This window comes from Solimonas sp. SE-A11, from assembly GCF_030345715.1.
Classification (GTDB): domain Bacteria; phylum Pseudomonadota; class Gammaproteobacteria; order Nevskiales; family Nevskiaceae; genus Solimonas_A.
This window is the reverse complement of sequence record NZ_JAUASX010000004.1, coordinates 1-115,343: the sequence shown is the minus strand read 5'-3', so window position 1 is coordinate 115,343 and position 115,343 is coordinate 1. Positions and strand designations below refer to the sequence as shown.

99 protein-coding genes, 2 tRNA genes and 3 pseudogenes (1 of these 104 running past the window's edge) are annotated in these 115,343 nt (G+C 66.5%); 51 read left to right on the top strand and 53 right to left on the bottom strand.

All coding sequences use genetic code 11. The features are described from left to right. A protein-coding gene (locus QT386_RS06890; RefSeq protein WP_289273011.1) for an efflux RND transporter permease subunit crosses the window boundary here: on the top strand, positions 1 to 837 show its final stretch. It extends 2,235 nt beyond the left edge of the window; 837 of the gene's 3,072 nt are visible here — the last part of the coding sequence; its start codon lies beyond the left edge, outside the window; its stop codon occupies positions 835 to 837. A gap of 46 nt (positions 838 to 883) precedes the next feature. Here QT386_RS06890 and QT386_RS06885 read toward each other — a convergent pair whose 3' ends face one another. After that, positions 884 to 1,006, bottom strand: coding sequence for a hypothetical protein (locus QT386_RS06885; RefSeq protein WP_289273010.1), 123 nt, complete (start codon positions 1,004 to 1,006; stop codon positions 884 to 886). Positions 1,007 to 1,064: 58 nt separating this feature from the next. Here QT386_RS06885 and QT386_RS06880 point away from each other — a divergent pair. The 3 genes and pseudogenes from QT386_RS06880 to QT386_RS06870 form a co-directional block, all read left to right on the top strand. After that, positions 1,065 to 1,343: pseudogene (locus tag QT386_RS06880) on the top strand (FAD-binding protein); the annotation flags it as partial. Between the two features lie 61 nt (positions 1,344 to 1,404). Next, positions 1,405 to 2,076, top strand: a complete 672-nt coding sequence (locus QT386_RS06875; RefSeq protein ID WP_289273008.1) for a hypothetical protein — start codon at positions 1,405 to 1,407, stop codon at positions 2,074 to 2,076. Between the two features lie 119 nt (positions 2,077 to 2,195). After that, positions 2,196 to 2,393: a hypothetical protein gene (locus QT386_RS06870; RefSeq protein WP_289273007.1), complete on the top strand. Its 198-nt coding sequence runs from the start codon at positions 2,196 to 2,198 to the stop codon at positions 2,391 to 2,393. 435 nt (positions 2,394 to 2,828) lie between these two features. On the opposite strand, the gene QT386_RS06865 is transcribed toward QT386_RS06870, so the two are convergent. Genes QT386_RS06865 through QT386_RS06835 form a run of 7 tightly spaced genes read right to left on the bottom strand, consistent with a single transcriptional unit; the run spans position 2,829 to position 12,255 of the window. After that, positions 2,829 to 4,061 carry a threonine ammonia-lyase gene (locus QT386_RS06865; RefSeq protein WP_289273006.1) on the bottom strand — a complete coding sequence of 411 codons (1,233 nt, stop codon included), beginning with the start codon at positions 4,059 to 4,061 and terminating at the stop codon, positions 2,829 to 2,831. Further along, complete coding sequence (locus QT386_RS06860) at positions 4,058 to 5,794, bottom strand: DUF885 family protein (protein WP_289273005.1); 1,737 nt, start codon at positions 5,792 to 5,794, stop codon at positions 4,058 to 4,060. Before QT386_RS06860 ends, QT386_RS06865 begins: the two co-directional genes overlap by 4 nt. Before the next feature lie 28 nt (positions 5,795 to 5,822). Further along, on the bottom strand, positions 5,823 to 6,716 hold the full coding sequence (locus tag QT386_RS06855) for an alpha/beta fold hydrolase (RefSeq protein WP_289273004.1): 894 nt from the start codon (positions 6,714 to 6,716) through the stop codon (positions 5,823 to 5,825). Between the two features lie 41 nt (positions 6,717 to 6,757). Next, complete coding sequence (locus QT386_RS06850) at positions 6,758 to 9,178, bottom strand: prolyl oligopeptidase family serine peptidase (RefSeq protein WP_289273003.1); 2,421 nt, start codon at positions 9,176 to 9,178, stop codon at positions 6,758 to 6,760. Between the two features lie 24 nt (positions 9,179 to 9,202). Beyond that, positions 9,203 to 9,406, bottom strand: coding sequence for a hypothetical protein (locus tag QT386_RS06845; protein ID WP_289273002.1), 204 nt, complete (start codon positions 9,404 to 9,406; stop codon positions 9,203 to 9,205). A 12-nt stretch (positions 9,407 to 9,418) separates the two neighbouring features. Next, positions 9,419 to 11,656: a TonB-dependent receptor gene (locus QT386_RS06840; RefSeq protein WP_289273001.1), complete on the bottom strand. Its 2,238-nt coding sequence runs from the start codon at positions 11,654 to 11,656 to the stop codon at positions 9,419 to 9,421. Beyond that, the gene (locus tag QT386_RS06835; RefSeq protein ID WP_289273000.1) at positions 11,653 to 12,255 is read right to left on the bottom strand and encodes a TetR/AcrR family transcriptional regulator; all 603 of its coding nucleotides are present in this window, start codon (positions 12,253 to 12,255) and stop codon (positions 11,653 to 11,655) included. Before QT386_RS06835 ends, QT386_RS06840 begins: the two co-directional genes overlap by 4 nt. 243 nt (positions 12,256 to 12,498) lie before the next feature. Here QT386_RS06835 and QT386_RS06830 point away from each other — a divergent pair, with 243 nt between their 5' ends. The 11 genes from QT386_RS06830 (at position 12,499) to QT386_RS06780 (ending at position 21,447) form a co-directional block, all read left to right on the top strand. Beyond that, a complete protein-coding gene (locus tag QT386_RS06830; RefSeq protein ID WP_289272999.1) occupies positions 12,499 to 13,737 on the top strand; it encodes an amidohydrolase family protein in 1,239 nt (412 codons plus the stop codon). An 11-nt stretch (positions 13,738 to 13,748) separates the two neighbouring features. Continuing rightward, positions 13,749 to 14,990, top strand: coding sequence for a sarcosine oxidase subunit beta family protein (locus QT386_RS06825; RefSeq protein WP_289272998.1), 1,242 nt, complete (start codon positions 13,749 to 13,751; stop codon positions 14,988 to 14,990). Positions 14,991 to 15,024: 34 nt separating this feature from the next. Beyond that, entirely contained in the window at positions 15,025 to 15,936 is a 912-nt protein-coding gene (locus QT386_RS06820; RefSeq protein ID WP_289272997.1) for a DMT family transporter, read from the top strand. Positions 15,937 to 16,158: 222 nt separating this feature from the next. After that, positions 16,159 to 17,469, top strand: coding sequence for an MFS transporter (locus tag QT386_RS06815; protein ID WP_289272996.1), 1,311 nt, complete (start codon positions 16,159 to 16,161; stop codon positions 17,467 to 17,469). 133 nt (positions 17,470 to 17,602) lie between these two features. Then, the gene (locus QT386_RS06810; RefSeq protein ID WP_289272995.1) at positions 17,603 to 17,926 is read left to right on the top strand and encodes a hypothetical protein; all 324 of its coding nucleotides are present in this window, start codon (positions 17,603 to 17,605) and stop codon (positions 17,924 to 17,926) included. A gap of 27 nt (positions 17,927 to 17,953) precedes the next feature. Continuing rightward, entirely contained in the window at positions 17,954 to 19,465 is a 1,512-nt protein-coding gene (locus QT386_RS06805; RefSeq protein ID WP_289272994.1) for a serine hydrolase, read from the top strand. 251 nt (positions 19,466 to 19,716) lie between these two features. Further along, positions 19,717 to 20,004: a hypothetical protein gene (locus QT386_RS06800; protein ID WP_289272993.1), complete on the top strand. Its 288-nt coding sequence runs from the start codon at positions 19,717 to 19,719 to the stop codon at positions 20,002 to 20,004. After that, entirely contained in the window at positions 19,952 to 20,191 is a 240-nt protein-coding gene (locus tag QT386_RS06795; RefSeq protein WP_289272992.1) for a sulfotransferase, read from the top strand. The genes QT386_RS06800 and QT386_RS06795 overlap by 53 nt, the downstream gene beginning before the upstream one ends. A gap of 51 nt (positions 20,192 to 20,242) precedes the next feature. After that, on the top strand, positions 20,243 to 20,473 hold the full coding sequence (locus QT386_RS06790) for a hypothetical protein (protein WP_289272991.1): 231 nt from the start codon (positions 20,243 to 20,245) through the stop codon (positions 20,471 to 20,473). A gap of 124 nt (positions 20,474 to 20,597) precedes the next feature. After that, positions 20,598 to 21,230 carry a MarR family winged helix-turn-helix transcriptional regulator gene (locus QT386_RS06785; protein ID WP_289272990.1) on the top strand — a complete coding sequence of 211 codons (633 nt, stop codon included), beginning with the start codon at positions 20,598 to 20,600 and terminating at the stop codon, positions 21,228 to 21,230. A gap of 82 nt (positions 21,231 to 21,312) precedes the next feature. Then, a complete protein-coding gene (locus QT386_RS06780; protein WP_289272989.1) occupies positions 21,313 to 21,447 on the top strand; it encodes a hypothetical protein in 135 nt (44 codons plus the stop codon). Here the strand turns inward: QT386_RS06780 and QT386_RS06775 are convergent. The 3 genes from QT386_RS06775 to QT386_RS06765 all read right to left on the bottom strand — a co-directional run bounded on the left by QT386_RS06775 (position 21,444) and on the right by QT386_RS06765 (position 23,608). Next, positions 21,444 to 21,779, bottom strand: a complete 336-nt coding sequence (locus QT386_RS06775) for a DUF2834 domain-containing protein (protein ID WP_289272988.1) — start codon at positions 21,777 to 21,779, stop codon at positions 21,444 to 21,446. The genes QT386_RS06780 and QT386_RS06775 overlap by 4 nt on opposite strands. Before the next feature lie 82 nt (positions 21,780 to 21,861). After that, complete coding sequence (locus QT386_RS06770; RefSeq protein ID WP_289272987.1) at positions 21,862 to 22,494, bottom strand: glutathione S-transferase family protein; 633 nt, start codon at positions 22,492 to 22,494, stop codon at positions 21,862 to 21,864. Positions 22,495 to 22,585: 91 nt separating this feature from the next. Next, the gene (locus QT386_RS06765; protein WP_289272986.1) at positions 22,586 to 23,608 is read right to left on the bottom strand and encodes an AraC family transcriptional regulator; all 1,023 of its coding nucleotides are present in this window, start codon (positions 23,606 to 23,608) and stop codon (positions 22,586 to 22,588) included. A 104-nt stretch (positions 23,609 to 23,712) separates the two neighbouring features. Between QT386_RS06765 and QT386_RS06760 the strand changes: the two genes are divergently transcribed. Further along, the gene (locus QT386_RS06760) at positions 23,713 to 25,212 is read left to right on the top strand and encodes an NAD(P)/FAD-dependent oxidoreductase (RefSeq protein ID WP_289272985.1); all 1,500 of its coding nucleotides are present in this window, start codon (positions 23,713 to 23,715) and stop codon (positions 25,210 to 25,212) included. After that, positions 25,202 to 25,999, top strand: coding sequence for an alpha/beta hydrolase (locus QT386_RS06755; protein ID WP_289272984.1), 798 nt, complete (start codon positions 25,202 to 25,204; stop codon positions 25,997 to 25,999). The genes QT386_RS06760 and QT386_RS06755 overlap by 11 nt, the downstream gene beginning before the upstream one ends. A 39-nt stretch (positions 26,000 to 26,038) precedes the next feature. Here the strand turns inward: QT386_RS06755 and QT386_RS06750 are convergent, their stop codons facing one another. The 8 genes from QT386_RS06750 to QT386_RS06715 form a co-directional block, all read right to left on the bottom strand. After that, on the bottom strand, positions 26,039 to 26,587 hold the full coding sequence (locus tag QT386_RS06750) for a LuxR C-terminal-related transcriptional regulator (RefSeq protein WP_289272983.1): 549 nt from the start codon (positions 26,585 to 26,587) through the stop codon (positions 26,039 to 26,041). A gap of 15 nt (positions 26,588 to 26,602) precedes the next feature. Next, positions 26,603 to 28,231, bottom strand: a complete 1,629-nt coding sequence (locus QT386_RS06745) for a long-chain fatty acid--CoA ligase (protein ID WP_289272982.1) — start codon at positions 28,229 to 28,231, stop codon at positions 26,603 to 26,605. A gap of 94 nt (positions 28,232 to 28,325) precedes the next feature. Next, positions 28,326 to 29,285, bottom strand: coding sequence for an alpha/beta hydrolase (locus tag QT386_RS06740; RefSeq protein ID WP_289272981.1), 960 nt, complete (start codon positions 29,283 to 29,285; stop codon positions 28,326 to 28,328). After that, entirely contained in the window at positions 29,282 to 29,701 is a 420-nt protein-coding gene (locus tag QT386_RS06735; RefSeq protein ID WP_289272980.1) for a response regulator transcription factor, read from the bottom strand. Before QT386_RS06735 ends, QT386_RS06740 begins: the two co-directional genes overlap by 4 nt. Positions 29,702 to 29,711: 10 nt before the next feature. After that, a complete protein-coding gene (locus QT386_RS06730) occupies positions 29,712 to 32,219 on the bottom strand; it encodes a TonB-dependent receptor (protein ID WP_289272979.1) in 2,508 nt (835 codons plus the stop codon). Positions 32,220 to 32,281: 62 nt separating this feature from the next. Further along, positions 32,282 to 34,051 carry a trehalase family glycosidase gene (locus QT386_RS06725; RefSeq protein ID WP_289272978.1) on the bottom strand — a complete coding sequence of 590 codons (1,770 nt, stop codon included), beginning with the start codon at positions 34,049 to 34,051 and terminating at the stop codon, positions 32,282 to 32,284. Further along, positions 34,048 to 34,965: an alpha/beta hydrolase gene (locus QT386_RS06720; RefSeq protein ID WP_289272977.1), complete on the bottom strand. Its 918-nt coding sequence runs from the start codon at positions 34,963 to 34,965 to the stop codon at positions 34,048 to 34,050. Before QT386_RS06720 ends, QT386_RS06725 begins: the two co-directional genes overlap by 4 nt. A 31-nt stretch (positions 34,966 to 34,996) precedes the next feature. After that, positions 34,997 to 35,989 carry an alpha/beta hydrolase gene (locus tag QT386_RS06715; protein ID WP_289272976.1) on the bottom strand — a complete coding sequence of 331 codons (993 nt, stop codon included), beginning with the start codon at positions 35,987 to 35,989 and terminating at the stop codon, positions 34,997 to 34,999. A 98-nt stretch (positions 35,990 to 36,087) separates the two neighbouring features. Between QT386_RS06715 and QT386_RS06710 the strand changes: the two genes are divergently transcribed. Beyond that, positions 36,088 to 37,086, top strand: coding sequence for a LacI family DNA-binding transcriptional regulator (locus tag QT386_RS06710; RefSeq protein WP_289272975.1), 999 nt, complete (start codon positions 36,088 to 36,090; stop codon positions 37,084 to 37,086). 41 nt (positions 37,087 to 37,127) lie between these two features. Next, entirely contained in the window at positions 37,128 to 38,600 is a 1,473-nt protein-coding gene (locus tag QT386_RS06705) for an MFS transporter (protein WP_289272974.1), read from the top strand. Between the two features lie 6 nt (positions 38,601 to 38,606). Here QT386_RS06705 and QT386_RS06700 read toward each other — a convergent pair whose 3' ends face one another. Genes QT386_RS06700 through zwf form a run of 3 tightly spaced genes read right to left on the bottom strand, consistent with a single transcriptional unit; the run spans position 38,607 to position 41,772 of the window. Then, positions 38,607 to 39,605 carry a glucokinase gene (locus QT386_RS06700; RefSeq protein ID WP_289272973.1) on the bottom strand — a complete coding sequence of 333 codons (999 nt, stop codon included), beginning with the start codon at positions 39,603 to 39,605 and terminating at the stop codon, positions 38,607 to 38,609. Next, positions 39,602 to 40,324, bottom strand: coding sequence for a 6-phosphogluconolactonase (gene pgl, locus QT386_RS06695; RefSeq protein WP_289272972.1), 723 nt, complete (start codon positions 40,322 to 40,324; stop codon positions 39,602 to 39,604). The genes QT386_RS06700 and pgl overlap by 4 nt, the downstream gene beginning before the upstream one ends. Then, positions 40,324 to 41,772 carry a glucose-6-phosphate dehydrogenase gene (zwf, locus tag QT386_RS06690; protein ID WP_289272971.1) on the bottom strand — a complete coding sequence of 483 codons (1,449 nt, stop codon included), beginning with the start codon at positions 41,770 to 41,772 and terminating at the stop codon, positions 40,324 to 40,326. Before zwf ends, pgl begins: the two co-directional genes overlap by 1 nt. Before the next feature lie 144 nt (positions 41,773 to 41,916). Here zwf and edd point away from each other — a divergent pair, with 144 nt between their 5' ends. Next, positions 41,917 to 43,782, top strand: a complete 1,866-nt coding sequence (edd, locus tag QT386_RS06685) for a phosphogluconate dehydratase (protein ID WP_289272970.1) — start codon at positions 41,917 to 41,919, stop codon at positions 43,780 to 43,782. Then, positions 43,779 to 44,399, top strand: a complete 621-nt coding sequence (gene eda / locus QT386_RS06680; protein ID WP_289272969.1) for a bifunctional 4-hydroxy-2-oxoglutarate aldolase/2-dehydro-3-deoxy-phosphogluconate aldolase — start codon at positions 43,779 to 43,781, stop codon at positions 44,397 to 44,399. The genes edd and eda overlap by 4 nt, the downstream gene beginning before the upstream one ends. Before the next feature lie 12 nt (positions 44,400 to 44,411). On the opposite strand, the gene fdhD is transcribed toward eda, so the two are convergent. Genes fdhD through QT386_RS06665 form a run of 3 tightly spaced genes read right to left on the bottom strand, consistent with a single transcriptional unit; the run spans position 44,412 to position 47,733 of the window. Beyond that, positions 44,412 to 45,257, bottom strand: a complete 846-nt coding sequence (gene fdhD, locus QT386_RS06675) for a formate dehydrogenase accessory sulfurtransferase FdhD (protein ID WP_289272968.1) — start codon at positions 45,255 to 45,257, stop codon at positions 44,412 to 44,414. Continuing rightward, positions 45,254 to 45,484, bottom strand: coding sequence for a hypothetical protein (locus tag QT386_RS06670; RefSeq protein WP_289272967.1), 231 nt, complete (start codon positions 45,482 to 45,484; stop codon positions 45,254 to 45,256). Before QT386_RS06670 ends, fdhD begins: the two co-directional genes overlap by 4 nt. After that, the gene (locus tag QT386_RS06665; protein WP_289272966.1) at positions 45,484 to 47,733 is read right to left on the bottom strand and encodes an FdhF/YdeP family oxidoreductase; all 2,250 of its coding nucleotides are present in this window, start codon (positions 47,731 to 47,733) and stop codon (positions 45,484 to 45,486) included. The genes QT386_RS06670 and QT386_RS06665 overlap by 1 nt, the downstream gene beginning before the upstream one ends. 158 nt (positions 47,734 to 47,891) lie before the next feature. On the opposite strand from QT386_RS06665, the gene QT386_RS06660 reads away from it, so the two are divergent. The 8 genes from QT386_RS06660 (at position 47,892) to QT386_RS06625 (ending at position 57,250) form a co-directional block, all read left to right on the top strand. Continuing rightward, positions 47,892 to 49,133, top strand: a complete 1,242-nt coding sequence (locus QT386_RS06660; protein WP_289272965.1) for a sarcosine oxidase subunit beta family protein — start codon at positions 47,892 to 47,894, stop codon at positions 49,131 to 49,133. Positions 49,134 to 49,403: 270 nt separating this feature from the next. After that, positions 49,404 to 49,700: a sarcosine oxidase subunit delta gene (locus QT386_RS06655; protein ID WP_367401401.1), complete on the top strand. Its 297-nt coding sequence runs from the start codon at positions 49,404 to 49,406 to the stop codon at positions 49,698 to 49,700. Next, positions 49,697 to 52,657, top strand: coding sequence for a sarcosine oxidase subunit alpha family protein (locus QT386_RS06650; RefSeq protein ID WP_289272963.1), 2,961 nt, complete (start codon positions 49,697 to 49,699; stop codon positions 52,655 to 52,657). The genes QT386_RS06655 and QT386_RS06650 overlap by 4 nt, the downstream gene beginning before the upstream one ends. Before the next feature lie 5 nt (positions 52,658 to 52,662). Continuing rightward, on the top strand, positions 52,663 to 53,238 hold the full coding sequence (locus QT386_RS06645) for a hypothetical protein (RefSeq protein WP_289272962.1): 576 nt from the start codon (positions 52,663 to 52,665) through the stop codon (positions 53,236 to 53,238). Positions 53,239 to 53,336: 98 nt separating this feature from the next. Next, on the top strand, positions 53,337 to 54,197 hold the full coding sequence (gene purU, locus QT386_RS06640; protein WP_289272961.1) for a formyltetrahydrofolate deformylase: 861 nt from the start codon (positions 53,337 to 53,339) through the stop codon (positions 54,195 to 54,197). 7 nt (positions 54,198 to 54,204) lie between these two features. Next, positions 54,205 to 55,074, top strand: a complete 870-nt coding sequence (gene folD, locus QT386_RS06635) for a bifunctional methylenetetrahydrofolate dehydrogenase/methenyltetrahydrofolate cyclohydrolase FolD (RefSeq protein ID WP_289272960.1) — start codon at positions 54,205 to 54,207, stop codon at positions 55,072 to 55,074. 43 nt (positions 55,075 to 55,117) lie between these two features. Beyond that, positions 55,118 to 56,539 carry a hypothetical protein gene (locus QT386_RS06630; protein WP_289272959.1) on the top strand — a complete coding sequence of 474 codons (1,422 nt, stop codon included), beginning with the start codon at positions 55,118 to 55,120 and terminating at the stop codon, positions 56,537 to 56,539. Between the two features lie 45 nt (positions 56,540 to 56,584). Further along, entirely contained in the window at positions 56,585 to 57,250 is a 666-nt protein-coding gene (locus tag QT386_RS06625; protein ID WP_289272958.1) for a TetR/AcrR family transcriptional regulator, read from the top strand. Positions 57,251 to 57,260: 10 nt separating this feature from the next. On the opposite strand, the gene QT386_RS06620 is transcribed toward QT386_RS06625, so the two are convergent. The 4 genes from QT386_RS06620 to QT386_RS06605 all read right to left on the bottom strand — a co-directional run bounded on the left by QT386_RS06620 (position 57,261) and on the right by QT386_RS06605 (position 63,096). Continuing rightward, a complete protein-coding gene (locus QT386_RS06620) occupies positions 57,261 to 57,929 on the bottom strand; it encodes a helix-turn-helix transcriptional regulator (RefSeq protein ID WP_289272957.1) in 669 nt (222 codons plus the stop codon). A 91-nt stretch (positions 57,930 to 58,020) separates the two neighbouring features. Next, positions 58,021 to 59,259 carry an amidohydrolase family protein gene (locus QT386_RS06615; protein ID WP_289272956.1) on the bottom strand — a complete coding sequence of 413 codons (1,239 nt, stop codon included), beginning with the start codon at positions 59,257 to 59,259 and terminating at the stop codon, positions 58,021 to 58,023. Positions 59,260 to 59,323: 64 nt separating this feature from the next. After that, on the bottom strand, positions 59,324 to 61,696 hold the full coding sequence (locus QT386_RS06610) for a prolyl oligopeptidase family serine peptidase (RefSeq protein ID WP_289272955.1): 2,373 nt from the start codon (positions 61,694 to 61,696) through the stop codon (positions 59,324 to 59,326). An 8-nt stretch (positions 61,697 to 61,704) separates the two neighbouring features. Next, positions 61,705 to 63,096: an MFS transporter gene (locus QT386_RS06605; RefSeq protein WP_289272954.1), complete on the bottom strand. Its 1,392-nt coding sequence runs from the start codon at positions 63,094 to 63,096 to the stop codon at positions 61,705 to 61,707. Positions 63,097 to 63,255: 159 nt separating this feature from the next. Between QT386_RS06605 and QT386_RS06600 the strand changes: the two genes are divergently transcribed. The 8 genes from QT386_RS06600 (at position 63,256) to QT386_RS06565 (ending at position 70,976) form a co-directional block, all read left to right on the top strand. After that, positions 63,256 to 63,906 carry a TetR/AcrR family transcriptional regulator gene (locus tag QT386_RS06600; RefSeq protein ID WP_289272953.1) on the top strand — a complete coding sequence of 217 codons (651 nt, stop codon included), beginning with the start codon at positions 63,256 to 63,258 and terminating at the stop codon, positions 63,904 to 63,906. Beyond that, positions 63,906 to 64,370, top strand: a complete 465-nt coding sequence (locus tag QT386_RS06595) for a hypothetical protein (protein WP_289272952.1) — start codon at positions 63,906 to 63,908, stop codon at positions 64,368 to 64,370. The genes QT386_RS06600 and QT386_RS06595 overlap by 1 nt, the downstream gene beginning before the upstream one ends. A gap of 31 nt (positions 64,371 to 64,401) precedes the next feature. Beyond that, on the top strand, positions 64,402 to 64,557 hold the full coding sequence (locus tag QT386_RS06590; RefSeq protein ID WP_289272951.1) for a hypothetical protein: 156 nt from the start codon (positions 64,402 to 64,404) through the stop codon (positions 64,555 to 64,557). Between the two features lie 157 nt (positions 64,558 to 64,714). Next, positions 64,715 to 66,739 carry a prolyl oligopeptidase family serine peptidase gene (locus QT386_RS06585; RefSeq protein ID WP_289272950.1) on the top strand — a complete coding sequence of 675 codons (2,025 nt, stop codon included), beginning with the start codon at positions 64,715 to 64,717 and terminating at the stop codon, positions 66,737 to 66,739. Positions 66,740 to 66,768: 29 nt separating this feature from the next. Continuing rightward, positions 66,769 to 68,793 (top strand): prolyl oligopeptidase family serine peptidase, encoded by a 2,025-nt coding sequence (locus QT386_RS06580; protein WP_289272949.1) that lies wholly within the window; start codon positions 66,769 to 66,771, stop codon positions 68,791 to 68,793. 225 nt (positions 68,794 to 69,018) lie between these two features. Continuing rightward, positions 69,019 to 70,071 (top strand): Glu/Leu/Phe/Val dehydrogenase, encoded by a 1,053-nt coding sequence (locus tag QT386_RS06575; protein WP_289272948.1) that lies wholly within the window; start codon positions 69,019 to 69,021, stop codon positions 70,069 to 70,071. A gap of 20 nt (positions 70,072 to 70,091) precedes the next feature. Then, positions 70,092 to 70,712, top strand: coding sequence for a trimeric intracellular cation channel family protein (locus QT386_RS06570; RefSeq protein ID WP_289272947.1), 621 nt, complete (start codon positions 70,092 to 70,094; stop codon positions 70,710 to 70,712). 187 nt (positions 70,713 to 70,899) lie between these two features. Beyond that, a tRNA-Met gene (locus tag QT386_RS06565) sits at positions 70,900 to 70,976 on the top strand. Positions 70,977 to 71,099: 123 nt separating this feature from the next. Here the strand turns inward: QT386_RS06565 and QT386_RS06560 are convergent. Continuing rightward, the gene (locus QT386_RS06560; RefSeq protein ID WP_289272946.1) at positions 71,100 to 72,734 is read right to left on the bottom strand and encodes a 3-(methylthio)propionyl-CoA ligase; all 1,635 of its coding nucleotides are present in this window, start codon (positions 72,732 to 72,734) and stop codon (positions 71,100 to 71,102) included. Positions 72,735 to 72,953: 219 nt separating this feature from the next. On the opposite strand from QT386_RS06560, the gene QT386_RS06555 reads away from it, so the two are divergent. Beyond that, a complete protein-coding gene (locus QT386_RS06555; RefSeq protein WP_289272945.1) occupies positions 72,954 to 73,967 on the top strand; it encodes a hypothetical protein in 1,014 nt (337 codons plus the stop codon). Positions 73,968 to 74,003: 36 nt separating this feature from the next. Continuing rightward, entirely contained in the window at positions 74,004 to 76,109 is a 2,106-nt protein-coding gene (locus QT386_RS06550; protein ID WP_289272944.1) for a hypothetical protein, read from the top strand. A 261-nt stretch (positions 76,110 to 76,370) separates the two neighbouring features. Here QT386_RS06550 and QT386_RS06545 read toward each other — a convergent pair whose 3' ends face one another. From QT386_RS06545 to QT386_RS06485, 13 genes and pseudogenes are all read right to left on the bottom strand, one after another. Next, positions 76,371 to 77,486 carry a tetratricopeptide repeat protein gene (locus QT386_RS06545; protein WP_289272943.1) on the bottom strand — a complete coding sequence of 372 codons (1,116 nt, stop codon included), beginning with the start codon at positions 77,484 to 77,486 and terminating at the stop codon, positions 76,371 to 76,373. Between the two features lie 4 nt (positions 77,487 to 77,490). After that, positions 77,491 to 77,877, bottom strand: a complete 387-nt coding sequence (locus tag QT386_RS06540) for a hypothetical protein (RefSeq protein WP_289272942.1) — start codon at positions 77,875 to 77,877, stop codon at positions 77,491 to 77,493. A gap of 5 nt (positions 77,878 to 77,882) precedes the next feature. Continuing rightward, positions 77,883 to 78,389 (bottom strand): hypothetical protein, encoded by a 507-nt coding sequence (locus QT386_RS06535; protein ID WP_289272941.1) that lies wholly within the window; start codon positions 78,387 to 78,389, stop codon positions 77,883 to 77,885. A gap of 303 nt (positions 78,390 to 78,692) precedes the next feature. Next, positions 78,693 to 79,121: a hypothetical protein gene (locus QT386_RS06530; protein WP_289272940.1), complete on the bottom strand. Its 429-nt coding sequence runs from the start codon at positions 79,119 to 79,121 to the stop codon at positions 78,693 to 78,695. After that, the gene (locus QT386_RS06525; RefSeq protein WP_289272939.1) at positions 79,105 to 81,150 is read right to left on the bottom strand and encodes a hypothetical protein; all 2,046 of its coding nucleotides are present in this window, start codon (positions 81,148 to 81,150) and stop codon (positions 79,105 to 79,107) included. The genes QT386_RS06530 and QT386_RS06525 overlap by 17 nt, the downstream gene beginning before the upstream one ends. Then, complete coding sequence (locus tag QT386_RS06520; RefSeq protein ID WP_289272938.1) at positions 81,147 to 82,886, bottom strand: hypothetical protein; 1,740 nt, start codon at positions 82,884 to 82,886, stop codon at positions 81,147 to 81,149. The genes QT386_RS06525 and QT386_RS06520 overlap by 4 nt, the downstream gene beginning before the upstream one ends. Next, complete coding sequence (locus tag QT386_RS06515; RefSeq protein ID WP_289272937.1) at positions 82,879 to 84,141, bottom strand: tyrosine-type recombinase/integrase; 1,263 nt, start codon at positions 84,139 to 84,141, stop codon at positions 82,879 to 82,881. Before QT386_RS06515 ends, QT386_RS06520 begins: the two co-directional genes overlap by 8 nt. Positions 84,142 to 84,277: 136 nt before the next feature. After that, a pseudogene (locus tag QT386_RS06510) lies at positions 84,278 to 84,727 on the bottom strand (SDR family NAD(P)-dependent oxidoreductase); the annotation flags it as partial. A gap of 26 nt (positions 84,728 to 84,753) precedes the next feature. Further along, entirely contained in the window at positions 84,754 to 85,185 is a 432-nt protein-coding gene (locus tag QT386_RS06505) for a PaaI family thioesterase (protein ID WP_289272935.1), read from the bottom strand. Beyond that, entirely contained in the window at positions 85,182 to 85,640 is a 459-nt protein-coding gene (locus tag QT386_RS06500) for a PaaI family thioesterase (RefSeq protein WP_289272934.1), read from the bottom strand. Before QT386_RS06500 ends, QT386_RS06505 begins: the two co-directional genes overlap by 4 nt. A gap of 81 nt (positions 85,641 to 85,721) precedes the next feature. Beyond that, positions 85,722 to 86,930 carry an IS256 family transposase gene (locus QT386_RS06495; RefSeq protein ID WP_289273145.1) on the bottom strand — a complete coding sequence of 403 codons (1,209 nt, stop codon included), beginning with the start codon at positions 86,928 to 86,930 and terminating at the stop codon, positions 85,722 to 85,724. 72 nt (positions 86,931 to 87,002) lie between these two features. Continuing rightward, a pseudogene (locus tag QT386_RS06490) lies at positions 87,003 to 87,695 on the bottom strand (reverse transcriptase N-terminal domain-containing protein); the annotation flags it as partial. A gap of 153 nt (positions 87,696 to 87,848) precedes the next feature. Then, a complete protein-coding gene (locus tag QT386_RS06485; protein WP_289272933.1) occupies positions 87,849 to 88,946 on the bottom strand; it encodes a site-specific integrase in 1,098 nt (365 codons plus the stop codon). Between the two features lie 172 nt (positions 88,947 to 89,118). On the opposite strand from QT386_RS06485, the gene QT386_RS06480 reads away from it, so the two are divergent. The 4 genes from QT386_RS06480 (at position 89,119) to QT386_RS06465 (ending at position 92,699) form a co-directional block, all read left to right on the top strand. Then, on the top strand, positions 89,119 to 90,147 hold the full coding sequence (locus QT386_RS06480) for a DNA-binding protein (RefSeq protein WP_104231611.1): 1,029 nt from the start codon (positions 89,119 to 89,121) through the stop codon (positions 90,145 to 90,147). A gap of 66 nt (positions 90,148 to 90,213) precedes the next feature. After that, positions 90,214 to 90,603, top strand: coding sequence for a YkvA family protein (locus QT386_RS23365; protein WP_104231612.1), 390 nt, complete (start codon positions 90,214 to 90,216; stop codon positions 90,601 to 90,603). A 667-nt stretch (positions 90,604 to 91,270) separates the two neighbouring features. Continuing rightward, complete coding sequence (locus QT386_RS06470) at positions 91,271 to 92,080, top strand: DNA methyltransferase (RefSeq protein WP_133164341.1); 810 nt, start codon at positions 91,271 to 91,273, stop codon at positions 92,078 to 92,080. A gap of 534 nt (positions 92,081 to 92,614) precedes the next feature. Beyond that, positions 92,615 to 92,699: transfer RNA gene (locus QT386_RS06465), tRNA-Leu, on the top strand. Between the two features lie 169 nt (positions 92,700 to 92,868). Here the strand turns inward: QT386_RS06465 and dksA are convergent. Together dksA and QT386_RS06455 are read right to left on the bottom strand one after the other, a co-directional pair. Then, complete coding sequence (gene dksA / locus QT386_RS06460; RefSeq protein ID WP_289272932.1) at positions 92,869 to 93,630, bottom strand: RNA polymerase-binding protein DksA; 762 nt, start codon at positions 93,628 to 93,630, stop codon at positions 92,869 to 92,871. Positions 93,631 to 93,883: 253 nt separating this feature from the next. Next, positions 93,884 to 94,525, bottom strand: a complete 642-nt coding sequence (locus QT386_RS06455; RefSeq protein WP_289272931.1) for a hypothetical protein — start codon at positions 94,523 to 94,525, stop codon at positions 93,884 to 93,886. Between the two features lie 167 nt (positions 94,526 to 94,692). On the opposite strand from QT386_RS06455, the gene QT386_RS06450 reads away from it, so the two are divergent. After that, positions 94,693 to 94,824 (top strand): hypothetical protein, encoded by a 132-nt coding sequence (locus tag QT386_RS06450; protein ID WP_289272930.1) that lies wholly within the window; start codon positions 94,693 to 94,695, stop codon positions 94,822 to 94,824. Positions 94,825 to 94,849: 25 nt separating this feature from the next. Here the strand turns inward: QT386_RS06450 and QT386_RS06445 are convergent, their stop codons facing one another. After that, positions 94,850 to 95,488 carry a TetR/AcrR family transcriptional regulator gene (locus tag QT386_RS06445; protein WP_289272929.1) on the bottom strand — a complete coding sequence of 213 codons (639 nt, stop codon included), beginning with the start codon at positions 95,486 to 95,488 and terminating at the stop codon, positions 94,850 to 94,852. Positions 95,489 to 95,612: 124 nt separating this feature from the next. Between QT386_RS06445 and QT386_RS06440 the strand changes: the two genes are divergently transcribed. From QT386_RS06440 to QT386_RS06430, 3 genes are read left to right on the top strand one after another with little or no spacing between them, the layout of a single operon-like run. Then, positions 95,613 to 98,039 (top strand): TonB-dependent receptor, encoded by a 2,427-nt coding sequence (locus QT386_RS06440; RefSeq protein WP_289272928.1) that lies wholly within the window; start codon positions 95,613 to 95,615, stop codon positions 98,037 to 98,039. Positions 98,040 to 98,049: 10 nt separating this feature from the next. Next, positions 98,050 to 99,705, top strand: coding sequence for an alpha/beta hydrolase (locus QT386_RS06435; protein WP_289272927.1), 1,656 nt, complete (start codon positions 98,050 to 98,052; stop codon positions 99,703 to 99,705). Continuing rightward, on the top strand, positions 99,698 to 100,591 hold the full coding sequence (locus QT386_RS06430) for an alpha/beta hydrolase (RefSeq protein ID WP_289272926.1): 894 nt from the start codon (positions 99,698 to 99,700) through the stop codon (positions 100,589 to 100,591). Before QT386_RS06435 ends, QT386_RS06430 begins: the two co-directional genes overlap by 8 nt. 37 nt (positions 100,592 to 100,628) lie before the next feature. On the opposite strand, the gene QT386_RS06425 is transcribed toward QT386_RS06430, so the two are convergent. Further along, positions 100,629 to 104,132 (bottom strand): indolepyruvate ferredoxin oxidoreductase family protein, encoded by a 3,504-nt coding sequence (locus tag QT386_RS06425; protein ID WP_289272925.1) that lies wholly within the window; start codon positions 104,130 to 104,132, stop codon positions 100,629 to 100,631. A 143-nt stretch (positions 104,133 to 104,275) separates the two neighbouring features. On the opposite strand from QT386_RS06425, the gene QT386_RS06420 reads away from it, so the two are divergent. Then, positions 104,276 to 104,737 (top strand): Lrp/AsnC family transcriptional regulator, encoded by a 462-nt coding sequence (locus tag QT386_RS06420; protein ID WP_289272924.1) that lies wholly within the window; start codon positions 104,276 to 104,278, stop codon positions 104,735 to 104,737. 11 nt (positions 104,738 to 104,748) lie between these two features. Here the strand turns inward: QT386_RS06420 and QT386_RS06415 are convergent, their stop codons facing one another. From QT386_RS06415 to QT386_RS06400, 4 genes are all read right to left on the bottom strand, one after another. Then, entirely contained in the window at positions 104,749 to 105,456 is a 708-nt protein-coding gene (locus QT386_RS06415; RefSeq protein WP_289272923.1) for a hypothetical protein, read from the bottom strand. Between the two features lie 122 nt (positions 105,457 to 105,578). Further along, positions 105,579 to 106,487, bottom strand: coding sequence for a carbohydrate kinase (locus QT386_RS06410; protein WP_289272922.1), 909 nt, complete (start codon positions 106,485 to 106,487; stop codon positions 105,579 to 105,581). Continuing rightward, positions 106,484 to 107,977, bottom strand: coding sequence for a mannitol dehydrogenase family protein (locus tag QT386_RS06405; protein WP_289272921.1), 1,494 nt, complete (start codon positions 107,975 to 107,977; stop codon positions 106,484 to 106,486). The genes QT386_RS06410 and QT386_RS06405 overlap by 4 nt, the downstream gene beginning before the upstream one ends. Further along, the gene (locus tag QT386_RS06400) at positions 107,974 to 108,615 is read right to left on the bottom strand and encodes a TetR/AcrR family transcriptional regulator (protein ID WP_289272920.1); all 642 of its coding nucleotides are present in this window, start codon (positions 108,613 to 108,615) and stop codon (positions 107,974 to 107,976) included. Before QT386_RS06400 ends, QT386_RS06405 begins: the two co-directional genes overlap by 4 nt. A gap of 108 nt (positions 108,616 to 108,723) precedes the next feature. Here QT386_RS06400 and QT386_RS06395 point away from each other — a divergent pair, with 108 nt between their 5' ends. Genes QT386_RS06395 through QT386_RS06385 form a run of 3 tightly spaced genes read left to right on the top strand, consistent with a single transcriptional unit; the run spans position 108,724 to position 114,311 of the window. Then, a complete protein-coding gene (locus tag QT386_RS06395; protein WP_289272919.1) occupies positions 108,724 to 111,210 on the top strand; it encodes a TonB-dependent receptor in 2,487 nt (828 codons plus the stop codon). After that, positions 111,200 to 112,915 carry a hypothetical protein gene (locus QT386_RS06390; RefSeq protein ID WP_289272918.1) on the top strand — a complete coding sequence of 572 codons (1,716 nt, stop codon included), beginning with the start codon at positions 111,200 to 111,202 and terminating at the stop codon, positions 112,913 to 112,915. Before QT386_RS06395 ends, QT386_RS06390 begins: the two co-directional genes overlap by 11 nt. A 13-nt stretch (positions 112,916 to 112,928) precedes the next feature. Next, the gene (locus QT386_RS06385) at positions 112,929 to 114,311 is read left to right on the top strand and encodes an FAD-binding oxidoreductase (RefSeq protein WP_289272917.1); all 1,383 of its coding nucleotides are present in this window, start codon (positions 112,929 to 112,931) and stop codon (positions 114,309 to 114,311) included. A gap of 134 nt (positions 114,312 to 114,445) precedes the next feature. Here the strand turns inward: QT386_RS06385 and QT386_RS06380 are convergent, their stop codons facing one another. Further along, the gene (locus QT386_RS06380; protein WP_289272916.1) at positions 114,446 to 115,063 is read right to left on the bottom strand and encodes a LysE family transporter; all 618 of its coding nucleotides are present in this window, start codon (positions 115,061 to 115,063) and stop codon (positions 114,446 to 114,448) included. A gap of 34 nt (positions 115,064 to 115,097) precedes the next feature. After that, positions 115,098 to 115,343 (bottom strand): aminotransferase class IV (locus QT386_RS06375; protein ID WP_289272915.1); only part of this gene is annotated, 246 nt, incomplete at its 5' end.

Sequence of the window (115,343 nt, the reverse complement as noted above, 5' to 3'; positions counted from 1 at the left end):
CGCGTGGCGCTGGACCCGGAGTCGCGTCGCGATCCGGACCTGGTGGCCCAGCTGCGCGTGCGCGGCCATAGCGGTGCCGCGGTACCTCTGGGCAATATCGCCGACATCAGCGTCACCGGCGGCCCCGCGCAGATCGACCGCTACGACCGCCAGCGCGTCGTGCAACTGGCAGTAGATCTCAACGGCCAGCCGGTGGGCGACGTGCTCAAGCGCGCCAAGAACCTGCCCACGCTCAAGCAACTGCCGGCGGGCGTGGAGCTGGTGCTGTCGGGCGACATCGAATACATGTCCGAGATGTTCGGCGGCTTCGCGCTGGCGATGCTCGCCGGCATCTTCTGCGTGTACGCCGTCATGGTCCTGCTGTTCCACGACTTCGGCCAGCCGCTGACGGTGCTGGCGGCACTGCCGCTGGCCTCCACCGGCGCGCTGGGCCTGATGTGGTTCTTCGGCTACGACCTGTCGATGTCCTCGCTGATCGGCCTGCTGATGCTGGTCGGCATCGTCACCAAGAACTCCATCCTGCTGGTGGATTACGCCATCATGGCGCGCCGCGACCTGGGCATGGGCCGCATCGATGCGCTGGTCGACGCCTGCCACAAGCGCGCTCGCCCCATCGTCATGACCACCGTGGCCATGACCGCCGGCATGATCCCCATCGCGGTGGACCTCGGCGGCGGCAGTAGCTTCCGCCAGCCGATGGCGGTAGTGGTCATCGGCGGCCTGATCACCTCCACGGTGCTGAGCCTGCTCGTGGTGCCGGTGGTGTTCGAGATCATCGACGAGATCAAGCTGCGTCTGATCCCGAGCCGCCGCAAGAACGCCACGACAGAGGTCTAGGGCGAACCGTCATGCCGGTTTTTTGCCGGCATGGCGGGGGCTGAACTCAATTCTTCAGAAGTCTCGGCGCGCCTGTCCCCATGTACCGCGCCAGGTTCAGGTGCAGGTTCGTGATCGCCCGTTCCCGGTAGCGGTTGGGCTTGGTCCCGCGGAAGGCCAGCGACTTCATGCCCTGCTGAACCGCCGCCGCCATGCGCGACCGCTGGCTGGGCGACGAGCTGCAGCCGCCTTCACCGGCGCTGGGCCGCATTGACCGGCCGCCGTACCACGCCGTGCCGGTGTAGCCAGGCGACGTGGGGACCTACGGCGGTGTCGTGACCGACGAACACGCGCGGGTACTGCGCGAAGATGGCAGCGTGATCCCGGGCCTGTATGCCAACGGCGTTTCCACGGCCTCGGTGATGGGCCGCTTCTACCCGGGGGCGGGCGGCAGCGTGGGCCCGTCCTTCGTCTGGGGCCATGTCGCGGCGCGGCATGCGGCCGAGCAGGCGATCTCCGGAAACTGAAGAGCGGAGCGCTTGTCGGAGCCAGGGGCGATATCCTTGCCCTCCCTGCAGGAGCGAACGAGTGAAGATCCGGAACTGGGTGGGTGCGGCAATCCTGATGGCGGCGGGCCTGGCCTCGGCGCAGGAGCCGGCGCCGCAGCCGCTGCCCCCGCCGCCGGTCGCCGTGGCCGGCTGGACTATTTCCTTCTCGTGGTCGCCGGAGTTCTGCAAGCGCAACCTGGGCATCAAGGAACTGCAGTGCCTGCAGGAGCACTATTTCGTGCTGTCCGGCCTGGCGCCGGGCTTTGCGGGCGAGGGCCCGGCCTGCGACCGCGAATCACTGCCGCGCGAGCTGTTCCCGCGGGCGCTGGACGTGGTGCATAACGAGGCCCGGCTGAAGAAGATCTGGCGGCAGGAGGGCGGCTGCAGCGGCCTGCCGGCGGGGGAGTATGTCCTGCAACTGGAGCGGGCGGGGCGCCGCATCTCGGTGCCCGACCGCTTCCGCAGCACGCCGCGCGAGGGCCTGCAGCTCTCGCATTCCGAGTTCAAGGACGCTTTCCTGCGGGATAACCCGGGCCTGCTGGCCGATGCCATCACGCTGCGGTGCCGCGGTGCCTGGCTGGAGAGCGTGAGCTTCTGCGTGGATGCCGCCTTCGGCTTCCAGGACTGCCCGACGGCCCTGTCGGAGGGCTGTGCCGAGCCCCTGCGCCTTCGGGCGATCCGTCCTGCCCTGCGTTCCGACCGGGGGGAATAGGCCGTCCGGCTGAACGGGAGCGTTTAGATTTTTTTGTTGCATTGCTAAGAATTAGTCAATTGTTGCAACGCAGCATCCGGTCTATCTTGGTGCACCCCTGAATCAAAGTGGTGCAGCAAATGTTCGGAACAATCGTGGCAGTAAGCGTGGTCCTGATCCTCCTGGTGATGGTCGCCCTGGAGTTCGTCGACACCAGCTTCGACGAGCGCCGCCTGGCCTCCGGCCCGGTCCGCAAGGTCGCCAAGACCGTGCACCAGATTGTGGCATCGAAGCCGGCCTACCAGGCCGAGCCGCTGCCGCTGAAGAAGGCCGCCTGAACAGCGCCTGGCAGTAGCGGGTGGGAGCCTCAGGCTTCCCGCTCCAGCAAGGTTTTGGGCCCGAGGGCCGCGATTTTCGCGGCCCTTTTGCTTTTTGGGGAGCGGGCGCGCTGCGGCGAGGGGGGAGGTCCGCTTTGCGTAGATTCCCCTCACATAAAACCTCGTTGTTCATTATTAATCCGCAGGCCCGCCCGGGCGGCATCACAACATTGGCAACGGGGCGCACTACGACAACCGTTATGCCTTCAGCCGGGACTTCCGCTCGCGCTTCGCCAGCTTCGGAGGCCATACCGCGAGACCGGGTGCGGCGGCGAGCAAGTCCTTGCTGGATGAGCTAAAGGAGCGGCTGGAGGCGGCGAGGGCGGGAGTCTGAGGTTTCCGATCCGAAGGCCCACGCCCAGGCGCTGACGCGGTGCTCGGGCTCCCCCGATGCGATCAGGGGAGCTCGCTTTGCTGCTGGAGGGAAGCCTGGAATCCGCTTCTGCGAAGCTCGTCCAGGATGACCCGGCCGTGCGCCTCGTCCTGCACTTCGACCAGCAGCTTGAGACGTGCGCTCTTGGCATGCATGCGGGTCGCCAGGCGTTCGTGGTCGACCTGGATGATGTTGCCGTTGTGGAGCCCGATGCAGTCGGCGATCCGCCCCAGCGAGCCGGGACGGTCTTCGATGTCGATGGCCAGTGAGATCAGCCGGGATTCGCTCACCAGGTTGCGCATGAGCACCGAGGCGAGCAGGCGGGGGTCAATGTTGCCGCCGCTGACGACCAGGCCGACCTGGCGGCCCTGGTAGCGCTCGGGGTTGGCCAGCAGCGCGGCGAGGCCGGCGGCGCCGGCCCCCTCGGCCACGACCTTCTCGATGGTGGCCAGCAGGGCGATGGCGCGCTCGATGTGGTGCTCCTCCACCAGCACGACCTCATCTGCCAGCTCCACGATCACCGGCAGGGTGAGGCGACCCACCTGGCTGACCGCGATGCCTTCCGCCAGGGTCTGCCCGCCGCGGACGGCGCCAGGCCCGCCCGGCAGTGCGGCACCTACGCCGGCATAGACGCTGGACTGCACGCCGATGAGCCGGATGTCCGGACGCAGGCCGCGGGCGGCGATGGCCGCGCCGGCCATGAGGCCGCCGCCGCCGATGGGCAGGACCAGCGTGTCGAGTCCAGGCACTTCGGCCAGCATCTCCAGAGCGACGGTGCCCTGGCCTGCGATGACGGCGGGATCGTCGTAGGGATGGACCAGGGTCATGCCGCGCCGCCGGATGAATTCCTCCTGCAGGTGGTCCCAGGCCTCGGCAAGGGTTTCGCCGTGCAGGACGACTTCGCCGCCGAGCGCCCGCGTATTGCTCACCTTGGTGAAGGGGGTGTTGCGGGGCATGACGATGGTGCTGGGGATGCCCAGCCGCGTCGCATGGTGGGCGACGCCCTGCGCGTGGTTGCCGGCGGACATGGCGGCGACGCCGGCATGACGTTCTGCCGGGCTCAAGTGGCTGAGCTTGTTGAGCGCGCCGCGCTCCTTGAAGGACGAGGTGAACTGGAAGTTCTCGAACTTCAGCCAGACCTCGGCCCCGGTGATCTGCGACAGCACCCGGGAGTGGCGGCAGGGTGTCTCGACGATCTGCCCCTTGAGACGGGCGGCGGCTTGCTGGATCGCCGCCAAGCCCGGGGCGGATGTCACGCCGCGGTCTCCGGGAAGACCTGGTCCAGGTGCCACTCCAGGGTCGGCAGCGGCAGCGCGCCGCAGCCCAGCACGGCGCTGTGGAAGTCACGGAAGCTGAAACGCTCGCCGAGGCGGTCCTGCAGCTTGCGGCGCATGCGCAGGATTTCCTCGTCGCCGAGCTTGTAGGCCAGGGACTGCGCCGGGATGCCGCAGGAGTAGCGCAGCGTGTCGGAGTCGATTTCACCTTCGGCGCAGAGGGTGTGCTCGCGCATGTACTGCCTGGCCTGATCCCAGCTCCAGCCCAGTGTGTTCATGCCGGTGTCCACCACCAGCCGGCAGGTGAGGAAGGCATCCTGCGACAGGCGGCCATAACGGTCGTAGGGATCGTCATACAGGCCCATCTCGCCGGCCAGCATCGCCGCATATTCCGCCCAACCCTCGTTGAAGGCATTGATCACGCAGGTGCGACGGAAGTCGGAGAGATCCGGGTTGCTCATCTGCAAGGTCAGATGCAGATGGTGACCCGGTACGAGCTCATGGAAGGTGAGTGCCGCCGCGGCGATCACCGCCTGGCTGTCGAGCTTGGACCCGTTGTAGTAATACAGGCCCCGCTTTTCGTTGCCGACCGGCCGGGAGTAGTACCCCCAGGTCATGCCCGACTCGAGCGCCTCGGGCAGGCGCTCCAGGTCATAGTCCCACGGCGAGCGCTGGGCGAAGAACTCCTCGAAGCGCTGCTCGACGCGATCCTTGTGCCGCCGCATCTTCCGGCCGATATCTTCGGCGGACGCCGCCACCGCACCGGGCTGCCGGCGCAGGTGAAGCGCGAATTCGGCCTCGGTCCCCGCGAACCCCAGTTTCTGGCGAACCTCGGCCATTTCGGCCTGGATGCGCGCCATGCGCGCATGTCCCGCAGCGTGCACCTGTTCGGGGCTGAGGCTCATCGTCGTGTGCATCCGCACCAGGTCGGCATAGACCTCGCGGCCACCCGGGAGCTTGTCCATGCCGACGCCTTCGGGCGCCAGCGATTCGTACGTCTCGTCGAGCTGTTCGATCAGGGCGTCGAAGGCCGGCAGCACGGATTGCTCCAGACGACGCTGGATTTCCGTGGCGATCGCCCCGGCGCCGGACAGGGCCGCCAGCCGCTCTCCTTGGACCGGATAGCTCGCGGCCGCGGCGGCGCGCAGGCCGGCCAGCAGCCGGCGGGAACCCGGCAACTGCAGCTTGTGGATGCGGATGCCACGCTCGGCCTGGCCCGCCGTGCGCGCATGGATCTGCCGCAGCAGTTGCGTGACCTCCGCCAGCAGGACCAGATAACGGTCGCCATCGCTGTCGCGCTGGAACACGAACTCGCCCAGGGCCTTCCTGATCTCGTTGAAGAGGAAGCCGCCGGTGTAGGGGGTCTGCACGAACGGCCCGTAGAAGGTGTTCTCCATCACGTCGACCGCCAGCCAGTAGCGGTCCGCATCCTTGCTCCAGGCCTGCGCGAAGAAACGCGTCAGCCTGGCCGTCAGCACGAATTCGTGCGGTAGCTGGCCCTCGTCGACCCCTTCCAGAATCTGCAGGATCTCCCGGCCCTTCGCCGCACGCCGTCCTGCGCCGTCCTCGCTGATGTCCGGCAGGCTGCCCTCGATGGGCTTGCCCTGCGCGACTCTCCAGAAGATGCAGTTGGAGATGACGGAATTGGCCAGCTCCGAAGCCTTGTTGACGGCCAGCAGGGAGCGCTCCTGTGAACTGGGTTGGTACAGCGGCATGTGAGTCTCCTGCGATTGTGCGGGCAGATCAGGCTTCGAAGTAACGCGAGAGGGTGTCGAACATCCGGCGCCTGGCGTCCGGGTGGGAGAACGCCAGGTGCCCGTACGAGAAGTGATGGAATCGCGCATCCGGGTTCTGGTCTGCGAGTACCAGCGCGAAAGGCCCCTGGGCGTCATGCACGCCGCAGTAGAAGTCCAGGGGCACGGGGATCGAATAGAAGTCGAAACCCCAATCGGCGCAGGCCCACTTCAGCTCGGCCGACAGAGCCTTCTTGCCGGAAGACGCCAGCATCACCCGCCATTGCAAGGCACCAACGTCTGACTCGATCCCGGGAGGCGGGCCTACCAGGTGCATCCGATTGAAGCGGCCGGCGTCACGGCTGGCCTGGGAGCTCAGCCTGTGATTCCGGGCCACGGCTTTGCGGGCCAGCGGTGATAGTGCCCAGGGGATGTACTTCATCGCGCGATAACCCCAGCCTGCAGCGCAGGGCGATACGCTCCGGGCCACGGGGTCGAACCAGGGGACGGTCGGGTTGATCGGCACGGCACCGACCACCCGGTCCGCCAGGGTGGCGGCTACCGCCAGGGTCACCATGCCGCCGTTGGATTCGCCGAGGCAGGCGAATCTTACGATTCCCAGGTGGTCGAGCAGCTCGCGCAGGTCATGGGAGTAGTCCGCGACAGAGCGGCCCGGGCACAGGCTGGTGTCGCCAGCGCCGGGACGGTTCGTCGCGATCAGCCGGATGTTCCGCTGCACCGCCTCGCGGTGGAAGAGGCCCGCTTCCAGGCTGAAGCTGCCGCCGCCGTGAAAGTACAGGACGGGCCTGCCATCCGGCACGCCGAATTCCTGCCAGCTCAGCGTCCTGCCGTCCGCCAGGGTCATGGACTGGCAGGGAGGGTCGATCAGCGGAATGTCGTTCATCGGGGTGCGCTGCGTAGGTTCCTGTATCGGTTCATGCCGGATCAGAACGAGCCTGGCCTGGGCACGCACTGGAAGGGCTTGGAGTCGGGCACGGGAGCGCGCATCAGGTGCTCCACGTAGTAGTCCCAGGTGCGGGCGGCGGTGTAGGGGTTGAGGTACTGGCTGGCGGTGCCATGCGTCTTGTTGGGAAGGATCAGCGCGTCATAAGGCTTGTTGGCCTGGATCAGCGCATCGATCAGCCGATAGGCCTGTGAGGGAGGAACGTTCTCGTCGGCGTCGCCCCAGACGATCAGGATCTTGCCGTTCATTCCCGCGGCCATCCCGGTGATGTCGATCGGCGCCCAGGAGAGGGGCTTCTCGGAAGGGCTGCCACGATGATTGCTGCCATCGGCGTAAATCGGCATGCCGATGGAGGACTCGAAGCCGGAATACAGGGCGCCATAGTCGTAGACGCCTGCGCCCGTGATGCAGACGCGGTAGAAGTCGCTCCGTGTCAGGATAGCCTGTGCGCTGAAGGTGCCGCCCCAGGACCAGCCATGGATGCCGACCCGGTCAAGGTCCAGCTCCGGCTTCTGTTCGGCAAGCTGCCTGATCGCCGCGATGTGATCGCGGATGCCGACCTCGGTGAACTTCGGGACACCGCTGTCACGGAAGGCATTGCCGCGGGCCGGGGTGCCGCGGCCGTCCACCACCACCACGCCGAACCCGAGCCGGGCCAGCGACATGCGATTGCACGGATTGGAGGCCGAAGCGGCCTCGACGTAGCTGCGCGGCGCCACGCAGACCTGCGGGCCACCGTAGCAGGCATCAATGACCGGGTGGGCGCGATGGCCGGCAATGGTGGTCGGGGGGAAGTAGACCAGGGGAATATCGGTCTGGCCGTCGTCCGCCTTGAGCAGGTGGCGCGTCGGCGGCACATAGCCGGCCTCCAGCAGGCTGGACACATCGGCACGCTCGATCTCGGCGATCAGCGCCCCGTCGGCCAACGAGCGCAGCACCGTCACCGGCTCGGTGGACACCGTCGAGCAGGTGTCGATGAACACGCCGGCCTGGGGCCTGATCTTTTCCGGCGCATCGGGCACGCGGAACAGCATCTTGAACAATGGCGCGACGCTCGGGGCGAACGCATGGTCGGAGTGCAGCTCGCCCCCCGTGAGCAGCGTCAGGTCCGAGCCATCCAGGCCGACGCGATACAGGTGACGGTAGTACGGATCCACGCCGGCCTCGCGGCCGCCGGCCGTGAAGTAGAGCCTGCGCGCGCCTTCATCGACGTGATGGATGTCGAACAGCATCCAGTCTCCGCCGGTGATCGGGTTGAGCAGCTCACCGGATTGCGCATCGTAGCGGTACAGGTGGCCCCAGCCGGAGCGGTCGGAATACCAGATGGCTTCCGCGCCGTCGCCGATCACCTGCACGTTCGGCAGGTTGTACATCATGGTATTGGGCTCGAAGCGGCAGGTAGTGCCCTTCTCTTCGATCACCGTGGTCACCTTGCCCGTGGCCAGGTCCACCCGCAGCAGCATCCCGGTGACCCAGCCCTCGGTGATGGCCAGCATGAAGACTTGCCCGTGCCGCAAGGACCAGCCCACGATGCCGTTTCCGAGCAGGAAAGCGGGCGACACACCCAGCGGTATCTGGATGCGGCGGCGCTCGCCGGTACCGATGTCGAACACGAACCAGTCGATGACGATCTGTTCCTGGTCACCCGTGAAGGCACGGCGCACCTCGTGCACGACGGGCCGCAGGCTGCCGTCTGTCGGCACCTGCTCGATGAAGGGATCGACCCCCAGGCGGCGCTCATCCATGCGCGGGCAGATGAAATAGCGGCCATCGGGAGAGAAGGCCCCGGCGTAAGGCGGCAGCGTCACGCCCGCCTTCTTGAGGACGATGGTCTGCAGCGCGCCATCCGGCAGCTTGCCGTAGCTGAAGTAAGGCTCGCCATCCTGCGTCAGCCGGTGCTCGCGCCCCGACGTGAGATCGACCAGCAGCAGGTTGTCGCCATCACGCTTGATGCCATGCCTGCCGGTCGGCGAGACGACCAGGCGGGCATCCTGCGGCTTGGTGTCGGCCAGGGCGGTCACCGCATGGTCCTCCAGGCTCACGCTCACCCGCTTGCCCGACGCCGAACCGACCAGGCCGCGGCCATCCGGGGTCAGTTGCGGATTCTGCAGGCCCAGGTTCTCCTCGGAGGCTGGCGCATGCGGCTTCAGCGTAGCGTTCAGCGCGGCCGCGACGGCGGCATGGTCGAAGGCCGGCCCGCTGGCGCCGGTGCGCGAGTCGACCAGCACGAACCGCGAGCCGGCAGCGGTCTTCTTCTGGTACCAGAAGCGGCCGGTATCGCCGAGCCAGACCGGGCTGACGTCCGCGTTGCGGATCAGCGGGAGCATATTGGCCTCGTGCAGGCGGGCGGCAGCGGCATAGTCGTCCGCGCTGACGTTAATCGGGTTTTGAGGAGCTGTCATGGTAGGTCGATGGCGCAGGGAGTTCTAGAAGCTGCCGCTCAGGCGCAGCACGACGGCGCGCGGAGCGATGTAGGTGATGGTGTCGCTGGCGGGAAACGGGTTGGTCGTGATGCTGCTGTAGCCGCGCTCGTCCGACAGGTTGTTCAGCGACAGGCTCAGCTGCGGCCAGAAGCTGTCGCCGACCGCAGAGGCAAAAAGGTTCAGGTCGAATGTGCGGTAGCCGAACACCTGCGCGCTGCATTAGATGGTGTTGCAGGCCTGACCGAGGTAGGTGTGGCGCAACGATGCCCCGACCTGCCAATCCCGGATCGGCCGCACGTAAGACAGCGTCGTCGCGGTCTGCCAGCGGGGTGACAGCGGCCAGGGCGAGCCCGCGGCGATGGTCTTGCCCTCCACGGAATCGAAGGGTTCGGTCGTCACCGTGCGGTTCCAGGCCGCCGCGGCGTCGATCGACAGGCCAGGCAGGAACGGCGGCAGATAGCGCACCGATAGCTCCACACCGTTGCCCTCAGCCCCGCCGACGTTGTCGATGAAGTTCAGTGTCGCCACCCGGTCCAGCTGGAACACCTGAGGGTCTTTCCAGTCGAGGTGGTAGGCCGACAGATCGATCCGCAGCGAACGGTCGAACCAGTCCGTGCGTAGACCCAATTCATAGTTCCACAGGGAATCGGACTTGTAGACCTCCGGCACGTCCGAGGTCGGCGTCGAGGCGGCGAGCTGCGGGCCGCCGAAGCGGAAACCTCGTGAGACCGTGAGGTAGGCACGCAAATCGTCGGTCGGCGAAAACACGATAGACGCCTTCGGGCTGATGCCATTCTCTCCAACGCCGCGCTCGCGCGTGACCTTCATGAAATTGTTCTGCGACGAATAGACCGCGCCGGCGGAGGTGATGGCGCCATCGGATTGGATCCAGTAAGCACGCGCGCCGAGCGTGGCCTCCCAGCTTTCGCCCAGTTCGCGCGTGACCTCGCCGAACAGGGCTTTCTCTTCCAGATCCACTTCGCCAGTCAGGCTCGCGATGTTCAGCGTTCCGCTGAGTCTTCCGGCATTTTCGGGGCAGGGATTCGGCAGAAGGCCTTCGAGAAGTCCGGGAATCCTGATCGGCAGCGTCGGCAGACCGGAGGCCGCGCCGATGTCGCTGCAATCGTAGAGACTCGTCTTGTAGTAGAAGGCGCCCGCGAGCCATCTCCAGGGCGAGTCCCCGGGTGCGGACACGGCTCGCAGTTCCTGTGTCATGCCGTCGCTGCGATTGGCGTTCGAGCCTGCCAGCAGCGGCAGAAAGCCACCGACCGCGCGCGAGGCCTCGAGGAAGATGTCGAACTGTTTTTCGAAGTAGGAGGTTTGCGACAACAGCTCACCCCAGTCGAAGCTGCGCTCGATGGTCAGGCTGCCGAGCGTGTAGCTGGACTCGCCGGGGCTGGGGCGGGGACTGTCGCCGTGGGAGAGCTGTCCGTCGTAGTTGTCGGTATACGGAATGTCGTCCTCGGTCGTGTGCTGGGTAGCCGCCGTCAACGAAACCTTCCACTGGTCGGAGGGCAGCCAGGTCATCATCGCACGGTAGCCGTACTGCTCCAGCTTGTTGACGTCTTTCCTGTCGTTGTAGCGATCGTCCGTGTAGCCCGGCGACTGCCGCTGAAAGCCCATGATGCGCACGGCGGCGGTGTTGTCCGCGAACGGCATATTCACCGCGGCGCCGTAGCTCCAGCCATCGCCACCGTTTCCGGGATACGCGTTGAACTGGCTGAAGTACTTCAGCTGGAATGCATTGACGTTCGCCGCCTCCGGCACATAGCGGATCAGGCCATTCAGTCCGGTGCCGCCGAACAGTGTGCCCTGCGGTCCCTTGAGCACTTCAACCGTCGCCATGTCGAAGGGATTCGGATCGAGCTGCACCTTCGGAGCGAAGGGATCCGAGAACGGGATGTCCCCGAACAAGGTGCCCGCGGTGGGGTTGACGCCGAGTCCGGTCGAGACGCCGCGGATCGTGATTCGCTTGGCCTGGCCGCCGGAACCTTCGTCGGTCAGGTTCACGCCCGGAACCTGCATCACGATCTGGTCGACGCTCTGTATGCCCTCGCGCTCCAGCTGCTCGCCGCTGAGCACGTTGATCGTGGCGGGGATATCGCGCACCGGTGCCGCGCGCTTGGTGGCGGTGACCACGATCTCCTCCAGTTGCGTCGGCGGCCGCTTTTCGGTCAGGTTCTGCCGCGGCTCCGCCTCCTTCACATCGACCGGAATCACGTCCAGCTCCGCCGGCGTCGTGGCGGCCGTTGCGGGGCTGGCCGGCTCCATGGAGTCGGCAGGCGTTGCGGGTGCCGCTTCCGGCGCCGGCTCCTCCGCGATCAGGGAGTCGAGGAAGTCGATACTGTCCGTCGGCTCCTCAGGCGCGGCATCCTGGGCCCATGCGAGAGGCGCCGACATCGCCAGGCCCACGGCGAGGACCTGAGCGGAGATTGAAAAGCCATGCTTCCTGATCACTTCCTGCTCCTGCGGCGGTCTGCCTCGCCACGCTTGTTGCCGGCGGCCAGGCCCGGCAGCACCAGATCGATGAGGTCGTTGAGATAGGGCTCCACGGCCTTGGCCGTGACGGCGCCGTCGGATCGCTTCTTGTCCGAGCGCCTGGAACCCTTCTCGCCCGTGCCGGCTTCCAGCAGGCGCTCACCCTCGACGATCAGCAGGACGGTGCCCATCAGGGCGGTCAGCGCCAGCTTGACGGTCTTCAGGTCGGGTGCGTGGGGCGTCAATGCGCTAAACCACTGTTCGCTGATGTCCCGGAAGATTTCCGAGGAGGCTGATCCGACCCTGGACAGCAGAACCCCGGGGTGCAACAGGATCAGCACCCGCGCGGCATGCAGGAAGGCCAGTAATTCCTCACGCAATTTTGCAGGCGAAGCAGACTGCGGGCGCGGGAGCTGGTCTGTCAGCCGGCGCTTGGCCTTGTCCTCGATCTCATCGATGGCGGTGACGTAGGTGTACAGCGCGGAATGGCTGACGCCGAGTTCCTCGGCGAGCGAGCGGATGGTGAGCGAGGTGTAGCCGTCACGGCCCATCACCCGCAAGGCGGCGTTCACCAGCATTTCGTCCGAATACTTGCGAGGCCGTCCCCGCGAGCCCGGTTGTGTCGGCAGCGTCGCTATCTTCCGCTGAGTTCCCACGGCCTTGCTCCTTGCGCCACTGCGCTGGTGCCTTTCCCACCTGAATTACTTTCCGAGTGGTCTGTAATTGCTGTAATGTACATACAGATATGTATTATATCAATACGGATAATTCTGGCGGCCTCTTGCAGGAGCCATGTCCGTATGACTAAGCGGAGATCGAACTTGAGCCTCAGGATTCTGAAGAACTGCGTGATTTTCGATGGCAGAAGCGAGGCTCTGATCGAGGGCGGCAGCATCGTCATCGAGAACGACCGGATTCGTGAGGTTTCAACGGGGGAAGCCTGCGTCGCCGGTGCCGAGGTGATCGACATGGGTGGCCGTTTCGTCATGCCGGGCCTGCTGGACCTGCACTTCCATGCCTACAGCATCTCCCTGAACATGGCCTTGGTCGACAACATGACGCTTCCGCTCAAGGTCGCCCATGCTGCGCGCCTGCTCAAGGGCGCCCTGCATCGCGGGTACACGACCGTGCGCGATCCGGGCGGCGGCGAGATCGGCCTGCACCTGGCGATCAGCCAGGGCCTGATGGAGGGTCCGCGTCTCCACTACGGCGGCAAGGCCTTGTCGCAGACCGGTGGCCATGGTGACGTGCGTCCCGAGCACCAGGTCGAGAGCCCCTGTGGTTGCTCGCTCAACAACACCTTCAACGAAGTGGTGGACGGCGTCGAGAACGTGCGAAAGTTCTGCCGCAACGAGCTGCGCAAGGGCGCCGACCACATCAAGATCTTCATCTCCGGTGGCGTGTCTTCGCCCACCGATCCGATCTGGATGCCGCACTACACGGACGAGGAGATCGAAGCCGCGGTCCACGAAACCCGCACGCGCCGCAAGTACGTAGTGGCGCATTGCCACACCGACGATGGCGCGCGCCGCTGCCTGAAGCTGGGCATCCGCTCCATCGACCACTGCACGATCATCACCCAGGAGACCGCGAACCTGATCGCGGCCGCCGACGGCAGCACCTACGCCGTACCGACCATCGCGGTGATGGAGCAGGTCATGCGCCATGGGCCGGAGCTGGGCCTGCGCGCCGAGAGCCTGGAAAAGATCAAGGTCGTCCACGCCTCGGCCTACCAGTCGCTGGAATACCTCAAGCGCGCCGGCGCCCGCATCGGCATGGGCACCGACCTTTTCGAAGAGCGTTTTCATCCGATGCAGAGCCAGGAGTTCAGTTTCCGCTCGGAGATCTTCTCGCCGATTGACCTTCTGCGGTCAGCCACCAGCATCAACGCAGAGATCATGCAGAAGACGGGCCTGCTCGGCAGCATCGAGGCGGGCGCCTACGCCGACATGATTGCCATCGACAAGAATCCAATGCGTGATATCCATGTCATGTCCAGGCCCGACGAGAATTTCTCCGTGATCATGAAAGGCGGCGAATTCGTACGCCGTCGGATATAGGGAGACGATCGGTGCGCTACTCAGCTTTTTCGCTCGCCATCAATGCCCTGAGCGGGCATCGCCGCTGGAAGCCGGCGTGGCGCAATGCTGCTCCCCGGTCATCCTACGACGTGATCATCATCGGCGGCGGTGGTCATGGACTGGCCACGGCCTACTACCTGGCGAAGAACCACGGGGTCACCAACGTCGCGGTCCTCGAGAAGGGCTGGATCGGCGGTGGCAACACCGGGCGCAACACGACCGTTGTGCGTTCCAATTACTTTTTCCCCGAGTCGGTGGCGTTCTACGAGAAGTCGCTGCAGCTGTGGGAGGGCCTGAGCGAGGAGCTCAACTACAACGTCATGCTGTCCCAGCGCGGGCAGGTGGTGCTGGCGCATGACCGTCACCAGGTGGAGATGTCGAACCGGCTCAGGAACGGCATGGCGCTCAACGGGATCGCGGCGGATTGGCTGTCGCCCGAGGACCTGCGCCGGCGCGAGCCGCTGCTGCGGCAGGACGGGCGTTTCCCGGTGCTGGGCGGGTTGGTGCAGGAGCGTGCCGGATCGGCGCGTCACGACGCCGTAGCCTGGGGCTATGCGCGCGGTGCGGATGAGCGTGGCGTGCATATCATCCAGGGCTGCGAGGTGACCGGCCTCATCAAGGAGGGGAACCGCGTCAGCGGCGTGCGTACCAACCGGGGCGATATCGGTGCCGCCAAGGTCTGCCTTTCCGTTGCGGGGCACACCAGCCACCTGGCGGCGATGGCCGGGTTGCCCCTGCCGATCACCAGCTATGCCCTGCAGGCCTTCGTCTCGGAGCCGATCAAGCCGGCCTTGAACATGATGGTCCTGTCGCCGTCTGCGGGCATCTACATCAGCCAGACCGACAAGGGGGAGGTGCTGATCGGCGGTGGCCTGGACCTGTATCCGTCGTACGCCCAGCGGGGCAATTTCCTGACGGTCGAGGCCGTCACGGCCGGCATGCTGGACCTGTTCCCATCGTTCTCGCGGCTGCGCCTGATGCGACAGTGGGCAGGTATCTGCGACGTGGTGAAGGATTCCTCCCCGATCCTGGGACCGTCGCCGGTGGATGGCCTCTACCTCAACTGCGGCTTCGGCACCGGCGGGTTCAAGGCCACGCCGGCCGGTGGTTTCTCGATGGCCTATACCCTAGCCACCGGCAAGCGCCATCCCCTGATCGTGCCGTTCGGGCTCGAACGCTTCACGTCCGGAGCGCTCATCGATGAGGCGGGGGCCTCGGGCATTGCGCACTGATGCACGGGCCGGACCGGGACAGGCGCCAGCTGCGATGAGCACCTCCTCCAAGGAGACCCTGGGCGGCGTCGCCCTTTTCATGGTCGGCATCCTGCTGCTCGCCAGCATGGACACCACGACGAAGTACCTGGTGGCGCTCTATCCCGCCGTGGTGGTCGTGGCCCTTCGCTACATCGTCCAGTGCCTGCTGATGGTGTTACTGCTGGCGCCCTCCCGGGGGTACGGCCTGATCCGGACCCGGCGCACGGGGTTGGTGCTGCTGCGCGCCTGCTGCCTGGGCCTGGCGTCCCTGTGCATGACGCTGGCGCTGCAACGGATGCCGGTAGCCGAGACCTCGGCCATCGTGTTCCTGTATCCGATACTCGTTGTCCTGATGGCGGGACCGGTGCTGCAAGAGCGAGTGGGCAGTCTCGGATGGCTGGCCGTTGCGGCCGGCTTCGTCGGTGTGCTGCTGATCGCGCGACCCGGCGGCGGCCTGGATGCGGCTGGCGTCGTGCTGGCCTTGTGCGCGGCCATCCTGAATGCGATCTACCAGTTGCTGTCACGCGTGCTGGCGAGTACCGAGCGGGCGATCACGCTGCAGTTCCATGCGGCGCTGGTCGGCGCGGTGTGCTACGGGATGGCGTTGCCCTGGTTCTGGACCGGGCCCGTACCTCCGGCCGCTCATCTGCTGCTGTTCGGCTGCGCCGGGGTGCTGGGAGGCATGGGGCATTTCCTCGTCACCGCTGCGTATCGCCATAGCCCGGCGTCGGTTCTGGCGCCGATGCAGTACGTGCAACTGATCTGGGCCGCCCTGCTGGGCTGGCTGGTCTTCAGCCAGGTTCCCGATGGGCTGGGCCTGTTCGGGATGATCGTGGTCGCAGCGGCCGGTGCTACCGTTGCGTTGAATTCGAGGCGGGGATGCCGCACATCGAACTGGCGTCCGACCGCCGGGAAAGCCGGGTAGCGTACGGATGAGGCGGTACGGCTCGCGGGACATTGCTGCTCCAGACGCAGTGTGCCCCAGGTGTCCGGTTCCGGCCCTCTCCATTTCGGGGGGCGAGTGGGGTAGGTGCCGGCACAGCGGGTAGAATCCCGCCACCTTGTCGGCAGGTCTACGGCATCCCTCATTGATGCACCTGCGTGCTCTGCGAGCCCGGCCCGCCCCTCATCCGAACGAGCATCCCCGATGCACATTCCCAGCGGTCCCACCCCCGCCAATCCGGCCCTCGAAGCCCAGGCGCTGGCGCAACCGGCGCAGGATCCCGGACCGGGCTGGCGGTTGCGCTTCTGGGCGATCTTCATCGGCCAGGCGCTTTCGCTGGTGGGCTCCGCGCTGACGCAGTTCGTGCTGCTCTGGTGGATCACCGACACCACGGGTAGCGTATCGGCGCTGGCCACCGCCGGCCTGGTGGCGCTGCTGCCGCAGGCGCTGCTGAGCCCGCTGGGCGGCACCTTTGCCGACCGCTACAGCCGGCGCCTGCTGATGATCGGGGCCGATGTGGTCAGCGCGCTGTGCATGACGGTGCTGATCCTGCTGTTCCTGACCGACAGCATCGCGCTCTGGCATGTGTACGCGATGATGTTCGTGCGCAGCGCCATGCAGGCCTTCCAGGCTCCGGCGGCGGCGGCCAGCATGGCGATGCTGGTGCCGCTGAGCTTCCTGCCGCGCGCGGCAGGGCTGAACCAGACGCTGCAGGCCTTGACGGTGGTGGCCGCGGCGCCGTTGGGGGCGCTGGCCATCAGCGTGATGCCGATGGGCTGGGCGCTGAGCCTGGACGTCATCACGGCCTTGCTGGGTGTGGTACCCCTGCTGTTGTTCACCATCCCCCAGTCACGTGCGCCCAAGGCGGGGGCCGGTGGCATCTGGCGGGATTTCCGGGAAGGCATCCACCTGGTCTGGAGTGAGCCTGGGCTCCGCCGGCTCTATGTGCTGCTGGGTGCCGTGGTGCTGGTGATCATGCCGACGTTCACGCTGGTGCCGCTGCTGGTGAAGGAGCATTTCGGCGGTGGGGCGCCGCAGGTCGCGCTCATCGAAGGCTTCGGCGGTGTCGGCATGGTGATCGGTGGGCTGGTGGTGGCGGCATTCGCGCCGCAGCGGCAGGTGCCCTGGGTGTTGGGCGGCTTCGCACTGTCCTGCCTGGCGATGTCGCTGACGGCCTTGGCGCCGGCCGGACTCTTCGCGGTGGCGGTGGCCTGCTGGGCGATCAGCGGGACCAGCTTCATCCTGGGCAATGCGCCGCTGACGGCGCTGCTGCAGACGACGATTCCCAATCACCTGCAGGGCCGCGTATTGGCGCTGCTCAGCATGGTGATGGGCCTGGCGGCGCCCGTAGGCCTGATGCTGGCCACGCCGCTGGGGGAGTGGCTGGGGATCCGCTGGCTGTTCGTGCTGATGGGCGCTCTCGGGGCACTGATGAGCCTGGCCGGTTTCCTGTCCCCGGCATTGTTGCGCCTGGGTGGGGCGGGCCCGATTCTCGGGAAGCCGGGGGGCTCTTGAAAGCTGCGCGGTCATCGCGCGGGGCATACGATCGTGAAGACCGCGAAAGACGGTTGCCCCTGATCCGCTGGCGGCAAGCCACGGGATCCGGTGACCGCGCGCACGCAAATCGACCGATCGGCAAGCGTTTCCCATGACATCCATCGTGCCTGCCCCGATGCGTTTGTCATCTGCGGAACGCGTCATGCACGGATCCCGTGAACTCGCTGATTCCCATCCCGGAGTCGCCGCCGGCCTCGGCGGCCGGGTGCGTGCCCGGACCCTGCATATTAACGGCCTTTCCTCCTCGGTCTACGAGGCGGAGGCATCGGCAGGCCTGGAGGCCGCGCCAACACGCCGTCGCGCGCTTGCCGAAAGGATTGGCATGAGGGAATGGCTGTGGTTTTCCGCACCGGCCGCTGGGTGTATTTTGCTATTGGATGATCCCGGAAGCAGCGGGATCATCGAAACCGGATAAAAAACATAAACATCGGGGGGGAGCATCATGGATACATCCGCTTGGCGGCGCCTGTTGGGTGCCGCGGTGGTAACGCTGGCATTGGCGGCGTGTGGAACGTCCGCGGAGACGGAGCAGGCGCGGACCCAGCCGGAGCCCCAGGAGCCGGGGGGCACCACGCCCGAGCCGCCGAACGAAGGGGTGATCCTGGCCGCGGAACTGCTGCACATGGTGGAGCGCAGCGGCCTATACTCGTTGCCGTCCGATCCGGCGCAGGCCCTGCTGGCGCTCTCGACGATGCCGGAGCAACTGGGCCAGATCATCGCGATGCACCTAGGCCGGCTGTACCCGACGCCGAACGAATTCATTCCCGGCTTCGGCCCGCTGCTGGCCATGCTGCAGGCGCGCGCGGAATTGTTGCTGAGCGGAGGGCAGGCAACGCGCTTGCTGCAGGATGCAACGGATTTCGAGTTCTCGATCCTGCTGCTGCCGGTGGAGGCGACGACGGCCATCGTGATCCTGCCGACCCAGGTGGTGCGGGCCAATCCGGCGGCCGCGGCGCTGCCGGAGGCCAAGCAGGACCTCGGCCAGATCACCTACGAGGTGAACGGCCGCACGCGTACGGTCGATCAGTTCATGCAGAGCGGGTCCACCAATGCGATCGCGTTCATGCACAAGGGCCGGTTCATCTACGACGACTACCAGAACGGCTTCAACTCCAAGACCCGCCACCATATGTGGTCGGTCACCAAGTCGGTCACCACGTCGCTGGTGGGCATTGCGGTGGCGGAGGGGCTTGTCGACTCGATCCACGACCCGATCACCAAGTACATCGCGGAGGCCAGCGGCACCGTCTGGGAGGGGGTAAGTGTCGAGGACCTGCTGCAGATGGAGTCGGGCACCTATTGGGTCGATGTGCCGGTGCACCAGCCCGAGCAGCTGGTCCTGATGGGCGCGGACTACCATTCGAACGGCTTGGTCGGCATGACGCGTGACGAATACCTGCTGCGGCTGACGCGGGTGTCGCCGCCGGGCGAGTTCTACCGCTACAACAGCGGCGACGCGCAGATGCTGGCCTGGCTGCTGGAGCGGGTCTACCAGAGGCCCTATGCGCAGATCCTGTCGGAGAAGATCTGGCAGCCGGCGGGCATGCAGGACGATGCATTGGTCATGGTGGATCGCCTGGGGAATACCTTTGCCTCGATGGGCTTGCATGCCACGCCACGGGACATGGTCCGCTTCGGCGAGCTGCATCGCCGCGGCGGACGCAGCATCGACGGACGGCAGATCATTCCGGCGGCCTGGGTGGCGGCTTCGCACAACTACGACAAGGCGAGCGGCGGCGGCCCGCGCGGCTACATGTGGCCCCACCTGGGCGAGGCGGAGTCCGGCAACTACACGGCGGAGGGTTACGGGCACCAGCTCGTCAGCGTGATGCCGGCGCTGAACGTGGTGGGCGTGCGCTTCGGCAACGATCCGGTGGATACCATCGCCCAGAAGGAATGGGAGGCGGTGCTGGCGGCGGTGGGCAAGCATCTGGAGGCTGGGGCGGCGGACTGAGGTTTTTGCGACGGTTGGGCGATGTGGCCGGCCATCACAGGCTGATCGGACTTGATCCTCGTCGGTTCGGTCATCCATGACCTCGTTCCCAACCCCCGCCGCGAGGGTAGAGGGGACTGCCTGGGTGGATGCCGGCTTTGTGCCGTTCTCTATTGGGCCCCATCGCGGCCTGGCCTGACCGCTTCTCGACACTTGTGCGTGCCCGATGAGGCAGGGGCCTGAAACATCCGTAGCGAAAAGCGGAGAGGGTCATGGCGAAGGGTTTGTTCGATTCGCCGCTGGGCCATGAGGCGAAAGACGAGATCGTAGCGGTGGGCGAGCCGCTGGCGGTGGCGCTGCATGGCGTTAACCGTGCGCAGTTGAAGCTGGGAGGCAAGGTGGTGGTGTTCGGCTGCGGGCCGGTCGGCCTGGGCATGATCCTGTGGTTGAAGGACCGGGGTATAGACGACGTGGTGGCGCTGGACCAGGCGCCGGAGCGGCTGCAGCGTGCGCGGGTGCTGGACGCTGAAGAACCCCTGGCACCCGCTGTTCCTGAATGACCTGACGGCGGTGTATCCGGATGCGCAACCGGTCATGACGCACCGCGATCCGGCGGAGGTGGTGGGATCGGCCTGCAGTCTGTTGCGCCACGTGCGGCCGATGTACAGCGACAGCATGGACCTGGGCGAGATCCGGCAGACCCTGCTGGAGGCCTCCGACCTGATGATCGCGCGGCAGCAGGCCTAGCGCGAGAAGCATGGCGGCGACTCGATCCACGATATCCATGACGAGGAGCAATTGCGCGACCCGGTGGGCACCATGCGCCGGCTCTATGCGCATTTCGGCGAGCCGCTGGGCGTGGAGGCGGAGGCCCGCATGACGCGGTTGGCGCAGGAGAACCCGCAGCACAAGCACGGCCGGCATGTGTACTCGCTGGAGGAGTTCGGCCTGACGGCGGAAGGCGTGCGCCGGCACTTTCGCGGGTACCGCGAGCGCTTTGCGATTCCGATGAAGACAATGATCGGCTGAAGGCGACGCTGAAAAGCGCTCTGGCCCGTGGTCTTGGCTGACCCATGACCGGTTGCGGGCGGAGCATCAATGGGGGCGGTGACGGGACTTGCGATACTTAACTAGGACTCCTATCTTACATCGCATGAGTACCAGCAACGATCAGCGCAGACAGGCGGCAGCCGGCTTGGACCAGCTGGCGTCGCTGGTGCGTGCGCAGTCCTGGAGCAAGGACCTGCCGCCGACCCAGGCCGCGGTGCTGCGGGCACTGGAGGGCGTGCCGGCCGGGCAGCGGGCGCGGCAGCTGGCGGAGCGGCTGGGTATCTCGGCGGCAAGCCTGAGCGATTCGCTGAAGGTGCTGGAGACCAAGGGCTGGATCGAGCGCTTGCCCGACCCGGCCGACGGACGCGCGGCGATCGTGCGTCTGAGCGTGGACGGCGGGAAGATGGCGCAGGAGCTGCTGGGCGGGGAGGGCGGCATGGCCGGCCTGCTCAAGCGCCTGGAGGCCGATGACCTGGGTGCGCTGCTGCGCATCACGCAGCTGATGGTCTACGAGGCGCAGCAGCAGGGGCTGGCGACCGGCCCGCGCACCTGCCTGGGCTGCCGCTTCTTCCAGCCGTACGCGACACAGGACCGGGAGCAGCCACATTTCTGCGGCTTCGTCCGGAAACCGTTCGGGCATGCGGATCTGCGCGTGGATTGCACGGAGCAGGACCCGGGCAGGAAACAGCAGGTTGCCGCCAATGCCAGGCGCTTCCGGCAAGCGGTTCCGCAGTAGTGCGGAGAACCAAAGGGGGCGCCCGATTGCAGTCGGACGCCGCCCGATACCGCAAGACCCTGCCGTAGGCGGCGAGTGGCCAGTGATCCGCTTCGTAGCCCAGGCGCATTTACAGCAGCCGCATGGCCTGGAACAGGCGATGGTCGGCGTGGGTTGCCTCGAAGGCGGCGAGACGCTGTGGATCGAGGTGCCGATCGGGGTCCTGATGCGGCGCTAGGCGGCGGGGCCAAGCGATTTCAGGCGGCGCTCGCGCAAGATCAGGAAGAGTGCCAGGCCGAGGGCCAGGCTGACGAAGACCGTGATGGGCACGCAGAGCCAGGCGCGTCGCATGGCGAGGCGCCTGGCCTCGAACACGATCCAGGTGCCGACGATGAGGTAGGTGAACGTCAGGTCCATCAGCGCCGACGTGGCCGCTGGATTCACCATGCATTGCCGGATCCAGTCGATCCAGCCGGAGTCCGGCTGCTGCAGGTACTGCAGGTTGTAGTGCCAGCCGATCACCGCGCCGGCGATGCCCAGCAGCGCGTAAAGCCCTTCACGCATCGACATCGGAATCTCCCGCGGCCTGGAGGGGATGCTGGCATTCCTCCCGACGACGGGCATGGTGCAAACGCATGAGCCCCAGGCAGGGCTAGGCGGGGCGCCTGGCCTGCGGGCCGGCGATGGACATGGCCTTCTGCCAGGCGGGGCGCGCGGTGAGCTGTTGCACGTAGCGTTGCAGGTTGGGCAGCCCGTCCAGCTTCTGGCCGCTGACCGCGGGCAGGGTGGTGAGAGCGAAGCCGGACATGAGATCGGCCAGGCTGAACTCGTCGCCGGCGAGCCAGGCATGGGAGGCGAGGTGCTGGTCCATCTGCCGGAACAGGCCGTCGGAACGGCGCTGGGCCATCTTGCCGATGATGCCGCCGTCATGGCCGCCCGCGGCCTTCAGCGCGGACTTCACGAAGAAGCCTGACATGATGTTGTTGTTGAACTGCAGCCAGTACAGGTAGTCGGCGTAGTGCGGGGTATTGGGCGCCACGGTCAGGCGTCCGCCGCCGTACTTGTGCGCGAGGTATTGCACGATGGCGGTGGACTCGGCCAGCACCACGTCGCCGTCCTGGATCACCGGCGCCATCGCGGCAGGATGCAGGGCGAGATATTCCGGTGGGGCCAGGCGGTCCGGGCCGCGGTCATGCCACTCCAGTGTGTAGGGCAGGCCCAGCTCCTCCATGAGCCAGACGATGCGGTCGGACTGCGAGACGCCGAGGTGATGGATGGTGATCATGCGCGGATTGTTCCTGGCCGATTGGATGGGTTCAGCTACGGGAGACTAGCTGGCCCGGATGCGGGCGGCCATCGTTCGCTGCCTGCCAGGGCTAGTCGGACTTGGCAGGCAGTCCACGCGCGCGGATCGCCGCAGGGGAGCGCCCGAACCAGCGCGCGCAGTTACGGCAGAGCACGGCCTGGTCGGCGAGCCCGACGATCTCGGCGACATGCGCCAGCGGTACGTCGGATTCGGTGAGCCACCGGCGGGTCTGGTCGCGGCGCACGGTGTCGACGATGTCGGAGAACGACAGGCCTTCGGCCTCCAGGCGCCGCTGCAGGGTGCGCGGATGCAGGTGCAGCAGTCGCGCCACCACCTCACGGCGTCCGCGTGTGCTGGACAGGGCGCGGCGCAGGATTTCCTCCACCTGCTCGCCCACGGTCTTGCCGCCGCCTTCGAAGGCCATCGCGAGGTATTCAAGGCTCAGGCGGTGCAGCGCGGCGACGGCGCCGCTGAGGCTGCGGTCGAGAAAGCCGCTGGGCAGGATCAGCTCGGCGTGCGGATGGCCGAATTCCACGGCGTGGCCGAAGAACTCGGCATAGCGCTCCGCCGAGGCCAGCGGTGCGTGCGGCAACGTGACGCCGAGCAGGGGCAGCGGGGATTGGGCCAGGAAGGCGGTGAAGTGGTGGAGGTCGGCGAGACAGAGATCCATCAGCTGGCGGCGCGACTGCCAGCTCGGTGTGATCAGGGTGAGCCGCAGGCTGATCTGGTCGGGGAGTGGATATTCGGGATGCAGGCTGAGGCGGATGCCGCTGGAATGCGTGTGCAGGAAGCCGCTCATGACCTTCATCGCCTCGCCCATGGTGGAGGCGTTCTGCGCGGCGATGGCCAGCGGGCCGAGGATGCCGATGTCCTGGTGTTCGGCGATCTGCAGGCCGAGGTCGGGGCAGCCGGTGGCTTCGCTGGCCAGTTCCAGCAGCTGGGAGTAGGCCGGCAGCGAGATGCGCAGCTCCTCGTCGCCCAGCGCGGCGCGCGGAATCTGCAGCCGCTCCATCAGCGGCTCGATGGCCAGGCCAAGCTCTCGCAGGACCTCGGAGGCGCCGCGCATGCCGGCGGCTCGGATCAATGTCGACATGTCTCCAATTGCAAATCCTCTGTCTCGGAAAGTCAAGAAGCGTGGAGGCGATCGCTGGAATATGCGCTCACTCGAAAGCTCGAACACGCAGTGAGGAGATGGAAATGAGCAAGATCTTGGATGTGGTGATCATCGGCGCCGGCGTCTCCGGCATCGGCATGGCCTGCCGCCTGAAGACCGAGCAGCCCAACAAGTCCTTCCTGGTGCTGGAACGTCGCCAGCGGATCGGAGGCACCTGGGACCTGTTCCGGTACCCGGGCGTGCGCTCGGACTCGGACATGTTCACCTACGGCTTCCAGTTCAAGCCCTGGCGCGACTACCGCACGCTGGCCGACGGCAGCAGCATCCGCAACTACCTGGGCGACGCCGCGCGTGATTTCGGCGTAGCCGACCGCATCGAATACGGCATCCACTGCACCGCGGCAGACTGGGACAGCCAGGCGCAGCTCTGGACCATCAGCGCCACCCACGAACCCAGCGGCGAGAAGCGCAGCTTCCAGGCCCGCTTCGTGGTCAGCGCGCAGGGCTACTACAACTACGACCAGGGCTACCGTCCCACCTTCCGGGGCGAGGACCAGTTCATGGGCCAGATCATCCACCCGCAGCAGTGGCCGGAGAACCTCGACTACACCGGCAAGAAGGTGGTGGTGATCGGCAGCGGCGCGACCGCGGTGACGCTGGTGCCGTCGATGGCCGAGAAGGCCGCCAAGGTGACCATGCTGCAGCGCTCCCCCACCTACATCTTCTCGCTGCCGGGCTGGGACCGCATGACCCAGGTGCTCGACAAGGTGCTGCCGGACGGCTGGAGCTTCGCCATCGCGCGCAAGCGCAACCTGGAGATCTGGCAGACCACCTACCAGCTGTGCAAACGCTTCCCCAAGGCCATGCGGCGCTTCTTCGTCGGCCAGGCCAAGCGCCACCTCGGCGAGCGCTACACCGACAAGGACTTCAACCCGCAGTACGAGCCCTGGGACCAGCGTCTCTGCGCGGTGCCCAACGCCAACCTGTTCACCGCCATTCGCGGTGGCCGGGCCGACGTGGTGACCGACGGTATCGAGCGCTTCACCGAGAACGGTATCCGCCTGGTGTCGGGCCGCACGCTGCAGGCCGACATCATCGTTACCGCGACCGGGCTGCAGGTGCAGATGTTCGGCGGCATGGCGCTGAGCGTGGATGGCGCGCCGTACAAGACGGCCGAGAAGATGTCGTACAAGAGCGTGCTGCTGCAGGACCTGCCGAACTTCGCCTGGATCTTCGGCTATATCAACCTGTCGTGGACCATGAAGGCCGACATGTCGAGCCTGTACCTGTGCCGCCTGTTCAAGCACATGGACCAGAACGGCCAGGCCGTGGTGATACCGCGCGACCGCCAGAACGCCCAGCTCGACAGCAGCGTGCTCGACCAGCTCAGCGCCGGCTACGTACAGCGCGCCAAGCACCTGCTGCCGCGCCAGGGTAAGGTGATGCCCTGGATCGTCCGTCACAACTACCAGGAGGATCGCGAGATGATGCTGCGTACGGATATTGCCGATCCGGCCCACCTGGAGACCCAGCCGCCGCGTCCCGCGAGCACCCAGCCGGAGCCCCTGCGCCGTGCGGCCTGAGGCGGTGGCAGAAGCACCGTCGATCCTGCTGGTGCATGGCGCCTGGCACGGCGCCTGGTGCTGGGAGCGCCAGTTCGCGCCGCGGCTGCGCGAGCTCGGCCACCACGTGGAGACGATGGACCTGCCCAGGCACGGCGGCAAGCCGGGCCCGCAGAGCATCGGCTTTCCGTCGATCCGCGAGTACGCGGATGCCGTGGAGGCTGCCGTCGAGCGCAGCCCGCGCCCGGTGGTGGTCGCGGGCCATTCGATGGGCGGCTTCACGGTGCAGAAGCTGATGGAGCGCCGGCCGAAGAACCTGGCCGGCGCGGTGCTGGTGGCGGCGGCGCCGCCGCAGGGCGTCATCAACGTAGTGCTGCACCTGCTGCGCACGCGGCCGCTGGCGCTGCTGCGCTCGGTGGCGGGCCTGGACCTGTACTACCTGGTGCGTGAGCCGGCCTTTGCGCATGCGCTGTTCTACAGCGCAGGGCTCGATGCGAGGGTGGTGGAGCAGTACTGGAAGCCGTTGACCAACGAGTCCTTCCGGGCCTTCCTCGACATGATCTTCCTGGACCTGCCCAAGCCCAGGCTGGCCGACCCGGCGCTGCCCAAGTGGGTGATCGGCGGCGAGCTGGACGTGATCTTCCCGCCCAACATCGTGCATGGCACGGCCAAGGCCTATGGTGTGGAAGCGCGGATGTATTCCGGCATGGCCCACAACCTGATGCTCGACAACGGCTGGGAGCAGGTGGCTGCGGAGTTCTCGGACTTCGTGCTGCAGGTGGGACGCGGCCTGGCGGCCAAACGCTGATCGACCCGTGGGCGGCCGGCGGGCCGGCTGCCCTCAGGCTCAGGCCAGCAGCCGCGAGAGCTGGACGCGGTTGCGTACGCCGAGCTTGCGGAAGGTGCTGTTCAGCTGGAATTCGACGGTGCGCGGCGAGCGGCACAGGCGCTCGGCCACCTGGTCGTTGCGCAGCCCCTTGACCACCAAGCGGGCTACGCGCTGTTCCGAGCGGGAGAGTTTCTGCAGCGCCGCCAGGGCATGGGCGGAGAGCTCGTCCGCGCCTTCCGGGATGGGCGTATCCAGCAGCCGCAGCACGAAGCCTCCCGGTGTGGGCTCGAGGATGGCGGACAGGCCCGGCAGTTCGGGATGCTGCAACTGCAGGGGCGTGTCGCCGCCCTGGAAGGCGGTGTGCAGGGCGGCCGGCAGGCTCGCGGCTTCCTGCCCCTGGCGCAGGGCTCGGTTCCAGCGCTTGAACTGGCTTTCGCCATGGGCGTTCTGGCACAGCAGTGCGCCGCGGTGTTCGAAGAACACCAGGGCCTCGGGCGATCTCTGCAGGTAGCCCTGCAGGATCGTGTTGAGGCTGCGCTCGAAGGCTTCGGGGCCGGTCCAGATCATGATGGCAGCAGGACCTCAGCCGGCGCTGTCGAGACGCAGTCCCTTGTAGCGCTCGCGCAGGGCCTTCTTGTCGACCTTGCCGGTGGCGGTGAGGGGAACCGTGGAGAAGACCACTTCTTCCGGGAGCCACCACTTGGCGATGTGCGGCGTCATGAATTCCAGCACGGATTCGCGTGTCAGCCTTGCATCGGGGTGGGCTTCGATGATCAGCACCGGGCGCTCATCCCACTTGGGATGGGGCACGCCGATGACGCCGGCGACCTTGACGCCCGGGCAGCCGGCGGCGGCGTTCTCGAGGTCGATGGAGCTGATCCATTCGCCGCCGGACTTGATCACGTCCTTCTTGCGGTCGGTGATGCGCAGGAAGCCTTCCTCGTCGAGGGTGGCGACGTCTCCGGTGTCGAACCACCCCTGGCTGTCGGCGGCATCCTGGTCGCGCCGGTAGTAGCGCTGCACCACCCAGGGGCCGCGCACCTGCAGGGTGCCGGAGCTGCTGCCGTCGCGCGGCACTTCGTTTCCTGCTTCGTCGACACAGCGCAGCTCCAAGCCGAACTGCAGTCGGCCCTGGCGCGTCCAGATGGTGTCCCACATCGCTTCCTCGCCGCGCGCGGCCAGCGACGGCGTCGGCGTGGCAACTACGCCCAGGGGGCAGGTTTCGGTCATGCCCCAGATCTGCAGAACCTGCACGCCGTAGCGTGACTGGAAGGTCTCGGCCATCACGCGCGGCACGGCCGAGCCGCCGATGGTGAGGCGCCTGAGGTTTCCGGGCGTGGCGCCGTTGCGGTCCAGCCAGTCGAGGTAGCCGGTCCAGATGGTGGGCACACCGCCGGTGAAGGTGACGCCTTCGGTCACGATCAGCTCATGCAGGCTCGCGGCGTCCATCCTGTCGCCCGGTAGCACGAATTTGGCGCCGCAGATCAGCGTGGCATATGGCAGCCCCCAGGCGGTGGCATGGTACAGCGATGAGCAGGGCATCACCACGTCGAAAGCATTGAAGCCGAACGCGGAGGCCAGGCTCTCGGCCATGGCGTGCAGCACCACGGCGCGATGGCTGTAGAGCACGCCCTTGGGATCGCCGGTAGTGCCGGAGGTGTAGCACAGCACGGCGCCGGTGTTCTCGTCGAAGCGGGGCCAGGCCAGGTCGCCGGTCTCGCCGGCGAGCAGGGTTTCGTAGCACAGGGCGCCCACGCTGCCGGCGGCGTGGCGCTCGACGTTGCTGAGCATCACGTAGGTCCGCATCTGGTTCAGCCGGGGGGCGATGCGCTCCACCAGTGGCAGCAGGTTGCGGTCGAACAGCAGCACCGTGCTGTCGGCGTGGTTCAGCGTGTAGACGATCTGGTCGTCGTGCAGGCGCGGGTTTGCGGTGTGCAGCACCGCACCGATGCCGGGCACGGCGTAGAGCAGTTCGAGGTGGCGGTGGGTGTTCCAGGCCAGCGAGCTGACGGCGCCGCCGGCGTCTACGCCGAGGCGGCCCAGGGCCTGGGCGAGCTGGCGTGCGCGCCGCGAGAGGCCGGCGTAGTCATAGCGCCACAGCGGTTCGTCGACCAGCCGCGAGACGATCTCGCGGCCTCCGTGGGCCCGCTCGGCGAAGTCCAGGATGGACGATATCGACAGCGGGGTGGACTGCATCAGGCCTGCTTTCATTTGCGATCTCCTCGATCTCTGCGGTGGGCTGGAGCCCGCTCGAATGCTTGCGACGGTACCCGGCTCTCCGGGCGGTTTCACCCTCTGGCGTAGCTCAGGGCCTTGCCAGCGCGGCGAGCGCCTTGACGATCTCGGCGCGCCCCTCGGCGGCCGCCGAGCAGATGCGGGGAATGAAGAAGAAGCCGTGCGGCATGCCGGCATAGTTGACGTACCGGGTGGGCACGCCGGCATCGGCCAGCTTGCGGGCGTAGCGCGCGCCATCGTCGCGCAGCGGGTCGATGTCGGCGGTGAGGATCAACGCGGGCGGCTGGTCCGGCAAGTTTTCGGCGAACATCGGCGACAGCAGCGGGTCGGTGAGCTCGGCTTGGCCGCGGTAGGCATCCAGCACGCGCAGCATGTTGTGCCGCTCCAGGCCCGGCTGGTCGATGCTGCTCATGGATGGGGAGGCCAGGGTGGCATCCAGCGCGGGATAGATCAGTGTCTGGTGCTTGATCGGCGAGTTGCCGCGGCGGGCGCGCAGCACGCACAGCGCTGCGGCGAGGTTGCCGCCCGCGCTTTCACCGACCACGGCGATGCCGGCCGCAGGCAAGGGCCCCAGCGAGGGATCGGTGGCGATCCAATCCAGGGCGTCGTCGCAGTCTTCCAGTGCTCCCGGGAACGGCGTCTCGGGTGCCAGGCGATATTCCACCGACACCACCATGCATCCGGCATCGCGGCTCAGGTTGGCGCAGAGATGGTCCAGGGTCTCGAGGCCGCCATGAATCCAGCCGCCGCCGTGGATGAAGTACACGCGGGGCTGATCGGGATTCAGCCGGGAGGGCAGGTACTTCTTCAGGGTGATGGGTTCCGAGCGTCCCGTGATCGTGATCCGCTCTTGGCTCACGTCGGCCGGCAGGGGATAGGTCAGCAAGCCCGGCGGGCGCATGGCCTTGCGCAGGGCCACCGGCATGGCCAGCGCTTTCTCGGCGTTGTTGCCCAGCCCCAGGCGGCGCGCCAGCATGTGCAGGGCGTAGAACGCGCGCAGCGGGAATCCCTTGAACTTCTCTTGCTTCACTTCCGTTCTCCCTGCGGCGAGGTGGCGAGGCCGTTGTGATGGTCCGGAGCATTCATGTCCGGGGCATTGACGGGGCCCGGCCCCCACAGCGCGTGCACGCGTCCGCATTCGCAGACCGAGGTGGCGACCGGGCGGATCTGCGCCTGTAGCCGGGCCTGGCGCAGGGCCTGCTCGCGGCAGCCTACACCGTACTTCTGGTAGCAGTTCTTGAGGTGCCAGGTGACGGTGCCGGAGGAAATCCCGAGCGCCTGGGCGATGCCCTTGATCGAGAGGCCCTGTCCCGCGAGGGCCAGCACTTCTCCTTCGCGGACGGTCAGCTCCTGGCGGACGCCTTCCGGTATCGGCTGCGGGCTCACGGCGCTACGCGAGCGGCGGGTCCGCGTGCTGGAGGTCGGATGGCGAGGTTCAGCGAGCATGATCGTTTCCCTAGCCGCCGAAGCGGCCCATGAAGCGCAGCGTGATCGAGCGCGGCGTGATGTAGTAGTACTCCTCGGCCGCCAGCTGCGGGGTCGGGATGCCCGAGGTGAAGGCGTTGGTCAGGCCGCGCTCGTCGGTGAGGTTGTTGAGGATCAGCGCCATCTGCGGCAGCCACTTGATCTGCCCGTTGGAGGCGCTGAACTGCAGGTCCACCTGCTGGTAGCCGAAGATCTCGTGCGAGCCGAAGGTCGCGGTGGTGGCGCCGATGGTGGAGTAGGTAGCGAAGCCGCCCAGCACCCAGTCTCCTAGGGGCGCCATGAACGACAGGTTGGTCGCGGTCTGCCACTTCGGCGCCAGCGGCCAGTTGGTGCCGGCCGGGTAGACGTCGCCTGTCGCCGTGGTGAATTCGGTGGTCGTCACGGTGTCGGCATAGGTGACGGCAGTGGTCAGCATCAGGCCGGCCCAGGGGATCAGGTACTGCACCGACAGGTCGGCGCCGCGGCTGCGCACGCCGCCGACATTGGCGATGTGCACGGACAGGCCGGAGGCATCGGGTTGCAGGCTCTGCGGGTCCTTCCAGTCGACCCAGAATGCCGTCATGTCCACGCGCAGGCTGTTGTCCAGGAATTGCGTGCGCACGCCGGCCTCGTAGTTCCACAGCGTGTCGGACTTGAACACGTCGGGCGCGTTGGAAGTGGGCCCGGTCAGGCCGGTCTGCACGCCGCCCACGCGGAAGCCCTTGGAGATGGCGGCGTAGCCCAGGACATCATCGTTGACGTGCCAGAGCAGCGAGGCCTTGGGATTGAAGCCGGTTTCCTCGATATCGCCGTGCAACACATACGGCGATCGCAGCTGATTGGCGAGGACGTAGGGGCCGGACTGGACGTTGTCGCCGCCGGAGGTGGTGCGGTACAGGCGTCCGCCGAGCGAGAGTTCCACGTCATCGCCCAGGCGGCGCGTGACTTCGCCGAAGGCGGCGAGCTCCCGCACCCGGACGTCGGCCGCGGTCTCCAGCACCTTGGGATTGTTGCCGGCGAACAGCGAACTGAGCGCTTCGAGATCCAGCAGGTCGATGATCGTGGCCAGCGGCGTCACATCCACCGCCAACGGCACGGTCAGGATGTTCTTCAGCTCCTGCTGCCAGGCGAAGACGCCGGCCACCCACTTCCAGGGGCTTTCGTAATCGTCGGCCGACACCAGGCGGAATTCCTGGCCGATGGTGGTGGAGTCGCCGCGGTAGGTCTGCGCCAGCAGGGGCAGCGCACCGGAGCCCAGCGTGCGTGAACTGGCATCGAAGAAGTTGCGGCCGCTTTTTTCGATCCAGGAGGTGTCCGACACGAACTGCGCCCAGTCGCCGTCGTAGGTCAGGCTGAGGTCGGCCAGGGAGTATTCCGTGCGGTTGGGGCTGGGGCGGGCGCGGTCGTTGGACTCCAGGCGGCCCTCGTCGTTGTCGGCGATGCCGACATCCCGGAAGTGGGTTTCCTGCCAGGCCGTGGTGAGCAGGACGTCCCAGGTTTCGTTCGGCCGCCAGCCGAGCAGGGCACGTGCGCCCTGCTGGTCGACGCGGTTGACGTCCTTGGCGCCCGAGCGGGTGTTGTCGATGACGCCGGGGCTGGTGCGGTCGAAGGCCATCACGCGCAAGGCCACTTGGTCCGAGTACAGCGGCAGGTTGACTGCCGCGCCATAGGTGGGGGCAGCGTCGCCCTCGTGCACCGAGGTGTACTGGCCGAACCACTTCACTTCGTACTCGCCGAAGCGCGGCGTGGTCGGCACGTAGCGCAGGGCGCCGTTCAGCGCAGAGGCGCCGTAGAGCGTGCCCTGCGGACCCTTCAGGACCTCGACCGAGGCCATGTCGAAGGGGTTGGGGTCGAGCGCGACGACCGGGGCGTAGGTGTCGGTGAACGAGACGTTGCCGAACAGGATGCCGGTGGTGGAGCTGGTGCCGATGTCGGCCGAGATGCCGCGGATCGTCACGCGTTGCGGGCTGTCGCCGGTGGAGGTGACATTGACGCCCGGCACCAGCTTGGCGATGTCGGTGGCATCCTGCGCGCCGCGCTGCTCCAACTCGTCGCCGGATACGGCCGAGATGCTGGCCGGGATCTCGCGGACGTTTTCGGCGCGCTTGGTGGCGGTGACGACCACTTCCTCGATCTGCGGGCTCGACGGCGGCTGCTTCAGCGACGGGGCCGGCGCGGCCTTCTGCCCGACGGCGATGGTGGGCAGGACTTCGTCGGACGTGTCCGCGGCGACGGTGGCTTCCTCGGGCGCCGAGTCCGGGTTCGCAGGCGGAGCAGGATTCGCGGTGGGTACCTCGGGCTCGGGCGAGTTCAGCAATTCATCGAGCAGCAGGTCCTCGGAGGCCGGGGTCGGCTGCTCCCGGGCACCGGCAGGCGAAGGGGCGGCCGCCAGCAGGCAGCCGCCGATGGTCAGGGCCATCAGCGGCGCCATCATGGCGGCGCGCAGGCTTGATTCGCTCCGGATGACGGGGGGCAGGGACCCACGGGACTTCTTCGACACGATGCTCTCCTCGAGGACAATTAGCGGCCAGTGGTCTGGCCGGTTTCCGGGGTACTTGGCCCCTAGATGGGTTTCAGCGGATGGCCCAGGACTTCTGTGGCCATCCACACAAAGCTGGAATTGGTCCAGAGAAAGCCCTCCTGGACGGGATACTGGTGGCCCTTGCGCACCGGCAGGTCGAGCGTCTCGACATTGATGCGCTCGAAGAATCCGCCGTGCTTGCCGAACACCGTGGCGAGGGCCTCGACCCAGCGCCGGGCGATGTCGCGCGCGGCGTCGTCGAAGCCATGGAGGCGCAGGCCGCGCACGGCCATCACCTGCGCCGGTGCCCAGCCGTTGTCGCCGTCCCACTGGTGCAACGAATCGAAGCGGCTGGAGCCGGCCACGCCGCCGCGGCGCAGCAGCGGCTGGGCCGCCAGCAGCACACGCTCTGCCTGGCGCTGCGACGCGATGCCGGCGAACAGCGGAGCGAACACGGTGAAACCGATGCCGCTGCTGCGCCGGCGGGTTTCCAGGTGCAGGCTGCGGTAGCAGCCGCCGTCCTCGTCCCAGAGATGACGGTCGATGGCGGCGCGGCGTTCGGCGGCGAGGCGGGAGAAGCGGTCCTGCAGGTCCTGCATGCCGGCGAAGCCGGCCAGCGAGGCGACGTCGACGGCGAACCGCGCCAGCAGCGCGTTGAGCAGCACCGGCGCGAAGCCGGACATCTCGTTCTTGCCGGAGGGGCCGGCGTAGAGGATGGTGAAATCCAGGCCCGATTCGGCCATGGCACGCACGTCGCGCAGGGTCTTGCCGAGGTTTGCTTCCTCATCCTCGGAATAGCGCTCGGGGCGCTTCACGTCGAGTGCGTCCCAATGGTGGTGCAGGCCGGTGGCGGCGTCGAAGCGCGTCTGGGGGTTGGACCAGAAGTCCAGGAATTCGCTGGCGAGCAGCGGCACCGCGCGTTCGCGCACCCAGGCCAGCAGGGTGGCGGCGCGATCCGCATCGCCGCTGTCACGAAGCTCGGTGTTTGTGGCCTCCACCACGGCGCGGACCAGGCGGCTGGACATCGGTGGCTGCGAGCGGCTCAGGTAATAGTCCCGGTTGCCGTTGGGCACGAAGCCGAAGCGACGGATCAACTCCAGGAAGTTGTCGGCCTGCATCCGCGCCAGTTCCAGCCGGCCGGTGGCGATCAGCCCGTCGATACCGAAGGCGGTATCCCAGTAGTAGGCCTCGCGGAAGCGTCCGGCCGGAATCAGGAAGGGGTAGGGCGTGCGCAGCAGCGAGCTGCCGCGCGCACCGGCGCTGGTCTTCACCAGCTTGCTCCAGTGGGTCTCGATGTGATCGAAGGCGGTTCGGACCCGGGCGTCGGGATGTTCGAGTCGCCACTGCGGGCGGACCAAATCGGAGTCGAGGCCTTCGAAGTTGTCTTCTGCCTCGTAAGCGGAGTCAAGGTAGCGCAGCAGCAGTTTGCGCCGTGCTTCGATGCGGTGCTCCGGACGGGTGTCGGCGAGGGCGGCGAACTGCGATTGCCAATGTGCCGTCCAGGCATCGTCCTGGTCGCGGCGATGCAGGTCGGACAGGGTCTTGTAGTCGGGATGCAGGCGCAGGATGCGCGCCTCTTCTATCAGCGGGCTTGCCAGGCCGGGCGATGGCTCGGAACGCCCATGGCCCACGACTGGCTTGGCCAGCGGCAGGTGCAGGTCCGTCACCGACGGCACTTCCGGATGGCGCACGCGGTTGAGCAGGCCGCGCGCCCAGTCCGAGCGCGCCTGGATCTCGGCGCGGTCGGTCACGCCGAGCACGTCGCCATCGGCGACGCTCCACTCGAAGGCGTGGGCGACGTCGCTGCTCACGCTTGCAGTTCCTCGACGATCATGTCGACACAGACCGGCGCGGCCGAGCTGAGGCTGGCCAGCGACAGGAAGGCATGGGGCATGCCCAGGTAGTTCTCGAAGCGCACCGGTACCCCGGCCTCGCGCAGGCGCTCGGCATAGCGGATGCCGTCGTCGCGCAACGGGTCGCAGTCGGCGGTCACGATCACGGCCGGCGGTAGGCCGCTGAGATCCGGCGCGTGCAGCGGCGAGACGAAGGGATCATCGACGGACGCCGTGCCCCGGTACGCGGCGACGATCAGCTCCGCGTCGCGTCGCGACATGCCCTGCCGCGGCGGATCGATGGAGGGCGAGGACATCGTGAGGTCCAGGAAGGGGTAGATGATGACCTGCTTGCGAATGCCACTGCGCCCGCGCATCCGCAGGCCCAGCGCCGCGGTGAGGTTGCCGCCGGCGCTGTCGCCGACGACGTCCGCCTGGGGAGACGCCGCCAGCAGCGTGGCCAGAGCGTCCTCGCAGTCGTCCAGCGCGGCCGGATAGGGATGCTCCGGCGCCAAGCGATAGCCCACGGAGGTCACCACGGTGCCCAGCCGGTCACACAGGTGGGTGCAGAGGTAGTCCAGCGAGTCGACGCCGCCGGCGACCCAGCCGCCGCCGTGCAGGAACAGGATCGGTGTCGCGGAGGGCTTCGGCGTACGCGGCAGGAAGCGCTTGACCGGAATCGGCCCGCCGCGGCCCGGAAGGCTTGCGCGCTCGACGCCGGTCGGCGGCATCGGCAGCAGCATCCACGGCGCCGGAACCACGGCGGCACGACGTGCGACTGGCTGCTTCATGACCTGCGAGGTGGGGCCGCCGATACCCAGGCGCGCCATCAGCTCGGTGACGGCGAAGAGCGATCGGAGCTTCCAGCCCTGGAGTGGTGCAATCGTTTTCATTTATGGGCGCAATCGAGTGGTAGGTTGGTTTTCAGGCGACGCCAAGCCGCTGCAGCAGGAACTCGCCGGTGCGCTTCCGGGCCTGGATGGCTTCCGGCGAATCGATCGGCTTGAACTGGAATACGTGCCATAGCCCGTCATAGATATCGAGCTCTGCTTCCACGCCGCTGTCCTGTATCCGGCGGTGCAGGCGTATCGCGTCACTGAGGAGCAGCTCGCGGGTGCCGCACTGGATCAGCGTGGGCAGGTAGCCCGGCGCGTAGTCGGCGAACAGGATCGACACCAGCGGATCGTCCGCCGTGCTCTCGCCGGCATAGCAGCGGGCGCCGATGGCAAGGAAGGCCTCTTTGTAGAAGGGCTCGGCGTCGGTCAGCGTGCGGTAGCTGTCACCACTGCAGGTCAGGTCGGCCCAGGGCGACCACAGCACCAGTGCGGCCGGCAGGGGCAGGCCGCGCAGGCGTGCCCGCAGCATGGCGGAGGCGGCGATGGTGGCGCCGGCCGAGTCGCCGTAGATGCCGACGTCTCCAGGGGAAAAGCCCTGCGCGTACAGAGAGGCAAGCACGGCCAGCACCTGCTCGCCGATCAGCGCATGATCCGCTTCCGGAGCGGGTGTGTAGTCCACCGACAGGATGCGCAGGCCGGTTTCCTCGGCCAGCGGCAGCGTGCTGTCCAGAGCATCGCAGGCCGCGCCGCCGACGAAGCCGCCACCGTGCACATAGAGCAGCGCCTTGCCGGGAATGGCCCCGCGAGCGGGGCGGATGTCGGCAACGGGCACGCCGCCCATGTGGATCCGCTGCAGTTCGGCGCCGTAGCGCTCAAGCAGGCCGGCATTCATGGATTCCCGCTTGCCCATTTCCTCGCGGTTGCGCCGTTGCCAGCCGGCGATGTCCTCCACCGCGGGGAACTGCATGGCATCCCGCTCCTGCCGGGAGAACATCTCGCGGAAATACCGGAGGGCCTCCTTGGACAGATGGCTGGCGGGCTCCGGGAACCCGGTGGCGGCAATGGGGGCAGGATTCAACATGGCCGCGACTCTAGCTTTTTTTGAAATCGATTGCAAAGACTGTTAGATTGCCGTGCATCGGCTCAGGGCCGCCAGAAAGAAACACGGATCCGAATCGCGTGAAGAAGAACACCGGTCCCAAGAAGATGGACGACATCGCGCGCCTGGCCGGCGTGTCGAAGCCCACCGTCTCGCGGGCGCTGCAGGACAGCCCGTTGGTATCCGACGAGACCAAGCAACGCATCCTCGAGATTGCCCGGCGCCACGGTTATGTGGTCAACCGCAGCGCGCAGAACCTGCGCCGCCAGCGTACGGACACCATCGCCGTGGTCATCGATTTTCCGCACCTGCCTGAGAACCGGCTGTCGGATCCTTTCCACTTCGAGTTGCTGGCCAACATCGCCAATGCCCTGGCCGTGCGGCAGCAGGACGTGCTGCTGTGCTCCGAGCAGTCGGCCCACCAGGGCGGCTTCGAACACATGCTGGCCAACAAGGGTGTCGACGGCATCATCCTGCTGGGACAGGCCGGGCGCCACGAGGAGTTCCGGGCACTGGCCAAGGCCGGCGTGCCCTTCGTGGTCTGGGGCGCACATCGGGCCGATGCCAGCTATTGCATCCTGGGCAGTGACAACCCGCTGGGGGGGCGGCTGGTCGCGCAGCGTTTCCGCAGCCTGAAGCGCAAGCGCGCCATGTTCCTGGGGCCTCGCGGTCACCTGGAGATCGAGCAGCGCCACCGCGGCTTCGCCGAGGCCTGGGGCACCGCCGTCGAGGAACTCGAGGTTCCCGACCTCTCCTTTGTCGCCAGCCGTACCGCCATGCTCAACCGGCTGGATTCCGGCAAGGCCGCGCCGGATGCCGTGTTCGCCGGGAGCGACACCATGGCCATGGGCGCGCTGTCCGCGCTGCGGGAGCGAGGCATCGCGGTGCCTGAAGACTGCAGCGTCTGCGGCTACGACGACAGTCCCGCCGCAGTCCACCATGCGCCGGCCCTGACCACCGTCCGGCAGGACACCCGCCTGGCCGGGGCGATCCTGGTGGAGCGGCTCATGCAGATCATCCAGGGCACCCCCGCGGCGCCCGTCCTGCTGCCGACCGACCTGGTCGTCCGAGGCACCTGACAGAAAGCGGATCCACCGCTTCGTACGAGAGGAGAGTCACCTTGTCTTTCACCCTGAAGGCGTCGGGCCATCCCGATGCATCGCTGCGCCGCCAGCCACTGCCTGCGCGCCTGCGCCTGGCCTACAGCCTGGGCGCGGCGCCGGACACGATGGTCAATACGGCGCTGAACGTCTTCCTGCTGTACTACCTGACCAGCATCTGCGGGTTGTCGCCGGCGCTGGCGGGTTTCGCGGTCGCGGTGGGGCTGGTGGTCGATGCGGTGCTGGACCCCTGGATAGGCATGCGCTCCGATCACTGCCGTTCGCGCCTGGGTCGGCGCCTGCCGTTCATGCTCGGGGCCACGCCCGTTCTGCTGGGGGCCCTGGTGCTGCTGTTCGCGCTGCCGCGCATCGAGCAGCAATGGCTGCTGTTCGGCATCGTGACGCTGCTCTGCCTCTGCATCCGCGTGGGCCTGTCCTGCTTCGCGCTGCCTTACCTTGCGGTGGGTGCGGAGGTCAGCGATGACGAGACCGAGCGAGCACGCATCATCACCTGGCGCTGGACCGTGGCCGTGACACTCTCGCTGGCCACCGTGTTGCTGGGCTTCGGGCTGTTCTTCAAGGGCGAGCAAGGCATCGCGCGAGCGGAGAGCTATCCGGCCTTCGCCCTGACACTGGCCGCACTGATCTTCGTGATGGCCGCGGCGGCGATGTTCGCGGTGTATCGCACCCTGGGGCGACAGCATCCGCCGCCGTCCCATGAGCGGGCCAGCCTGGGCGAACTGCTGCGCGAGATCGGGCAGCTGTTCCACAGTTCCACCTTTCGCGTCATCTTCTTCACCTGCCTGCTCGCTACCGGCGCGCAGAGCGTGACGCAATCCCTCAGCCTGCACGCCTATACCTTCTTCTGGAAGCTGGGCGGCGATCAGGTGCAGGTGGCGATCGTCTCGCTCACGGTGGGCCTGATCGTAGGCGCCCCCTTCGGCGGGGCGCTGATCAAGCGTCTGGAGCACCGCAGCACCATCCTGGGCGCGGTCTTCGTCATGATGATGGCGCAGGCCCTGCCGCCGACGCTGCGGCTCTGCGGCCTGCTGCCGCTGGAAGGCAATCCCCTGGGGCTGTTCCTGGCAGGCTCGCAACTGACGGCGGGCATGGGAATGACTGTCGCCATGATGGCGCTGATGGCGATGACGACCGACGCCCTGGACGAGCATGAGCATCGTCATGGCGTGCGGGTGGAGGGCTTCTACTTCGCCGGCTGGACGCTCGCGTCCAAGGCCGCCAACGGCCTGGGCGCGCTGCTGTCGGGCGTGGCGCTGCAGTTGATCGACTTTCCGTCCAAGGCGATCAGCGCCGGAGCCGTCTCGGAGATTCCCGAGCACACCACCCGGCTCCTGGGCATGGCCTACGGGCCGGGCGCAGCCATGCTGACGCTGGCGACCCTGCTGGTACTGATGCGCTATCCCCTGAGCCGGCAGAGGCATCGCGAGATCATGGCGGAGCTGCAGCAGCGCAAGGGCCTGGCACCGGCCTAGCGCCCGTCAACGCCGCCGCGCCTCCACGCCCAGGCACAGCGGGTGCCGCAGGGCTGCTGCGGCGCCGCGCAGGGCTGGTTCGCTCGCATGGATGACGTAGACCGGCAGCGGCGCCAGGTACTCGCGGAAGCGTCCCTTGTCCTCGAAGCGGCGGCGGAAGGCGGAAGCGGCGAGATGCTCGCCGAGCCGCGGCACGATGCCGCCGCCGATGTAGACGCCGCCGCGCGCGCCTAGCGTCAGCGCGAGATTGCCGGCGAAGCCGCCCAGCAGGCTGCAGAACACCGAAAGCGCTTCGGTGCAGTGCGCATCCGCGGCGGCGAGGCCGCGCGCGACGATGTCCGGCGGAGACAGGGCTTCCGGCTGTTCACCGGACAAGGCCGCGATGGCCTGGTGCAGGCAGGGCAGGCCGATTCCCGACAGCAGGCGCTCGGCGGAGACATGGCCGTGGCGCTCGCGGCAGGCGTCGAGGATGCGGGATTCGCGGGCGTCGGCCGGGGCCAGGGTGGCGTGCCCGCCTTCGCCGCTGAGCGGTAGCCATTGCCCCGCGCCCGCCGGGATCAATCCAGAGACGCCGAGACCGGTGCCGGGCCCGAGCAGGGCGATTGCCCCGGGCGCGGCAGCGCCGCCGCCGACCTGGCGGAGTTCGTGCGTTTCCAGCAGCGGCAGCGCCAGGGCCAGGGCGGTGAAGTCGTTGAGCAGCAGCAGGCGATCCAGGCCCAGCTGCTGCCGCGTCTGCTCGAGCGAGAACGACCAGTGGTGATTGGTCATGCGGACCTGGTCGCCGCAGACCGGGTTGGCGATGGCGATGGCCGCCTCGCGCGGGCATCCCATCGCCTGGTGCTGCAGGTAGGCGGCGACGGCATCGGGTAGCGTGGCGTGATCGCGCACCGCCAGGGTGACGACCCGTGTCGGGTGGCCGCCGGGGTCCATCAGGGCGAAACGTGCATTGCTGCCGCCGATGTCGGCGACCAGGCTCAGTGCCGGGGTCTGGTACATGGCGGTCATTGCGCGGAGTGGTACAGCGCCAGGGGTACCGGCCGCTGGCCCAGTAGCAGGCTCACCGGCAATCGGGGATCGCCGGGCTGCGCCGCGGCCTGTTCCAGCACCCGGGCCTTGCCGGCGCCGCCGGTCAGCAGGGCGATGCCGCGGCTGTCGAGCAGGAAGGGCAGCGTCAGGCTGATGCGCGGAACAGGGGAGGACGGCGGACGCATCGCGGCCACCACTGGGCCTTTCGGCCGCAGGGCGGCGGCGAGTTCGGGGGCGTCGGGGAACAGGGAGGCGAAGTGGCCATCCAGGCCCACGCCCAGTACCACCACGTCGAGCGGGCGCGGCAGTGCCGCCAGCCGGGATGCGCACTCGCCGATAGCGGCTTCCGGTGTCGTGGCAGCGGTCTTCAGCGGGATCAGGCGGGCCGTGGCGGCGGCGTTGCGCAGCAGGGTCGTGCGCAGCAACTGCTCGTTGCTGTCTGGGTGAGTGGCGTCCACCCAGCGCTCGTCCGACGGGCAGACGAGGACGCGGCTCCAGTCCAGCGGCTGGTGCGACAGGGCCTCGAGGAAGGGCGGCGGCGTGCGTCCGCCGGGCACGACCAGCGAGGCATGGCCGCGCCGGGCGATGGCCTCCGACAGCCCTGCGGCCACGTCCGCGGCCAATGCCAGGGCTGCATCCACGGCGGCTTCGTGAAGGTGCTGCCGTACGCTCCGAGGCAGGCGCAACTCGGCGGGCATCAGCTGTCCTCGTGCCAGGTGTTGCCGTCGCGCACCACCAGGGTGCTGGACTGCGTCGGCCCCCAGGTGCCGGCATGGTAAGGCCGCAGTGGGGGGCGCTGCCGCTGCCATTGCCCCAGGATCGGCTCCACCCAGCGCCAGGCGGCGTCGAGCTCGTCGCGGCGCATGAACAAGGTCAGCCGGCCCTGCACCACGTCCATGATGAGCCGCTCGTAGGCGTCCCAGCGGCGGCCGGATTCGCTGGAGTAGCTCATATCCAGCGAGATCGGCTGGATCTGCATGCCTTCGCCCGGTACCTTGGCCATCAGGTCCAGGCGCAGGCTTTCCTTGGGCTGCAGGGTGATCACCAGGCGGTTCACCGGGGGCAGGCTGCCGGACAGCATGGCGTGGGGTGCCGCGCGGAAGTTCACCACGATCTCGGCCAGGCGCTCCTGCATGCGCTTGCCGGTGCGCAGGTAGAAGGGCACGCCGGCCCAGCGCCAGTTGTCGATCTCGGCCTTGAGGGCAACGAAGGTTTCGGTGCCGCTGCTGGGGGGGACGCCCGGCTCCTCGGCATAGCCCAGCGCCGGCTGTCCACCGATGGCGCCGGCACGGTACTGGCCGCGCACCGTCTTGGCGGCGACATCGTCGGCGGACAGCGGGCGCAGGGATTGCAGCACCTTGAGCTTCTCGTCGCGCACGCGGTCGGCCTGGATGCTGGCGGGAGGCTCCATGGCGACGATGCACAGCAACTGCAGCATGTGGTTCTGCACCATGTCGCGCAGGGCGCCGGTGCCATCGTAGAAGTCGCCGCGCCCCTCGACGCCGACGGTTTCGGCGATGGTGATCTGCACGTCGCGGATCCAGCTGCGGTTCCAGATCGGCTCGAACAGGGCGTTGCCGAAGCGCAGTGCCAGCAGGTTCTGCACGCTCTCCTTGCCCAGGTAGTGATCGATGCGGAAAATCTGCTGCTCGGAGAAAACCTTGGCCACGTTTTCGTTGATGCGGGTGGCGGAGGCCAGGTCGCGGCCCAGTGGTTTCTCCAGCACCACGCGGCTGCGCGGGGTGGCGAGGCCAGCGTCGCCCAAGTGCCGGCAGATGCCGGCGAACAGCTGCGGCGCGGTGGCGAGGTAGTACACGCGATTTCGGTCCCCGGCAGGCAGCAGGGCGGCCAGGGCGGCGTAGGCCTGCGAGTCCGCGGCGTCCATCTGCAGGTATTCGAGCTGGGCGGCGAAGGCCTGCCAGCCGTTGTCCAGTTCGCAGCTCGCCAGGTGCCGGCAGCAGCGTTCGTAGGCGTGGTGGCGATACTCCTGGCTGGACATCGGCTGGCGGCCGATGGCGACGATGCGCCAGGACGCGGCATCCGTGGCTTCGCGGTGGCGCCGGTAGAGCGCCGGCAGCAGCTTGCGCAGCGCCAGGTCGCCGGTGCCGCCAAAGAGTACGAAATCGAAGCCCTCGAAGGCCGACATGCCAGAACTCCTACCCAGGCTTCCGGCAGGTGCGCCGAAGGCGGCGCGATGATCCGCCTGAGTGGGGTATCAAAGGCCCACCCGTGTCGGGAGGGGTGATTCGGCGGGCCGGAGCCGACAATGCCCGGACGAGGGATGGAGCCCATGCCCCTGCACCATAACGTCAAGCAAGTCACCGACCGCATCCGGCACCGCAGCCAGGCGCTGCGCGCGGCCTACCTGCGCCGCGTCGAGTCCGCTGCCGGAGAGGGCGCGGCCCGCGGAAGGGTGTCCTGCACCAACCTGGCCCACGTCGCCGCGGCCGCGCCGGGAGACGACAAGTTCAAGCTGCGCGAGCAGCGCCTGCCGAACCTGGCGATCGTGTCGTCGTACAACGACATGCTGTCGGCCCACCAGCCCTACGAACGCTATCCCACGCTGATCCGCGCGGCGGCGCGCCGTGCTGGTGCCACCGCACAGGTGGCCGGCGGCGTGCCGGCGATGTGCGACGGCGTCACGCAGGGCCAGCCGGGCATGGAGCTATCGCTGTTCTCTCGCGACATCATCGCCATGTCCACGGCGGTGGCGCTGTCGCACAACGTCTTCGACGGCGTGCTGTGCCTGGGGGTCTGCGACAAGATCGTGCCGGGCCTGCTGATGGGTGCGCTGCAGTTCGGCCACCTGCCGGCGATCTTCGTGCCGGCGGGGCCGATGGCCACCGGTCTCTCCAACAAGGAGAAGGCGCAGGTGCGGCAGCGGCATGCCCAGGGCCTGGTCGACCGCGAGGAGCTGCTGGAGTCGGAGATGCGCTCCTACCACGGCCCCGGCACGTGCACGTTCTACGGCACCGCCAACTCCAACCAGCTGCTGATGGAGATCATGGGGCTGCACCTACCGGGATCGGCCTTCGTCTCGCCGGACACGCCGCTGCGCGACGCGCTGACCGCCGCTGCCGCGAGCCGCGCGGCGCAGATATCCCGGCTGGGTCTGGACGGCCAGGGCCGCGAGTACACGCCGCTGGCGCAGGTGATCGACGAGCGTGCCATCGTCAACGGCATCGTCGGCCTGCTGGCCACCGGTGGTTCCACCAACCATACGATCCATCTCGTCGCCATCGCGCGCGCCGCCGGCATCGTGATCGACTGGGACGACTTCGACGCGCTGTCCGCGGTGGTGCCGCTGCTGGCGCGCATCTATCCGAACGGCGCCGCCGACATCAATCACTTCCATGCGGCTGGCGGCACCGGGTTCCTGATCCGCGAACTGCTGGACGTGGGGCTGCTGCATGACGACGTTCGCACCGTCGCGGGCGAGGGCCTGCGGCACTACACCGGGGAGCCCTTCCTCGATGGCGAGCGCCTGGTGTGGCGGCCGGCCCCCGCCACCAGCGGCGATGCCGCGGTGCTGCGCCCGGCGGACGCCGCCTTCAGTGCCGATGGTGGACTGCGGCTGCTGAGGGGCAATCTCGGGCGCGCGGTGATCAAGGTTTCGGCGGTGGCCGAGGAGCATCGTTCGGTGACCGCACCGGCTGCGGTATTCGACAGCCAGGAGGCGCTGATCGCGGCCTACCGTGCCGGCACCCTGGATCGCGATTTCATCGCGGTGCTGCGTTTCCAGGGGCCACGCGCCAACGGCATGCCGGAGCTGCACCAGCTGATGCCGGTGCTGGGTGCGCTGCAGGATGCGGGACGCCGCGTAGCGCTGGTGACGGACGGCCGCCTGTCCGGCGCCTCGGGCAAGGTGCCCGCTGCGATCCATGTCTGGCCCGAGGCGATCGCGCAGGGGCCGATCTCGCGGCTGCGCGACGGCGACCTGCTGCGGCTCGACGCCGCGCAGGGTCAGCTGGAGGCGCTGGTCCCCGCCGAGGAATGGGCGGCGCGCGTGCCGGCAGCCCTGCCGGCTCCCCCTGATGCGGCGGATAGCGGCCGCGCGCTGCTGGGCTGGGCGCGGCGCCTGGCTGGCGATGCCGAACGCGGCGGCATGATCGCCGACCCTTTCATCGACCCCACCCACGAGGGAGACTTGGCTTGAACATCCGCGACATCCTGAGCCTGGGCCTGGTGATGCCGGTGGTGGTGATCGAGGATACAACGACCGCCGTGCCGCTGGCGCGTGCCCTGCTCGCCGGCGGCATCCGCGCCATGGAGATCACCTTGCGCACCCCGGCGGCGCTGGACTCCATCCAGGCCATCGCTGCGCAGTTGCCCGAGATGGCGGTGGGCGCCGGCACCCTGCTGGATGCGCAGGACCTGCGCGATGCACGCGCCGCTGGCGCGGTCTTCGGCGTCAGCCCCGGCTGTACCCGCGGACTGCTGTCCGCTGCCGGCGACTGGCCCTACCTGCCGGGTGTCATGACGCCCTCGGAGGCGATGAGCGCCTTCGATGCCGGCCACGCCACGCTCAAGCTGTTTCCCGCGGCCAGCGCCGGCGGCGCGGCCATGCTGCGCGCCCTCGCGGGCCCCCTGCCCAAGCTGCTGTTCTGCCCCACTGGCGGCATCACGCCGGCGAGCGCGCCGGAATACCTGGCGCTGCCGAACGTCGCCTGCGTCGGCGGCAGCTGGATCTCGCCGCAGCCGCTGCTGCGCGCCGGTGACTGGGCCGGAATTACAAGACTAGCCCGCGAAGCGAGCGGCCTGCGCACCACCTGAGGCCGCTGACCGCTAGGCGCGGCGATGCATCGACGCCGGCACCGCGGCCGGGCGTGAGAATGGGGCGGCAGGCTCTGCCGGCAGGTCGCCGCAGTAGACCGTGAGCCGCCGGTTGCGCGCGAAGCCCACCAGCGTGATGCCGGCCTCCTCGGCCAGCCGCACGGCCATCGCCGTGGGTGCCGAGATCGCGGCCACGATGGGGCACCGGGCCTGCGCGGCCTTGTGCACGATCTCGTAGGACGCACGCGAGGTGACGAGCAGCGCCGCTGCCTGCAGCGCCTGCTGCGCCGCGGCGCCGATCACCTTGTCCACCGCGTTGTGGCGCCCCACGTCCTCGCGGATCAGCAACTCGTCCTGCAGTGTGAGCATGGATGCGGCGTGCACCGCGCCCGAGAGCCGGTTCATGGGCTGCGCCATCTCCATGGCGGCAAAAGCATCAAGCAGTCCCACCGCACTGACGCGGGGCGAGGCGTCGATCCGCCGGATCGGCCGGATGGCGGCTTCCAGCGACGAGCTGCCGCAGAGGCCGCAGCCGGTGCGGCCGCTGAGGCTGCGCTGGCGTTCCACCACTGCTTCGAAGCTTGCCTGCGGAATCAGCATCTGCAGGGAGATGCCCCGGGAGGTATGCAGGCGATCGACAATCTCGATCTCGCCGACCTCGTCGACGATGCCTTCCGACAGGCTGAAGCCCAGGGCGAAATCGTCCAGGTCCTGCGGCGAGGCCATCATCACGGCATGCGAGTGGCCGTTGTAGACCAGCGCCACCGGCGTTTCCTCGGCGACGGTCTCGGTGACCTCGGACCATTGCCGGCTGGAGTAGCGCGAAGCCCGGAGGCTGGAGAGCGCGGGTCCCTTCATGGCTTGAGCTCCTGGAGCAGCAGGCGGCCGGCGTTGCCGAGGCAGAGGCGCGGCGGGTCTTCTCCGCTGATGACGATGATGCCGCGCAGGTCGTTGCCAGCGGCGATGGCGGTCAGCAGGCGATGCAGCTGGCTATGGCGTAGCGCCAGCTTCTTGGCGACGCGGGGCAGGGACTGGCCGTCATCGGCGGCCAGGAGCTGCAGCAGGCGGGTGAGCGTGGCGTCCATCAGGTAGTCCGGGTCTCGGCACGACGCCGCAGGCGTATCGGCACAGACTTGGAGGTTGGAGTACGCGCGCGGTCGGCGTAGGAGTCGAGCGGCACCAGCGGGTTGGTCTCCGGGTAGTAGGCGGCGACGCAACCCGGCGGTATGTCGTAGGCCACCAGCTGGAACCGCGGGGCCACCCGCTCGCCGTCATGCCAGGCCGATACCAGGTCCACCCATTCACCTTCGGCATGGTCGAGCTTGTCCAGGTCCTCGCGGCTGATGAAGCAGACACGGCGCTCGCCGCGGATGCCGCGATAGCGGTCGTGGAGGCCGTAGATGGTGGTGTTGTACTGGTCGTGGCTGCGGATCGTCATCAGCCGCAGCGGTGCCCGTGTTTCCACCGCCGGCGCAGGCAGGGCCTGCGGCAGGAACGTGGCCTTGCCGGCGGGCGTGCGCCAGCGCCGCTCGCGGGCATCGTTGCCCAGGTAGAAGCCGCCCGGCACGCGCACGCGCTGGTTGAAGTTCTCGAAGCCCTCGACCACCCGGCCGATGCAATCGCGGATGCGGTCGTAGTCCTGCACCAGCCACTGCCAGCGGGTCTGCGAGCGGGGCAGGGTGGCGGCGGCCAGGCCGGCGACGATGGCTGGCTCGGACAGCAACTCGGCGGAGGCCGGCGCGTTCATGCCGCTGGACAGGTGGACCATGCTCATAGAGTCCTCCACCGTGACGGCCTGCGGGCCAGCGGCCTGAAGGTCCACCTCGGTGCGGCCGAGGCAGGGCAGGATCAGCGCCCGCTGCCCATGCACGAGGTGCGAGCGGTTGAGCTTGGTGGAGACGTGGACCGTCAGGCGGCAGCGCTGCAGGGCGGCGTGCGTCCGGGCGGTGTCCGGGGAGGCGGCGGCGAAGTTGCCGCCCAGGGCGAAGAAGACCTTGCCCTCTCCGCGTGCCATCGCCTCGATGGCGGCAACCACGTCATGGCCGTGATGCCGGGGCGGCACGAATCCGAACTCGGCACCGAGGCGATCCAGGAAGGCGTCGGCGGGTTTTTCGTAGATGCCCATGGTGCGGTCGCCCTGGACATTGGAGTGGCCACGCACGGGGCAGGCACCGGCGCCTGGCCGGCCGACGTGGCCGCCGAGCAGCAGCAGGTTGACCAGCATCTGGATGGTGGCGACGGAATGCTTGTGCTGGGTGATGCCCATGCCCCAGCAGCAGATCACGGCCTTGGCGCCACGGTAGATCTCCGCGGCCTGTTCCATCTGGCTGCGGCTGAGGCCGGAGGACTGCTCGACGTCCGCCCAGTCCATGGCCGCGATGTCTTGGCGCAACTGTTCGAAGCCGGTGGTGTGCGCGGCGATGAACTCGGTGTCCTCCACGCCGCAGGCGAGCAGGTGCTTGAGGATGCCGGTGACGGCGGCCAGATCGCCGCCGATGCGCGGCTGATAGTAGTGGCTAGCGATCCGGGTCGAGGTGCCGGTGCCCATCTCGACGACGCTCTGCGGATGGGCGAAGCGCTCCAGGCCGCGCTCACGCAGCGGATTGAACACCACGATGCGGCAGCCGCGCTTGGCGGCGCTGCGCAGTTCGCCCAGCATGCGCGGGTGATTGGTGCCGGGGTTCTGGCCGAAGATGAAGATGGCGTCGGCGTGCCCGAAGTCCTCCAGCGTGACCGTGCCCTTGCCGACGCCGATCTGCTCGGTCATCGCCATGCCGGAGGGCTCGTGGCACAGGTTGGAGCAGTCGGGCAGGTTGTTGGTGCCGAACTCGCGGATGAACAACTGGTACAGGAACGCGGCCTCGTTGGAGGTGCGGCCGGAGGTGTAGAAGATTGCCTCGTCGGGGCTGGAGAGGGCATTGAGCTCGTCGGCGACGAGGCGGAAGGCCTGATCCCAGCCGATCGGCCGGTAATGGTCGCTGGAGCTGTCGTACAGCATCGGCTCGGTCAGCCGGCCCTGGCCCTCGAGCCAGTAGTCATCCTGCGCTGCCAGCTCGCCGATGCTGTGCTGGGCGAAGAACTCCCGCGTGACCCGGCGCCGGGTGGCCTCGGCCGCCACCGCCTTGACCCCGTTCTCGCAGAACTCGAAGCTGGAGTGGCCGTTGGCGTCGGGCCAGGCGCAGCCGGGGCAGTCGAAGCCCTCGGGCTGGTTGGCCTTGAGCATGGTCAGGCTGCCGAGACCGACGATGCCCTGCTCCTTGACGTGCCGGAAGGAGCTGGCGAGGGCGTCCCAGCCGCCCGCTGGGCCGTCGTAGGGTTCGTGGACCTTGCTCATCGCCGTCCTCTGCCTCGAATAATGCAGTGTTGCATAGTATTGCCCGATGCTGCGCTGTGCAAGAGCGGAGACGGCCCCTGGCGTGGACCATTCCAGATAGTATTATACGAATATGAATGATACTATCCGGGCCATCTGATACGGGAGCCGACTTCCTCATGCGCTTTTCTGCTCTGGCCTTGGCCCGCAATGCCCTTACCGGCCACCAGCGCTGGCAGCCGCAATGGCGGGATGCCCAGCCCCAGGCGGACTACGATGTCGTCATCGTGGGCGGCGGCGGGCATGGGTTGGCAACCGCCTATTACCTGGCCAAGAACCATGGCGTGAAGCGCGTGGCGGTGCTGGAGAAGGGCTGGATCGGCGGCGGCAATACCGGCCGCAACACCACCATCGTCCGTTCCAACTACTACCTGCCGGAATCGGCGGCGTTTTATGACTTCTCGGTGAAGCTCTACGAGAAGCTCAGCCAGGAACTCAACTACAACATCATGTTCTCGCAGCGCGGCATCATCACGCTGGCGCACTCGCGGCATGATGAAGAGACCTTGCGCCGCTCCTTCAATGCCATGCGCCTGAACGGCGTGGACTGCGAGTGGCTGGAGCCGGACGAACTGTTCAACCGCATGCCGCGGTACAACCGCGACAGCCGCTACCCGATCCACGCCGGGCTCAACCAGCCGCGTGCGGGCTCGGCGCGCCACGACGCGGTGGCCTGGGGCTATGCCCGCGGCGCCGATGCCCTGGGCGTGGACATCATCCAGAACTGCGAGGTGACGGGCTTCCTTGGCGGTGATGGCGTGGTCACGGGCGTGCGTACCAGCCGCGGCGAGATCCGCGCCGGCAAGGTCTGCCTGTCGGTGGCCGGCCATACCAGCAAGGTCGCGGCCCAGGCGGGCCTGCGCCTGCCGATCACCAGCTATGCGCTGCAGGCCTTCGTGTCGGAGCCGGTGAAGCCGGTTTTCGACACGGTGGTGCTGTCGCCGGCGACCGGCGTCTACCTCAGCCAGACCGACAAGGGCGAGCTGGTGATCGGCGGTGCGCTGGACCTGTATCCGTCCTATGCGCAGCGCGGCAACTTCCACACGCTGGAAGGCGTGGTGGCCGGCATGCTGGAGATGTTCCCCGCGTTCTCGCGCCTGCGCCTGATGCGCCAGTGGGCCGGTATCGTCGATGTGGTGCGTGACTCCTCTCCGATCTTCGGGCCTTGCCCGGTCGAGAACCTCTACCTGAACTGTGGTTTCGGCACCGGCGGCTTCAAGGCCATTCCCGCCGGTGGCTGGACCATGGCCCACACCCTGGCCACCGGCGAAGTACATCCGCTGATCAAGCCTTTTGGACTCGAGCGCTTCACCACCGGCCGCCTGGTCGACGAAGCCGCCGCTGCAGGAATCGCACACTAAGAGCTTATCCATGAATAAGACACGCACGCGTTGCTGCCAGAAATCGCCCCAGGCGTGGCCGGGCGATGCGCGGTTTGGTGGTTCCAAAGGAGCGGCGGCCGGCCACGCCTGGGGCGATTTCTGGCGCAACCCGCAGGGACGGGGCCATTTTCGCGCCCCGCGTCCCCTATTGCCCCTGGTGTACGTCAAGTACACCGCGGGCCGATAGGGTTGGCGAGACACGAAAATGGCACGCCGTCGCGTGTGTGTTTTATTCATGGATAAGCTCTAGTGTTGAAAATCGACTGCCCTTTCTGCGGGCCTCGCGACGAGGCCGAATTCCGCTGCGGTGGCGAGAGCCACATCCAGCGTCCCGGTCCCCACAACGACGTCTCCGACGCGCAGTGGGCGGACTACCTCTACATGCGCCAGAACCCGCAGGGCTGGCACTTCGAGCGCTGGCTGCACGCCGCGGGCTGCCGCCAGTGGTTCAACCTGGCGCGCCATACCGTGACGCACGAGGTCCGGGCGATCTACGCGATGACCGCGCCGAAGCCGCAGGTCGAAGCTGCGGAGGGCAGGGCATGAACCAGGCATTCCGCAGCAGCCAGGGTGGGCGGATCGACCGCACGCGTCCGCTGCGCTTCCGTTTCGACGGCCGCGAGTACACCGGCTATGCCGGCGACACGCTGGCCTCAGCCCTGCTGGCCAATGGCGTGCGCGTCACTGGGCGCAGCTTCAAGTACCACCGCCCGCGCGGACTGATGGCGGCGGGCTTCGAGGAAGCCAATACGCTGGTGCAGCTGGAGAGCGGCGCGCGCACGCAGCCCAACCTGCGCGCCACGCAGATCGAGCTGTACGACGGCCTGGAGGCGCGCGCGGTCAACTGCTGGCCCAGCGCGCGGCACGACGTCTTCGGCTTCTTCCAGTTGCTCAAGCCGCTCTGGCCGGCGGGCTTCTACTACAAGACCTTCATGGCCCCGAGCTGGCACCTGTACGAGCCAGCGATCCGCCATGGCGCGGGCCTGGGCGTCAGTCCGAAGCTCGCCGACCCGGATGTCTACGACAAGCGTCACGACCAGGCCGACGTGATCGTGGTCGGTGCAGGCCCCTCGGGCCTAGCGGCGGCCATCGCGGCGGCGCGCGAGGGTGCGTCGGTGCTGCTGCTGGACGACAAGCCCGCGCTGGGCGGCTCGCTGCAGTACGAGCCGGGCCTGGTCGAAGGACTGCCCGCGGCGGATTGGCTCAGGGCGCGCGAGGACGAGATTCGATCGCTGCCGAACATCCGCGTGCTGGGCTCCACCACGGCATTCGGCTACTACGACCACAACCACCTGCTGGCCAACGAGCTGCTGCCCGCCGGCGGCGCCGGTCCGCGCCAGCGCCTGTGGAAGATCCGCGGACGGCAGATCGTGCTGGCCACCGGCGCCCTGGAGCGCCCGCTGGTGTTCCCCAACAACGACCGCCCGGGCGTGATGCTCGCCGGTGCCGCGCTGCAGTACCTGCATCGCCATGGCGTGCTGCCCGGCCGCCGCGTGGCGATCGCGACCAACAACGACAGCGCTTACGCCGTGGCCTTCGAGCTGCGCAAGGCGGGTGTCGAGGTGGTGCAGATCGCGGACTCGCGCAGTGGCCGGCCGGCCCCGCTGGCCCAGGCCCAAGTCCTGGGCATTCCGGTGGCCCTGAGCTGCGCGCCCACCGACACCCGCGGCCGCAACGGCCTGCAGCGCGTGGAACTACACGACGTGAACGTGCAGGGACAGGCCCGGCCGGGCACCGGGCGCTGGCTCGATGCGGATGTGCTGCTGGTGTCCGGCGGCTGGAATCCCACCGTGCACCTGTTCTCCCAGTCGGGCGGCGCCCTGCGCTTCGACGATCAGCAGAAGGCCTTCGTGCCGCATCGCCTCGCGCAGCCCGGCTACCTGGCCGGCGCGGCGGCGGGACATGCGGAGCGCGAATCGGCGGTGGTCGCGGCCAGGGCCGCCGGCCGCGATGCTGCGGCCAATCGCGTGATCCGCGAAATGCCCGCGATGGATTCGACGGTGCAGACCGCGCTGTGGTCGGTCAACGTCGAGGCCATCGGCCGTGGCCCGTCGAAGTCCTGGGTGGATTTCGCCAGCGATTCGACCGAGTCCGACCTGCGCCTGTCGGCGCGCGAGAACTTTGTCTCGGTGGAGCACTTCAAGCGCTACACCACCACCGGGATGATGACGGACCAGGGCAAGACCTCGAACGTCAACGCCATCGGCATACTGTCGGGCGTGCTCGGCAAGGCGCCGGGAGAGGTGGGCACCACGCGCTTCCGTCCGCCGTTCAACCCGGTCACCTTCGGCGCCATCGCGGGCCGCAATGTCGGCACCTACTATCGCCCGCTGCGCCAGCTGGCGGCGCAGGCGGCTCACCACGCCGCCGGAGCGAAGATGGAGGACTACGGTGCCTGGCTGCGCCCGGCCTTCTATCCGCAGGCCGGCGAAACCGAGAGCGCGACGATACACCGCGAAGTCCTGTCGGTGCGCGGCGGCGTCGGTATCCTGGACTACTCGCCGCTGGGCAAGATCCTGGTGCAGGGCCCCGATGCAGCGGAATTCCTCACGCGCGTCTACGTCAACAACGTCCGGACGCTGAAGGTCGGCGGCTGCCGCTACGGCCTGATGCTGGGTGAGGACGGCATCGTCAAGGACGATGGCGTGCTGACGCGCTGGTCGGAGAACAGCTACCTGGTGGGTACCACCAGCGGCCAGGCCGACCGCATCGTGGAATGGATGGAGGAGTGGCTGCAGTGCGAGTGGGTGGACCTCGACGTCACCGTGGAATCGGTGACCACGCAATGGGCGGTGGTGATGCTGGCCGGACCCAAGGCGCGCGAGGTGCTGTCGCGCCTGGACAGCGGCATTGATCTTGCCGCAGCGTCCTTCCCGCACATGAGCGCCCGCGACGGTCGCATCGGCGATGTGCCGGTGCGCGTCGCGCGCGTCAGCTTCACCGGTGAGCTGGGCTACGAGATCAGCGTGCCCTGGCAGTATGGCCTGTCGCTGTGGAGTGCCCTGCTGGATGCCGGCAAGCCGCTGGGCATCATTCCTTTCGGTATCGAGTCGCTCATGGTGATGCGCACCGAGAAGGGCTTCCTGCACGTGGGCTCCGATACCGATGGCCTGACGCTGCCGCAGGACGTCGGCTTCGGGGCGATCATCGACAAGAAGCCCGAAGACTTCATCGGACGCCGCTCCACGATGACGCCCGACGGCCGCCGTACGGACCGCCGGCAGCTGGTTGGCCTGGCTCCGGTGGATGGGGCTTCGTTGCTGCCGGTCGGCGGGCACGTGGTGGATGCGGCGTTCAAGGCCGCTTCCGGGCATACCCAGGGCTGGGTGACATCCTCGTTCATGAGTCCGACGCTGGGACGCCCGGTGGCCCTTGCCCTGGTCGAACGCGGACGCGAACGCCTGGGCGAGCCAGTGCAGGTCTTCGACGGCGGCAAGCTGCTGCCCGCCAGGATTGTTTCCATGACCGCCTACGATCCCGAAGGCGAAAGGCTGCGGATGTGAGCGACATGAACCAGAACACTCTGCCGACCGCCCTCAGGCTCCAGGCCGTTTCCCCGCTGGGCACAGCGCCGGGCGCCGCGCCGCAGGTCATCGCCCAGGGCGTGGGCCTGCGCGTGGTTGAGGAGACCTTCCTGCAGCTGGCCAGCCTGCGCCTGTCACGCAAGGCGGACCGCGCCGCGGCGTTAGGAGCCCTGCCGTTCGACCTGCCGGCCACGCCGAACGGCTGGACCGGCGACGCGGCCTCGTCGCTGGCGCGCTTCGAGCCGAATGCCTGGATGCTGATCTCCGTCGCGCCGCGGGCGCTGCCGGGAAGCACGGATGCCTGGGTGGTGACCGACCTGTCTTCGCGGCTGGCCAGTGTCCGCCTCCACGGCGCGCGTGCGCCGGCGGTGCTGGCGGCGGCCACGTCGGTGAGCCTGCCGCCATCGGGGTTCACGCGCACGCTGTTCGCGGAGACCGTGCCGGTGCTGGTGCAGCGTCTCGCCGACGACGACTACCGCCTGCTGATCGACGTCAGCTTGGCGGGATATCTGTCGTCCTGGCTGGCGGATGCCGGCCGGCTGACGGCGGCACTGGAGTAGGGCGCTGCTGCGTACCCAGCCGGCCCTGCCGAGAATAATGCAGTTATGTATTGTAATGACGCCGTAGCTCCCGCCTTTCCTGCGACCGAAGCCCTGCCATGACCGAAGCCACCCACGATCACATCCTGACCTTCCGCGCCCCGGACCGCCCCGGCATCATGGCGGCGGTGACCTCGGCGCTGTATCGCGCCGGCTGCGATATCCGCGATGGCGCGCAGTTCGGCGATCCCGACACGGGCGCGTTCTTCATCCGCATGCACCTGGCTTCGCCGGTGTCGCTCAGCCAGGAACAGATCCGCGACGAGCTGGCGCCGATCGCCCGCGATCGCCTGCTGGAATGGAAGATCGCGCCCTGGAACCGCAAGCTGCGCACGCTGATCGCGGTGTCCAAGTTCGGCCATTGCCTCAACGACTTGCTTCACCGCTGGCGCTCGGGCCTGCTGCACACCGACATCGTGGGCGTGGTCTCCAACCACCCGGACATGCGCAGCCTGACTGAGTGGCACGGCCTGCCGTTCCACCATTTTCCGATCACGGCGGAGACCAAGCCGCAGCAGGAGGCGCAGATCCTCGACTTGATGGAGAAGGAACAGGTCGACCTGCTGGTGCTGGCGCGCTACATGCAGGTTCTGTCGCAGGACATGTGCCGCGCGCTGGATGGCCGCTGCATCAACATCCATCACTCCTTCCTGCCCAGCTTCAAGGGCGCCAGCCCCTACAAGCGCGCCTACGAGCGCGGCGTGAAGCTGGTGGGCGCCACGGCGCACTACGTCACCTCGGACCTGGACGAGGGTCCGATCATCGAGCAGGACGTGGTGCGCGTGAACCATGCGATCAGCGCCGAGGAAATGGCCAACCTGGGACGCGACGTGGAAGCCCGCGTGCTGGCGCGGGCGGTACGCTGGCACGTCGAGCATCGCGTGATCCCGAACTGGCCCAAGACCATCGTCTTCGCCTAGGACAGCGATGAGCGCGACCCTGATCGATGGCAAGGCGGTTGCCGCCGGCGTGCTGGAGGAGGTTTCCCGCCGCATCGCCGCGGAGCGTGCCGGAGGATGGCGCGCGCCTTGCCTGGCGACTGTGATCGTCGGCGCGGACCCGGCTTCCGCGGTCTACGTGCGCAACAAGGTGGAGGCCTGCCGCAAGGTCGGCATCGACGCGCGGCCGCACGAGCTGCCGGCCGAGACCGGCGAGGCAGAACTGCTGGGGATCATCGGCCGGCTCAACCAGGATCCGTCGGTGGACGGCATCCTCGTGCAACTGCCGCTGCCGGCACCGATCGATGCCACTGCGGTGATCGAGCGCATCCACCCGGACAAGGACGTGGACGGCTTCCATCCCTTCAATGTCGGGCGCCTGATGCAGCGCATCCCGCGCCTGCGGCCCTGCACGCCCTATGGCGTGATCGAGTTGCTGCGCGAGATCGGCGAGAGCTTCTACGGGCGCCGCGCCGTGATCGTCGGCGCCTCCAACATCGTCGGGCGCCCCATGTCGATGGAACTGCTGCTGGCCGGCTCCATCGTCACCGTGACCCATCGCTTCACCCGCAGCCTGGCAGAGGACGTGGGCACCGCGGACATCCTGGTGGTGGCCGCCGGCAAGCCTGGGCTGGTGAAGGGTGAGTGGATCAAGCCCGGCGCCACCGTCATCGACGTGGGCATCAACCGCTGCGCCGACGGCAAGCTGCGCGGCGACGTGGAATTCCAGGCGGCGCGCGAGCGCGCTGCCTGGATCACGCCCGTGCCGGGTGGCGTGGGGCCCATGACGGTGGCGATGCTGATGCGCAACACGCTGCAGGCGGCCGAGTTGCGCCGGCAGGCGGGAACTGGCGAGTAGAGGCAAGATCGAGGACTCAGCGACGTCCGGGGGGATGTACGGCATGTCCAGTAGCTATTCCAGTATCTCGATTGCGGTCTTCGGGCTGACGCTCGCGGCCACCTTCCTGATGGCCTGGCTTGGCCGGCGTCATGGCGGGTCTGACCATGGCGGTCTGGCGGAGCAGAAGCTCAATCGCTGGCTGATCGGCCTGTCGGCGGGCGCCGCCGCCAACAGCGGATTCATCGTCACGGGTGCCGTGGGCCTGGGCTATGCGTACGGCATGCAATGGGTGCTGCTGCCGCTGTCCTGGCTGGTAGGCGATATCGTCTTCTGGACGTTATTCCCGCAGCGGCTGAATGATTTCGGCCGACGTTCGCGCGCGACGACGCTGCCGGAACTCCTGACCCATGGGCTGCAGGGCCGCGGTGCCACGATACTGGTGCTGATCTGCGGCCTGCTGATCCTGTTGTGCCTGTCCGGCTACGTATCGGCGCAATGGCTGGCCGGCCAGAAGTTCATCGCCGGCGCCTTCCCCGTCTCCGGCCTCGGCGCCCTGGCGCTCTTCGCCGTGCTGATTATTGCCTATACCGGCATCGGCGGCTTCCGTGGCTCGGTCTATGTCGACAGCCTGCAGGCGGTCATCCGCATCATCGGCACGGCCCTGGCCTTGCTCTCCGTGTTCTGGGTCGCCCGCGAGGATGGGGCGATCGTGCAACAGAATCTTGCCGCCGCCGGGCCAGGCTTCCTCAGCCTGCTGCCGGCAGGCGGCTGGCCGGCGACAGCCGGATTCCTGCTGGGCTTTGGCGCCGCTGCGCTGGGGTTCGGCCTGGGACAGCCTCACATCGTCTCGCGCTACCTGGCCGGGGCCAGCCCGGCCGAGACGCGCTCCGCCTGGTGGATCTACATGGGCTTCGTCCAGTTCACCTGGATTTCCATGACCGTATTTGGCGTGATGCTGCGCGGGGTGATGCCGGACCTGCAGGACCCCGAGGCCGGGTTGAGCCTGTTCTTCAGCCAGCGCATGAACGCAGTGGCCACTGGCATCATCGTCGCCGACGTCTTCGCGACGATCGCGGCGACCTCCAATGCCCTGCTGGTGGCCATGGCGCAGACCCTGAGCCACGATCTGCTGCCGCGCTCCATGCCGGGGAGGCGCTTTTCGATCGCCTGGGGTTGCGTGTTGATGGGCGCCCTCACCATGGGACTGTCGCTGCTGCTCCATGGCAGTGTCATGCAGGTGGCCCTGGGCTCGGTCGCGATGATGGCGGCCGGCATCGCTCCGGCGGTGATGGCCAAGGCACTCGGATGGCGGCACGACGCTCGCTCGCTGATCCTCTCGGTGCTGGCGGGGCTGACTGCTGCAGGTCTCTGGAAACTCGCCGGGCTTGATCCCCTGGTCAACCAGGCGGCCGCCGGCATTGCGGCGGGCGTCCTGGCCTTGCGCCTGGCGGCGCCGAGCGATGCGGCCAGGAATGTTTTCTGAAAAGTGTATGATTCAGGTCTGTCTCATCCTCCGGATCGCCCCTGAATGGCCGCCAAGCGTCTCAATTCCACCCGCCGGCAGAAGCGGGTACTCAGCTTTGAACCCCCCAGCCGCAAGGGCAACATCAAGGTGCCCATGGAAGGCTGGATCAGCTGCGCCCGGGTGCTGCTGATCGAAGAGGGCCTGGCCGGCATCAAGGTGGATCGCCTGGCCAAGCGGCTGAAGGTGACGCGCGGTGGTTTCTATTACCACTTCAGCAGCCATCACAAGCTGCTGCAGGCCTTGCTGGACGATTGGCGCGTCAACAACTGCTTCATCCCCAAGAACGCCGATGCCTCGTCGCCGCGTGCCGCGATCGATGTGTTCAAGCAAATGACGGACAACCTGGTGCACGAGCGCGGCTTCGATCCGCAGTTCGACATGGCCGTCCGCGAGTGGGCGCGTATCTCGCAGCCGGTGGCGGACGTGGTGCACGAGGTGGATGCCGACCGCGTCAAGGCATTGCAGGCCGTCTTCGTCGGCCTGGGCTATGCGCCTCAGGAGGCCGAGCTGCGCGGCAAGCTGTTCTACTGGCAGCAGATCGGATATTACGCCCTCGGCGTCGAAGACCCTCTGGAGTATCGCGAGCAAAACCTCGAGTTCTTCCACCAGCTACTCGGTGGCCAGAAGTACCTCGATGCGCTGAAGAAGTCGGAACCTCGCGCCGCCTGAGCGGGAGGGCTCAGCTCAGCAGGCGCGACAGCTGGACGCGGTTGCTGACGCCCAGCTTGCGGAAGCTGCAGTGCAGCTGGAATTCGATGGTTCGCGGCGAGCGCGACAGGCGCTTGGCGATCTGGTCGTTGCGCAAGCCTTCGACCGCCAGGCGTGCGACGCGCTGCTCCGACGTCGAGAGCTTCTTCAGTGCCGCCAGCGCCTGTGCCGACAGTTCGCCCGAACGGCCCAGGGTCTGGTCGTCCGTCAGGCGCAGCACGAAGCCGCCGGGGATCGGCTCCAGGGTGGCCGATAGCCCCGGCAGCTGGGGGTGCTGCAACTTCAGGGGACGATCACCGCCGAGAACGGCCGGGCGCAGGGCGGCCGGCAGGCTGCTGGACTCCTGGCCGCGCACCAGCGTGCGGTTCCAGCGGTCGAACTGTGCGTCTCCGTTGGCGCTCTTGTAAAGAATGGTTCCGCCGCCATCGAGGAACACCAGCGCCTCCGGCGATTTCTGCAGGTAGCCCTGCAGCAGCAGGCTCAGGTTGCGTGCCTGGTCCAGCGACTGCAGTTGCGGCAAGGCAGGGCCGGCCGGCCGCTGCAGATACTCGACGACCCGGGTGCGGGAAGCTGCCGCCGTCCCGGCGGGAGCTTCCCAATCTTCGGCACTACCCAGGCAGGATTCGCTTGTGCTTCTCATTTCAGTACCTCGAGACGCTTAAAACATGCAGTTATGCATAATAATGGATGGGGCCAGAGGCCGGCAGCCCCGGTAATCGGTCCGGACGGTCCTACAGGCGGTTACGCACGAATTCGCCGCCTTTCATGATCACGCTGAAGTGCTCGTCGGGCTGGGCCATGACGTGGATGTCCTTCAGCGGGTTGCGGTCGATGGCGATGAGGTCGGCGTAGGCGCCGGGCTCGAGGCTGCCGACCAGGCCGCTCTTCTGCATGATCTCGGCATTGATGCTGGTGGCCGAGCGCAGCAGTTCGATCGGCGTGAAGATGTCGGAGCGGAAGCTGAACTCCTGGTTCTGCATCGGGTGGAAGCGCTCCTCGAACAGGTCGGTGCCCATGCCGACGCGCGCGCCTGCACGCTTCAGGTACTCCATCGACTGGTAAGCCGCCGCGTGCGCCACCTTGATCTTCTCCAGGCTCTCACCGAACACGCCCAGCTCGGGGCCGTGGCGCATGATCTGCTCCTGCACGGCGATGGTCGGCACGGCGTAGGTCTTGCCGTCGGCGGCCGCGATCAGTTGCGCTGTCTCCTGGGTGATGATGGTGCAATGATCAATGGAGCGGATGCCGGTCTCCAGGCAGCGGCGCGCGCCGTCGTCGGTATGGCAGTGCGCCACCACGTACTTGCGGCGCGTGCTGGCCTCGTAGACCGCGGCCAGGATTTCCTCGTTGGTGTACTGCGGCATCCAGATCGGGTCGGTAGGCGAGGCGACACCACCGGAGATGAACAGCTTGATGTGGTCGGCGCCCTTGCGCAGTTCGTTGCGGCAGAACTTGCGCACGTTCTCGACGCCGTCGACCACCTCGGCGAAGGTGTTGTTGGCGGCGCAGCCGCAGGGGCTGTCGTGGTGGTGCTCGGGGCGCATGTCGCCATGGCCGCCGGTCTGCGACAGGGCCTTGCCGCCGTAGTAGAGGCGCGGGCCTTCCATCAGGCCCTGGCTGATGGCCAGGTGCAGGCCGATCTCGCCGCCGCCCGGATCGCGCACGGTAGTGTAGCCGCGGTGCAGGGTGCCCCTGAGCAGGCGCGCGGCATACGCGACCTTGAGCGGCAGCGTCATGTTGTCGATCAGGCTCATGTTGAGCGAGATGCTGTAGACGTGGAAATGCAGGTCCAGCAATCCGGGCATGACGAAGCGGCCGCCCATGTCGATGACGTCGGCTCCGGCGATGCTCACGTCGCCGGCGGCCACTTCACGAATGCGGTCGTTCTCGATGACGATGCTGCCGCCCTCGATCAGGGCTTCGTTGCGGCCGTCGAAGACCAGGCCGTTCCTGAGGATCTTGATGCTCATGTGGACTCTCCGATGAAGCGCCTGCGGCTATACCACAGGATGAATGAATGCAGGGGCCGGGGGATCACCACGCGGTCTCGCGATCCGCCGGCTCGGGCGGCTGCGGCACCAAGCTGAACCTGAATCTGCGCGGCGGTGCCTTGTTCAGCAGGTGCTGGCAGAAATGGTCCATGGCCCGGCGCAGCGTGTGGCGCGTGCGCCCCAGCGTGTAGTGGTTGCGGTTGGGCAGCACCATCAGCTCCATGGGCACGTCGGCCTCCACCGCTGCGTCGTAGAGCTGCAGGATCGGGCCCAGCGGGCAGTTCTCGTCCAGCTCTCCCGCCACGACCAGCAATTGGCCCTTGAGCCGCGGCACCTGCTGGATCGCGTCCATCGACTCATAGTTGACGGGCCGCGCGGTGGCGGTCGGCCGCTCGCCGCGACCGTTGCCGTAGTCCGGCACGCCCTGCCAGCCGGTCCAGTGGTAGTCGGGATACATGTTGTGCACCGAGACGAACGGCGCGGCGGCGATGCCCACGGTGAAAACCTCGGGGAACTCCAGCATGGCGCGGAGCGTGGTGTAGCCGCCGTAAGAGCCACCCTGGATGCCGACGCGTCGCGTGTCGATCCAGGAATGCCGCTGGCCGAGCTGCTGGATCGCTGCAACGTAGTCGTCCAGGCCGATGAGGTTGAGCTTGCCCTGACCGGCCGTGGCGAACGCCCGGCTGCGGCCGGTGGTGCCGCGCGCATCGAGCGCGATCACCGCGCAGCCCAGCGCGGCATAGGCAGCCGGCGGAATCCAGACGCCGGGGCTGGCGGACGCGGCCAGGTAGGTGCGCGGGCAGGCCGCCATCAGCGGGCTGGCGTACTGTGCCACCAGGACCGGCGCCTTGCCATCGGCGGGCAGGACCGGCGGCCGATACAGCAGGCCGTGGATCTCGGTCTGGCCGTCGGCGGCGAGCGTGACGAACTCCTCGGGCGGGACGTAGCCGGCGGCGAGCAGCGCGGATATATCGGTCTGCTCGATCAGTTGCTCGCGGCCATCCTTCAGGCGCACCGCCACGGTCTGCGGCGGAACCGAGACGGTAGAGCGCGTGTAGACCAGGAACTCGCCGCTGGGTGACGGCTGCCGGACGAATTCCCTGGTCTTGGAGATCGCGGTGAGGCCGGGATTGATGTCGGCATCCAGGCCGGCCGGCGTGATGCGGCGTAACCCGCTGCCGTCCGCGTTCACCGCGTACAGCGAGCGCAGGTAAGGGTTGCCGCCTTCACGCCCGCAGGCGGTGAACAGTACGCGCCCGCTGCGGGCATCCACGTCGATCAGGTCACGCACCAGCCACTCGCCTTGCGTGACGGCGTTCAGCAACTGGCCGGTCTGGCCATCGTAGCGGTACAGGTGTCCCCAGCCCGAGCGGTGGCTGTACCAGATGACCTGCTCCATGTCGCCGATGACCTCGACGGCGACCTGGCTGTAGGAGGTGGTGTTGAGCTCGACGCGGGGCTCGTCTTTTTCCGAGACGACGATGCGTGAAGCGCCGCTGGCGAGGTCAATGTCCAGCAGGTACGCGGTCTTCTGATGCTCGCCGAACATCACGGCCCAGGCGCGGCGGCAGTCGGGACTCCACATCCAGCGCCGCACCGCCTCCCAGTCCTGGTGCAGGTGCAGCTGGTCGTCCGGCAGCTGCAGCGGCACCAGCCGGCCCGTGGCCAGGTCCAGGCACAGCCAGCGGATGGTGGGAGGCGCTTCGCCGGTCAAGGGCATGCGCGGCAGATGGACCTTGGGCCGGAAGCTTCCGTCCTGCGGCGCGCTTTCAAGCATCGGATAGGGCGCGACATGGCGCTGGTCGATGCGCCAGACGATCAGCTTGCTGCTGTCGGGCGCCCAGACGATGCCGGCGGGGCGGCCATTGGCGGTCACGCGGCTGCGCGGCACGTGCCCGGCCTTGAAGTTGCCGTGGTAGATGGCATAGCCATCATCGGGCGAGCCGTCATGGGTGATCTGCTGCGGCTCACCGCCGGCCTCGGCCAGCCACAGGTTGCCGTCGTGCTGACTCAGTGCCCACCGGCCGTCGGGCGAGCGCAACGGACCGTGGCCCGATTCGGTCTCCCCGATCGCGCTCAGTTCATTGCCCGCATAGCGATAGCGGGTCTTGTCGTGGGAGAGCTCGACGGCATCCGGTGTGATGCGGGTGACCGCGATCGGCAGCTTCGAGGGTTCGGCCGCATGGCCGAGCGCCCGCAGCGCATCCGCCAGATGCTGGTGGTCGAAGGCCGGGCGGCGCGAGCCGGTAGCGGCGTCGACCAGCAGCCATTGATGTCCTTCCGCGCTCGTGTGCTGGTACCAGCACTGGTCGGTCTGACCCACCCAGCGCAGCGTCGGCGAGAGGTTGTGCAGCTTGGGCAGGAAGACCGAGGGCAGCAGTTTCTCGGCGGCGGCGTAGCGGTCCTGCATTCTCATGCCGGGTCTCAGGCCTTCGCGGCGGCGGCGGACTGCAGGGCGGCCCGCTCGCGTTCCGCCAGGGTGGCCTGGATTTCCGCCACGCGCGCGCGGGTCAGCGGGTAGTTCCAGATGATCAGGGCGCCGCCGATCAGGCCGGCTGCCGGGGCGATGGCCATGGCGAGCTTCAGGCCCAGCACGCCGTTGGCGGTCTGCGCGGTGGCGGTGGCGTCGAAGCCGAAGGCGCCGACCAGGGCGACGCCGGCGGCGGCCGACACCCCCTGCAAGGACTTCTGCAGGAAGGCGAACAGCGAGCCGTAGAGACCGCCATGATCTTCGCCGGTGTGCAGCTTGCCGTAATCCACGATGTCGGCGGACATGGTGTAGACGATGACTGTGCCGACCAGGGCCAGGATGATCAGCGGATAGAGCAGGAAGCACATCATCAGCGCCGAGGGGCCCGGCGTGAGCAGCGCGAAGCCGATGCAGGCCATGCCGCCCACTGCCAGGCCGCTGGCCCACACGCGGTGACGCTCGTAGCGTGCGGACAGGAAGGTCCAGAACGGGATGCCGACGAAGGTCAGCAGCATGGACACGATCATGATGGCCGGGAATTCCTTGCTTAGTCCCAGGTAGGTGTCCATGTAGAAGTAGGCGACGCCGCCGCTCATGCCGGCCAGGAGGTTCACCGGCAGGAAGGCGGCGAACAGGCGCAGCAGGGGTGGGTTGTCGCGTACCGCCACGATGATCTCCTTGATCCCGTGGCGCGGCTGCACGGGCGGCGGCACGTAATCGCCGCTGGGTACGCGCAGGATCAGCAGGGTGGTGGCCAGTGGCAGGGCCAGCACGCAGATCACAGCGGCCACGCCCAGGCTGCGGAAATCCAGCTCGGTGCTGTCGGAATAGCCGAGCTTCATCGCGATGAAGGGCGTGGCGAAGAACAGCAGGTTGCCCGCCATCTGCGACATCGCACGCCAGGCCTGCACGCGGGCGCGCTGTGCGTAGTCGGGGGACAGGCCGTAGCTCCAGGCCTGCAGCGGGATCTCGATGGTCTTCCAGCCCAGGTACAGCACCGCGGTCCAGATGCCGAAGTAGAGCACGGTCACGTCCTCGGGCGGACGCAGCAGGAACCAGGTGCCGGCCACGGACAGCAGGGTGCCGGCGATGGTCCAGCTGCGGCGCGTGCCGCTGCGTGCATAGCTGCGGTCCGACAGGTGGCCGATCAGCGGATAGGTGATCGCGTCGAACATCTTGGTGATCAGCATCGCCAGGGCCAGCGCGGTGAGGGACAGGCCGGCGTGCTTGGCGTAGATCGCCTGGATCTGGCCTTCTGGCCCATGCATGACGCCCAGGATCAGGGTCGGCAGGGTGAAGGTGATGAGGAGGTCACGCCGCAGGGGTGCGGAGGTGCCTGCATTCATTTGTTGCGTCGCGGAATTCACAGTGATCCGTCCATCCCAGGATTATGCGTCTTGCCATTATACATATGTGTATGTATATTACACTTAATTTACGACCACAATGGAAATAAATTCATCCGGGTGGTGGATGGCCTCGCAAGGTGATGGGGAGTGGCGGCGATGGGTGAATGGCAGACGGCGGCAGCGGAGCAGCGCAACCCTAGGGGGCGTCCGCGCAAGTATTCGGACGAGTTGCTGGTGGAGGCGGCGCTGCGGGTGATGGAGCGCGAGGGCTATGCCGCCCTGACCATCCGGTCCCTGGCCGCGGAGCTGGGGACCAGCCACACCACGCTCTACAACTACATTGGCGCCATCGAGGAGATCGAGGACAAGGCGGTCCACCGGCTGACGGACCAATTGCCGTTGCCCCAATCCAGCTCCGTGCCGGAGCTGCGCGTGGAACTGATCGCCTTCCTGGTTGCGTCCCGTCGCCTGATGCTGCATCACCCCGGAGTGATGCTGTCCCGTCACGACTCCGCGGCCGCGCAGACCTTCATGCAGGTCGGCGACCGATGGCAAGGCGCACTGCTGGCATACGCGCCAGACCGCAAGACCGTCCACCTGGCGTTGGGCGCCCTGCTGTCGACGGTGGCGTTGGCCGTGGAGGCCGAGCGTCGGCTGGGGGCGGAGTACGAGAAGCGTCTGCGCAGCATCCCTGCCAGGCCCTCTGCCGACCCGGTCGAGCAATACGGCTTCGAGCAGTATCTCGACGCCATGATCGATCTCGTCCTGCCGGGCCTGTCCCCGGCCTCTCGCAGGAGCGCAAGCTGATGAATATCCGTGGTGGTTCAAGTGCCAACGGCCGTCGCGACATCAATACGGCCTCGCAATACGGCCTGCGCGGCATCCTTGCCTGGGAGCCGGACGACCGTTGGAAGTTCCCGCTGTTGGGTGCCACCCAACGGACCGAGGACGACGACATCGCTTATGCCGACAACTACGATGGCCGGCTGGAGCACGGCGACTCGCCACGGGCCAGTCCTGGCAAGTCCGGCTACGACCTCGCCAACCTCTCCATCGAGCGACGCTTCGACTGGGGCGCCCTGATCTCGCAGACCTCGTACGTCAAGAAGCGGTTCGAGATATTCATCGAGGCTTCGCGAGCGCTGGGCGGCCTGTTGCCGCTGCTGGCGGGCGCCAACGACAACCATAGCAAGGGCTTCACGCAGGAGCTGCGCGCGGTCTCGGCACCGGGCGACGGTCCCTGGAGGCGGCTCCTCGGCGGCTTCTACTAAGGCATGCAGCTCTACGACTGCTCGGAAATCGGTGCGGCCGAGGGGGCTGCCGACACTGTCTATACCTCCGCTGCTCAACGGCATCCTGGCCACGCCTTGTCCCGGCAATGCCAGCAAGATGGCCAGCATGCTCGATATCGGCCAGCTTCGCGGTGAGATCGACCTGGAAGCGGCCGATTTTCGGTGAACTGACACGCGAACTGGGCGAGCGCTGGGAACATCACCACCAACCCGTTTCCCGCCCGCGACACCGTTACCTACGTTGCGCCGCGCATCTTCGTGCTGCGCCTGAGCGGCAGCTTCTAGATGCCTCCTTTCAAACAATGAACACGACAACACTCTCGATGAACTACCCGATCGCCAAGCCGCAACCCACGCCCGTTACCCACGGTCGCGTCAGCTATACCGACGATTACCAGTGGCTGGAAGAAAATACCCCCGAGTCGCTGGACTTTCAGGCCCGGCAGAATCGTTACACCCTGGACTGGATGGCGAGCCGTCCGGCGCGCGCGCGCGCCGAGGCATTGATCGACGCGATGTCGCGCGTCAGTGTCGATCTTCCGAGCTACAGCGGTGGCCGCTGGTTCCGCAAGCGTGTGCCGGAGGGCAAGAACCTGGAGGTGCTCGAAGTGGCGGGGGCGATCGACGGCCCCTGGCGCATCGTGGTGGATTTCAACGCCATGAGCAGCGGACAGTCGCTGGTCGCCGATACCTTCGTCCCGTCACCGGACGGGCGCAAGCTGGCTTTCGGCTGGGGCATCGACGGCCGTGAGATGGCGGAGTTCCGCGTAATCGATGTCGATAGCGGCGAGATGCTGCTGGAGTCGATCCGCCAGGTGCGACCGATCTTCCCGTCCTGGTTTCCCGACAGCAGCGGCCTCTACTACGCGGCCTGGGATCCCACGGTCTCGCTGTTCCAGTCGCGGGTCTATCGCCAGGTGCTGGGCGAGGCACCCGTCACCCAGCCGGAGGAGTTCGAGACCACTCACTCGCTGATGTGGGCGAAGGCGGCCGCAGACGGCCGGCATGTGCTGCTGATCGCCGATCACCTGAATCCTCGCCCTGAGTACATCCGCGAAGGCACGGGTGGAGGCGCCTGGAAACCCTTCCTGCAGGGCGAAACCGCCTTGTTCCGCGGCGACATCATCGGCGACCACTACTACGCCGTGACCGACGATGGTGCCAAGTGCGGACGCCTGGTGTCGATTCCTCTGGCGACGCCTGCCGACCGCAGCACCTGGAAGGAACTGGTGCCGGGATCGGATGCCGTGCTCGGCACGCTGCTGATCATCGATGGGCACCTGGTGTTGACGGACCTGGTGGATACCTACTCGCGCCTGCGCGTGCTCGACATCGAGGGGCGATTGAAGGGCGAGGTCGCCCTGCCGGGGCGCGGTTCCATCAGCACCCTGCAATTCGTCCTCTTCAACATGATCGACATGATGTGGAAGGGCGGGCAGGGCGAGGTGTTGTTCGCCTTCTCGTCGCCGGTGCAGTCGCCAGGACTGTACAAGGCCAATATCCATACGCGCGAGGTGACCGCGCTGATGCAGCCGGCGGTCCGGCTCGATGCCCACTTGCATGACTATGCCACCACCAGCGCCGATGGGGTGCGCGTGCCCTATCGCGTGATCGCACGAGCGGACCTGGACCTGTCGAAACCGCAGCCGGCCATCATCTACGGCTACGGCGGATTCGCCGTTTCGCTGGTCCCGGGCTGGTCCAGTGCGCAGTACGCCGCCTGGGTTCAGGCCGGAGGCGTGCTGGTGCTGGGGCACCTGCGTGGCGGTGGTGAACTGGGCCCGGACATGTGGCACCAGGGCCGCCTCCGGCACAAGCAGAATACCTTCAACGACGTCTACGCCATTGCCGATGACCTGATCGCGCGCGGCATCACCACCACGGCGCAACTCGGCGTGACCGGCGGCTCCTATGGCGGTGTGATGGCCTGCGTGGTCGTGGTGCAACGGCCGGACCTGTTCCGCGCCGCAGCGGCCTACGCCGCCGCCCCCGATCTGCTGGCACGCGGGCGTGATCCGATCTGTCTCGGTGCAACCCTGGATGGCGGCGACCCCGAGGACCCTGAACTGTCGGAGGTCCAGGCGGCCTACAGCCCCTACAGCAACGTCAAGGATGGCACCGTCTACCCGGCATTCCTGATGGACTCCGGCGATAAGGACGACCGCACCCCGGCCTGGCATGTGCGCAAGATGGCCGCACGCATGCAGCCCGCCAATGCCGGCCCGAATCCGGTGCTGCTGCGTATCCGCGAGGGCAGCGGCCACGGCGAGCGTACGCCCCAAGGCCAGCGCTCCGAGGGCGCGGACTTCCTTACCTTCTTCATTGACCAGCTCGGCCTCGTGCCTTGAGCGGCTGCCTCATCCATGCCGGGAACACCATGAAATACCCCACCGCCAAGCGCCAACCCGTCGCCGTGACCTTCGGCCGCGTGAGCTACACCGACGATTTCCAGTGGCTGGAGCAGGACAGTCCCGAGTCGCTGGAATTCCAGGCCCTGCAGGATGGTCTCACCCGGGCTTGGTTCAACAGCAATCCCGCCGGGGTCCGCGCCCAGGCGCTGATGGACTCGATGCCGCACATCGAGAACGATTTCCCGCTGTTCAGTGGTGGCCGCTGGTTCCGCAAGCGCACGCCGGAGGGGCGGAAGATGCACGTGGTGGAGGTGGCCGACTCTTCCGAAGGCCCCTGGCGCCTGGTCGTCGATCTCCAGGATTTCGCGAACGGCCGCATGCTGTCGGTCGACAACTTCGTGCCGTCGCCCGATGGGCGCAAGGCGGTAATCGGGTTCAGCGTGGACGGAGTCGAGCTTGCCGAGCTGCGGGTGTTCGAGGTGGACAGCGGCAAGGTATTGATGGACTCGATCCCGCAGGTATATGCGTTCTTCGCCGCCTGGCTGCCGGACAGCAGCGGCTTCTACATCCTGGGGCGGGATCCCGGCGCGATGCAGGACGGCTCCTGGATCTACCGGCATACACTGGGGGCGGCGCCCAACTCCACGCGCGAGGACTACGAGCGGAGCGCGGATACGATGTGGGTGAAGTCCTCCGCCGACGGCAAGCACATGCTGCTGATCGCGGACCACCTTAATCCCCGCCCGGAATACATCCGCGACGAGACGTCCGCCAGTGGCTGGCGTCCCTTCCTCAAGGGGGAGGCCGCACAGTTCCGCGGCGACATCATCGGCGATCACTACTACGCGGTGACCAGCGACGGCGCGCCTTGCGGGCGCCTGGTGTCGATTCCGCTGGCCACGCCGAAGGATCGCAGTACCTGGAAGGAACTCCTGCCAGGTTCCAGTGACGTGCTCGGCACGCTGCTGACGATCGATGGCTGCCTCGTGCTGGTCGATCTGGTGGAGACCTGGTCGCGCCTGCGTGTGTTCGACACCGAGGGCCGGCCCAAGGGCGAGGTGGCCCTGCCGGGCCGTGGCTCCCTGAGCGCTGCGCAGTTCGCCATCTTCAGCATGATGGACATGATCTGGAAGGGTGCCGACGGCGACGTGCTGTTCCCGTTCTCCTCGCCCCTGCAGTCCCCGGCCTTGTACAAGGTCAACGTGCGCACGCTGGCAGTGACCGCGCTGACGCAGCCGCTATTCCGGCTCGAAGGGCAGATCCGCAGCCACTCCGCCACCAGCGCCGACGGCGCACGCGTGCCCTACCAGGTCATCGCCCATGCCGGCGTGGACCTGTCCAGGCCGCAACCCACCGCGATGTACGGCTACGGTGGCTTCCAGGCAGCACTGATTCCCGGCTGGTCGGGAGCCTGGTTGGGCGCCTGGCTGAAGGCCGGTGGTGTGCTGGTGCTGATGCACCTGCGCGGTGGCGGCGAGCTCGGCCCGGACATGTGGCACCAGGGCCGTCTCAAGCTCAAGCAGAACTCGTTCAATGATGTCTTCGCCATCGGCGAGGATGTGATCGCGCGTGGCATCAGCAGTGCCGGCAAGCTCGGCGTGGTCGGCGGCTCCAACGGCGGTGTCATGGCCTCGGCAGTGGCCGTGCAGCGGCCCGACCTGTTCCGCGCCAGTATCGCGCAGGTGCCGATCACCGACCCGCTGGCGCGTGCGCGGGATGCCATCTGCATGGCGTCCACCCTGGACTACGGCGATCCCAACGATGCGGAGATGTCCGAGGTGCTGCATGCCTGGAGCCCGTACCACAACGTCAAGGACGGCACGGCCTATCCGGCGCTGCTGCTGGATGCGGGCAAGCAGGACCTGCGCTGCCCGCCCTGGCATGTCCGCAAGCAGGCGGCACGCATGCAGCCGGCAAATGCGGGCCCGCACCCGATCCTGATGCGCGTACGCGATGGCGTGGGCCATGGCGCGGCGGACCTGGCAGGGCAGCGCGCGCAGGGTGCCGACTGGCTGGCCTTCTTCATCGACCAGCTGGGCCTGGCCCCCTGAGCAGAGGCGGTCCCGGCATCGGCCGCCGGCTGCCGCGGCCGGTGCCGCACGGGGCTCGGCTGCTGCCTCCGTGCTGCTCGACAAGGTGTTTCTGGAATCTGGCTTGGGTCGGGATTCGTCCCTGATTTCAATCAAAGCGAGGCAAAAAAGAAATCATATCCCGGGCTCGAAGGGCTAGTCTGCTCTCACCCAGCCGACGTCCACAAAGTCATCGAGAGACCCTCCATGTTCAGCAGCAAAGCGTTCGACAGCCATGAAGGCGTGACCTTCTTCTCCGACGCGGCCAGCGGCCTCAAGGGGATCATCGCGATCCACTCCACTGCGCTGGGTCCTGCTGCGGGTGGCTGCCGGGCCTGGGCCTACGAGAGCGAGGAGGCGGCGCTGCACGATGTGCTGCGCCTGTCGCGCGGCATGAGCTACAAGAACGCGGTGGCGGGCCTGCCGATGGGCGGCGGCAAGGCGGTCATCATCCGCGAGCCCGGCAAGCCGGTGACCGAGGCGCAGTTCGAGGCCTTCGGGCGGGTCGTGGATCGCCTGCACGGCGCCTACGTCACCGCGGAGGATGTGGGCGTCAGCGTGGCCGACATGGCCTGCGTGGCGCGCAGCACCCCGTATGTCAGCGGCATTTCCAGCCACGGCGATACCGCCGGCGGCGATCCTTCTCCCAAGACGGCCTACGGCGTCTACTGTGGCATCCTCGCCGCGGCCAAGGCTCGCCTGGGCCGCTCGGATCTGGAGGGGTTGCGCGTGGCGGTGCAGGGGCTGGGCAGCGTCGGCCGTCATCTCTGCGAAAACCTCTACAAGGCCGGTGCCCGCCTGGTGGTGGCCGACATCAATCCTGCAGCCTGCGAGAACCTGCGCGAGCATTTCGGCGCTGAGGTGGTGAGCCCCGAGGACATCCTCTTCCAGGACGTGGAGGTGCTGTCTCCCTGCGCGATGGGCGGCGTCTTCAATCCGCAGTCGATCCCGCGGATCCGCGCCTCGGTGATTGCCGGGGGTGCCAACAACCAGCTGGCTTCGCCGGAAGACGGTCTGGCCTTGCACGCCCGCGGCATCCTGTATGCGCCGGACTATGTCATCAACGCCGGCGGCATCATCTGCGTCGCCTCCGAGTACCTGCGCAGCGGCAGCGAGCAGGAGGTCTGGAAGCGTGTCGCCGGCATCGAGCAGACCTTGGCCGGCATCTTCGCGGAGTCGAAGGCATCCGGCACGCCGCCGCATGTGATCGCCGACGCCCTGGCCCTGAAGCGCATGGCGGGCGGACAGGCCCGGCACTGAGCGGTTAGCATGCCGCCACGATGATTGCACCCTGGATCGAACTGGCGGGCGTGGCGGTGTTTGCGGTATCCGGCGCGCTCGCGGCCGGGCGGAAGTCGCTCGACCTGCTGGGCGTGGTGGTGATCGCCTGGGTGACGGCGACCGGCGGCGGCACCCTGCGCGACCTGCTGCTGGACCGCCCGGTATTCTGGGTGGAGCGACCGCAGTTCCTGGTAGCGGCCCTGATCGCGGCCCTGCTGACGGTGCCCTACGTGCGCTTCGCCCGCCCGCCCGAGAAGCTGCTGGAACTGGCCGACGCGCTGGGCCTTGCGCTCTTCAGCATCCTGGGGGCACAGGTTTCCATCGCCCTGGAGAAGCCGGGCCTGATTGCCGTGGTCATGGGCACGATCACCGGCGCCTTCGGCGGCCTGCTGCGCGACGTGCTCTGCAACGAGATCCCCATGATCCTGCAGAAGGGCAACATCTACGCCACGGCCGCGATCTCGGGCTGCGCGCTCATGGTCCTGCTGCTGCACGTCGGTATCGCGGCGCCGGCCGCCGCCGCCGCAGGTATGATCCTGGTCGCGATGATGCGCATCGCGGCGATCGTCTTCGGTCTGACCCTGCCTGTGTTCACCCTGCCTGAGGACCGCCGTCCTTGAAATCCCAAGGAGCAGATTGTGAGTCGTCTGCTGCCATGGGCGAAGGAACTGGCCATGAGTCGGGCGTGCTTGAAGCAGGGTACGCGCTACGGGATGACGATCGCGGTGTCGGCCTGCTTCCGGTCCGATGCTAGTCCCCCGCCCGGCATTTACGTGGCGTTTCCAACCACTTACAATGCGCGCCCCCGGTGATGTAGCTCAGACGGTTAGAGCGCGGCACTCATAATGCTGAGGTCGGTGGTTCGATTCCACTCATCACCACCATTTTTGACTTCCCAGAAGTCCCGGAAAACAAATAACTCAGCGTAATTGCTGGGTTTTTTGTTTTCCGGGGGCTTTTCATGCCTGACCGGCCCGGGAACCCCCAAGGCCGGCCTCCGGAACCCGTCAGGCCGTCATCAGGCGTTCGCCGAACTCGTCGCGCAGCTTGTTCTTCTGCACCTTGCCCGTGGCACCCAGGGGCAGGGCCTCGACGAACACCACGTCGTCCGGCGTCCACCACTTGGCGATCTTGCCCTCGTAGAACTTCAGCATCTCGTCGCGGCTCACGTCCGCGCCGGGCTTCTTCACCACGATCAGCAGCGGGCGCTCGTCCCACTTGGCGTGCTTGGCCGCGATCACCGCCGCCATCGCCACCGCCGGGTGCGCCATGGCGATGTTCTCCAGGTCGATGGAGCCGATCCACTCGCCGCCGGACTTGATCACGTCCTTGCTGCGGTCGGTGATCGTCAGATAGCCGTCGGAGTCCAACGTGCCGCGGTCACCGGTGGGGAACCAGCCGTCCTGCAGCGGGCTCTTCTCGCCGCGGTAGTACTGGTCCACGATCCAATAGCCGCGCACCAGCAGGTCGCCGGAGGTCTGGCCGTCGCGCGGCAGCTCCTTGCCGTCCTCGTCGACGATCTTCAGGTCCACGCCGAAGGGCGGGCGGCCCTGCTTGAGCTCCACCTTGAACTGCTCTTCCTTCGACAGTTCCAGGTGACGGTTCTTCATCGTGCAGACCGTGCCCAGCGGCGACATCTCGGTCATGCCCCAGGCGTGGATCAGCTTGATGCCGTAGTCACGCTCGAAGGCTTCCATCAGCGCCGGCGGGCAGGCCGAGCCGCCCACCACCATGCGCTTCACCGTGTTGAGCTTCTTGCCGGTCTGCTTGAGGTACTGCAGCGCGCCGAGCCACACGGTGGGCACGCCGGCGCTGAAGGTGACCTTCTCGTTCTCGAACAGCTCGCAGATGCTGGCGCCGTCCAGCGCCGGGCCGGGGAACACCAGTTTGGAGCCGATCATCGCGCCGACATAGGTCAGTGCCCAGGCGTTGACGTGGAACATCGGGACCACTGGCAGGATCACGTCGCGTGCCGACAGGTTCATCACGTCCGGCAGCGGCACCGCGAAGGTGTGCAGCAGGGTGGAGCGGTGCGAGTACAGCACGCCCTTGGGATTGCCCGTGGTGCCCGAGGTGTAGCAGAGGCAGGCCGCGGCGCGTTCGTCGAATTCCGGCCACTCGTACTGGTCGTCATCGGCGCCGATCAGCTCCTCGTACGCCAGCGGCTTTACGTTCTTCATCTCCGGCAGGTGCGCGCGGTCGGTCAGCGCCACCCAGGTCTTCACCGTCTTGCACTTGGCTGCCACCGCGTCCACCAGCGGCGCGAAGGTGATGTCGAAGAACAGCACCTGGTCCTCGGCGTGATCGGCGATCCACGCCACCTGCTCGGGGAACAGGCGCGGGTTGATCGTATGCATCACCGCGCCGGTGCCGGAGATCGCGTAGTACAGCTCCAGGTGGCGGTAGCCGTTCCAGGCCAGCGTTGCCACGCGGTCGCCCTGGCGGATGCCCAGGCGCTCCAGCGCCTTGGCGGCCTGACGTGCGCGGCGGCCCGCCTCCGACCAGGTATAGCGATGGATCGGTCCCTCGACCGTGCGCGAGACGATCTCGCTGTCTCCATGGAACCGCTCGGCGTGCATCAGCAGCGACGAGATCAGCAGCGGGCGTTCCATCATCTGGCCCATCAGCAGGGACGACGACATCGGGTGTACTCCTCGTTCTTGGGGGTGAAGAAATAGTCAGGGGCCGCGTCTGGGCGCGGCTGCCGCGAAATCCTTGCCGGTTTTCATGCAAAGGGCAAGGGAAAGACGCCTTCCGCGGGGTAGGAGTTCCGCGTGTCGGGCTTTCCCCATCCCTACCACGGAGGGGTACGTCGCCAGCGGAGCGCTAGGGACAATGCCCCGTCCTTCCCGGAGCTCCTCATGAATCGTGTTTCACGCATCGCGCTGCTGTCCACGTCCCTGCTGCTGGCCTGCGCCATGCTTCCTGCGGCCGCCGCCCCTGCCATCGGCACGGACAACGTCTCCGCGATCAAGGGACACCGCAAGGTGGTGATCGCCGAGTTCGGCGTCGAGTTCTACACCCAGCTGCACAGCGAGGGGCGCGCAGGCGGCAGCAATGCCCAGGTCACCACCACGCTGGCCGGTGTCAGCGACGCCGCCTTCCAGGCGATTACCGAGCAAGCCTACAAGGACACCGTGGCTGCCCTGACCCAGGCCGGCTTCGAGGTCATGGAGCGCAGCGCGCTGGAGGCCAGCCCGCTGTACCAGGAGCTGGCGAAGAAATACGGCGCCGCCTCGCCGCTGACCTTCACCGACGACAAGCTGGTGGAAGGCGCGCCCTCGATCAGCAAGATCTTCGCGCCCGCCGGCATGCCGGCCTTCTTCTCCTCCAGCAACACCCGCGGCGACTTCGGCCAGCGCACCGACTCGCAGAATCAGGGCCGCGGCAAGAAGGAAGGCGACCTCGCCAAATCGCTGGATGTGACACTGCTGCATATTCATTACCTCGCCAGCTTCGGCCTGGTGTCGGGCACCAAGAACGGCGTGCTGGCCGGCATCGCCGGCGTCGCCCGCGCGGCCATCGAGCCGCAGCTGGTGCTGTTCCCGGAAGAGACCGAAATCCAGTTCGTCACCGACGCCGGTTTCCGCACCTTCACCAACAGCCGCCGTCCGCGCCATACCGGTGCCGTTTACCTGAAGGAACCCCTGAGTGCCGGCCCCGGCATCTTTGGCGTCGAGGACACCACGACCACTGAATCGAAGAAGGGTGATGCCATCACCAACGCCTTCGGCTCCCTGGTGGGCGGCTTCGGCCAGAAGCGCAAGTCCAGCCAGGTCATGCCGCAGAGCGAGGGCGCCTATAGCGAGGCCATCCAGAAGCTGATCGGCGAAAGCGCCGCCGGCATGGTGCAGAGCCTCGGCAGCGCCCTCTGATTTCGCCTCTCACCCAGCACTGCAGGGAACACTCCCATGAACTTCCGCATTCCTGCCGCCGCCTGCGCCGCGGCCCTGCTGCTGGCGCTGTCCGCCTGCAGCGACAATGACGACAACGGCACCACCCCGGCGCCCACCAGCTCAGTCGGCGGCGTCGCGGCCATCGGCTCGCCGCTCACCGGAGCCGACGTGCGCCTGGTCTGCCGCGGTAGCGTCACGCGCAGCGCCATCACCTCGGCCACTGGCTCCTGGAGCGTGCTCGTGCCCAGCGCCGCGCTGCCCTGTGCCGTGCGCGTGGACGGCGGCCGCATCAACGGCGGCACCACCAACACCACCGTGCTGTACTCCGTCGCAGTGGGCGAAGGCAGCACGCTGGTCTCCAACATCACCCCGCTGACCGACCTGGCCATGGCCCAGGCGGTGCGCGCCGCCGACGGCCGCAGCCTCGCCGACTGGTATGCGGCAGGCGCACCCTCCGCGGAGCAGGTCACCGCCCGCATCGTCGCCGCCCAGGCGGCACTGCTGACGGAGTTGCGTGATCGCGGCTACAACGTGCCTGAAGGCCTCGACCTCTTCAGGGATGTCTTCCAGGCCCTTGCCTGCGATCTCTACGACGATCTGCTCGAAGCCGTCGCCGCCGCCTTGGCGGCCGCGGGTCAGTCGTTCGAGGAATTCCGCGCCAGCTACGTCGACGGCGGCGACATCCCCGCCACGGTCATGACGCCGGGCCCCGCGCCGGACGTGCCGGCAACGCACTATATCCGCCGCCACTGGGCCATGCTGGAGGGCATCTACAGCTTCGATTGCGGCGGCGCGCCGCTGAAGCTGAGGCTCAACACCAACGGCAGCTTCTCGGTGGAAGCCGACGGCAGCACGCGCAACTACAGCGCCACCACGGCGGACTACTTCTTCAACTACGACGCCAGCCCCGGCCGCCCGGCGGACATCCTGGTCGGCGTGGGGCAGGGCACCCAGCTGCACTTCATGCTGAACAACGGCCAAGGTGCCGGCGCGCAGCCCGACCAGAAGGTCGAGGGCAAGACCTTCACGCAATGCAGCGGCACCCAGGTGTCGTCGGTCTACACGCTGCCGCAGATCATCAAGACCTTCAAGGGCAGCTATGCCGCGAGCTGCGGCGACGCTGGCGCCAAGGTTCTCACCATCGGTGAAGACAGCAAGCTCAGCATCGCCGGCGTCTCGGTCACCGTGGCCGAGGCCAACAGCCTGATCGCGCACGATTCACTGCAGTCCGAAGGCAGCACCGTATTCGCCGACGGCACGTTCAAGCTGGCCGTGGTCGGCGGCAGTGCACCCAAGTCCGTCGAGGTCACCGTCGACAGCCCGACCAGCACGATCAAGAAGGTCAACTACCGCAGTGGCAGCACCAACGCCACTTGCAGCGTGTCGGGCCCCACCACCGAGCCGCCAGCGCCGGAGCCCGCCAACGTGAAGATCGCGCAGAAGATCGGCGCGGCCTATGTCGGCAGCTACACTCTGTCCTGCGAGGACTTCAGCACCAGCAGCGGCCGCAAGGACCGTGTCGTTACCATCGCCGCCAATGGCAGCGCCAGCCTGGACAGCACGCAGATCGTGGGCCCCAACAGCCCCGGCTTCGTCAGTGTGGTCAACAAGATCATCAACCTGTTCCGCGACGATGGCGGCCAGAGCCTGCCCAAGGTCCTGCTGTACACCGACGACAACGGCAAGCTCACCGGCGGCACCATCAGCGAACAGCCGAACAAGTCGATTGCCTGCACGGCCAACGGTCCCACCCTGCCGATCTTCCCGCTGCAGGAGACGGTGGCCAGCTATGCCCGTTCGGTCAACGTCACCTGCACCGGCGAAGCCATCAGCGGCGCGCAGACCTTCGTTATCGACACCGCCGGCAAGGCGAGTCTGGGCAGCCTGTCGATCACGCCCGAGGACTATCTGCAGTTCCGCTTCTTCGAGTTCGACGACCACGCCACGTTCAATGCGGCCAGCGACCGTAGCGGCAACCGGTCCCAGATCTACATTGGCGCCGTCGGCAAATCGATCTATGCCTACCTGAACCGTGACGGCAGCCTGTCCTCGCTGCTCTACGGCATCTCCACCACCACCAACGGCGTGCAGAGCACCAAGCAGGGCAGCTGCACGCCCTGATGCTGCCGGCAACGAAAAAGCCCCGGCATCTGCCGGGGCTTTTTCGTTTGCGCAGGAGAACTACACGTTGTCGCCGCACCCGCGATTAGGCATCTATGGACATTATGCTAACCGCAGACAGATGTGCAGTTTTCTGCGGGTGTTGGCTTGTCCATGGAACTATAGCGGATTTCGGCCAATATGGACGCCCAATGTCCATACCTTTGGGGCCTCAATAGCATACAGACCGAGTAGCGCTTTCAAGTCCCAACAGCCGCCCGGTCATTCCTTTCGGACTTTGCATTCCGGCCATGGTGCCGAGGGTTCGTACCTCTTAAGTTCTTGTAGTTTCGCTGAAATGCGATTGAAGTACGCCTCCTCTTTTTGGCGCTCCATCCATTTGTTTTGAGACTCTTCTTGCGGTGATCGAGCAGCATCAATGTCTGCATTGTAGATATTCCAATACTGCTGTTGCATCGCGTTGCAGTAGAGGCGTGCAGCTTCGACTTTTTCAGTCTCTTTGAGGCGGTCTGCCTTTGCGACGATCGCGGGCACGTAGCCCTGATCGATCGCTCTGTCCCACCACTGACGCGCCTGCTTCTCGCGCTCGACTATTGCCGGATTGTCGCTACCGCAGGCTGCGATGAGGCCGCAACTTCCGCTGAGAAGTAATGCCAGTTGATACTGGGCATCCGCGTAGCCCTGGGCCGCAACCTTCTCCAGCCACTGCGCGGCCTGCATTTCGACCGAGTAGACTTGGAGTCCACTATCAGATCGTCCTGCACGCATAGGCCGCCGCCACCCCTCATCCCACACCCACCTAGAATTGGAACTCGTAGAAAAATCGACCATCGCAGTTCCTTGTCGATCCTCAGCGCCCACCGACATTGCCATCCGGTACTGCGCCTCGGCCAGACCTTGCTCGGCAGTGTTTCCGATCCACCGCGCCGCCTGCCCCTCATCTTTGAATGTCCCGAGGCTTTGGGAGTACATGAATCCTAAACAGAAGCCGGCTTTTGCATCGCCGGCTTCTGCGAGTGAGCGATTTTGAGCGAATAGGGCCACATAATCAGGACGTCCATCAGCCTTCCCCTGGGCGTCCGCCGCAAGCCTGCGGGCTTCGCGCTCCGATTGGGCACTGAACCCCGGAGGCGATTCGATTCGAGTCACCCTGCCTCCAGTGCTCTTCTGGGGGCCGAAGCAGAAAACCCTCGTATCTTTTTGAAGCAGCTGGGGCGAGGCTTGCAGCACTGCAGGCGCTTTCATCTCCGTCTTCGCTGGCGACAGGGCATTTTGGAGCGCATCGCGCCCACCCGGGATCATTTCAACGATAGGCTCAACCACGCAACCAGAGAGCCATGCAGTGGAAGCGGCTAAAAACAATACTGAATAGCGCATCGTTTCACCCAATCCTTCGAGCCGGAATCGCCGGCGACAAGCGGTGTTCAAGGAAGATTTCCAATGCGGCCACCCAATGTGCATCCGCAGGGTTGGAAACATTAGATAAGAATAGTCGCGTCAAAGGGTGATCGGCCAGTTTCACGAACCTGCCGGCCGTGTCGTCACGAAAGTGCTTGAAGGCGCGGGCTCTGGAGTTATCGAATGACTTTCCAATCTTGATGGCATTGGACTCGGGGTTCCACCAAACATATACGCCGGGAATGGCCACTCGCCTAGAATCTGACGCGCGTGCCTCTTCGCGCGTCAGGTCTACAACGGTGAACTTCTCCGTGAGAGTCCCGAATTCGGCTCGGAACAGTTCCTCAACACCCTGGATTTCCGTAATCACGTATGTCACTTGTCTGCTGACAAGATCGTCACATAACTCTCTCCATCCTCAGTAGCCTCGACAGAATAGGTAATCTCGAAATCAAGATCCGCCCTGTCAGTCGGGCTCCCCTGCGGAGCCGCCGTCACGCGTGCGGCGCAAAGCACGCGGTCGGTGCCCTTGCCCCGTCCCCTGAACCGGATAGCCGAAACCGTAATCCGTGGTTGTGCGTTCAGGGCACTCTGTGTCCCATGCTGCGCCTCGCATTTTGCTCGTTGTTCCTTCTGCAACTGTTCCCGTTGCTGCCAAGCAACCTCCGGCGGAAGCCCGGATTTCAGCGGATCGAAGGCTGTATCGCAGCCAAATATCTCCCGGGTGGCAGTAGCGCCGTCATCCGACATCATCCCATCTATCAAGGCGCCGTAAAACAGAGTGCTTTGCAGTGCACTCGTCACTTCTGGCTCCAACACCTTCGCCAGCGTTTTCTTAACCTCAGGCGCGCTACATTGCGCAGCGGCCTGGCTGCAAGCCATCAGTGATAACGCCCCAGAAAGCCATGCTACCAGTGCGCGTGTGACTCGTTTATCCCCGTCTCGTGCCATAAGTCCCCCTCTTGGCAGCCCGAATAACGTCCGTCTTACGGCATGGATTTGCGGCGGACTGCTTTGCATCCCTGATTGATGCTAAGAGACAGTTACATGATAATCAATGAACCCCGTGATAAGCGGCACTAACCTGACTCTGCCGTCAGGTGAAGGAAAGCCTCAGCCCGATATCGGATTTTCTGCAAACCAGCGGTCGGAGAAATAGAAGCCCGCCAGGCGTGTTTGCGAACTTTATCGGCGTAACGCGGTAGGGCGAGGCCGCACACGGTCAAGCTCCTCCTTCACAGCCTGGAGTTCTGTTGCCAGCTCAACGACGCGGCGCTGAGCACTCACCAGCTCCGATTGGGCCTTATCGCGCTGCTCAGCCACATCCTTCAATCGGTCCCTAAGGCTGCCCCTGGCTTGGCGCTGCTTAAGCTGCTCTTTACGCTTGGACGGGCGCTCCTGCTCATGAACTTCGATATACGCCTGTATCTCGCGAACGAGCGATGGGAAGCGAGCTTTTTTGAGCGCTGATGGATCGCAGTCAGCCTCCTTCGCCACATTGTTCTGAGAGACCGGCGTTCCGATCGGCAACGTCTTGGGCTTGTTGAGCTTCAGCCGCTCAAATGCTTGCCGAAAACGATCTTCGGCTGTCAGAGACTCAGGCTTTGACGACATTCAGATAATTCTCCATGCCTTGGCGTTCCGCGAGCAGAGCCTTATGGCGCGGGCTGCCAGCTAGGGTTGATGAAATTTCTTCGTTAATGAGCGCCAGGTCCTTCTCGATCTCTGGTGCTTTCTCGCGGTCGTAAAGGGCATCTGCACAGGGGCCATCGCCGTCGCCGCCGGCACACCGCGATATGGACTCCACACCACCGTATTTGCAGGTGCCGCGATGCACGCATCCACCAAGTCTCATTGGCCGAAAGTGGGTCTTGCCTTTTCGGCTCTCGGCCGCGAGTTGCTTCGACTCCTTGTCCCCGACCATGTTGACCAGAATTGCTTCCTTCCGCTCTGGGCCGAGCGGCGATACGAAGCGGTCGCCAACAGCTGCGTGGAGCTTGTGCGCCATGGCCTCATACATCGCCGCGACGATGATTGCTTCCACGTCGTCGTTCAGGCGCAGTTTGGCATGCCCTCGGCCATAGTAGAGAGGCATCAACCGAGAGGCATGCTTCATCTGGAACTGCATGCTCGAATCGGATAGAAGCCCGCTGGCAAACATGTTCACTGCGCCGGTGCGACGCAACTGATGCCATGCGAGCGGCCAGACCCGGCCGACCGCAAAACCGCTCGCCTCACTTAGATTTGGGGTAAGCATGCGTGCGATCCGAAGATCATCCTCCGTGATCCGCAGTTGCTCGTCATCGAATAGCCGATCGAACCGCTTTGCCATCGACTGATAAGCGCCGTAGTGCGGCATGATCGCGTAGGACTTCGCTACGTTCCCGCTCCATGGTTCAAACGAGGTGTTGTATAGGAGTGGGTTCTGGATGTCGGCGGCAGAGGGGCTAACCTTCGGATCGGCGGCAGCACAGCGCATGCGGAGGCGGGCAATGCTTGCCATGGCCTCGACAGCGGCTTTTACGCTGGGGCTCGTGGGCCAACGGGCATCGCTGTCCGGATCGGTCTTTGTCGTTTCGCCAGTGATGATGGGGATGCGTCCAAGCTTCTCATCCGTCTCCCAGGTCAGGCAGTCGGTGCGCAAGGAGGCTGCTTCACTCACTCGCTGTAGCGTGAAGTTTGTGATGTAGGCCAGGCCGGTGCTTTGCACGAGCGTGAGGTAGGCGGAGAACTGGCGGATGTCTTGTTTTGCAACAGGGACGCCGGTCCACCGCTCGATCAACTGCGCAATGCCATATCGCTCTGCTGTGAGGTTGAACGGCCCGCGGTAGATGCAGCCTGATTTTGACCCCTTTCCAATGGAGGGCGGAGTCCAGAATGGAAGTCGATGCCGGGACCAATCCGACATGGCCTTCTCCAGTGACCCGAAATTGTGTGCGTATGCGTCAACGCAAAAAGTGAAGCAGTCCTCCACTGCGCTCTTGTGAGCCAAGTAGTCATCAAGGCACGCCTTCAGGCGTTTCACCTGGTAGGTCCAGATTCGCGGAGGGATGAACGCCGTCTGCTCAATCTCGCGGTTCGGCATTGCAAGCGCGAGCCGTTTGATCCCCTCGGGATCAACCATCACGAATTCGATGTAGTTTCGAGCGTCCCATAGCCGATGTAGCTCGACGATGGTCTTTGTATACTCGCTGGGTGGAATGAGGCCGGGCAATTGCTCGAACACCCGCGGGAAGCGCATAAGCTGGCTGGCGAGAATCCCGTTATCGTTGCAGAGCGCGACGATCCGCCGCAGCCCGAGGAACGCGCTCTTCAATGTGTTGGCCGTCGATGTCGCCTTTATCCCCCACATCCGCCAGGTGGCAATCATACGGAGGAGGTCAGCGTTATCTGCGCTAAGTGGTTTGGCTTTTCTGGTGGTCTGCGGCGCGTCATCACCAAAGTCCAAGATCATGGAACGCCCAGCCCACGGGGTAATGTCCCAGACGGGGTCGCCCCACCGTGACAAGACAGTCCCATTGCGATCCTCGCTGACCACCCAATCCCTCGGCGGCGGCCAGGCCGGAGGCCGGAACGATCGGTGTTGGGGCGTCATCCAGTCCGAGGTCTGGCGCAGCCCGAACACGTCAAGTCGGGCGGTCATGCGGCTCCCTCCATGGCGTTGATTCTCCGGCTCCAGTCGGGGTGGTAGTTCCCTTCCTCAACGCGCGCGAGTGCTTCATCGACCCATTCCTGGCGGCGCTGGTTAGAGCCTCGGAACCATCGCAGTTTGTCGGTGATCCGGTTCACGACGAGTTGAGCGGGATGATTCTCCCGCCCCTGGCCTTTCGGAGGAGTCCAAACGGAGACCTCAATGATTTTCAGATGCCGGAAGCAAGCGAGCGACCAAACGTAGTCTTGGCTATCGATATCCCGATGGTGCTCGCACCAGAGGCAGCCGGATGGTCGGATGCAATCTGGCATTAAGACGTCCTTCGGAAGGTCTCTCAATGGCACGGGGTTTCCGTCACATTCCCCAGGCCCCGCCGATGAGGTACTCAATGACGGATCATGCTGGGCCCAGAAGTGGGTGACTTCCGTCATCGCACGCTGCTGGCTCGGCTGTTCGTAGACTTCGAGCAGCGTTTCCTTACTGTGCTGAGCCATCGCTGCGGTCAGGTCCGGATCGCCGGTCCGACGGAGCAGCCAGTTGACACGGGTATTGCGCAACTTTCGCGGCGAGACGAAGGCGAGTCCTATCCTCTCACAGGTATATCTGAGTCCGAACTGGGGAAGCTTCAGAAATGCGCGGCCAGGCTCCACCTCCAGAGGAAAGAGGTCATCGGAGTCAGGAAATAGTTGGCGTCGCCAATCAAGGTAGCGCTCGAAGTGAGGTTTGTACTCTCTGTAGATCTCAAAAAGTACATCTCCGCCGCGCCGGCCCTTCCGGTCGCGGACGAGATAGCCATCGAGATGACTCGCATACGAGAAATGCGTCAGCTTGAGCTTGTGGGCCTGTGTGAAGTTCATTCCGGTCTGGCCGATGAACAACAGGAGTTCAGCTTCTGAACGCTTGTTTGCGAGAGGACGTCGGGTGCGGAGTGTGCCGTCGCTCTCCCATGCCTCGAAGCAGGCCAAGCACTTGCGCTGAGCCGTCCGTTGCTTTCCCGGGGCCTGGTCAGTGAGCGGGTTTGCACGGTGGTGAAGCACCGATTTCCAGTTTGAATAGCCTGACCACTCGATTAGCTCGCCTCCGCGTCGCAACGGGATATGAACCGGGAGGGCGCCGCGCAGGACAACATCGGTTGGCAGGGCGTCGCAGATGTCCTGTAGGAAATGCCCGAATTCGAAGGTCTCGGCAAGATTCTGCTTCTCGGCTTTGGCTGTACGGGCCCGCTTACGCCGATTGGGCACCCGCAACCGGGTCATTGTGATCAGGGGAAATGGCCGTTGTAGAACATCGTCCAGAATGTTGCCGACGACAGAAGCCTTGGAGTATGCAGAGCATTGCACCAGGTCCTTCACCACCTGTTGCCTGTGCACCAGTGAATCGGTCCAAGCCAGGAAAACCTTCTCCACTGACTCAAGAGTTATTTTCTCACCGGTGCGCTCGGCCCAGGTGAACATGTAGCGGAAGTTGTTTATCGATGCGTTCGCCGAGTAGAAGCTGCCTCCGCCTACCAGTTTGCCATTGATCGATTCATGTATTTTCGTTACGAGCGGAATGCGATCGAGTTGCGGGGCGCCGAGGGAGCCGTTGGTTATCCGCTCGGCTACCCGACGTGTGTGTGTGGCAGCGCCACCCCTGAATAGCAGGGGTGCGAGATTCCAAGGGGTCTCACGCTCGCCCAACTTCACTTCGGGGAATGTCAGATCAGGAAGCTTTATGTCGTTAAGCATGGACGTCGTCCCAGTCCCTTCTCTTAAGGCCTGTAAAAGCCTCATGGAAAGCGCGGGCGGCCTCCTGCTTGCCTTTGGTGTCCTCCAAGAACTTAACGTATTTGAACGTCGTTGCTTCGTGCTTGTGTAGCATGGCGTTCTTGACGAACTCTACAGCCGCGCTGGCCGTAGTCACCCCTAACACCAGCTTCATCAGCCAGGTACCGTAGGTTGCTCTTGTCTGGTGGAATTTGAAGTGCTGCATGAAACGCAGGTTGGAGCGAACTGCCTTCCGACGCAGTCCAGTCATCAGCCGGCCCACGGAATTGACGCTGTAGCCTTTTCCTCGCGATGTGAGGAACAGCAGGGTCCGGTGAGCGGCAGTGGCCCGGGCTTCCCGCTTCAGGCGTTCAGTGGAGTATGCGTACCGCTTCAACTCCTCCAACAGCGCCTTTGGGACCAGCAGGTTTCCCTCAACGTTGAACTTCGTCGCGACATTCGTGCCGGGTCCGACCCGCAACAGGTAGAAGCCCTTCATCAATGGGTCAGGGAGAGCATGCTCTAAGTTTTCGATGCGCAGGGTTGTGATGCTGCCGAGGCGCGCTCCTGTGAAGAAGCCCGTCGTCAGCATGAGATGCAGTTCAGCAGTCTCCTTGCCAGCGGTGAACTCTAGGAGTTCAGTCATGTGCGAGTCGGTGATCGGCAACAAGCCGTCCTCCAGGCGCACTCCTGGTATGGCTCGGTTGGGAATGGCCAGATCGGTGGTCAGGCGGAGCAGAGATCGCTGGAAGCCTACCGTGTCGTAGTACCGGACTACGACGGTGCGCTCGCGCCACATCGGGGTAGTGGAGGTAACGAAGTCGTGAGCCGCGGCGTGGCGATAGAACTGAACAACCGCGTTGATGCGAGAGCGAGCCGTGCTCGACTTCAAGCTATCTCGCTCGATTTCCCTCACCAGGTGGCCCCTGAAGCGCACCACGGCGCGATCAGCTAGGCGGGTAGGGAAGTGGCGCCAGTCCAGCTCGTTCTCTTCCAGGAAGCAGGCATAAGCATGGAGATGCTTTAGCAGCGCTTTGGCGGTATCGAGGTGGACGCCTTGGTTGATGACCTTTTCCAAGGCCCAGTGGTTTGCTTCGGCCCACCCCTCACCACTCTTCCAGAATACCTGGGGGAGGCCGCGCACTCCCGGAGCAATCGCGTCCGGTTCCCAAATGATGCTTTTCCCTACCGCGACATCCCGCCACGGCTGGTAATTGATGTACTCCAGACACGCCACGACCACCTCCCCGGATTAGGCTCTTTAATAGCTATAAGCCTCCACCCGGGAAATGCACGTACCCTGTCTACGCCCCGGTGAATGTCCATAGAATGACATTCACCGGGTGCATGTCCATAGGGTGCTATACGTTGGCGGCGACGATGTTGACGATGCTGCCTCCGTGCGCCTCCATCCACTGGGTGTACGCCTCGCGTGCGACGATGAAGCCGCCGGTGAGATTGTTGCGAATCACCGCCTCCCAGCCCTTGGTGCTCAGATCCCTGGCCGGCGAGGGGTACTGGCCGCCGGCGTTGTTGACCAGGCCGTGGATGCCGCCGTGGCGCGCGATGACCTCGGCGATCATCTGGCGCACCATCGGCTCCTCGCGGATGTCGCAGACATGACAGCTCACGCGCCCCCCGGCGGCCTCGATTTCCCCGCGTACCCGGTCCAGCTTTTCGACCTTGCGGCCGACGATGGCGACGCTGGCGCCGAGGCTGGCGAGCTCGTGCGCGGTACAGCGGCCGATGCCGCTGCCCCCGCCCGTGACGATCACGGTTTTGCTTTTGAATAGATCGGGATGATAGATGGAACGGTATTTCACGACAGCTCCTAGGCTATTGAAATGGGTCAGCGCATCAGCATGTTCATCACGGCCACCGCGATGGGCTTTGCGGGCGCCGTCTGCCAGGCCTCGATGCGCAGGTTGCTCACGCGCTTGCCCAGCTTGATTGGGTAGACGTTGGCGTAGGTATCCTGCGGGCGCCCGGAAAGCAGGTAGTCGATGGTGAAGTCGATGGTTTTGGGCACGGCCAAGGCTTCGCTGCTCCACAGCAGATGCAGGATGCCGGCGCATTCCATGTAGCCGCCGATGGCGCCGCCGTGCAAGGCCGGCAGGGCCGGATTGCCGATGAGCTTTTGTTCGAAGGGCATCACGCAGGTGAAGGATTCACCGCGCACCTCCACGCGCAGGCCCAGCATGCGGGCAAAGGGCAGGGCCCGCGGCAGCGCGGCCCAGTCGGCGCGTGCGCGGATGTCGGTGAGGGTTTCGGCGAGGCTCATGAGGACTTTTTGGTTTCGGTGAAGGCGGGTTTGCCGGCGGTGAACATGAATATGCCGACGCTAGTAGAGATTGGGTTGTCGGAGGCGTCGTCGTAGGCGTGGCCGCGGACGAAGGCCAGGTCCTGCGTGAGCTTGTAACAGTTGGCTGTGGCGTAGACCTTGCGATGCGGCTGCGCCGGGCGCAGGTAATCGATGCGCAGGTCCAGCGTGGCCATCGGCACGAACTTCCTGGTACGGAAGTACACCGAAAAGCCAAAACATACGTCCATCAGCGCGGTGATGGCGCCGCCGTGCAGCACGCCACTGTCGGGGTCGCCGACCAAGTCGTCGTGGTAGGGCAGGGCGATGACACAGCCGCTGTCGGAGGCCGACGCGGCTTCCATGCGCAGCAGGCCGGTGTAGGGGGCGATGGCGAGAAACTGGTTCCAGGCTTCGGGGTGATTGTGGTCAGTCATTCGGGCAATGCTCGGAAGGGAAGGGGGAGGTCATGCGTTTTGGGCCTGTCAGAAATTCTGTGTGTGAGCCGGTTGGTGTAATCAATCGGTCAGCGTGAAGCGCTCGCCAAACTGGATAGCCAGCTGTGCCCGGGCAGAGTGCCACGTGATGGGTGGATTCTTCCAGTTGTCGGTGATGTGTCGCAGTGCCAGCCAGATCAGCTTGGTGGCGGCCTGATCGTTGGGGAAGTGCCCCTTGTTGCGGATGGCTTTGCGTACCGAAGCGTTGAGGCTCTCGATGGCGTTGGTCGTGTAGATGATCTTGCGCACGTCCGCCGGAAACGCGAAGAACGGGATCACCGCCTCCCAGTTACGCCGCCAGCTTTGGGCGATCACCGGGTATTTCCGTCCCCACGGTCCCTGGTCGAAGGCGTCCAGTTCACGGGCGGCGGCCTCGGCGCTTTCGGCCCGGTAGATCGGCTTGAGACCGGCGGCCACGGCCTTGCGCTCCTTCCAGGACGCAAATTGCATCGAGTAGCGGATCAGGTGAACGATGCAGGTCTGGACCACGGCGTCGGGAAAGGCCGCGGTGATCGCCTCCGGGAAGCCCTTCAGGCCATCGACGACGGCAATCAGGATGTCCTGCGTACCGCGGGCCCGGATCTCGTTCATGACGCGCAGCCAGAACTTGGCGCCCTCGGTCTGCTCGATCCAGAGGCCCAGCACTTCCTTGTGCCCGGAGGGACGCATGCCAATGGCCAGGTACACCGCCTTGTTTCGGACCAGGCCTTCATCGCGGATTTTGACCCGCAGGGCGTCGAAAAACACGATCGCGTAGGTCGACTCCAGCGGCCGGGCCTGCCAGGCCGTCACCTCGTCGATCACCGAGTCGGTAACCGGCGAGACCTCGATGCCGTATAGCTCGCGGACGTGCGCCTGGATGTCCCGGGTGCTCATGCCCCGGGCGTACAGGGCGATGATCTTGTCGTCGAAGTCGGGGAAGCGGCGCCGATACTTGGCGATCAGGGCCGGGTCGAAGCGACCGTGCCGGTCGCGCGGGATCGACAACTCGATCGCGCCTTCGGGCGTCAGAACTGTCTTCGGGCTGCTGCCATTGCGGTGATTGGACAGGCCTGCTTCGGCCTCGCCGTCCAGATGAACGTCCATCTCGGCGTTGAGCATGCGCTCCGCCAAGGCCTTCTTCAGCTCGCCGAGCAGGCCGCCAGAATCCAGTATCGTCTTGGGGTCACGCCCTGCCAGCAGCGAGTCCAGAAGCTCCGCCGTAAACGGCCCCGCGTCCTTCTTTGCCATACGTCCTTCCTTGCCCAAGAGGGCAGTGTATGGCTCAGCACACAAAAATCCTGACAGGCTCCCAGGCGTCGACCAAATCATCCCGTCGACTCCTGGCGTTCTCTTGCCACGATTATCCGTCACCCGCTTCACGGCCAACGCACGACCGCTGTACGAGTGGGTCAGCAGCCATTGCAGGGCTTTCACCTTGCCGTGATCACCAACCTGCCACGCCTTCACGATACGCGCTTGGAGCCTCCTGACGTGCCGATGTACCTTGGACCAGTCGATGCTGTCCCAAGGGACCTGCTCGTCGGAGGACGCACACGCTGTTGCCAGGTTCATTTGCATTTCCTCCCTCGAAGGTTCTACCTGCTGGAAGCGGCTATAGAGGAGGGTCCTGTCGTTCTCGGCCTCAAAAAACTCGTCAAGTTTCGCCTCGCCCTTCACCTTGATCTCTTCAAGCATCCAAGTGAGTGCTGCAGAAATCTTGGCGCGATCTACATCATGGTTGCCCGGCACCATTTGTACGTCGGTTTTCGCACAACCGGCTGCGCCAGCGATCTGATCGAGCCAAGCCGCAGCGGCCGCATACTGTTCACGCTTTCCAGCGTACGCGATATCCCCGCAAACAATAACACCGCTGGCTCGCTGTCCGGGAAGACGTGCCACCTGATCCTGGACATCTTCAATCAGCCGTTCCTTGACATCGTCGTGGACGGCGACAGCTCCGCCTTTTTCCTGGCCGAAGTGGATGTCCGAGAGGTGAATGAAGGCGATAGGCATGGCGCCGCTTTGGTCCTCGATCGTTTTTGAGTCTTTTTATTCTGAATCAAAGGCTTCGACCTGCAGATTCCGGCCTTTGCCAAGTTCGATAGTAGCTCAAGCCTCCCACATCTGCCGAGTATTGCTCGGGATACTTCCACGTACGGAACTGCCTTAGTCCAACAGGTTTCCAATAGCGTTGGTTGCCAGCTCTCCGCTGCGGTAGTACCCCATCACCGTCTCCACCTTCCGATGCTCGGTCATCGCCATGACGTCACCCACGGGGATGTTCTTCCGTCCAGCCTCGGTGACGAACCCCGACCGCATACTGTGGCCTGCCCAGTCGCCGTCCAGGCCGGCGAGCAGCGCGCGCTTACGTACGATGTTCGCGATGGACTCCGGGGTGAGGGGAGGGCCCACCCGCGCCTTCCAAAGCCGCCGAAAGATCGCGCCCTCGGAAATGGAAGCCGCGTCGAGCCAAGTCTTGAGGGCTTCGGCTGCCTTGCCACGAATCGGCTTATCCGGCTGCTTGACCGTCCCGTCCTGGTTGGTCTTGGACCGGTGCAGCCGATAGGCATAGTTGCTGCCATCCGCCTTGACCAAGCGCTCTACGACGGCGTCGGCCACCTCCGAGCGGCGCCGGCCGCCACTGGCCCAGGCAAACAGCAGCAGCGCACGGTCCCGAATGCCTTCGAGCGAGTCGTCGCAGGTGGCCAACATCGCTTCCAGAGGTTCCCGGGTGGCGGCGGTCTTCTTCGTGACGATTTCACCACGCTTGGAGGCCGCGCGTTTGGCGCTCGACAGCAGCTGGCGGACCTGGGGGTCTTCGCAGGGATTCGGCTGCCGACGCAGCTGGTGCAGTTTCGACAGCACTGCCAGCCGGTGGACCACTGTGTTCATCTTCAACGGGCCGGTCTGTCGCTTGAAGTCGCTCTGGACCAGCAACTCGTCGATCGTCGTCGGCAGTTCGCAGACCGGCTGATCGATCGGGCCGCGCACCAGATGGTCGACCAGGAACTGCAGCACGGTCGGCACGGCGACGGGCAGGGCCAGCGGCTGGCCATAGCGGGCCTGGGCCCAGGCGCACCAGTAGCGCAGCGCGCTGCGATAGCTGCGGACGGTATTCTCGGCCTGGCCGGCGACCAGGATTTCCTCAGCGGCCCGCCGCGCGGCGTCGCCCAATTCGGACGGCGAGATCAATTCTGCAGGGCCGACAACTGTCACTGCCCGGGATTTGGGTCTGCGTCGACGCGGTGGCTCAGCGGTCGGCATATCGGTATAAATCCTATGTACTATGTATTAAATGCGACGTTCGATCTATCGTATTCGTGATAAACATCTCTTATCACGAGTACAAAAGCAAGGGTAGGGGTTTGAGAATCGGGAGACCCCAAATGGGAATTTTGACCACAACATCGGCGCCAGCCGCCGGCCAGGACCGTCCGTGCGCGGTGTAACGATCGACGACATCACCCGCGCCGCGGACCAGCTCCTCGCCGACGGCGAACGGCCCACGATTGACGGCATCCGGCGCCTCCTCGGCACCGGCTCGCCCGCGACAGTGAACGCGCTGCTGAAGCAGTATTTCCAGTCGCTGCAGGCGCGCTTGAACCTGCCGGCGCCGATCGCGACGGCGGCCGCCGAGCTCTACGAGCAGGTGCAGGCCACCGCCCGCGAGGAGCTCGAGAAGGAGCGAGCGGCAGCCGAGGGCGAGCTGGCTGCGGGCCGTGAGGCCCTGGCCCAGGAGCGTCGGGACTTCGAAGTCGAGCGCACGGCGTTCCATCAGCGGGTGGCCGACCTGAACGCCGATCTCGAACGTCACCGGGAGCAGCTCAAAGCCACCTCAGCCAAGCTCGCCAGCACCGAGAAAGAACTGGGGAGCCAGACGACCCGCGCGACCACCGCCGAGGCCCAGGCCCGCGCCTCCGAGGCCGAGCGCGAACGCGCCGCCCAGAAGCATGCTGGCGAACTGCAGCGACTACGCGACCAGGCTGAGGGCAACGAGCGTCATCTGCTGGGTCGCATCGACGAACAAAAGGCCCAGTTGCAACGCCTGGTGCAGGACCGGGAGCGTGAAACGGCGGCCGCTGCCAAGCATGCGGCAACTCTTGAAACTTCGGTTTCGGAGGCCGCCAAGCTGAATGCCTCGCTCCGGGCCGAGCTGACGACCACCCAGCGCGACCTCGCCAAGCGCCAGGACGCTGTGGTAGCCGCCGAGAACGCCCTGCAGCGGGCCCAGGAGCAGGCCACCAAGGATCAGGCGCTGCGCCACGCTGAGCTGGATCGGGCGCGCGCCGAGATCGAGCAGTTGACGGCCGCGCTTGAGCAACACAAGCGGGATCGCGATGAAGCCCTCCGGGAAGCAGCGAAGCTCGATGGGAAGCTTTCGGCGCTGCAGGGCCAGTTGGAAGAAGCCAGAGCAGAAATCCGGCGGCTGCAGAAGGCCAAATCCAGTGAGCCGGGCAGCGCTTGATTCTCAACGAGTGGTACGCTGGTCACTCCCAATGTTCGGCGCGCAAACATCAACGAAGTACGGCCAGTGAGAGTTCTGGATTCCCTGAAGGCTCAAGCCAAGCAGCTCAAGCAACAAACCTTGACGGTGTACTTCGCCGCGCGTGATCCCCGCACGCCATTTCATGTCCGTCTAGTGGCTCTGGTTGTGGCGGCATATGCCCTCAGCCCGATCGACCTCATCCCGGATTTCATTCCCGTCCTAGGCTACCTTGATGACCTAGTGTTGATCCCTCTGGGTCTGGCCCTGGTCGTCCGGCTCACTCCCCCAGAAATCCTAGAGTCGGCCCGGGTGCAAGCACGGCAAGCCGCGAGCAGGCCCGTCAGTTATACCGCCGCAACGTGTTTTGTAGCGTTGTGGCTGTTCCTTGCCTGGGTGGCGGCCGATTGGGTGGTCAGTGCTTTTTCCAACGCTTGAACTTCAGTGTGTTGCCTTTGCCGGCCCCTGCGTGAGACACAGGATACCGAGGCAGGAGCGATGCTAGGCCAAGGCCGACTGCGCGGTTCTTGAGACACAAAAGTGGGGTCAAAAGTACAGTATTTGATTGGTCCGGACCCCCAACTTACGATAAGGGCTATTATCATAAGTGTAACAGCGTTTATTGAAAAACATTTTAAAATCAATGCACTATATGCATTGTTCGCCGGTGATTTTGAGGCAAATTGGCAAGAAATCAGTGTTGGCCCGAATTCCGAGGTACGGGTTACATTAAACCGTGGACTAGTTCGGGGCACTGTCCCAAAGCCTGAAGCGTCTGCCGAGTCGGTCAAATATCGGATGTGGCATTGACCGCTGTACGGGCAATAGACTTTTCGACCAGCGATCAAAATTTTGCGGCATAGCCTGCTTTGCCTTGCATCAACAGCCCCAAACCGGATGCCGGACTGCGGATCGTGCCTTTAACCTTCTAGTCCTTGAACTGCTCCTACCGGGTTTCATGCCCTATGATTGTCGCCAGACAATCAGAAGACAAATTCACGTGCCAAAGGGTGGACGTAGAACCGGGTCGGGGCGACCACTAGGCTCGGGGCGATTTGGAGAACCTGCGCGGAGCGTCCGGGTTCCTTTGAGCCTTCTTGGAGAGGTGTCCGAATTGCTGGCGGCCCATAATCGGTCCCGGGCTGATACTGCGGCAAGCAGGATAGCGGCCGTCGATCCAACGCCAGAGCAACTCGTGCTTCCACGACCCGGCCGGGCTTTGGTCCGTGGTCCAATCGGGGCCCTTGAGCTGCTCGCGCAGCTCCATGCCGCCGGCGTGAAGGCACGTGCTGTCGTTCTGGATCCGATGTACAGGAACAAGAATGTGCCAGGACGGGCTGCCTACCTTGCCGAAACGATCCCGCTGATTACTGCGGCGAGTCAGGTCGCCCCTCACATCTTTATCTGGGGATTTCCAGAGTCAGTAGCGAGGCTTGTAGACCATTGGCCTTCGCACTTGAAGCTGGAGGGGTGGCTGACCTGGTTCTTCAAAAATGCTCCGTCACGGTCCAAATCGTGGCGGCCCTCCCAGCAGACCTGTCTGCACCTGCGAAGACGCGACGGAAAGCTGTATCCCGAACACTTCTACTCGGAGAAGCACCGGGCGCTTGCGGCGGCGAATCGCCTCGAATTCAAGATGACCCCCTACAGCGTTTTCCAGGAGGCGCTTCTCTCGGGATTCATCAAACGTTCGGAGCAGACAGGATTTCGGTATCAGAAGCCGGAATCGGTGATTGAACCTTTGCTACGCATGACGACCAAGCCCGGGGATTTGGTGATCGATCCGACGGCGGGCAGCGGCACCACCGGTGCTGCGGCCGTGCGGCTCGGTTGTGCGGCGCTGCTCTCGGATCGCTCGGCGGCGGCGATAAAGCTCTGCCGTGAGCGCCTTGCTGCGCACCTAGACTCCCCATAAATGACCAGTGTGCACAGCCCTCACGAAGGAACGCCTTTCCTTGGACGGCCCCGACGAGCGGGCCGGACCCGGTGCATTTCAAGCCATTCGATCAAGTCGCGCCTGAGCCATACTGGTCGTTTCATCCCCGGAACTTGCACGCTCGGAGGCGTCGGCATTCCGGCTGACCGCCGGTTCCAGAGGGTCTTCAACGTCCAGCCGCAGGTCCGCGCAACCACTTCTGCATCGACCACATCAACGTCATTCGTCATGGCTTGACTCGGTTATCTTACCGAGTCGCGGTATCCGGGTTTCCGGAAAGCACAAGCGGGGGAGCACGCCGTGGCCGGTTTGTTGGCCGGATTGAAGCCATTTTTTGCTACAATGAACAGGTACTAGCGGGTTCTCCCGGGAACAATCGGGAGAGAAAACCTTAAAGTTATCGAAGGCTTGGCGGCATCCGTAAGATTTTGCAGGGCGAAGGCAACCGACTGCAAATCCGCGTACGCCGGTTCAATTCCGACCCTGGCCTCCATTTACCGTACATTTCCCGTAGCCCGTGTGGCGGAATCGGTAGACGCACGAGACTTAAAATCTTGCGCCGTGAGGCGTGCCGGTTCGAGTCCGGCCATGGGCACCAGGCGGACCTGCCGCCAGTACAAGAGCGACATGAGAGCCCCGGAGCGATCCGGGGCTTTTGTCGTTCAGGTGGGCGGTAGACGCAGCAGACTCAAAATCTGACCTGTCCGGAGCGGCAACAAAAAAGCCCTGGATCGCTCCAGGGCTTCTTTGGTTTGCAGCGGAATGCCTCAGCGGTCGCGGAACTGCGCTTCCACGCGCTCGTCCTGGCCCTTAACGTCCACGCAGACGGTGGCGGTGGGTCGCGCCAGCAGGCGCGGGATGCCGATAGGGTCACCGGTCTTCTCGCAGTAGCCGTACTCGCGGTTCTCCAGGCGGCGCAGGGCGTCGTCGATCTTGCGCAGCAACAGCGACTCACGCTCGCGCAGGCGCAGGTCGAGCCAGTGCTCTTCCTCGGCGGTGGCGCGGTCGGCCGGGTCGGCGAACACCTCGCGCTGATGCAGGCGTTCCTTGACGTCCACTTCGCGCTCCAGCACCTCGGCACGCATCTGCAGCAGGCGGTGGCGGAAGAACTCCAGCTGGACGTCGTTCATGTAGTCGTCGTCCGACATGGCGCGGAGCTGGTCTTCGGTTGGCAGGCCATCGAAGCTCATCGGCGCGACGGGCTTGCGCGGTGTCGGCTTCTTCGGGACGGGCGCCGGAGCGGCGGCCTTCTTGGCCGGGGCCGGGGCGGGTGCGGCTTTGCTGCTCTTGTCGGTGCTGGCGGATTTCATCGAGGGGGAAGTAATGGGGGGCTTGGCCGCGGCGGTTTTGGCCGCAGCAGCTGGTTTGGCAGGCGCCGCAGGCTTGGCCGGAGCCGCCTTGGCGGCAGGCTTAGCGACAGCCTTGGCCGGAGCCGCCTTGGCGGCAGGCTTAGCGACAGCCTTGGCCGGCGCCTTGGCGACGGGGGCGGGCTTCTTGCTGGTCAACGCACCCTTGAGCTTGCTGAGCAATCCAGGAGCACTCTTGGAACCGCCGGACTTGGGGGCCGCTGCTTTCGCAGGAGCCGATTTTGCCGGGCTTTTCGTCGTTTTGGCTTTCATTTGGATCAATCTAATGCCATCTGCCTTTGCGATGCAAAGTCGAACAAAGTCGGGGTTTATACACCCCCGGGGGGGTGGGGTCAATCAATTCCGAATGATCCTTCGGCCCGTATGGGGGCTGCTGCGAAGCACCGGAGCGAACGGCCTGAGGACGGGGGCAAGCTCAGCGGAGAGCGGCCGGCATGAGCCGGTCCAGCAGCAAGTGAGCCGGGAGATAGAGCAGCAGCGGAAAACCGATCAGCACCGTGGCCAGCCAGGTGCGCTCCGGCATCCAGCGCTGGGGCTTGTCGCTGTCGAGGCCGTAGACGTAATTGATGTTGACTGGCGCCAGGCCCCGCTGGGGCGAAGGCGGCGGCATGAAGAAATAGCAGACCAGCACCAGCAGTGTGCCCAGGCCGGTCCAGATCGGCAGGGCGCGGGCATCGTAGCCGGTGTGCAGTAGCAGGTAGATGAGCAGCACTGGCAGCCAGCCATGGAATAGCGACAGCCCTCGCAGGAAACGCGATCGGCCGCTGTCGAACATGTAGTCCGTCATGCCGCTGATCCTGCGCCTGCAGAGATGGGCCAGGAAGGACAACAGCCAGAACAGCTGGGCGACGAGGATGCCGACCGCCGCGATCGAGAGCAGCAGGGCATCTTCCAGCCAGATGCCTGCCAGCGTGAGCAACAATGCCACATCGCAGAAGTAAAGGAAGTTGGTGGGGCCGTACTTGCGCAGGTAAACCGGCACCAGTACGGCCATGAAGCCGGTGTAGGCCAGCTGCAGGCCCAGGGGAATCGGTGTGTACGCCAGCGACTCGAGCATGGTCTGTCTGTCCGGGAATCCGGGTGCGTGTGGGCGGGGTGGCCTGCCACTGTGGTGGATACGGGCGTCCTTGTCCAAGGGGCGGCCTGTGCTCCGCTCGTCCTGAAACCCCGCCGGGAATGCGTCGCAGGTCTCATTTTCATGCGGGATATCGTGCGTGCGAGGTGGTGGGCGCCACCGCGGCGTGCGTAGGATCGGGACAGCTGGCCGATCAGGACCGCAGGAGCGACCACCTGCCGATGTGGATCGAATTCGGCATCGACGACAGCGACAGCTATCTGGAAGTCCTGATCCCCTGAGTGGCCTCAGCGGCGCTGGCGCGCATCACTCCTCGCGCACGATGGCCATGTACACGAACAGGTCGTACAGGTCCTGCGCCTGCATATAGTTCCGGCCGGTCTGGAACTGCAGCAGGGAGAGCCCATTGATGTGTGCTGCCAGGTGCGCGGCCACCTGTTCCGCCGACCCGCGCAGGCGCTCCTTGCGGTCCAGCGGGCAGCTGCGAATGGCCTGCGCCAGGCGGCTCTGAGCGTCCTCGAACAGCGGCTGCACGCGCTTCTCCAGGTCGGGCCGGCTCAGCGTGATGGTCTGGATCACGAAGAAAAGCAGCCCTTCCACCTTGCGCGAGCGCTCCTGGCTGCCGCGTTCCGCGCCAAGCTCGGCGACGCGCTTGAGGTTGGTGCGCAGCGTCTGGCGGGGGTCGAACAGCGAGACCGTGAGGTCCGCCATGCCGATGAACATGCGCGACCAGAGTTCGAAGAACAGGGTCTGCTTGTCACCGAACAGGGTGTACACCGGCTTGCGCGAATAGCCCGCCAGTTCCGCCACCTGGTCGATGGTTACCGCCTCGTAGCCACGCTCGCAGAACAGCTCCCAGGCAGCGTCCAGCAGTTCCTGGCTACGGATCTCCTTCTGCTCTCCTCGGTTCAGGCGCTGGCGTCTCGGCTTTGCAGGCGTGTTCATCGGGCTTCCAGGATTCGAGGCTTGCATTTGATCGCATCTGCCGCTGATAATGGGAACATAATGTTCTGCAGAACACAACGTTCCAAAAATAGGAGCGTGGAGGAGAGCCATGCGGCAGCGCCGGATGAAGCACGGAATAGCGGGGGCGGGCCTTTGCGCGCTGTGCTGCCTGCTGCCCATGACTGCGCTCGCCGACTCGTCTCCGGCCACGCCGGACGATGTCCTGCTGGACGAACTCCTGGAGCCCCAAACAGCAGGTGAGGCGAGCGGGGAGCAGGACGCGCAAGCCGCGCGGGGCGAATCGGAGCCCCCCGTCGCGCCGGAATCGCTGCCGACCATCCCGGTGGCCGCCAGGACGGAAACCGTGCCGGCGTTGAAAACGGCCCGCGCTCCCGCCGGCCTGCTGGAAGAGATCGTGGTCACCGCCACCAAGCGCGAGGCCAATCCGCGCGATCTGCCGGGTAGCGTCACGGCGCTGGGCGCACAGGAACTGGAGATGCGCGGCGCGCAGGGGCAGGAGGATTTCCTCAAGCTGGTGCCGGGCGTGACCTTCACCAACGACTCCATCAACGCCAGCCGCATCACCTTCCGCGGCATCGGCGCCGACCTCAATACCAGCAGCACCACGGGTGTGTTCCTGGGCGACGTGCCCTTCGACGATCCGGTGCTGCCGCGCGTGACATTGGACCCCAATCCCTTCGACTTCGCACGCATCGAGGTGCTCAAGGGGCCGCAGGGCACGCTGTTCGGTGGTTCCGCGCTCAACGGCGCGGTGCGCTACGTGCCGCAGGAGCCGCGCCTGGAGCAGTGGGAGCTCAAGACCTTCGCGCAGACCGAGCTGGTGCATGAGGGCGGCATGGGGCAGATCTATGGCGCCGCGGTGAACATCCCCGTGGGTGAGACCTTCGCGCTGCGCGTGGTGGGCTTCGACCGCGGCTCGCCGGGCTGGGTGGACGACCTGCAGCGCGGCCTGGACGACGTCAACGAGGTGGAGCAGCGCGGCGGCCGCGTGCTGGGCCTGTGGCAGCCGTCCGAGCGCTGGAAGATCAGCGGCATGGCGGTGCTGCAGGAGACCGACGTGCTCGACTCCGCCGTCACCGACAACCGCGAAGGGCGCCTGAGCCGCTCGAACACGCCCAAGGCCAGTCCGACTAACACGCGCTACGACCTGGAGACGCTCGGCATCCAATATTCCTTCGAGCGCTTCGACCTGCTGTCGCAGACCAGCCGTACCTACAAGGAATTCCACGCGCGGATCGACGTGTCGCGCATCGCCAACCTGATGGACCGGCCGCCGCCGCTGGCCACCACGGCCAACGACAATGAGTCCAAGAGCTTCATGCAGGAACTGCGCTTCACCTCCAACGACGGCTTCAGCGATCGCTGGAAGCTGCTGGGCGGTGCGTTCTACCGCCGCCTGCGCATGGTGGAGACCACGGACCTGCTCACCGATGTCACGCTGCCGCTGCCGCCGGCGCTGCTGCAAGCGCTGGGCCGTGCGCTGCCGGGGCTCGGCGGCACCATCACGGAGAATGGCCAGGTCAACCTGGTGCGCGGCAACGCCGATCCCATCGTGGTCGAGGAGACGGCGCTGTTCGGCGAGACCACCGGGGTCTTCTGGGGTTCGCTGGAGGTCACGCTGGGCCTGCGCGCGTTCCGTGCCGTGTCCGACAGCCGCGTGATCTTCTCCGGCGCGCTGGCTGCCAACCAGACCTTGCCCAATGGCAGCCTGCAGGCGGTGAAGGAGGGCCGGCTGGAAGAGCAGGGCCTGAATCCCAAGATCGCGGTCAAGTACCAGGTCAACGAGAACGTCGGCGTCTATGGCGCGGTGAGCCGGGGCTTCCGCTTCGGCGGCGCACAGGTGCTGGTGGGCACGCTGACGTCGCGCGCACCGGATACCTACAAGTCCGACACCATCTGGAGCTACGAACTCGGCCTGCGCACGCAGTGGCTGGATGACACCCTTCAGATCGACATCACGCCGTTCCAGCTCGACTGGATCGATCCGCAGTTGCAGCAGTCCGACTCCAGCGGCGTAGGCGCCTACTTCGACAACGTCGGCGGCGCTCGCTCGCGTGGTGTGGAGCTGGCATTGCGCTACCTCACGCCGCTGCCCGGCCTGGCCCTGGCCTTCTCCGGCTCCTGGGTGGACACCGTCACAACCAAGCCTTTCACCGCCAACAACGGCGACGAGATCGAGCCCGGCACGCGCTGGCCGCTGGCGGCGGAATGGCAGACCGCTGCCACGCTGAGCTATGCGCGCCCGCTGGCCGGTGCCTGGAATGGCGGCGGCGCGCTGACCTACACCACGATCAGTTCCGCACCCAATACGCTGGCCTATCTCGACAGTGTGTTCGGCTACGAGACGCTCGATGCCGTTCTCACGCTGGGCAACGACGCGATCAGCGGCAGGCCCGAGTTGTCGCTGTCCCTGGTCAATCTCACCGACGAGCGCGGCGTGGTCAGCGGCGTCAACAACCCGCAATTCGCCAAGGACCATGGCTACATCCGCCCGCGCACCTTCGTCGCGCGCATCGGCCTGAGCTTCTGAGCGCGTCCCCATGCTGAGTGCCCTGAACCAGCCGATCAACGCCGCCCGCCTGGCCCCCCCCCTGGACCATTGCCGCTTCGTCATCGGCACCGACGATTCCGCGCGCCTGCGCTTTCCGCGGGTGGAGAGCCATGCCGTGCATGGCGCTGGGCCGGCGGATGGCTTCCGGCTCACCGTGGCGTTGCCGCTGTCGTTCCGGGAACGAGGGCTGCGGCGCTATCCGCTGCTGCTGCTGGCCGACGGCACCCGCATGCTGGGAGCCAGCATCGAGATGGCACGCGTGCTGGTCGCCACCAAGGAAGCGGGCGAGTGCATCGTGGTGAGCCATGACGATCCCTGGCTGGCTCGCGCCGACGCCGCGGTGCAGGCCGAACGCATCGGGCGCATCCTGCAGTGGTGCCAGCTGCACTACCGCGTGAAGCCGGGCGAGGTCGCCTTGTTTGCGGCGGGCCGCAGCCTGGCCTGCACGCGCGAATTGCTGCGGCAGCCCGATACGGCCATCGATCGCTGGATCGTGGCCGGTGCCGAGGCCGCGAGCCTGCCCTGGCCCGCGGGCCTGCACCGGGGGCGCCCCCGAGTCGCCTGGGCCACCAATGACACGCCGGCGTGCGACGCGCCGGCGAGTGTTGCCGTCAAGCGCTTGCCGGAATCCACGGGCGAGGGCCTGGCGGTGCCGGCCCTGTGCCATGGCATCCGCAGCTTCTGGGGTTCCGGCCGCGCCTATGGCGATGACGTGATGCCCTTGAGCCGCCCGCTGGTGGAACGCCTGCTGCGCACGGCGTCGCCGCTGATCCGCCGCCTGCGCCGCGAGCCAGCCGTGCCGGTGGGCGGTGCCAGCCGCCATGTGCTGCGCTCGCAGATCATGGATCGCGACTTCGAGATCTTCGTCGGCCTGCCGCGCGGTCGGCCCAGTGCGGGCGGCCGCTATCCCGCGGTGCTGGCGCTGGACGCGAACTCCACCTGGTCCTGCATCTCCGAGATCGCGGCGCGCATGATCGACGCCGGCGAGATCGAGGACCTCATCACCGTTGGCATCGGCGTGCCGCGCGCCGAGGGCGAGGTGGCCTTCGGCCTGCGCCGCTTCGAGGAGTTCTCGCCGCCGGCCGAGGGGGCCTTCGAGGGTGCCCTGGGGCGTTTCTTCCTGTCGATCTTCTCGCTGTTCGGCCGCGATGCGCGCCAGCATTTCGGCGGGGCGCCGCTGTTCCACCGGTTCCTCTCCGAGGAACTGTTGCCGCAGCTGATGCGAAGCCTGCCGATCGATCCCGAGCGCCTGTCCCTGGTGGGGCACTCCGCCGGCGGCACCTACGCGGCGTACGAGCGCGCGCAGGCCGATACGCCGTTCGCCGGCATCGGCTCGCTCAGCCCGGGGGTGGCGATCAGCCGCGACTGGATGCTCGCGCCGGAGGACGGCCTGGCGGTGATGCCCCGCGCCGGCAAGCTGCTGGTGACCATGGGCGGGGAGGAGCAGGACAACGCATTCAACCGCCTGGCCGGCATCCCGCAGGCCGAGCACTATGCCGAGGCGCTGCGGCAGCGCGGCCAGGCGGGCAGCATCGACTATGCCTGCCTGGACGGCGAGACCCATACCACCGTGCTGGCACGTGCCTATGCGCTGCTGCTGACACGCTTCCATCCGAAGAAAGCGAGAGATGTCCCCCATGTTTGAACTGATCAAGCTGAGGATCCTGCGGCGGCTTCTGGTGCCGGTGATCCGGCTGAAGTGGCGCGGCAAGGTGCCTGCCGGTGTGACGGCTGAGCCGCTGGGAATCGCCTTCGGCGAGACCTGGGTCCCGGCGCGGCGCTATACCCCGGCGGGTGATCATCGCGCGCTGCCGGTGATGCTGTATTTCCACGGCGGCGGCTGGGTGGGCTTCAACCTCGATACCCATGATGCGCTGTGCCGGGACATCTGCCGCCGCAGCGGGCATATCGTCATCTCGGTGGACTACCGCCTGGCGCCGGAGCATCCGTTCCCGGCCGGCGTGCAGGATTGCCTGGCGGCGCTCGACTGGCTGGTGGCCAACGCGGCCCGCATTGGCGCGGACCCGCAGCGCATCAGCATCGGCGGCGACAGCGCTGGCGGCAACCTGGCCGCGGTGGTGGCCTTGCAGGCACGCAGCCGCCACCCTGGCGTGCTCAAGGGCCAAGTGCTGATCTATCCGGTCACCGACCATGTCTCCGGCGACTGGCCGTCCTATGCGCGCTACGGCCGCAAGCCCTATCCGCTGACGCGCGAAAGCCTGGCCGACCTGTGGCGCTGGTATACCGCCGACAGCTCCGAGTGGCCAGCCTCCAACACCCATGAGCTGGCGACGCCGCAGCGCGTGGCCGATCTCTCCGGCCTGCCGCCGGCCCTGGTGCTGCTGGCCGAGGAAGACCTGCTGTGCGACGAGGGCCGGGCCTACGCCGGCCGCATGCAAGAGGCCGGCAACGACGTGCAGGTGAAGAGCTACCCCGGCCAGAAGCACGGCTTCGTCGGCCTGGAGCCGACGGCGGCGCACGACCAGGCGCTGGCGGACATCCGCGACTGGATGGCGCGGCTGTACCGTTGAGGCCAGCGGGCGCCGGATGGCCCCGGCGCCGGTCTCGTCAGGCGGCGGCGTTGTAGATGCGTGCCGGCGGCGGCAGCTTCGCCGGTGCCGACAGCAGCTCGATGCGGCGGACATCGGCCTTGGCGATGGCTTCCATCTTCACCGGCCCGTAACCACGGATCTGTTGCGGCAGCGTCGCCAGCTCGATGGCGGTGGATAGCGTGGCCGCCGACAGCGTGGCGGACTGCGCCTCGATGGTCTCGATGTATTCCTTGGCCAGGCGGCGCTCGGCGCGGCGCTCCTCGCTGTAGCCGAAGGGGTCCAGCGGCGTGCCGCGCAGGAACTTCAGCTTGGCCAGCAGCGCGAAGGCACGGAAGATCCAGGGACCGAAGCGGCGCTTCTGCGGGCGGCCGGTGCGCGCGTCGATGGGCGACAGCAGCGGCGGAGCCAGCCACACCGAGACCTTGCCGGCATCGGCGAACTGCTGGTCCAGCGCGCTGCGGAAGGCGGGCTCCACGTACAGGCGCGCCACCTCGTACTCGTCCTTGTAGGCCATCAGCTTGTAGGCATTGGCGGCGACGGCGGCGATGAAGTCCTGACCGGCCTCGCCCAGCGGCGTGGCAGCGCTGCGCACGCGCTGCAGCAGCGCGCGGTAGCGTTCGGCGTGCTGCGGGCCCTGGTAGGCCACCAGGTCCGTGGCGCGGCGCTCGATGGACTGCTCCAGGGTTTCGCTTTCCTCGGCCTCGACCAGGCCGGCCATCTGCTCGACCTTGCCCAGGTCGATGGCGGCCAGGCGGCCCCAGTCCAGCGCGCGCAGGTTCAGGCCGACCGCCGCGCCGTTGACCTTGATGGCGTGGCGGATGGCGGCCAGCGACAGCGGCACCAGGCCCTGTTGCCAGGCGTAGCCCAGCAGCAGGGTGTTGGCGGCCACGGTGTCGCCGAACAGGCCCTCGGCGATGCGGTGGGCCTGCAGCGCGTGACGCTTGTCCGCGGCGGCGCGCGACAGTACCAGGTCGATCATGCGCTGCGAGGGCAGGCGGGCGTCGCGGTCGGCGACGATGTCGGCGGTCGGCGTCTCGTCGGTGTTCAGCACCACGGCGGAGCGGCCGGGCGCCAGCTTCTGCAGCGCGTCCGGCGCAGCGGCGCTGACGAAGTCGGCACCCAGCAGAAGGTCGATGTCGGCGGCGCCGATGCGCACAGCGTGGATCTCGCCGGCGGTGGCGGCGATGCGCACCTGGCTGACCACGGCACCGTTCTTCTGCGCCAGGCCGGTGAAGTCCAGCACCGAGGCGTGGCGGCCGTCGAAGTAGGCGGCGCTGCCCAGCAGCGCGCCGACGGTCAGCACGCCGGTGCCGCCGACGCCGGCGACGTAGACGTTGCAGACGCCGTCCAGCGCCGGCAAGGCGGTGTCCGGCAACTGCGCGAAGGTCTGTGCCTCGAAGGACTTGAGACGATCCGGGTCCGGCTTGCGCAGCACCGGCGCGTCGATCTCGACGAAGCTCGGGCAGAAGCCCTTCACGCAGGACAGGTCGGTGTTGCAGCTGGACTGGTTGATGCGGCGCTTGCGGCCGTAGCCGGTTTCCATCGGCTCCACGGCGATGCAGCTGGACTGCACCGAGCAGTCGCCGCAGCCTTCGCAGACGCGGGGATTGATGAACAGGCGGCGGCTGGAGGCGGGCAGGATCTTCTTCTTGCGGCGGCGGCGCTTCTCGGCGGCGCAGGTCTGCTCGTATATGATGGCGGTGACGCCTTCCTGCTCGCGCAGGTCGCGCTGCACGGCGTCCAGCGCGTCGCGGTGATGGATCTCGACGCCCTCGGCCAGGCCTTCGGCCTTCTGCCAGCGGGCGGGATCGTCGCTGACCAGAGCGATGCGGCCGACGCCTTCGGCGGCCAGCTGCCGGGTGATGCGCGCGGGGTCGATGCTGCCCTCGGCGGGCTGGCCGCCGGTCATGGCGACGGCGTCGTTGTAGAGGATCTTGAAGGTGATGCGGGTTTTGGCGGCCACGGCGGCGCGAACGGCCAGCAGGCCGGAATGCTGGTAGGTGCCGTCGCCCAGGTTCTGGAAGATATGCGGCGTCTCCGAGAACGGCGCGGCGCCCACCCACTGCAGGCCTTCACCGCCCATCTGGCTGAAGGTCGGCGTCTTCAGCGCCGGCTGCGACAGCGCCATGATGTGGCAACCGATGCCGCCGCCGGTCATCGAGCCTTCCGGCGTCTTGGTGGAGGTGCCATGCGGGCAGCCGGAGCAGAAGAAGGGCTTGCGTGCCGGCATCGGAGTAACCGAGCTGGCGCCGCTGCGCGCCTCGATCTCCGCCATGCGGCCCGACAGCGCCAGCGTCTCGCCCATGGCGGCGAGGCGGCCGCGCAGCACGCGCGCCACCATCAGCGGGGTGAACTCGGAGACCACCGGCAGCAGCGGGCGGCCTTCCGGATCGGTCTTGCCGGTAACGCGCGGGCGACGTGCGGCGGGGCGGTGGTACAGCGCGTTCTTGACCTGCGACTCGACGATGGGCTGCTTCTCTTCGATCACCAGCAGCTCGTCGCAACCGTCGGCGAAGTCGAGCAGCGAGCCGGCTTCCAGCGGCCAGCTCATGGCGACCTTGAACACCGAGATGCCCAGGGCCTGCAGGTCGTTGTCGCGCAGGCCCAGGTCGGCCAGGGCCTGCATCAGGTCCTGGTGCGCCTTGCCGACGGTGACGATGCACAGGCGTGCCTGGCGCGCGCGCACCACCGGGCGGTTGAGGGCGTTGGCGCGGGCCCAGGCCAGGGCGGCGGGGAGGCGCTCGTCCACCAGGCGGCGCTCCAGCTCGGCGCGCTGCGCCGGCCAGGCGATGCCCGGGTCCCAGTTGAGGCCGTGCGCGGGCGCACCCTCGGGCTCGATGAAGAGCGGGGCGGCGGCGGGCAGCAGGAAGGACGAGGCGCTTTCCACCACCTCGGCGATGGTCTTCATTGCCACCCACAGGCCGGAGTAGCGCGACAGCTCGAAGCCGGCCAGGCCCAGCGAGAGGATTTCCTCGACGCTGGCGGGCTGGATGATCGGCATCATCACCGACTGGAATATGCCGTCGGTCTGGTGAGGGAACATGGAGGACTGCGCGGCATGGTCGTCGCCGGCTACCGCGAGTACGCCGCCCAGGCGCGAGGTGCCGAGGATGTTGGCGTTGCGGAAGACATCGCCGGTGCGATCCACGCCGGGGCCCTTGCCGTACCAGACGCCGAAGACGCCATCGACCTTGGTCTGGCCGAAGGCCTTGTGCATCTGCGCGCCCCACAGCGCGGTGGCGGCCAGGTCCTCGTTGAGGCCGGGCTGGAATTTCACGTCGTGCGCATCCAGGTGCTTCTGGGCCTTCCACAGTTGCTGGTCGTAGGCGCCCAGCGGCGAGCCGCGGTAGCCGGACACCAGGCCCGCAGTGCTGAGGCCGCGGGCGCGGTCGAAGCGGCGCTGCGCCATCGGCAGGCGCACCAGGGCCTGGATGCCGGTCATGAAGATCGGCCCGTCGGCGCGGGCATACACGTCGTCGTAGCTGAAGTCGGGCTGGGCCAGGATCGGTGCGGCGGACATCGGACTCTCCGTGGGTGCGCCAATGGCGCCTCTGCGTACGGAAATCTTAGGTCCGGGGCCGGAGTACAGGATTCCAAATTTAACTTTGGAATCGGGATGTTTTAGTATGAATGAACCAATAAACAATAAATTGTTGGTTTTATATGGCTGAAGATCTCGATTCCTACGATATGAAGATCCTGCGCGCCCTGGTGCGGGACGGGCGCATGAGCTGGCGCAGTCTGGCCGACGACATCGGCTTGTCGCTGACGCCGACGCTGCGCCGGGTCCGGCGCCTGGAGGAAGAGGGCTATATCGAGGGCTACAGCGCGCACCTGGACGAGAAGCGGCTGATGGGCGCGATGAGCGCCTTCGTCTCGGTGACGCTGGAGCGGCAGGTGGAAGAGGTGCTGGCGCGCTTCGAGCAGCGCGTGACCGCGCTGCCGGAGGTGATGAGCTGCTTCCTGATGTCCGGCGGCGCGGATTACACGCTGCGCGTGGTGGTGCGCGACCTGGACCACTACCAGCAACTGCTGTCGAAGCTGACGCGCATTCCCGGCGTCGCCCACATCCAGTCGAGCTTTGCGCTGAAGTCGGTGATCCGCCGCCGCGGGCCGGAGCTGTAGCTCGCTAGCGACTACTTGGTGCCGGGGAAGCGGATCGGCGCGACCGGCTGATTGAACACCACCGACAGCAGCTCCATCGAGAATTCGCGCTTGCCTTCCAGGCCGGTGATCTTGTGGGCGACCAGGATGCCGTTGATCTCGCGGTAGTCGCTGACGTTGGAGATCACCTTGACCGGCTCGGGATTCTCCTCGTCCTGCTTGGTGGCCTCCAGCTGCTTGAGCAGGCCGGTGGCGGTGTCGAAGCGCCAAATCTCGCGGTCGCCGTTGTCGGCGATCAGTTCCACCACCTTGACGCTCTTGCCGTCGATGGTCTCGTCGGGCAGCAGGCGCCGCGTGGGGTAGAACTGCTTGAACTTGCGGTCCCAGTCCAGGCTGTTGCCGCGCAGCATGCGCTTGAGCTCCTTGTCCGGGGCGACGCTGATCTTGCTGCCCTTGCGGACCCAGCCGGTGGTGCCGTCATAGCCGCTGCCGCCGCCCTGGCCGAGGATGGTGGCCTCCGCCTCGTAGATGTTCGGGCGGATCAGGCGTGACTTCATCTTGGCGCTGAACCAGCCGACCGAAATCTTGGCTTCCATGACGCGCGTCTGGATGCGCGCCAGTTTGTCGTGGCCACCGAGTGCTTCGATATGGCGCTGCAGTACTTCGTCGGCGGGCGAGGCCTGGGCGATGCCCAGCGGCAGCCACAGGGCCAGCACCAGGATCCGGAGGAAGGTCTTCATTGCTTCACCTGTTCGAGCGCGTCATCGGGCATCCGGCGCGCCTCCGCGCACCGGGAACGCCGAAGCATGACGGCTCCGGGTGGCGTTCGCCTCACCCCGGGGACTGCCAGGGCCGAGAGGCCCTAGCCCAGGATGCGGCGCAGCTCGTCGGCGGTGGGGGCGTGGGCGCCGACCCGGGCGCAGGCGGACGCGCCCGAGGCCGCGGCGTAGCGCAGGGCGGCGGCGGGCGGCGCGTCCGGCTCGGCCAGGCGATGGGCCAGGAAGGCGCCCATGCAGGCATCGCCGGCGCCGACGGTGTCCGCCACCTGCACCGGGAAGGAGGCCTGGGCCAGGCGCAGGCCGGCGTAGTGCAGCGTCATGCCGGCGGCGCCGTGGGTGTGGATCACGCGGGCCGTGGGGGCCCGTTCCAGCACCTTGCCGAGCGCGGCATCCAGCGGCAGGCCGGGATAGATGCCGGCGAGGTCCTCGTCGGACACCTTGAGGATGTCGGCGATGGCGGCCAGGCGCTCGAACAGCGCCGGGTAGTCCGGGCCCATCAGGGCACGGTGGTTGGGGTCGAAGCTGATCTGCACGCCGGCCTGCTTGAGCGACTCGGCGATGCGCAGCAGGCGCTCGCCCAGCGGTTGCCGCACCAGGCTGATGCAGCCGAAGTGCGCGATCCGGCAGCCGGACTGCCAGCCGGCCGGCATCCGCGTTTCGTCGAAGGCGAGGTCGGCTGCGTCGTTGCCCACGAACAGGTAACGCGGCGGGTCGATCTGCGTGACCATGGCCAGCAGGGGCGGCTTGTCCACCACCTGGATGTAGTCCAGGTCCAGCCCGGCGACGCGCGACAGGTCGACGATCTGCTGCCCGAAAGCATCGTTGCTGACCGCGCCCGCCCAGGCGGTGGGGATGCCCAGCGTCGCCGCGACGCGCGCCACGTTCCAGCAGGCGCCGCCGGCCGCGCTCTGCCAGCGGCCGTCACCGTGGTGCACGAAGTCGGTCAGGGCCTCGCCGAAGACTACCAGGGCGGGCGAGGAAGAGGCGGTCATTGCGCGAGGCTCCGGATGTGGTCGCGGGGTGTGCACTGGAGCAGTGAACGCAGTTGCTGCGTGACAGCGTCTGCGAACGGGGTGGCCAGGGTGGGCGGCAATGATAGCTTCGAGGCCAGGAACGTGTCGGCCTGGCGGCTCGCCACCGCGGCGACGGCCAGTGCGATCAATCCGTCGCGGTCATGGTCCACGTACTCGCGGCGCTGCGCCGCGTCCTGTGCGAGGGCGTCAAGGTAGACGATCCACAGCGCGATGGCGGTGGCCAGGTGGTCGATCGGCTGCCCGGCCTGCAGGCGCCGGATCGTTGGTGGCAGCAGTACCTGGGGAAACTTGGTAGAGCTGTCCATGGCCAGCCGCAGCAGGCGGTCCTCGATGGCGGCGTTGGCGAAGCGCTGTGCCAGCGAGGCCTGGTAGGCGCGGTAATCGACGCCGCCCAGCGGCTGCAGCGTGGCCGCCACTTCCTGCATGTAGCCGAGATGCCAGTCACGCACCAGGGGATCGGCCAGCGCCTCATGCACCCTCGTGTAGCCGAGCAGCAGGCCAAGGTGCGAGAGGGCGCTGTGGCCGCCGTTGAGCAGGCCGACCTTCATGTCCTCGTAGCGCTCGACTGCGTCGGAGAACACCACGCCGTCCTGCTCGAACGGTGGCCTGCCGGCGATGAATCGGTCTTCCATCACCCATTGCAGCCAGGGCTCGCAGACCACGGGGATGCGGTCGTCCACACCCCAGTCGGCGCAGAGGCGGGCGCTGCGCGCAGGATCGGCGGCCGGCGTGATGCGGTCGACCATCGAGCAGGGGAAACTGGCCTCGGCACCGATCCACTGGGCCAGCGCCGGATCGAGGCGCGCAGCGAGGCCCAGCACGGCGGCCTGCAGGCGGTGGCCGTTGCCGACCAAGTTGTCGCAGGACATGGCCGTGAATCCGCCGATACCGGCGGCGCGGCGCGCGGACAGGGCGGCGACCAGCAGGCCCGGCGCGCTGCGCGGGCGGGCGGGCTGGACGAGGTCGTGGATGATGTCGGGGTGCAGGGTATCCAGGGCACCGGCGGCATCCAGGCAGTAGCCGGCCTCGGTGACGGTCAGTGAGACGATGAAGGTGTTCGCGTCGGCCAGCAGGGCCACGGCGGCGCGGCTGTCGTCGCTGGCGTCGAGGTGATCCATGATCGAGCCGACCACGGTGACGCGGCGCTGATTGCCTTCCAGTTCCCACAGCGAGTAGAGACCGTCCTGGGCCTGCAGGGCCTGGTGCATGGGGCGGTCGGCGGCACGCAGGCCGATGCCGCAGATGCCCCAGCCGTCGGCCAGGCCCTGCTGCAGCAGGCGGTGCAGCACCAGTGCTTGGTGCGCGCGGTGGAAGCCGCCGACGCCGAGGTGGCAGATGCGCTGGCTCATCTGCCGCGCATACCGCGGCGTGTCCACGGCGGCGCCGTCAACGGTGATCTGCGCGACCCGCTCCAGCGTGGCGTTGCGCAGCGGCAGGCCTGCGCTCATGCGGTCCGGATGGCGATGCCGATGAAGATCTCGGCCAGCTCTCGCGGATCGAGGTAGCGCTTGCCGGTCTGGAACTGGGCGGTGGACAGGCCGTTGATGTGGGCGACGATGTGGACCGCGACGGTCTCCGGATCGCTGCGCAGGCGTTCGCCCTTGACGTGGGTGGCGTCGCGGATGAAGGCGGTGAAGTCGGCGACGATCTCCTGCGCGGTGGCGCGTAGCTTGGCGGCGATCTCCGGCCGGCTCAGCGCGATGGTCTGCACCACGAAGAACAGGTTCATGCCGGGGTCGTCGGCGGAGGCGGCGGCATCGCCCTGGCCGATCAGGTCGGCCAGGGCCGTGAGCTTGCTTCGCAGCGGCTGGCCCGGGGCGGAGACGCCGACCAGGCGCTTGGACAACTGGCCGACCGTGCTGTGCCAGAGCTCGAAAAACAGGTTCTGCTTGTCGCCGAACAACGAATAGACCGGCATGCGCGACATGCCGGCGTACTCGGCGACGTCGTCGATGGTGACGGCCTCATAGCCCTTCTCCATGAACTTGATGCGCGCGGCCTGAAGCAGGTCCTGGCTGCGCTGCAGCTTCTGCTCGGCGCGCGACAGCCGCGGCTTGCCGGCCAGCTCGGGTTTTGCGGTTTTCATGACTTGGCGGGTTCCCCTTGCGAGCCAATTAAATACATCATATATTGAAAATCACAGAGTATTAATAGACGCTGCATATTAGTGTAGCGCTGCTGTGAGGAGAGCGTCATGAAGATTTTCGGGCTGTCGCGCGCTGCGGCCGCGATTGTCGTGCTGACGGTGGCCACCACCGCCGTGGCGCAGGAGGCGCCCGGGGGGGACGCCGGGGCAGAGGACGCGGATTTCCTCGATGAACTGATGGCCGAGCCGGCGCCGCCACCTGCGGCTCCCGAGGCGCCGCAGGCTACCGCCGCAGCCAGCGACGAGGCTGCGCCGGCCGCGGCGGATCCGGGCGAGGAACTGGACGTGATTCCGGTGGCGCAGAAACCGCAGCCGGTGCCGGCCATGGCTGCGGCACCCTCCAGCCGCCAGGTGGAGGAGATCGTAGTGACGGCGGCCTACCGCGAGCAGAGCATCCAGGACGTGGTCGGCGGCGCGCAGGTCTTCGGTGGCGAGGGCCTGGACAAGGCCGGCGCCAAGGGCATGCAGGACTACCTGCTGGAGGTGCCGAGCGTGTCGCTGCAGAAGTCGGGCAACGGCTCGTCCAAGATCAGCATCCGTGGCATCTCCAACGTCAATGCCTCGGATCTCGGCTACGGCGCCGGCTCGCCGACCACGGGCGTTTATCTGAATGACGTGGCGATCCAGGGTTCCGGCGTGTTCCCGGATCTCAACCTGTTCGACCTGAACCGCGTGGAGATCCTCAAGGGCCCGCAGGGCACGCTGTACGGCGAGGGCTCGATGGGCGGCGCGATCAAGATGATCACCATGGCGCCGGACATGGACGAGTGGGTGTTCCGCACCGCCGCCATGTATTCGGTGACCTCCGACGGTGCGCCCAGCCGAGACTTCCGTGGCGCGGTGAACGTGCCGATCCTGGAGGACCGGCTGGCGGCGCGCATCGTCGGCACGATGCGCCACACCGGCGGCTACGTCGACTACACGGCCCTGGACCGCGAGGACGCAGATTCGGAGGATGACCGCTCGCTGCGCGCGATCCTGTCCTACAAGCCCTGGGACGCATTCGAGCTGGAGTACATGTACTTCTACGAGAAGACCGACCGCGACCAGTTCCCGACCGTGGATCCAGGCAAGCAGGAGGCGCTGACCAACTCGCGGCGCGAGGACCAGTACGCCCTGACGGAGTTCGACATCCACGCGCTGACGGTGCGCTGGGACCTGTCCTTCGCGCAGCTGACTGCGGTCAGTGCCTTCTACAACACCGACCGCGACAGCCGCCGCCGCACGCCGGTGCTGCAGTCGCTGCTGCAGACGCAGTTCGGGCAGTTGGGACTGACGGCGCCGGACATCTTCTCGAATGCCTCCACCCAGGTGCTGACGCAGCTGGAGTCATTTTCGCAGGAGCTGCGCCTGGTGTCGGCCGGCGACGAGCGCTTCGACTGGATCGGCGGCCTGTTCTACCGAGACCGCAGCCAGGGCTTCGACCAGGAGAAGCGCGAGGATGTGATCCCCGACGATCCAACCGGCCTGTTCAACGGCATCCTGCGCGGCTTCAACCCGATCCAGGGGCGGCAGGAGCAGGGTTTCGGCGACGAGACCTTCAAGCAGATCGCGGCCTACGGCGAGGTGAACTGGGAACTGGTGCCCGGCAAGCTGGAGCTGATCGGCGGCCTGCGTGCCTTCCGCGAGGATGTGTCGTTCTTCATCGATACGCAGTTCTACGGCGTGGAGGCCTTCCTGCTGGCCACCGACCCGCGCAACATCGACCCGCAGACGGGCACCGCGAGAAAGTACTTCAGCCAGGCACTGCGCACGCAGGGCATCCTGCCGAAGGTCTCGCTGTCCTGGCACATCACCGACGACCACATGGCCTATGCCACCGTGGCGCGCGGCTTCCGCTCCGGCACGCCGAACGTCTACGCGGCACTGGCCAGCGGCCCGCCGATCGTCGATCCGGACTATGTCTGGAACAAGGAGATCGGCCTGAAGTCGAGTTGGCTGGATGGCACGCTGATCGCGAACCTGGCGCTCTACCGCATCGACTGGGAGGACATGCAAGGCACTGTGGTGGGAACCGCGCGCCTGGGAATCGTGCCGACCGACTTCGCCTACCTGGCCAATGCCGGCGACTCGAAGCTGCTGGGCGCAGAACTGGGCATCAACTGGATGCCGCTGGAGGGGCTGATGCTGAGCCTGAACCTGGGCTACAACGACGGCGAGGTGACCAAGCCGCGCGAGAACAGCCACGTGGTCAAGGGCTCGGCGCTGCCGAACAGCCCCAAGCTCACCTGGAGCAGCACGCTGGCCTACACCTGGCTGCTGCCGATGGACCTGCAGGGCGAGTTCTCGGCCACGTATTCGTACATCGACAAGCAGTCGGTGATCTTCCGCTCCGAGGGCGTGGACGACATCGTCATCGACGCTTACGACCAGCTGAAGGCCAGCATCGGCATCAGCCGCCAGAGCTGGCGCCTGCAGCTGTTCGGCGACAACCTCACCGACAAGCGCGCCGTCGTCGCCATCTCCGCTCCCATCGCCCAGTATACGGTCATCACGCCGCGCGTGATCGGCCTGAGGCTCAGCTATGACTTCTGAAAAAAGCCCGCTCTTCGTCCTTGGGGGCGATGATGCCGCCGATCGTCTTGATGCGGTGGAGCGCCATGCGGTCGAGGCCGGCGGTGCCTTGCGTGAACTGCGCGTGGCCCTGCCCAAGAGCTACGAAGGCTCGCGCCGGCAACGCTACCCGCTGCTGTTCGTTCTGGATGCGGAGGGGCTGTTCGGCTCGGCGGTGGAGATGAGCCGCCTGATGTCGGATACCAGCGAGAACCGCGAGTGCATCGTGGTGGGGTTGCCGGACCTGGGTGGCGACGGCTCCGCCGAGGCCGCAGGCCGGCTCGCGGCAATGATCGGCGGCGAAATCCTGGCTTGGTGCCGCGAGCGCTACCGCGTCGAGGAAGACGAGGTAGCGCTGTACGGCTGCAATGCCGCGGCCGGCGTGGTGCTGCAGGCGCTGCTGGGCGGCGTCGAGGGTATCGGCCGCTTCATCGCCGGCGAGCACGACCTGGCGCGGGCCAGCGCGGTGTTGCGCCGCTTTAGGGACCTACCGGCCGAGCGCGGCGCCGGCCGCAAGCTGTCCATCACCGCCACCGGCCGAGCCGGCGAGGTGGATTGGCAGGAACTCGGCAAGGCGCTCTCCAAAGCAGCCGGCGGTGCCGCGGTGTCGCTGCGCTGGCAGGCCGGGCTGGGCGCCAGCACGCTGGCCATGCCGGCGCTGCTGGATGGCCTGCGCAGCCTCTGGGGCACCGGCAAGAACTACGGCGACAACGTCGTGCCGATGGGCAAGCGGGCCGTCAGCGGCCTGCTGGGACTGCTGTCTCCGGTCTTCCGGCGCCTGCGGCGCCGGCCGCCCACGGCGTTCAACCCTGCCAACCGGCAGTTGCTGCGCGCGGAGCAGATGGCGCGCAATTTCGAGATCTTCGTGTCGCTGCCAGCGTCGTATGCGCCGGCCAGCCTGCGCCGCTACCCGGCGCTGCTGGTGCTGGATGCCAACATCGAATTCTCCACAGTGGCTGAAGCCGCCGCGCGCATGGCGGCGGCCGGCGAGATCGCCGAGACCATCGTGATCGGCATCGGTACCCCGCGCAGTGAAGGGCCGATGGAGTTCGCCTTCCGCCGCTTCGAGGAGTTCTCGCCGCCGGCTCCCCGGGCCTATGCCTGCGGTGACGATCTCGGGCGCGTGTTCCGCAGTCTGTTCGCGCTGCGTGGCCAGGATGCCCGACGACGCCTGGGCCGGGCGCCGAAGTTCTTCCGCTTCATCGTCGATGAACTGCTGCCGCTGCTGCAGCGGCAGTTGCCGATCGATGCCGGCGACCTGGGCCTGCTGGGCCACTCTGCCGGCGGAACCTTCGTCGGCTATGCGCTGTATCGGCCGGACTCGCCATTCCGGCGCTACTTCGCCATCAGCCCCGGCGTCGGCATCAGCGACTCCTGGCTGCTGAACCATGCGCAGCCCGGCGACATGGCACCGCGTGCCGGCCTGGCGGTGCTGACACTAGGCAGTCTGGAGAGGGACAATGCGTTCAACCGCATGGCCGGTATCGACCGTACCGAGGAGTGGGGCCAGCGCCTGCGCGAGCAGCGACCGGCGCTGGAACTGCGCTGCGAATGCCTGGAGGGTGAGACTCACAGCAGTGTCTATCCTCGCGCCGTCGCCCTGTCGCTGAGGGCGGGGTACGCTGTTGCCAGCACTGTTTCCGACCATGTTTCCGATACCGCGATCGGCCGTCCGGTCGCTGCCTGAGGGGCAAGATTCCATGAGCAGCATTCTCGAAGTCCTGACTACAGCCCTGGGCGCCGATGCCGTGCTGCCGCCGGAGCGCGTGGCCGACCGGGCCAACAGCTACTGGGACCCGTCGCCGATGCGCGCCGCGGCGCTGGTGCGGCCGCGCAGCACGGCCGAGCTTTCCCGGCTGATGCAGATCTGCCACGAGCGCGGCCAGCCGGTGGTGACGCAGGGCGGGCTTACCGGCTGCGTCGAGGGCGCCACCACCGACGCCTCCAGCGTGGTGATATCGCTGGAGCGCATGACCGCGATCGAGGACATCGACTCGGTCGGCCGCACGGCGACGGTGCAGGCCGGTGTGGTGCTGCAGCGGCTGCAGGAGGCGGTGCGCGAGCAGGGGCTGATGTTCCCGGTGGACCTCGGCGCGCGTGGCTCCTGCACGGTGGGCGGCAACGTCGCCACCAATGCCGGCGGCATCAACGTGATCCGCTACGGCATGATGCGCAGCCGCGTGCTGGGCCTGGAGGCGGTGCTGGCGGACGGCACCGTGATCTCCTCGATGAACCACATGCTGAAGAACAACGCGGGCTACGACCTCAAGCAACTGTTCATCGGCAGCGAGGGCACGCTGGGCGTGGTCACGCGCGTGGTGGTGCGGCTGGAGGAGCTGCCGGTGAGCCGCAATACCGCGATGGTAGCCCTGGCCAGCTTCGGTCACGTGACCGGCCTGCTGAAGCGCCTGCAGCAGTCCCTGGGCGGGCAGCTCAGCGCCTACGAGGTAATGTGGGGCGACTACTTCCGCGAGGTGACGGCGCCGGGCTGGCACCGCGCGCCGATGGAGCGCGAGCATGCCTACTACGTGGTACTGGAGGCCGAGGGTGCCAACCCCGGGGCCGATCGCGAGCAGTTCGAGGCGGTGATGGCGCAGGCGCTGGAAGAGGGGCTGGTGGCCGACGCGGTGATCCCCCAGTCCGATACCGAGCGCCGGGCGCTGTGGGAGATCCGCGAGAATTTCTCGGCGCTGTACCAGCGAAAGCCGATCTTCCTCTACGACGTGAGCCTGCCGATCCGCGAGATGGAAGCCTACATCGCGGCCGTGCAGCAGCGCCTGAAGCAGCGCTGGCCCAACAGCCGCTGCGACGTGATCGGGCATATCGGTGACGGTAACCTTCACCTGTTTGTCCACCCCGGCTGCGAAGGCGAGGGGCAGCACGAGCAGTCCGATGTCGAGGTCTACGCGCCGCTGGAACCCATCGGCGGTTCGATTTCCGCCGAGCACGGCATCGGTACCGAGAAGCGCGGCAAGCTGGGCATCTCGCGTTCGGCCGACGAGATCGCGCTGATGCACGTGCTCAAGCGCAGCCTGGATCCGAAGGGCATTCTGAATCCGGGCAAGGTCCTGGAGACGGCATGACGTGTGCGGGGGGGGGCGGGGGCGCGAGGCGGCGTACGGCACGTCGTGAATCCGCAGGGACCGTGTCAAGGTCACCGGCTGGGCGCGCTCGGCCTCATGGACGATACGGCCGGCGCTGAACGGTTGATCGCTGGCTAGGGCGAAAACAGTAAGAGCAGGGCCAGGGATACCAGCAGCACGGCCATCGCGCGATCGATGAGCCTGGCTCGAGACAGCAGGTGCTGGCGGATGCGCGGATGAGCGATCGCCAATGAGATCAGGCTGAACCAGGTGCCGGTGCTGAGGATGATCCAGGCGCCCAGCAGGATGTTCAGCGAGGCGGGCGCGCCGGCGGTCAGGGTTGCCGAGAACAGCGCCGCACAGAACAGGGCGGCCTTGGGATTCAACAGGTTGGTGGCGACGCCGAGGAGATAGCTTCTCCTCGGGGCCGGCGCGGCGTTGACCGCGGTCTCGCTGCCCGGAGTGCTGGATGCACGCCAGCTGCCGTATCCCATCCAGATCAGGAAGGCGGCGCCGCCGTAGCGCAGCCATTCCAGCAGTGAAGGCAGGCGCTCCAGCAACCAGCCCAGTCCGAACAGGCCCAAGGCCACATGGGCAACGATGCCGCTAGCGATCCCCCAGGCGGTCCACAGGCCCGCGCTGCGTCCATGCAACAGGGCCTGGCGCGAAACGATTGCGAAATCAGGCCCTGGCGACATCACGGCAAGCAGATGCGCCAGGGCTGCGGCACCGAACAGGGCAAGGTGGTTCACGACTCCCAGGTGCCCGGTCAGGATGGCGAACGGCTCAGATGTGGCTGAGCCACTCCGGGTACTGGCTGCTCTCGCCCTTGACCAGTTGCAGGTACTGCTTCTGCAGCTTCTCGGTGATCGGCCCGCGCGAGCCGCTGCCGATGGGGCGGTTGTCCACTTCGCGGATCGGGGTCACTTCGGCGGCGGTGCCGGTGAAGAAGGCCTCGTCGGCCACGTAGACCTCGTCACGCGTGATGCGGCGCTCCACGATCTTCAGGCCGTTGTCCTGCGCCAGCTGCAT

Coding starts and splice junctions, on each gene's coding strand:
- QT386_RS06500 (WP_289272934.1), bottom strand. CDS start 85,640: ATGACTGACCACAATCACCCCGAAGCCTGGAACCAGTTTCTCGCCATC.
- QT386_RS06720 (WP_289272977.1), bottom strand. CDS start 34,965: ATGAAAACGATTGCACCACTCCAGGGCTGGAAGCTCCGATCGCTCTTC.
- pgl (WP_289272972.1), bottom strand. CDS start 40,324: ATGCCCGCCGAGTTGCGCCTGCCTCGGAGCGTACGGCAGCACCTTCAC.
- QT386_RS06545 (WP_289272943.1), bottom strand. CDS start 77,486: ATGCGCTATTCAGTATTGTTTTTAGCCGCTTCCACTGCATGGCTCTCT.
- QT386_RS06850 (WP_289273003.1), bottom strand. CDS start 9,178: ATGACAGCTCCTCAAAACCCGATTAACGTCAGCGCGGACGACTATGCC.
- QT386_RS06625 (WP_289272958.1), top strand. CDS start 56,585: ATGGCCGCCAAGCGTCTCAATTCCACCCGCCGGCAGAAGCGGGTACTC.
- QT386_RS06760 (WP_289272985.1), top strand. CDS start 23,713: ATGAGCAAGATCTTGGATGTGGTGATCATCGGCGCCGGCGTCTCCGGC.
- QT386_RS06810 (WP_289272995.1), top strand. CDS start 17,603: ATGACATCCATCGTGCCTGCCCCGATGCGTTTGTCATCTGCGGAACGC.
- QT386_RS06885 (WP_289273010.1), bottom strand. CDS start 1,006: ATGAAGTCGCTGGCCTTCCGCGGGACCAAGCCCAACCGCTACCGGGAA.
- QT386_RS06600 (WP_289272953.1), top strand. CDS start 63,256: ATGGGTGAATGGCAGACGGCGGCAGCGGAGCAGCGCAACCCTAGGGGG.
- zwf (WP_289272971.1), bottom strand. CDS start 41,772: ATGTCGGCCTTCGAGGGCTTCGATTTCGTACTCTTTGGCGGCACCGGC.
- QT386_RS06385 (WP_289272917.1), top strand. CDS start 112,929: ATGAGCAGCATTCTCGAAGTCCTGACTACAGCCCTGGGCGCCGATGCC.
- QT386_RS06455 (WP_289272931.1), bottom strand. CDS start 94,525: ATGCTCGAGTCGCTGGCGTACACACCGATTCCCCTGGGCCTGCAGCTG.
- QT386_RS06750 (WP_289272983.1), bottom strand. CDS start 26,587: ATGATCTGGACCGGCCCCGAAGCCTTCGAGCGCAGCCTCAACACGATC.
- QT386_RS06670 (WP_289272967.1), bottom strand. CDS start 45,484: ATGGACGCCACGCTCACCCGCCTGCTGCAGCTCCTGGCCGCCGATGAC.
- QT386_RS06700 (WP_289272973.1), bottom strand. CDS start 39,605: ATGACCGCCATGTACCAGACCCCGGCACTGAGCCTGGTCGCCGACATC.
- QT386_RS06580 (WP_289272949.1), top strand. CDS start 66,769: ATGAAATACCCCACCGCCAAGCGCCAACCCGTCGCCGTGACCTTCGGC.
- QT386_RS06520 (WP_289272938.1), bottom strand. CDS start 82,886: ATGCTTAACGACATAAAGCTTCCTGATCTGACATTCCCCGAAGTGAAG.
- QT386_RS06400 (WP_289272920.1), bottom strand. CDS start 108,615: ATGAAAACCGCAAAACCCGAGCTGGCCGGCAAGCCGCGGCTGTCGCGC.
- QT386_RS06770 (WP_289272987.1), bottom strand. CDS start 22,494: ATGATCACCATCCATCACCTCGGCGTCTCGCAGTCCGACCGCATCGTC.
- QT386_RS06575 (WP_289272948.1), top strand. CDS start 69,019: ATGTTCAGCAGCAAAGCGTTCGACAGCCATGAAGGCGTGACCTTCTTC.
- QT386_RS06615 (WP_289272956.1), bottom strand. CDS start 59,259: ATGAGCATCAAGATCCTCAGGAACGGCCTGGTCTTCGACGGCCGCAAC.
- purU (WP_289272961.1), top strand. CDS start 53,337: ATGACCGAAGCCACCCACGATCACATCCTGACCTTCCGCGCCCCGGAC.
- QT386_RS06445 (WP_289272929.1), bottom strand. CDS start 95,488: ATGAACACGCCTGCAAAGCCGAGACGCCAGCGCCTGAACCGAGGAGAG.
- QT386_RS06430 (WP_289272926.1), top strand. CDS start 99,698: ATGTTTGAACTGATCAAGCTGAGGATCCTGCGGCGGCTTCTGGTGCCG.
- QT386_RS06650 (WP_289272963.1), top strand. CDS start 49,697: ATGAACCAGGCATTCCGCAGCAGCCAGGGTGGGCGGATCGACCGCACG.
- QT386_RS06765 (WP_289272986.1), bottom strand. CDS start 23,608: ATGTCGACATTGATCCGAGCCGCCGGCATGCGCGGCGCCTCCGAGGTC.
- QT386_RS06440 (WP_289272928.1), top strand. CDS start 95,613: ATGAAGCACGGAATAGCGGGGGCGGGCCTTTGCGCGCTGTGCTGCCTG.
- edd (WP_289272970.1), top strand. CDS start 41,917: ATGCCCCTGCACCATAACGTCAAGCAAGTCACCGACCGCATCCGGCAC.
- QT386_RS06395 (WP_289272919.1), top strand. CDS start 108,724: ATGAAGATTTTCGGGCTGTCGCGCGCTGCGGCCGCGATTGTCGTGCTG.
- folD (WP_289272960.1), top strand. CDS start 54,205: ATGAGCGCGACCCTGATCGATGGCAAGGCGGTTGCCGCCGGCGTGCTG.
- QT386_RS06585 (WP_289272950.1), top strand. CDS start 64,715: ATGAACTACCCGATCGCCAAGCCGCAACCCACGCCCGTTACCCACGGT.
- QT386_RS06715 (WP_289272976.1), bottom strand. CDS start 35,989: ATGTTGAATCCTGCCCCCATTGCCGCCACCGGGTTCCCGGAGCCCGCC.
- QT386_RS06835 (WP_289273000.1), bottom strand. CDS start 12,255: ATGCTGGTGAACGCCGCCTTGCGGGTGATGGGCCGTGACGGCTACACC.
- QT386_RS06610 (WP_289272955.1), bottom strand. CDS start 61,696: ATGAGAATGCAGGACCGCTACGCCGCCGCCGAGAAACTGCTGCCCTCG.
- QT386_RS06495 (WP_289273145.1), bottom strand. CDS start 86,930: ATGGCAAAGAAGGACGCGGGGCCGTTTACGGCGGAGCTTCTGGACTCG.
- QT386_RS06745 (WP_289272982.1), bottom strand. CDS start 28,231: ATGAAAGCAGGCCTGATGCAGTCCACCCCGCTGTCGATATCGTCCATC.
- QT386_RS06805 (WP_289272994.1), top strand. CDS start 17,954: ATGGATACATCCGCTTGGCGGCGCCTGTTGGGTGCCGCGGTGGTAACG.
- QT386_RS06860 (WP_289273005.1), bottom strand. CDS start 5,794: ATGCCGCTGTACCAACCCAGTTCACAGGAGCGCTCCCTGCTGGCCGTC.
- fdhD (WP_289272968.1), bottom strand. CDS start 45,257: ATGAAGGGACCCGCGCTCTCCAGCCTCCGGGCTTCGCGCTACTCCAGC.
- QT386_RS06425 (WP_289272925.1), bottom strand. CDS start 104,132: ATGTCCGCCGCACCGATCCTGGCCCAGCCCGACTTCAGCTACGACGAC.
- QT386_RS06815 (WP_289272996.1), top strand. CDS start 16,159: ATGCACATTCCCAGCGGTCCCACCCCCGCCAATCCGGCCCTCGAAGCC.
- QT386_RS06485 (WP_289272933.1), bottom strand. CDS start 88,946: ATGCCGACCGCTGAGCCACCGCGTCGACGCAGACCCAAATCCCGGGCA.
- QT386_RS06415 (WP_289272923.1), bottom strand. CDS start 105,456: ATGAAGACCTTCCTCCGGATCCTGGTGCTGGCCCTGTGGCTGCCGCTG.
- QT386_RS06505 (WP_289272935.1), bottom strand. CDS start 85,185: ATGAGCCTCGCCGAAACCCTCACCGACATCCGCGCACGCGCCGACTGG.
- QT386_RS06820 (WP_289272997.1), top strand. CDS start 15,025: ATGAGCACCTCCTCCAAGGAGACCCTGGGCGGCGTCGCCCTTTTCATG.
- QT386_RS06410 (WP_289272922.1), bottom strand. CDS start 106,487: ATGACCGCCTCTTCCTCGCCCGCCCTGGTAGTCTTCGGCGAGGCCCTG.
- QT386_RS06420 (WP_289272924.1), top strand. CDS start 104,276: ATGGCTGAAGATCTCGATTCCTACGATATGAAGATCCTGCGCGCCCTG.
- QT386_RS06620 (WP_289272957.1), bottom strand. CDS start 57,929: ATGAGAAGCACAAGCGAATCCTGCCTGGGTAGTGCCGAAGATTGGGAA.
- QT386_RS06735 (WP_289272980.1), bottom strand. CDS start 29,701: ATGCTCGCTGAACCTCGCCATCCGACCTCCAGCACGCGGACCCGCCGC.
- QT386_RS06800 (WP_289272993.1), top strand. CDS start 19,717: ATGGCGAAGGGTTTGTTCGATTCGCCGCTGGGCCATGAGGCGAAAGAC.
- QT386_RS06550 (WP_289272944.1), top strand. CDS start 74,004: ATGAACTTCCGCATTCCTGCCGCCGCCTGCGCCGCGGCCCTGCTGCTG.
- QT386_RS06630 (WP_289272959.1), top strand. CDS start 55,118: ATGTCCAGTAGCTATTCCAGTATCTCGATTGCGGTCTTCGGGCTGACG.
- QT386_RS06595 (WP_289272952.1), top strand. CDS start 63,906: ATGAATATCCGTGGTGGTTCAAGTGCCAACGGCCGTCGCGACATCAAT.
- QT386_RS06530 (WP_289272940.1), bottom strand. CDS start 79,121: ATGTCGTCAAAGCCTGAGTCTCTGACAGCCGAAGATCGTTTTCGGCAA.
- QT386_RS06435 (WP_289272927.1), top strand. CDS start 98,050: ATGCTGAGTGCCCTGAACCAGCCGATCAACGCCGCCCGCCTGGCCCCC.
- QT386_RS06605 (WP_289272954.1), bottom strand. CDS start 63,096: ATGAATGCAGGCACCTCCGCACCCCTGCGGCGTGACCTCCTCATCACC.
- QT386_RS06785 (WP_289272990.1), top strand. CDS start 20,598: ATGAGTACCAGCAACGATCAGCGCAGACAGGCGGCAGCCGGCTTGGAC.
- QT386_RS06390 (WP_289272918.1), top strand. CDS start 111,200: ATGACTTCTGAAAAAAGCCCGCTCTTCGTCCTTGGGGGCGATGATGCC.
- QT386_RS06405 (WP_289272921.1), bottom strand. CDS start 107,977: ATGAGCGCAGGCCTGCCGCTGCGCAACGCCACGCTGGAGCGGGTCGCG.
- QT386_RS06555 (WP_289272945.1), top strand. CDS start 72,954: ATGAATCGTGTTTCACGCATCGCGCTGCTGTCCACGTCCCTGCTGCTG.
- QT386_RS06775 (WP_289272988.1), bottom strand. CDS start 21,779: ATGTCGATGCGTGAAGGGCTTTACGCGCTGCTGGGCATCGCCGGCGCG.
- QT386_RS06855 (WP_289273004.1), bottom strand. CDS start 6,716: ATGAACGACATTCCGCTGATCGACCCTCCCTGCCAGTCCATGACCCTG.
- QT386_RS06665 (WP_289272966.1), bottom strand. CDS start 47,733: ATGAGCAAGGTCCACGAACCCTACGACGGCCCAGCGGGCGGCTGGGAC.
- QT386_RS06870 (WP_289273007.1), top strand. CDS start 2,196: ATGTTCGGAACAATCGTGGCAGTAAGCGTGGTCCTGATCCTCCTGGTG.
- QT386_RS06645 (WP_289272962.1), top strand. CDS start 52,663: ATGAACCAGAACACTCTGCCGACCGCCCTCAGGCTCCAGGCCGTTTCC.
- QT386_RS06535 (WP_289272941.1), bottom strand. CDS start 78,389: ATGGCTTGCAGCCAGGCCGCTGCGCAATGTAGCGCGCCTGAGGTTAAG.
- QT386_RS06660 (WP_289272965.1), top strand. CDS start 47,892: ATGCGCTTTTCTGCTCTGGCCTTGGCCCGCAATGCCCTTACCGGCCAC.
- QT386_RS06560 (WP_289272946.1), bottom strand. CDS start 72,734: ATGTCGTCGTCCCTGCTGATGGGCCAGATGATGGAACGCCCGCTGCTG.
- QT386_RS06570 (WP_289272947.1), top strand. CDS start 70,092: ATGATTGCACCCTGGATCGAACTGGCGGGCGTGGCGGTGTTTGCGGTA.
- QT386_RS06525 (WP_289272939.1), bottom strand. CDS start 81,150: ATGACCGCCCGACTTGACGTGTTCGGGCTGCGCCAGACCTCGGACTGG.